Here is a 111677-nt window from a genome sequence, read left to right as displayed (position 1 = left end):
CGTCGGCGAACCACGCCGGCGGGCGGGAGGAACCATGGCGGCCGGACGGGACACGGGGGACGTCGACGAGGTCGAGATCGAGGCCGGGCTCCGCTCGGACACGGCCCGGGCGATCGGCTTCAGCGACGCGGTCTTCGCCATCGTCATCACCCTGCTGGTGCTCGACCTGCGTGTGCCCGAGTCGGCGCCGGGCGGGATGCTGCACGCGCTGCTCGACCAGTGGCCGGTCTACCTCGCCTACGTCACGTCCTACCTGTACGTGGCGGTGAACTGGCTGAACCACAAGGGGACGTTCCACCGGGTCCGCTGCGCCGACCGGGGCCTGCACTGGGCCAACCTCGGGGTGCTGTTCAGCGTGGCGCTGCTGCCCTTCGTCACCGCGCTCGTCTCCCGCGCGGTGGAGAAGGGTGACACCTTCGACGAGCGGGTCGCGGTCGCCGCGTACGCGGTCGTCGGCGTCGTCCTCTCGGCGGCCTGGCTCTGGCTCTACCACTACCTGAGCCGGCACCGGGAGCTGTTGCAGGCGGGCGTGACCGCCCGGTTCTTCGCGGCCGAACGGATCCGGGCGGCGCTCGGCGTCGCCGCGTACGCGATCGCCGGCGGGGTGGGGTGGTGGGTGAGCGTGCCGGTGGCGCTGGTGGTGCTCCTGCTGCTGCCGCTCTTCTACGGGCTGTCCAGCAACGGCTCCTACGACCTGCTCCGGCGACTGCGGCACCGGCGGTGAGGCGGCCCGCGTTACCCCGCCTCGGGCGGCGGGTAGACGGCGGTGCCGACACCGAGAGGGGAGCACCATGACAACGGTCGGAGAGTTCATGACGACCCGGTTGGTGACGATGGACGGCAACGACACGCTCACCGCCGCGGCGCAGGAGATGCGCGACAGCGCCATCGGCGACGTGGTGGTGACCGACGGCGACAACGTGATCGGCATCGTCACGGACCGGGACATCACGGTCCGGGGCGTCGCCGAGGACATGAACCCCAGCTCCACCACGCTCAACCAGATCACCAGCAAGGACGTGGTGACGGTGAGCCAGTACGACGACGCGGTGGCCGCCGCCGACCTGATGCGCACCTACGCGGTCCGGCGGCTCCCGGTGATCGACGACGGGCGGCTGGTCGGCCTGATCTCGATGGGTGACCTGGCGGTGGAGCGGGAACCCCAGTCGGTGCTCGCGGACATCAGCGCCGACGACCCCAACAACTGACCGACGCACGCGGTGAACGCCGGCTCCCGGTTCGGGGGCCGGCGTCTCGCGTACGCCAACCGTCGCCTCACCCGGAACGGGCGAGGTTGACCCGCCACCCGGCGGGGACCCGTGCTCCGACGGAGGAGGCCGGAAGCGCGGGAGGAGTCGGCCGGATGGTGGACGCGACGACGAGATTCTTCGAGGACCTGGACCGGCGGGGGTTCGAACCCCTGCTGGTCAAGACGTCCGGGACGCTCCGGTTCGACCTGCACGAGGGTGCGCAGACCACGCACTGGCTGCTGGAGATCGACCGGGGCAACCTGCGCGTGCGGCAGGAGGACGGCGAGGCGGACACCGTGGTCGGCACCGAGCCCCGGCTCTTCGCCGACCTGGTCGGCGGCGAGGAGAACGCCGTCGCCGCGCTGCTGCGGGGCGACATGACCGTCGTCGGTGACCTGCGGCTGGTGCTCCAGGTCGAGCGGGTCTTCCCCGGTCCGCCGAACTCCCGGGGACCGCACCACACGTTCCAGAGGAGGGCCGCCTGATGCCCGGGACCAACACCGTCCGGATCCTGGACGGCAACACCTTCGTGGTCTCCGAGGACACCGGTGACATCGAGGCCACGCCGAGCGAGCCGACCGGCCTCTTCTCCCTCGACACCCGCTACCTCTCCAAGTGGGTGCTGACGGTCAACGGCGAGCGGCTCAACGCGCTGTCCTACGACGACCTGCAGTACTACGAGGCCCGCTTCTTCCTGGTCCCGGGCGTGGCCACGCACTACGTCGACGCGAAGCTGTCGATCATCCGGGAACGGGCGGTGGGCGGCAGCTTCCGGGAGACGCTGACCATCCTCAACCACGACGAGAAGCCGGTCGACCTGGAGATCCGGATGGACGCCGGGTCCGACTTCGCCGACCTGTTCCAGGTCAAGGACGAGATCCTGAACAAGAAGGGCGAGCTGTACTCCGAGGCGGAGTCCGATCGGCTGCGCCTGGGCTACCGGCGCGGCAACTTCAAGCGGGAGACGGTGGTCTCGGCGAACCAGCCGGCCCGCTACGACCGCAAGGGCTTCGCCTGGAGCATCCACCTGGAGCCGAACGAGCAGTGGGACGTGCTCATCGACGTGCAGACGTTCGCCATCGGTCCGGGCGGTCGGGACCTGCGGATGGGGCTGCGCGCGCACGGCACCGAGCGGCTCGCGCTCCAGCACGACCTGGAGGAGTGGATCGACCGGGCGCCGAAGGTGAACAGCGAGCACGGACGTGTCGCGGCCACCTACCGGCGGAGCCTGGTCGACCTCGCCGCGCTGCGCTTCTCGCCGCTGTCGCTCGGCGGGCAGACGCTGCCCGCCGCCGGCCTGCCCTGGTTCATGACCATGTTCGGCCGGGACAGCATCCTCACCTGCCTCCAGGTGCTGCCGTTCGCACCGGAGATGTCGAAGACCACGCTGCGGATCCTCGCCGCGTTGCAGGGCACCCGGTTCGACGACTTCCGGGACGAGGACCCGGGCCGGATCCTGCACGAGATGCGGTACGGCGAGACCGCCGCGTTCGAGGAGCAGCCGCACTCGCCCTACTACGGCTCGGTCGACGCCACCCCGCTGTTCGTGGTGCTGCTCGACGAGTACGAGAAGTGGAGCGGCGACGTCGCGCTGGTCCGGGAGCTGGAACGGGAGTGCCGCGCCGCGCTGAAGTGGATCGACGACTACGCCGACCTGGTCGGCAACGGCTACATCTGGTACGAGCGGCGCAACACCGACACCGGCCTGGAGAACCAGTGCTGGAAGGACTCCTGGGACTCCATCTCGTACGCCGACGGCACGTTGCCGCCGTTCCCGCGTGCCTCCTGCGAGGTGCAGGGCTACGCGTACGACGCGAAGATGCGCGCCGCCCGGATGGCCCGGGAGTTCTGGGGCGACCCCGCGTACGCCGACCAGTTGGAGCGGGAGGCGGCGGAGCTGAAGGCGCGGTTCAACCGCGACTGGTGGGTGGAGGACGGCGGCTTCTACGCGCTCGCCCTGGACCCGGAGGGGCGCCAGTGCGACGTGCTCAGCTCCAACATCGGCCACCTGCTGTGGAGCGGGATCGTCGACGACGAACGGGCGCCGATGCTCGCCGAGCACCTGGTGGGGCCCCGGCTCTGGTCGGGTTGGGGCGTGCGGACGCTGGCCGAGGGCGAGGTCCGCTACAACCCGATCGGTTACCACAACGGCACGATCTGGCCGTTCGACAACTCGTTCGTGGCGTGGGGCCTGCGCCGGTACGGCTTCGCCGAGGAGGCGGCCACGGTCGCCAACGGCATCCTGGACGCGGCCACCTACTTCGACGGCCGGTTGCCGGAGGCGTTCGGCGGCTACCAGCGGGACCTGACCAAGTTCCCGGTGGAGTATCCGACCGCGTGCAGCCCGCAGGCCTGGTCGACCGGGGCGCCGCTGCTGCTGATCCGGACGATGCTCGGGCTGGAGCCGCACGAGGGGCACCTGGCGGTGGACCCGCGGCTGCCGGTGGGCATGGGTCGGATCGAGGTGCTGGACATCCCGGGCCGGTGGGGTCGGGTGGACGCGTTCGCCCGCGGCCGGCTGGACCTGCACAAGCTGGACGACTGAGCCGGCCGGTCAGTGCCCGGTGTGTGCCTCGTTCGGGGGCAGCAGGCAGAACTCGTTGCCCTCCGGGTCGGCCAGCACGGTCCAGCGGGACAGCTCGCGGACCACTGTCGCGCCGGCCTCCAGCACGGCGGCCCGCTCCTCCGCGTCGCCGACCAGGTCCAGGTGGATCCGGCCGGGCGCGGGCAGCTCGGCGGCGGGACTGATCCACAGGTCGGGCCGCCGCCCGTGCGGGTCACGCAACAGCACGGCCTCGCTCGGGGCGAGCGTACGGTCGGCGAGCTTCGCCCGGTCCGCCTCGACCACGGGCAGCCCGCTGACCGCGCTCCAGAACGGGGCGAGCAGGTAGGGGTCCCGGCAGTGGATGACGATCGCGGCGAGGTCGGGCATGCCTGTAGAACCTAGTCGGCCGGTGCCTCCGGCAGGACGCTGTCCAGGAACGCGGCGGCGACGGCGCGCAGGTCGGGCCGGGCCAGGTCGAGCGCGTGGCCGCCGTGGGTGAGCCAGAGGTGCGTCGGGTGGCCGGCGGCGAGCAGCCGGGCGGCCAGCCCGACCGCCTGGGCGGCCGGCACCGGCACGTCGTCGCGCCCATGCACCAGCAGCACCGGCACGCCCGAGCCGAGGTGGGTGGCGACGGTCGCGTCCGTGGTGGCCGGATCGCCGGCGGCCGGCGGGTGGCCCAGCAGGTCGGTCCACGGGTCGTCGCCGGGGGGACGGTGGCGCCGCTGCTCCGGGTCGAGCGGGTCCACCGGAGCCCAGTACGCCAGCGCGCCCGCCACGTCGCCCGGCCGGTCCACCCCGCGCAACGCGACCTGGAGGGCGAGCATCCCACCGGCCGAGTCGCCGCCGACCAGCAGCGGCAGGTCGCCCGCCCGGGCCGCCCGCGCGGCGGCACGGACGTCGTCGAGCTGCGCCGGCCAGCGGGCCTGGTGCGAGAAGCGGTAGCCCGCCGGCACCACCCGCAGCCCGAGCGACGCGAGCGCCGCGCCGTCCTCGTGGGCCCGGGCCCGCCAGCCCCCGCCGTGGATCCAGAGCAGCACGCCGCGTTCGGTCATCCCGCCATCGTGACGGTGGCCGGGCCGGGGGACCACCCCGGTCTGCGCAGGGCAGAGCGGCCCTACGGTCGCGTAACCTACCCGGGGTAAAGTTACCGGATGCCGGAGCTCGTGTACCCGCCCGTGATCACCGCCGCCAAGACGATGTTCCGCGCCCTCGACCTGCGCCTGGACGTGCAGGGCAGCGACCATGTGCCGCGCACCGGTGGCGCCGTGTTGGCGTCCAACCACGTGAGCTACCTCGACTTCATCTTCTGCGGCTACGGCGCGCACGAGTCCCGCCGGCTGGTCCGGTTCATGGCCAAGGACAGCGTCTTCCGGCACCGGATCTCCGGGCCGCTGATGCGCGGCATGAAGCACATCCCGGTCAACCGCGCCGCCGGCGCCGGGTCCTACGCCGCCGCGGTCGGCGCGTTGCGCCGGGGCGAGGTGGTCGGCGTCTTCCCGGAGGCGACGATCAGCCGCTCCCTCACCGTGAAGGACCTGAAGAACGGCGCCGCCCGGATGGCGCAGGAGGCCGGTGTGCCGCTGCTGCCGGTCGCGCTCTGGGGCACCCAGCGGCTGTGGACCAAGGGCCGCCCGCGCACGCTGACCCGCCGGCACACCCCGATCACCATCCTGGTGGGGGAGCCGATGGACCCGGCCGCCTACCCGGACGGCACCGCCATGACGGCCGACCTGCGCACCCGCCTGTCGGCGCTGGTCGACCGCGCCCAGCGGGAATACCCGGACCAGCCGGCCGGCCCGGACGACGCGTGGTGGCAGCCGGCGCACCTGGGCGGCAGCGCGCCCACCCCGGAGCAGGCCGCCGAGCTGGACCGGTCGGACCGCCGCTCCCGCAGCACCTCCTGATCCTCCGCGCCCCCGCCGCCCAGCCCCGGCGGGCGGGGACGGCGGTCGGCGGAACGGCGGCCGGGGAGAGGCGTCAGCAGGCGGAGCCGGGCTGGTCGCGGACCGGGAAGTCGGTCACCGGCCAGGCGGGCGTGTCCACCGCCAGCGGGCGGTAGTAGTCGTCCCGGGACAGGAACTCCACCGGCAGCGAGCCCGGCAACGTCACCGCGCCGAGCGTCGGACCGGGGGACGCGGCCACCCGGGTGGCGAGGGCGTCGCGTTCCGGCGGGGACAGGTCCACCAGGTCCGGGTGGGCCAGCCGGAACCCGGCCACCGACCGGCGTACCTGCCGGGCCAGCGCGGTGACCAGGTCGACCGGGCCGATGAGCGCGAGCGCCGGCTGCCGGATGGTCCGCAGCGCGTCGCAGACCACGCGCAGCTCCGCGGTGTCGTCGCCGACCTCGGCCAGCTCCAGTCGGGACGGCCACTGCCAGCGGATCTGACCGCTGACCAGACGGGACAGCCGGACGGTACGCCGGTGCCGGGCGTCCGTGCGGCTGTCCCGCCCGGGGACCAGGGACAGTTCGGAGCCGGTGCAGACGTACGCCAGCCGCCGGTCGGTCACCGTGACGGACGCCGGGGCGGGCAACGCCCAGCAGCGCACGTCCTCGGTCGGGCCGAGCAGGTGACCGGCGACCGGCAGCCGGTGCTGGCCGAGCAGCCGCTCGCCCGGCTCGGGCACCAGCGCGTAGCGCCGGTCGAGCACGGGACGGGTGGGGTCGTCGTCGGCGTCGAACCGGTGCGGCCCGATGAAGAAGGGTGCGGCGTCCTCCGGCACGGTACGACCTCCCGGTGACGGTTGGCGATACTGACGAGCCTCGCGGATTCCTGGGGTGATTGTCATGACAGCCGTTAGGGGGTCGGCCGGTCGGCCGACGCCTGCGACCGGTAGATGCCGATATCTTCCGGTCGGACGAGGCCGTCCTCGATCGCCCGGGCGAGGAGCGCCGCCTTGGTGGCGGCCGGACGCCCCGCCCGGGTGTACTTGATGCGCGCCCGGTCGACGTACTGCTTCACGGTGTGCTCGCTGATCTGCATCCGCCGGGCCACCGACGCCTTCGACATCGACTGGAACCACAGCAGCAGCGCCTCACGTTCCTTGTCCGACAGGGACGGACGGTCCGGCCGCGCGTCGCCGACCATCGCCCCGGCCAGCGCCGGCGGCACGTACGGGCGGTCGCTCGCCGCGGCGAGCACGGTGGCCACGCAGTGCTCGCGTCCCTCGTGCTTGGCCAGGAACGCGATCGCCCCCGCGTCCAGCGCGGCCAGCATGGTCTGCGGGTCGGTGTGCTCGGAGTAGACCACCACCCGCCGCCCGGCCGCGCTCAACTCGGCCAGCTTGTCGAGCACCATCCGCCCGTGCAGGCGCAGGTCGAGCAGCACCACCTCGGCGTCCGGCGCCGCCCGCAGCACCGCGTCCGGGTCGTCCCCGGTGGCCAGCACCCGCAACCGTGGCTCCGTGGCCAACCAGGCGCGCACCCCGTCGATGACGACGGGATGGTCGTCCACGATCGCCACCCCGACCGCCCGTCCCGCGTTCACATCCGCCGCCAGCGGGTCTGCGTCCATCTGATCTCCCCGTCCCGCTCGTGCAGATGCTCCACCGACCCGTCCCCGCCCGGTGGGGCGACGCCGTCGTCCGGGCCGTCGTGGTCCGGTGTCACCAGGCTGACCACCACCTCGTCCGGGCCGGCGACCACGGTCAGCCGGGCCCACCCTCGGGCGCCGGCGAGCGCCGCCGTCAGCGGGTCGGCCAGGCCCCGGCGCACCTCGACCGGCAGCGTCGGCGGGGTGCCGACCGCGACCAGCTCGATCGGCAGGCCGTTCCGCTCGGCCAGGTCGGCGGCGGCGCGCAACTCGTGCAGCAGCGGGTCGGGCACGTCGTCCGACTCGGCGATCAACCGGCGCAGCCGGGCCGCGGCCAGCACCGCGCGGCGGCGTACCGCCGGGTCGGCCGGATCGGCGTCCCCGGCGGCCAGCGCGGCCAGCACCTCCTCGGCCGTGCCGCTGACCAGCGCGAGCCGTTCCTGCCGTTCGCTGCGGGCCCGCTCGGCGGCCTCGCGCTCCGCGGCCACGGCCAGCACCGCCGCGGCGGTGCCGGCCCGGTCCCGGACCAGGGCGGTCAGCGCCGCCGCGCCGGCGAAGACCGCCACCGGCAGGGTGGAGGTGCCGTAGACGTACATCGCGTAGCGGCTCAGGTCGGCCGGCGCGGTCGCGCCGTGGAGCACGACGGCGGCCAGCGCGATCGTCGCGTGCGCGGCGAGCAGCGCGAGCAGCCAGCGCACCGGCCGCCGCCAGAGCACCAGCAGGAAGAACCAGGCCAGGCCGCCCCACACCCAGTTGGCGGAGGTGAACAGGAACCGCCCGCCGGCAGCCGCGAACACCGCCGCGTCGACCACCAGCAGCACCGCGGCCAGTGGCCCGGCCGGGGGCAGGCCGCCACGCAGCAGGCGTACGCCGGTCGCGACGCCGACCAACGCGGTCACCAGCCAGCCGGCGGCCACCACCGCCGGGGCGGCCATCCCGGGACCGGCCGCCAGCACCGCCGGCAGCCCGATCGCCAGGTGCCAGGCGAGCGCGATGACGACCGCGACGACCCGGGCGCCCCGGTCCGACGCGTCCGCCACCGCGTGCGCCTCCGGCGGGGCGGAGGCGGTCCCGGAGCGCGCCGCCGGCCGGGGCCGGGGCAGGGCACGCGGCGCGGCGCCGGTGGTCACCGCCGTACCCGCCTCAGTCGTCATTCGACCACTCCAACCGGATTCCGGTGCCGGCGCCAGGGGCGGAGGTCACCACCGCCCGGCCGTCCACGGTGGCCATCCGACCGTGGATCGACTCGCGCAGCCCGTACCGGTGGGCCGGGACCGTGGTCGGATCGAAGCCGGGACCGTCGTCGACCACCTCGACCACGACGGCGCGCCCCTCGCGGGCCAGGCGCAGCGTGGTGGTCGCGCCGGGCGCGTGCCGGGCGACGTTGGCCAGCGCGGCGGCGGCGCTGTCCGCGAGCGCCGCGGCGACCTCGGCCGGCACCCGGCACGGCGCCAGCGTCGCGGCCACGGTCAGCTCGGGCATCCCGGCCAGGACCGCGCGGAGCCGCTCGTCCAGGTCCACGTCGCCGGTCGCGGTCCGCGCGCCGGCCAGCGCGGTGAGGGTACGCAGGTCCGCCGCGCACCGTTCGCGCAACGCCGCCGAGCTGCCCGGAACCGCGCCGAGCCCGACCATGGTGAGCGTCCCCAGCACGGTGTCGTGCAGGTCCCGGTGGTGCCGCCGTTCGGCCTCGCGCGCGCTACGGGCCACCACCGCCTCGTGGGAGAGGCGCTGGTAGTCCGCGAACGCCGCGTCGGCCCGTCCGATCCGCCGGCGCATCACCGCCGTCATCACCGCCGTGCAGCCGGTCTGCACCAGCAGCGTGCCGGTGTGCGCCCGAGCCTCGACCGGGTTCCCGGCCATCGTGGCCCCGGTGGCGTAGGCGGCGGTCACCAGCAGGCCGGCCGGCACCGACCAGCGGGCCGGGGCGGTCGCCTGCGCGTTGATGACCGTGGTGCTGGCGAGCACCGCGACCCAGCTCGCCTCGCCCGGGAGCACCTCCGGGGCGACCAGCCAGGGCAGGGCGAGGACGGCGGCGGTGGTCAGCGCCACGTCACCGGCGACCAGCGCGCCGCCGATGCCGTGTCGCAGCGCGCGCAAGGCGTACCAGCCGGACCAGGCGGTGAGCAGCGCGACGGCGGGCAGCAGCAGCGCCACCCGCACCGGCGGTGTTCGCACGGACAGCGCGACGACCGCGCCGACCAGGCCGCAGGTGAGTCGCAGCAACGCGGGCAGCGTGGTGAAGACCAGGGTGAACGCGCCGCCCGCCGGACGGTCCAGGGGCGACCGGGACAGGGGCGTGGCGGCAGCGACCGGCATCGGGGAGGTGTCCTTCCGGCAGCGACCCGGCCGGGTCCGCACGGCATAGATTGACGCCGGAGAATAACATACCTTTTCGGAATTGGTCACCCTCGGTACGCGGCGCGTCGCTGCCGTCCCCCCGGGGTCAGGCGCGTGCGACCGCGAGCAGGTGCGCGCTGGCCCCGAGCACCGACCAGTCCCGTTCGAACGTCTCGGCGCAGGCCACCGCGTCCTCGAACAACCGCTCGGACGGGGCGGTGTCGAGCGCGTTCAGCAGCGGCCAGAGCGGACCCTCCACCCCGTACACGGTCGGGTCGGGCAACCCGGCCGCGGTGAACTCGCCGACCAGTTCGTCCGGCCGATGGAAGTACGCGGTGGTGAAGCCCGTGCGCGGGTCGTTCACCCCGGTCGCGTACTCCTCCCGCAGCAGCGAGCGGGTCTCCTCGTCCACCAGGCCCCGCGCGGTCAGGTCGATCAGGGCCGCGTTGCGGCTGATCACGGCCGCCACCACCGGCCCACCCGGCCGGGTCAGCCGGGCCGCCTCCCGCAGCGCCGCCACCCGGTCCGCCCGGTCGGGCAGGTGGTAGAGCGGGCCCAGCAGCAGCGTCGCGTCGGCCACCGCGTCCGGCAGCGGCACCGCCCGGGCGTCCCCGACCGTGGCCATGACCAGCGGAAACGCGGCCCGCACGGCGGCCACGTGCGCGGGCACCAGGTCGACCAGGTGCACCCGGTGACCGGCGGCGGCGAGCGGGCCCGCGTAGGCTCCCGGCCCGCCGCCGATGTCCAGCACGTCGGCGGGCGGGGCGGGCAGCAGCCGGGCCAGCAGGTCACGGGTGCGCCGGCCCTCCAGCCGCCCCTGCGGCGACCGGTCGAGCCGGTCCGCCTCGACGAAGACGTCGGTGTAGTAGGTGCGGATGTCCGGCTCGGGTGGACGGTGTGCGGGCATCCGTCGATGGTCGCCGAGAAGCGGACGACCGGCATCCGGTTTACGGGTTGACCGGGCTCCCTACCCTGCCGGCATGGCGTACGAGCCGGCCATGGTGCCACCGAAGAAGTCCAGGCGGACGCTGTTCATCGTGCTGGGTGTGGTGCTCGCCCTCTGCTGCTCGGGCGGCGTCGTGGGTGGCTTCGTCCTCTACCGGGTGGCGCAGGACGCCACCGGTCCGGCCCGCGCCACCGTGGACACCTTCGCCGGCGCGATCGTCGCCCGCGACTATCCGGCCGCCTACCGGCTGTTCTGCGCCGACGTGCGCGACCGGCTCGGCGAGGCGGACTTCGCCCGGCAGCAGTCCGCCCAGCCGGAGCTGACCGGCTACGAGATCGTCGGGTTGAACGTCACGAACAACAACGGCCGGGTACGCGGCTCGGCGAACGTCCGCTTCACCCCGCGCGACGGCGTCGCCGTCAACCAGGTCCTCCCGCTGGTCAAGGAAGACGGGGACTGGCGGATCTGCGACTGAGCCACGCCAGCGCCGGCTCGGCGTGCCGCAGCACGGAGACGTGCCCGTCCTCGGGGAAGGTGCGCAGCTCGGCGGCGGGGCAGCGGTCGGCCAGCCACCGCGCGTGCGCCACCGGCGCGATGCCGTCGCGCTCGCCGTGCACCAGCAGCACCGGCGCGGTGACGGCGGCCGGGTCGAAGCCCCACGGCCGCACATATGCCAGGTCGTCGGCGATCGACCCGTCGGGGCCGGCCGCCACCGCCGGGCCGACCACACTGTCGAACCAGGACCACTCGGCGTGCAGCGCGGCCAGGTCGGCCTCGGTGAACTCCGGGTCGTACTCGACGTCGGACGCCTCGTGCGCCTCCTTGGCCGCCCGCCCGGCAGCGGCGGCGCGCAGTGCCGCCACCCCGGACGGCACCATGCCGGCGAACCAGTCCAGCCCGGCCGCGCCGTAGGGCGCGAGCCCGGCGCCGACCACCACCGCGACCACCCGGTCGGCCAGCAACGCGCCGCAGGCCAGGGCGTGCGGGCCACCGCCGGAGTGGCCCATCGTCGCGAACCGGTCGAGACCCAGCGCGTCGGCCACCGCGGCCACGTCGCCCGCCACCGAGGCGACGTCGCGGTCGGGCAGCGGGGTCGACCCGCCGTAGCCCGGGCGGTCGTGCGACACCCAGCGCAGGCCGAGCCGGTCGGCGGCGGCGAACAGCGGCGCGGGCGGGGCGCCGACGTTCGGCGTGCCGTGGTGCCAGAACACCGGCAGCCGGTCCGCCCCACCCGTGTCGTAGACGTGCAGGGTGCGGCCGTCGGGCAGGCGGAGATCGGTCTCGGTCACCATGCGGGGAGCCTACGGGCGGCGGGCGACACTTCCGGCCGCTATGGTCGGCGCGTGACCGGGGCGGGCAGGGCCGACGGCGTACCGGCGGTGCGGCTGCGGCCGGTCGCCGGGGAGGATCTGGCGATGTTCCGCCGGTTCGCCACCGAACCCGGCCTGATCGGCCTGGACTGGACCGGCTTCACCGACCCGCAGGCCCCGGCCCGGCGCTTCGCCCTCGACGGCTGGCTGGGCCCGGAGAACAGCCGGCTGATGGTCGAGGTGACCGACGAGCGGACGGCGGCCGGCTTCGTCGGCTGGGGCCGGCGCGACTTCGGCGGCCCCAGCTGGTGCTGGGAGGTCGGCATCGCGTTGCTGCCCGAGTGGCGGGGCCGGGGGATCGGCGCGCGGGCGCAGGCGATGCTCTGCGACTACCTGTTCACGCACACGCCGGTGCAGCGGATCCAGGCCGGCACCCACCCGGAGAACACGGCCGAGCAGCGGGCGCTGGTGCGGGCCGGCTTCCGGTTGGAGGGCGTGGTGCGGGCGTGCGAGTTCCGGGACGGCCGCTGGTGCGACGGCCTGCTCTACAGCCGACTCCGCACCGACCCACCCCCATCCTGACGTTTGCCGCCCCCGGTGGTTGTGCCGTGGGAGCCGCTACCGTGACCGGCATGGGGGACGACGCGCGGCCGGTCGAGGTGGTGCGCTACGACCCGAGCTGGCCGGCGCGCTTCGAGGCCGAGCGACTGCTGCTGTCGGACGCGCTGCCCACCACGCTCGGGATCGAGCACATCGGGTCCACCAGCGTCCCGGGGCTGATGGCGAAGCCGATCATCGACATCCAGGCGGTGGTGCCCGAGGTCGACGACGTGCTCGCCGACCTCGCACCGCTTCGACGTCTCGGCTACGTCCATCGACCGCTGGCCTTCCCGGCGGACGGTGACCACCTCTTCCTCGTGAAGGACACGGCCGGTCGGCGGAGCCAGCACCTGCACGTCTTCCGCGTGACGTCCGGGGCGCCGGAGGAGAACCGGCTCTTCCGCGCCTACCTGACGACCCACCCGGGCGCGGCCCGACGCTACGAGGCCGCCAAGCTGCGCGCGGCCGAGCGGCACCCCGACAGCCGGGCCCGGTACGCCCTCGCGAAGGAAGAGGAATTCCTGCGGCTGCTGACCGAGGCCCGGCTGTGGGGCCGGTCCGGTGACGACTGAGCCGACCGCCGGTCCGCGGGTTGCACCCCTGGTTGCTCGGGTCAGTCCGGCGGTGGGGCGAAGGGACGGCGCCGAGGCTGCCGCAGCTCCCACTCGGCCGGGCACAGGTGGGCCCAGGCCCCCGACGTCACCGATCCCATCTCGGGCAGCGCGGAGCCCCACCGTGGCGAGCGACCCGCGAGGTGCTGCTCGTAGCGCTGGTAGACCGCGTGGAAGTGGTACCGCGCATCCGTCCGCCCACAGGGCGTACGGCTGGTCGCGCATCCAGTCGCACGCCGCCTCGCCCTCGGCGACCAGATCGGCGGCGGGCGGCAGCACCGGTACGGGGTCGTCGCTCCCCGGATCGCCGTACCGCTTGAGGTAGGCGAGGTAACCGTCCTCGTCCCTGGGGTGGGCGAGGTGGACGCCGAGGACGGTGGCCGGCGCCACCAGCGCGCCGGCCAGCGCGACACCGAGCGCGATCCGTAGGCGCTTCCGCATACCGCAGAGGCTAGGCCCACGACGCCCGATCCTGATCGGACGAACGGCGGTGGCGTCGTCGACACGAGCCGCCTACCGTTGACGAGGCGCGACTTCGTCCGGACGGGGAGGACCGATGCCGCCGTACGAGGGACAGCGACCGTTCGTCGCGTTCGGCGACCGGCCCATGACGGTCATGCGGCAGGCCTACGCGGTGGCGGTGCGCAACGGTTCGAGCAGCGTCGGCACCCTCGACCTGCTGTGCCGCGTGGCCCCGTACCAGAGGTCGGTCCCGCCGTGGCTGTTCGCGGGCGCCAACGGCGCGAACCTCATGCGGATCGTCGCCGACCCGCGCCGCCTTCCGGCCGGGCGGTCCGTCGGCGAGCTGGTGACGCAGCCCGTCGGCGAGTTCGACGCCGAGGTCCGGGCCGCGCTGCGTGAGGTCGAGTGGAGCGTCCACCGCCGGCCGGACAGGCGCGGCAGGGCCGACCCGCCGGCTCCGCAGGACCTTCCGACATGGACGAACGGCGCCCGGGTCGCGTTGACCGGCGCCCTGCGGGCGGCGCGCGACGGCCGGACACCGTTCGCCAACCTGTCCCACCTCGTGCTCGGCATCCTGGAACTGCCCACCTGCGACGGAACCCGCTACGTCTTCCCGTACGAACACGCCCGCACCGAGGCCGTCGACCGGTTGCGTACCGACCCGGCCATGCGCCGGGCCGACGACCCCCATCCGGACCTCGACGTGGAGAGGCTCGCGGTGTCGCCGGGTGCCGGGTCGCTGGGCGCCCGACTCGCGGGAAGGTTGTTCGCCCGCATGTCCCGACTGAGCCGCGTCGGACCCGTCCTGGCCGGAGTCGAGGTCGAGGCGAGGCGACAGGCGGTCCGGCTGGGCCACGGCGTGATCGGGCCGCCGCACATGCTGCTCGCCCTTCTCACCCACGACGACACGCTCGCCGCGGCCCGGATCCCGCTGACCGCCGAACACGCCAGCCGTAACCGGGGCGCGGCCGTCCTCCGTGCCCACGGCGTCGACGCCGACCGTGTGCGCGACCTGGCCTCGCGACGTGGCGCTCCCGAGGAGCCGCCCGCCGAGGCGCTCACCGGGCAACTGGGCAGCCTGCGCCCGGGCGACCCGTTCACGGGCACGGACGTCACGGCCGCGATGGCACGGGCGATGGAGATGTCGCTCGCCCGCCGCCACCCCGACACCGGCACCAGTCATCTTCTGCTGGCGTTGGTCGAGGACGACGCCGGCGAGGCCGCCGCGATCCTGCGCGAACTCGGCGTCGACCCGGAGTCGGTGCGCGCGCGGGTCGAGCAGGACCTCCGCGCCGCGCCGACCGCCTGGGCGTGACCGGGGCCGTCGGGCGTGGCTCAGAGGCAGATCCAGCAGTAGATGCTGTCCCCGCTCGCGCGCGCTCGCCGGGCCAGCCCGACGAACTCCCGCAGACGCGACAGCATGACCTCCGGCTGCGTGTCGCTGTAGTACGACAGCTCCTCGATCTGCGACCATCGCTCGGCCAGGTCCGGCAAGCGGTCGTCGGGGATCCCGGCGAGAGCGTCCCGGGCGCGTTCGCCCAGCACGACGACCCAGGGTCCCTCGTACTCGCGGTCCTGCGCGACGCCGTCCGGCCAGACGAGTCGATCCCCGACCAGGTCGGTGGACCACGGCACGTCGAGGGCGAACGCGACGACCTTGCCGAGGACGACGGCTGGATCGATCGCCGCGCCGTCCACGGCATCCGCGACGGGGGAGTCTCCCGCCCGCACCACGGGTCCGCCGTCGATGGCGGCCATCAGCTTCGCGACGGCCTCGTCGTCGGGAGCGCGGAAGTAGTCGTACAGAACACCCACAGGAGCCTCCGGTCGGACGTCGTGCCGCCGCCGGCGGGCGACCGGGAGAACATATCCGAACGGCTGTACGGGGGCCGTCGCCCGCGCAGGGTGTCTGCCGGTGCCCGGGAGTCTCGGCCCCAGCGCCGTCGGCTTTCGCGCGGTACGCCCCGGCGTCCGTCGCCGCGCCTCAGCGGCACAGATCGCCGGGGTAGGCGTCCAGCTGGCCGGTCTTCCGCCTCACCACGAGGTGATACTGCGGCGTGCGGTGCTCAGGTGGTCCGAAGTCCTCGACCCAGATCGTCTCTCCGGCCTGGACCACGACCGGGCGCTCGGGCACGAAGTTGCGCCACTCGGTGAGCAGCGTCAAGCGGTCCGCCTGCTCGGGCCCTGTCCGGTAGGGCCTGTTCACGCGGGGCCCCGGGTATCGGTTCTTCTTGCCCATGTCTCACCGCCGTCGCTCGCACGCCTGGTCGGCCGCCGTGTCGGGCACGCCAACGCCTCGCAGTACCTCGACAGCGGCCACCACGTCCGTGACGGTGCGGTCGGGCGGAGCGAGTTCCGCCGGCCAGTCCTTGCCTCGGCTGACCCAGATGGTGGCAAGCCCTGCCGCGCGGCCACCCTCGACATCAAGTACAGGGCTGTCACCGATCGCCCAGCCCCCGCCCCGCAGATCGAGGCCGCACCCACGGGCCGCCGCCTCGAAGATCTCGCGTGCTGGCTTCCGGATGCCCAACTCTCCGGAAACTGCCCAGGCATCGACGCATCGGTCCAGCCCGGTACGCCTGATCTTCCCCAGCTGATTGTCGGCCTGACCGTTGGTCACGATCGCGACCGCCCAGCGCCGGAATGCCTCCGAACGGTCCACGAGCGTGTTGTCGAGATCGAAGAGCGCCAACCGCTGCATGGTCAACAACCGTACCGAGCGGTTGAGGCGGATCTCCTCGTCGGCCCGTCCAGCCTGTCCCGAACGGTGGCAAGGTGGAGCCCACCTGCTCGCGGCCGCGTGTGCCGTACACGGCCTTCAGCTCGTCAGTCGGCGGCCACCTCCACAACTTCCTCCCCCTCGCCGAACGGCGGCTCGAAGCTCTGGAGGTAGCGGTCCAGCAGGTCGTCGGTGATCGGAAAAGCGGCGTTGGCGTCGAAGCGCTCAGCTCGCGCGTGGAGACGCTGTCGCAGCAGCGCCGGGTCGGTCTTCAGGTAGACGAGGCGCCAACGGGCCCCGGCCTGCTCGACCAGCTCCTTGTATGCCTGCCGACGTGACCGTTGCCAGAAGCTGGAGTCGATGACGACGTTGCGGCGCTGTGCGATGAGTGAGAGCAACCGCTCCCGCACAGCCTGCCTCGCGACTTCGGTGTGCATCTCGTACTGGTCGGGCTCGTAGTCGATGCCGTAGCGACCGAAGCGACGCCAGATCTCCTCATCGACGGACAGGCGGACGTAACCCATGGCCTCGAGGCCGTTGGCGAATGTCGTCTTTCCCGCGCCAGCCACCCCGCACATCAGGACCACCTCAGGTTGTTCAGGAAGCCCTGCTTCGTCCGCTCTCATGGTCGCCAGGGTGGCGGACAGGACCGGCGCTGTCGCCTGGAATTCGGCTACGAAGCCGCGAAGCACGCCTTCGGCTGACTCGGCCGCACGAATGGCGGTACGGAGGCCGTGGAGATCTTCCCGACCCGGATCGGGAAGCCGCTGACCTGTGGTGGGGAGGGTGCGCCCGGCAGGATTCGAACCTGCGGCCTTGGGATTAGAAGTGGCCTCTATGGGTGCGACTGAGGTATCTACAGAGCGCTTTAGCTGCATCTGATGCGGCTTTGGTCGACTGAATCAACTCTGGTTGCCTGCATTTCGCACCACGCGCAGCCCCACGCTCAGCGCCACTAAGTTGCGTCAGGCGACCTCCAGAGGGCTACCCGCTGTAGCGTCGAGCGCCCGACCTCGGGAGCTGGTACCGGTAGCGCGTTGGCTTCAAGGAGGCCTCGGCGGGCGTCCACGACTCCCACACCCGCACGCGGCCACCGGATGTCTCGACAGTGCCGTCCGGCAACCGTCGCCAGTCGATGAGGTCTACGACGACGAGATGGGTATCGGCCGCTGCGGCATGCTCAACTTCGTTGAATGTGAGCTCTACGGCGTCAGCATCGCCGGACGATCCCTTGACCTCGACGTGAAGCTCGCGCTGCCCAGCAGTGGCGTGCACGTCGTAGGACTTGGTGCCACCAACGTCCTTCACGTCGTAGCCCTGGGTGATGTAGTGCCTCAGCACCCAGTCGACGGCGTGGCGCTCGATGGCCAAACGAACCACCTCGTCACGCAGGTACCCGGCACCCCGTCGCTCCCGGGCTGCGACGGCGAGCTCGGATGGCGCCGGCCGCTGCCTCGGAACTTGACGGCGCTCTGCCCGAGGTATCTGCCTAAGGTCCGGGACCGCCGCAACCACGGCGGCCGGCAGCTTCACCAAGTAGCCCTGTGCTGCTCGCACCGGACGCTTGTCGGAGAAGGCGAAAGGGAAGTAGAGGCTTCCCCGGTGGTGTGCCTCTAGCTTCTCCTTGATCCTTCGGAGCTTGCCCTCCACGCTTCGGAAGGCATCTTGAGTGACCGGGCGCGCCAGCGTGGTGTAGCCGGTCAGGGCGTACCGCCACGAGGGCTCGGGGCCTGCAAGTGGGCGGCCTCTGCCGTAGCTGCCTTGAGATGCCCAGACGATCTCGTCTTCCTCCGGCCCTTCGGCTGCCGTCGAGTACCCGACGATGCCGGGGGCCCCGAGGAGCGACTTGTGCCAGTGAAGGATCAGGTCTCCCGGTTGGACAGCGGTGACCAGAGCGTAGGACCAGTACTCGCGTCCGGCGTCGTCAACCTGCGGGGCATGAAGGTCGGCGCCCAGGTCCCTGCGGTCAGTGATTTCCATCCAGAAGCACTCGGCGGGATCTTCACGCCACCACTCATTGATCCCCACATGATGTGTCTACCCGATCAGCCATCTAGATGTGACCCCGACACGACTCGCTGATGCTCAACCGGAGTGGCGGTGCGGATGTACTAAAGCCACCGTCTACTCTGGTCGGCGGTGTCCGCACCGCTCTCGGTCGATGCGTCGATGGTCTTTCGCCAACCTGGCGACAGGCCATCGCCTATCGAATGAGGGGAGGTGATGTGACATGCAGGATGAGAAGTCAGTCGAGCGCACTTGCTCGGCCGCCACCCGGCCCGCCACCGGCTGCCACCGGCGACGGGCGTTTCGGGTAGCCTTCTCGATCCTTCGAGGGTTAGCTCTGGCGGCGACGATCGCGAAGTCCGCGATCGACATCTTCAGCAAGCCCACCTGACGGATCAAGCCCTGCCACACGCTGCCCCCGGTCCCGGGTCCTCACTCGGACGGGGGCAGTCGTGTATTCGGATCAGGTCTCGTCGACCTCATCCAGTTTTTCATCGACGAGGTTACACCGACCCCCGGAAATACTCCGTCTCTAGGTTGTGCATTTTCCGGCGAGTCGGTCAACCGGCGGGTGCCCCTGTTGCCCGGAGGCGATCAACCATGTGCGGGGGTGGAGCGACATCCTTCAGAGCCTGGCGTGTCGGTAGTGGCTTGGGCTCTTAGCTGGCTTGGTCTACGCGGGTCGGTGGCGGTGGTCGTCGGTCGTTGTGGGAGGGGCTGAACCATCTCCGCATCTCCGCATCTCCGCAAACATGGCTGTGAGCTGGGCGAATGCTTGCGGAGATGCGGAGTGCCGTTGACCGGTCATCTCCGCAGTCGGGGTTCATCTCCGCACCAAGGTTGCGGAGATGCGGAGATCGATGGTCCTTGAGGGTCTGATCTCCGCAGGGTGTTTCCCTGGTGGTGGGGGGTGGTGCGGCGTTGCGGAGATGCGGAGATGGTTCAGCGGGTTTTTAGCCCTGGTGGCGTTCGACCCAGAACACGGCCCGGTCGCCGCGTTCGTTGCGGCCTGCTCGGATGACGTGATCGCCGCGCCAGCGTCCGGCCTGTCCGGTGAGCAGCCGGCCGAGTTGCAGCGGGTTGGGCAGTCGTCCGGCGGCGGTGGTGATGAACTGGCCGTCCCACGGGTCGTGGGCGTCGCTGCCGAGGTGTAGGGGTTCGGCGTCGCGGCGGAGGTCGGCGGCGGTCACGGGCTGACCGGCGTGGCGCTCGTGCCAGGTGGTGAGGAACGCGCGCCAGCGCGTTTCGTCTTCATCGATCTCCCGTACCTCGGCGGCGTTGGTGAGGAACCCGTCGATCCCGTGGTGGGCCAGGAATCCCCCGAGGGCTTGCGCCCACGGGGTGAACTGCCGCATCGACAGCCCGGTGACCTTCGGCGCTCCCTGCCGCGTCCAGTCGAGCACCAGCACCAGCAGGTGCCACAGCACGGTGAGCTGATTGGCCGGGACGGTGATCCACTGGTCGAGGTGGGGGATGCCGAATCCGGTTTGGTCGCGCAGTTCGGGGCGGGGCATGTCCGGGTCGAGGTGGACGCGGACGGTGCGGGAGGCCATGTCGCCGCCGACTTGCAGGTTGTTGCCGGTGGCCATCCACAGTCGGTCGTTGACGGTGGCGATGTTCCGCGAGGCGCCGAGCTGCCGGTCGGACCACACGCCGTTGGTGACGAGTTGGGCGAGCACGGCGGAGTCGATGACGGTGCCCTCGGCGAGGTTGTCCCAGATGACCACGCCGACCTGCTCGGCGAACACCGCCGTGATGGACTTGCGCAGTTCCTCATCGGCGTAGGCCCAGTTCATGACCCGCTGCCCGTAGAGCATCCCCGGCCCGGCGGTGAGGATCGTCTTGCCGGATGACGGCATGGTCGCGTCGATCAGCGCGAACGGGGTCAAGCTGCGGGTGAAGTGCCGCAGGATCGGCGTGGCCAACAGCGCCACGTAGTTGGCCCGGTCCGCCGCGCTGGCCCACGGGAAATCGCGCAGGAACCGGCCGAGCAGGAACGTCCGCGCCTCGGCCACCTGCTCCGGGGTGGGTGCGTCGGGCACGGTGGGTAGGGCGACCTTTGAGGCGAGGTAGAGGCCGGTGGTGCGGTCGTAGCCGGGAGTCTGCAACAGGGTGCCGTCGCGGCGCAGCACGGGAGCGCCGATGATCCCGCGCAGCGGTGCCACACCCGGCCACGTCTTCCCGGCCAGCACGGAGGACAGGACTTCCCGAGACGGGGTGGTCTCTTCTTCGTAGGGTTCCGGGTCGCCGCCGTCGCCTTTGCGGGTGCGCATCCGGTAGACGTAGGCGTGTTCGGCGAGCAGCCCGGCCAGGCCGGCGGGGTTGATGACGCTGGCCGACACCGGCAGCGGCGAATCCTCATCAGCGGCCGGGGCGAGATCCCCGGACACGGCTTCCATGTGCACCAACCGACCGGCGGACACGTACGTGTCCGGAAGCAGCCCGTCGACCAGCGCGGCCTTGAGCGCGCGGATGCTCTCCGGGCCGGTGCCGACCTTCAACCGGGTGGCTTCGGTAGTCATCGGGTCACCTGCCTTCGTGGTGGTCGAGGACGATGCGGCCGATGTGTTCGGCGACGGCGGGGACGACGGCGTTGCCGAGGGCGGTAAGGCGGTCCACCCGGTCGGGAAGCCCATAAGCCACTCGATCCACTCCGGGTTCGGCCGCCCACCGACCAGATCGGGAAGGTTCACACCGCTCTTGGTCCGTTCGCGGCGTCGGGCCAGTCCAGCCGGGCTGAGCCCACCTCGGCGTGCGTCGGCTGCTTTGGGCGTGGGCCAGGACGAACAGGCGGGCGCGTGGGTGTGGGGCGCCCATCTCGCAAGCTCTGACAACGCCGGCGCGGGCGGTGTAGCCGAGGTCAGCCAGGTCGGCCAGGACTCGCGAGAGTCCTCGGGTGCGGTGGCCCAGGACGTTCTCCCCGATGACGTAGCGGGGTCGCAGGGCATAAACGACGTCGGCCATCGCGGGCCACAGCCAACGGGGGTCGGCATCCCCGAGCCGTTTCCCGGCGGTCGACTCGCCCTGGCATGGGTAGCCGCCGGCGACGACATCGACGCGGGGACGGGGCCGGGAGCGCCACCAGGCGGCGGCAGTGCGTACGTCGTCATGTGAGGGCACCTCCGGCCAGTGCTTGCGTAGGACGGCTCGGCAGAACGGGTTGATCTCGACGTGCCCGACGATCCGCATCCCCGCCCGCTGCAACCCCAGCGACATCCCACCGATACCGGCGAACAGCTCCAACACGTTCAAGCGGCTGCCGTTCATGCCGCCTCCCTGATGTCGTTGAGCCGGCGGGGCTGGCGGGCGCCGACGCGCAGCCCGGACGCGATCGTGCGGGCGATCTCGGCGTGCCGCAGGCCGATGGACAGGGCGACCGGTTCCAGGACGGCGGTCACGTCGTCGTCGGTGAGCGCGCCCCCGGCGGCGAGCTGCCCGAGCGCGACGGCTGAGGTGAACAGGGCGTGGTTGCGTTGGCCGTCCGGGGCGGCGGCCAGGTGGGCGACCTGGCGGCGGATCGCGGCGGCCAGGTAACGGCTGTGCCGGTCGGCCGGCAGGCTCACCGCGGCTGCCTGCCGTGCCGGTCGCGGTGCGGGGGTGAGCAGCCCGGCCAGCCACGTCGGTAGCGGCGCGGGGTCGACGTCGAGGGCGACGGTATAGGGGCGGCCGGCGACGGTGCAGCCGGCGGCGACGACGTAGCCGCCGTGGGCGCGGGTGTCGACCTTCCAGCCGAGGCCGCCCCGGTCGCCGGTGGTGTTGCGCAGCGCCGGGCCGGTGGCCGGGTGACGGTAGTAGAGGTGGGTGCCGCCGCTGCCGGTGCTCACGGTGTAGGTGGCGTCGATACCGGTGCGGGGTCCGGCGTCCGGGCCGAAGCCGTCGAACGGGTCGATCGGGGTGCCGTGCCGGTCGGCGAGGGTGGCGAACACCGCCCACCCGTCGCACGCTCCCGCCCAGTCGGGCGGTGGGGTGTCGTCGGGGTGCTTGGGCACGTCGAGATCGACCACGACCAGGCCGGACGGCCCGCACGCGATGCCGATGCCGTAGGGGCGGGTCGACCACGCGCGGTGTATGCGGTCCGGGTCGCAGGTGGCGCGCTGCTCCCACCCGGTGTGCCCGGCACGGCAGCGCGGGTCGCGGCCGGTGCAGTCGTTGGCGGTGTGGTCGGGGAACGCGGGTCGCTTGTCGTCGGGGCGTAGCGGGAAGACGTGCCAGCCGCGTGCCGCGTGGGCGAGCGCGGCGGCGAGCAGGTCAGGCATGGGGATCTCCTAGGCGGGTCGGCGGTGGGCGCGGGCGGCGTCGAGGTCGATCAGCGCGCCCGTCGCGCTGTCCGGGGTGCGGGTGGGCCGGCGTAGGGCGGCGGCGATGCTCAGGCGCAGGTAGAGCCGGTGGCGGCCGGCGTCGGCACCGGTCAGCGGCCACCGGGCGCCGCGCTGGGCGAGGTGTCCGGCGGCGGTCAGGGCGGCGGTGGCGGCGTCCAGCTCGGCCGGCGTGCCGGTCAACCAGACTTCGAGGCCGCCGGTCAGGTGCGGGTCGCGGGGAGATGCGCCGTCGCGGCGGGGCCGGGGCGTCACGCGGCCCGCCCCGGTCGCGGCCGGGCAGCGATGGCGGCGCGGGTGACGGCCTGGCGCAGGTCGCCGAGCAGACCCACCAACTGACGGCGGGCGGCCACCTCGCCCGGGGCGAGGGCCACGCGGAGGCGCACCTCGGCGTGTTCGCGTCCGGCGGTGGTCCGCACGCGGATGAGGACGGCGCGGGCGTGGCCGGGGATGTCGACGACGATTTCGGGTGAGCGGTGCTCGCCGAGGCCGCAGCGGTGGTTTCGTCCACACCAGTCGGTGTGACCGGCGGGGCGGCTCATCGGTGCGCCTCGGCGCGCAGCCGGCGGAAGACGTTGAACACGCGGCGCCCGGTGCGCAGCCGCAGTCCCCGGTCGCAGCGGCGGCAGGCACGCGGCCGGCGCAGGACGCGGGTGGTGGTGTGGCCGGTACCGGCGCACAGCTGGCAGCGCTTGAACGGGCTGACCCAGCACAGCAGGGCGTAACCGAGCGTGACCAGCAGGGTGGAAGCGGCGAGGATGCTAGCGAGGGTGAGCAGGGGGTCCACAAGTGCCTCCCGGGCCGGTTTTTGGGTGCGCGGGGCCGTGAGCTGCTATCTGCTAGGCGGCAGCTCATGATTCGTGCGAGGTGCTAGCGGGGGTGCTAGCGCTAGCAGGTCGGGCCGCTAGCGCTAGCACCCTCCGACCGGGTTAGCCAGCGGACCGCTTGCGGTCACGCTCCGCAATCGCGGCGAGCAGGTCGGTGTGCTTGATGCCGCGCCGGGTGACGGGCTTGCCGTCGATGCGGCGCCCCACGTCGCCGACCTTGATCAGGGGGTGGGGCTTGAGAACGGTGGTGAGCTGCGCGGCCTCCCACCCGCCGTACACGTCGGGTCGCAGCTCGGCGAGCAGGCCGCACAGCGTCTCGTTCCACGCGGCCTTGTCGTCGCCCGGCCACACCCGCGCCAGGTCGCCGAGCACGTCCGCCACCGGGGCAACCTCGCGGGTCTGCTCGTTCGGCGTGGGCAGCGTGCCGGCCGTGGTCCGCAGGGCGACGGCGCGGGTGACGATGCGGGCGGCGGCGGTGGTGTCGACGTAGAACGACCGCACGGCCGACGCCTTCGGCCCGAAGCCGCGCAGGATGCCCCACCCCGCCTCGATCACCGGCTGAAACACCGTCGCCCGGTAGCCGTTCTTGTAGGCCGACGTCCCGAGGATCATGTCGTTCGCGGTCTGGTCGGCGACCGACAGGCAGAAGCGGGAGTTGACGTTGCGGGTGATGCCGGTCGGCAGGCTGTCCTTGTCGGGGATCTGCGTCCCGATCATGATGATCACGCCCAGCGCCCGGCCCAGCTTGATGACCTTCTCCAGCAGTTCTCCGGCGTCCTTGCCGTACTTGCTGGTCATCAGCTCTTGCAGCTCATCGAACCACGCCACCAGCGGATGCAGCCCGGACCCTTTCAGGCTGGCCAGTTCGGGGGTGACTTTGTTCTCCGGGGCCTTGCCCAACCGGGCGTAGTGCTCGATGCGCTTGGAGCGGCGGCGGCACTCCTCGTAGAGCCACTCGATGAACCCGAAGCAGCGAGCGAGGGTGTCGTCGTCGAAGCCGTTGCCGTACTCGGCCATCACCGGCTCCAAGACGGCGAAGTCCCCCACGCCCTTCAACTCGTAGCCTCGGATCTCGGCGCGCGGGTCGAGGGCGGCGGCCAGGATCAGATCCCGCAACGCGAACGTCTTCCCCGATCCGGGCTGGCCACCGAACAGGAAGTTGCGGAACATCAGGTCCACCGCCACCGTGTCGAGACGCGGGGTGGTGGCGAACGGGAACGCCTTGAACACGTCCACCTTCGCCGAGGCCGACAGCAGCGGCCACAGCGGCTGCTTCATCTGCGACGCCGGCTCATACCCGACCCACAGCGCCAACCGGCCCGTGTGCCCGGCGGCCGGCTCGGGCCACACCTGGTCGAGCGGGAGGCGCATGGCCGAGGCGAGCCGGCCGCGCCGGGCGACCACCTCGGCGGCCTCCACCCCGTACGGGAGGTCGACCACGGCGAGGTGGCCGGGGCCGTCGCGGTGGATGTCCACCGGGAACGAGATGGCCTTCGGGTCCTTCGCCACCGCCGAGTTGATGCCGGGCATTTGCAGCGACGTGAGCGCCCGTCGCACCAGGTCGGCGGTCAGCTTGCGGTAGCGGTTGCCCTCGCTCACCCGGTCGGTGAGCGGCTTGTCAGCCGGGCGGCCGAGCGTGGCCAGCAGCGGCACCACAGCCAGCAGCGCGGCGTAGCGCCACCACGCGGGGCCGAGCGCCAGCACCACCGCGCCGACGACGGTGGCGGCGGCCGAGGCGGCGAGGACCCACCACCGCCACACCGTCTGGCGCTGCCGGCGGGCGTCGAGCTTCATCCACGTGTCCGCATCACCCCGGGACGCGGCGGCCTGCCGCAGGTGCCAGTTGCCCTCCTCGGCGCTGGCCCAGCGCAGCGCCCGACCGAAGCCGCGGAACAGTCCGACCGGCGCCCACACCGCCGTCTTCGCCGCGTACTTCGGCAGCCGAACCCCGTGGTAGGCGGTCATGTAGCCGGCGTCCTTGAGCATGTGGCGCAACGCGGCCAACAGGGCACGCCAGGAACGCGCCCAGTCGGCCAGGATCGGCCGGCGGTCCCGCTGCCGGGCCAACACCTCCCGGGGGATGTCCTCGGCCGTGTCGACCGGCCCGCCGTCGCGGCCGGGGCCGTCGTCGACGCTCTCGGCGTCGCCGCCCTGCTCGGCGTCGTCGTCGTTGTCGGCCGGCGGGCGCGGCCGGGGGGTGCGGCGAGCGCGGGCGTCGTCCAGGTCGACCACCTCGGCATCCGGGCCGGCGGTGCTCGGGTCAGTCAGGTCCGCTTCGGCGGCCTGCCAGTCGAAGCGGTCGTCATCTCGGGGGGACGTCATGATGGGGGTTCCTCCAACGGTCGACAGATCGGTAGGGGGCCGGCGGCACGGCATCGGTTTCCTAGGCCTGGGGCCGTGCCGCCGGGCGGGGCTAGTCGTGCGTGCGGACCAGGTGCGCGAGTGCGGCGCCCATGCCGAGCACCGCGACCGGCAGGCAGGCCACGGCGGTGGTGATCCACCACGGGGCCGAGGTGACCCCGGCGGCTTCCAGCAGGTGGTAGGCGACCTGGCCGAGCGCACCGACGACCAGGGAGCCGAGGGCGGACCACTTCGCGAACCGCAGCGCCGGGGCCGGGACTCGGCCGGACAGCCACACGTAGAGCGCGTACGCGCCGTACGTCTCGACCCCGATCGGGAGGGTGATCGCGGAGTTGATGGAGAAGCTGTCCCAGATGCCGGGGAGCGGGTGCACGACGCCGAACCCGGTGAGTCCGCCGAGGCCGACCCACCCGGACCAGATCGCGACGAATGCCGGCAGTGCCAGCAACACCACCGGCCACGCCACCGCCCGGCGTACCGGGGCGGTCGCGGTCGGCGTGTCCGGGCGACTGACCGCGGTGGCCTCGGCCGGCGGCTCGGCCGGCGTGATCTCCGGGGCGGGCGTCGGGTCCGCCTCGACCGGCGACGCGGGCTCGGGTACGGCTGGCGGGTCGGCCGGGTCCGTGGCGTCCGGCTCGGCGGTGTCGGCCGGCGGCGTGGCGGGCTCGGCCTTGAGCAGCGTGAGCAGTTCACCGGCCTTGGGTGCGCCGATGCGGAACTCGCGCATCAGCCGGTTACGGGACGGGAACGCCTCGCCCTCGGGCAGGTTCAGCGCGCGGGCGGCGGGCAACAGGTCTTCGATGGGCTGCGGGTAGCGCGTGCCGTTAATGGTCGGGGCAGTCATGGCAGGTGGCCTCCGGTCAGGCGAGTAGGGCGGCAGGTCGGAACAGGTGGCCTTCGTTGGCGCCGGTCGGCTAGGCGGCCCGGTCGGTTCGGTTGCCGTCGAGCAGGGCGCGGGCCTCACGCAGGACGCGGCGCTGCGCTCGGCGGATGCGCTGCCAGTCCAGGTCGCTCGGGTGACCGTCGCTGGTCACGATGGCGATCTGCGCGTCGAGCAGCAGGACTTCCGCCTCGATCAAGGGCATCTCGCCCTCGATCGCGGCCAAGTCGTCGGCGGTCGGTCCGGGTGTCGGGAAGGGCTTGAAGCTGGTCACCTCGTGTCCTTTCGCGTGCCTCGCACCCCTTGCGAAGCGCATGTCTGTTGCGCAACAACGTAGCGATACGCGGGTCTGTTGCGCAAGTAGGTAGCGGTATGTTGGTGCGATGAGTGACGCCCGAGATGTGCTCTCAGCAGCGACGAAGCGATACCAACGGACCGAGGCGGCTCACGAGGCCGCCCGCGATGCCGTAGTGGCGGCTGTCCTCGCTGCCCTCCGCGAGGGCGTCGGCCCTTCCGAGGTTGAGAGGTTGTCGCCGTTCAGCGGGGCGTACATCCGGAAGTTGGCTCGGGAGAACGACATTCCGCCGGCGCCGCCAGGGCCGAAGCGTGCGGGCTAGCTGGCGGGCCTCAACGCGTAGTTGCCGGCGTCGACCAGGCCGTGAGCCAGGGCTGAAGCCTCCATGTCGTCGATGGCGCGGGCGGGGATCACGAACCGTCCTCGGACCTTGATGGCCGGGAACTGCCCGGCGTGGATGGCTCGGTAGAGAGTCACCTCCGACATGCCGAGAAGCGCAGCAGTGTCCGCGACGGACCGGAAGCGGGGGTGCTCCTCAACACGGGCGAGGGGTTCAGCCACGGGAGTCTCCTCAGTAGTCTGATGTGGCGAATGGCTTTCTGATATCCAGTGAAGTCGAAGTCGGACGGCGCGCCCATGCAAGGCAGGTGCAACCGTGCGGCAAGCCGATGCAACGAGCGCGGGGACCACGATGGCGGCGGTGGATCAGTGGACGGGGCGTCTCGCCTGCGCGCTGCAAGCCGCTGCCGGCATGACGAACGAGGGATTTGCCGGGTGGCTGGGCATCGCGGTCAGGACGGTCGCGTACTGGCACAGCCGGCCGGAAACCGTGCCCGGAAACGCGAATCAGGAGGTGCTGAACGCTGCCTTCGATCGACTCTCGGACGCAGTGAGATCACGTTTCCTCCACCACCTGAACAGCGGGGCTGGCAAGGAAGGAAGCCTCAGCGGTGGCCATGCTGTTGGTGATGTCGTGAGTGACGCTGCCGACGCAATCGTCAACGACTCGCTTCTGGCCAGTATCGGGGTACCGCACGAGTCGATCGAGGCATTGCAGCAGGACCTGGCGCTGCTGGCCAGGTCTGGTGGGATGGCTGCCTTCGACACGTTCTCAAGCGCACGCCGGCTGCGTGACGAAGCGCGAGCGCTCGCTGAGCGGACGCGTCGGCCGGGGGAGTTGGCCGACCTGTTCGTGGTCATCGGTCAGGGTGCCTCACTCATGGCCTCTACCGCCTTCGACCTCGGGCACTGGCACGAGTCGGCGGCGTTGGCCAGGGCGGCGACCCAGTACGCGGATCTCGCCGGCCACGCGTCGTTGAAGGCGTGGACGTACGGCCTGCAAATGACGCTGGCGAACTGGCGCAGTGAGCCGGATGCCGCCCTGAGCTACTTCGAGCGAGCGATGCGCGCGGCGCCTGACGGCGAGCCGAAGCTGAGGCTGCGCTACATCGCCGCTCGCTCCCACGCCCTGCTTGACGACTCAGAGTCGGTGGCGGCGGTGCTGGACGCTGCCCAGCGGGACCGGGAGGCGGCAGAGGGTCACCCCGACGGACTGGCTACCTCGACCGGCGGGGAGTTCGCATTCGGAGACGCGCGCGCCGCGGCTTGCGCCGCCGCCGCATGGCTCGACCTCCGTAACGGTGACCAGGCCGCAAGGTACGCCCGTGAGGCGCTGAGCGTCTACGAAGCGCTGCCGGCGGCGAGGCGGCCGTACTCGCAGATCAATGGGACGAACATCGACGTAGCCGCAGCGCACCTCCACATGCGGGACAAGGACGGCGCTGCGGAAGCGCTGCGTACCGTTCTCGAACTGCCTCCCCACAAGCGCAACGTCTCGCTGACTGGCCGGCTGGCCCGGATCGAGCGTCTGCTGAACGAAGCGCCGTGGAGCGGCGACGCCGAGGCGCGGCAGCTCGGCGAGCGCATCGCAGCGTGGCTGTCGGAGACTTCAGCTCGACCGCTCACCTGACCGGTGCCAGGCGGCTAACACCTGAGCTTCCTTCTCCCGACTGATGCCGATTTCGGCGGCCCGATCGTGGTTGCTGGCCTCGCCGCTCTCCACCATCCAGCGCCAGGTGTCGCGGACGGTCAGGGAGAGCGGCCGGCAGCGCAGGCCGGCTGTCTGCGCCTTGGCCGTGTCGACGCGCCAGACGCCGTCGAACGTGCGCCAAAGGGGTAGCTCGGACCACTGCCGCACGCCTTGGCTGAGCAACACCTCGTCGGGCACCCAGTCGAAGGAGGCGTCAGCGCGGGTCGCATGGGCGCAGTCCGCCAGCAGTCCGCCGAAGGTGGCGCCACCCATCGGGGCGCAGGCGTTGAACGCGCCGGAGGATCCTTCGGTGATTTTGTGAAGTGCGAAGGCAGCCAAGTCGCGCACATCGACTGGCTGGATGGTGCGGTCGGGGGAGCCGGGGGCCAGGACGTCGCCACCAGCAGCCACCCGGCGCAGCCACCACGGCAGGCGGCCGACGTACTCACGCGGGCCGAGCACGACGCCGGGGCGCAGGAGCGTTGTCCGTTCAGCTCCGAAGGCGGCGACGGCTGCCGCCTCGCAGCCGGCTTTTTGGTATCCGTACTGGGTTGGTCCGTCCTCAGTGTCGGTGCCGTAGTCGGGTCCGGCGTCAGCCGGGCAGTAGAGCACCTCGGACCGCTCGCTAAGGGGCTTCAGTGGCCAGTCTCGGTAGACGCTGACCGTGGACATGAAGACGTAGCTCCCGGCGACGGAAGCGAGTGCGCGAGCCACGTCGAGAACGTTCCTAGGCACGTAGCCTGAGGTGTCGACCACGGCATCCCAAGGGCCAGCGGCGGCGAGGGCGGCGACGTCCTCAGGACGGGTCCGGTCGCCCCGGATGGGCCGTACAGCCTCTAGCCAGGGGTCGGAGGTGCCGCGGTTGAACGTGGTGACAGTCCAGCCTGCGTTAAGGGCGGCAGTTACAACGGCATGACCGACGAACCATGTTCCTCCGAGCACAAGCAGACGCATCAGCCCATCATGCCCCTTGGTCGCGTCGGGCTGCACGATGGGCTGGCTAATCGCAAGACATTGGCGGGAAAGAGACAGCTGCGTGAACGCTGGCCATCTCTCTGCTACCTTCTTGCGACTATTGGTAGCGGTCGAATGTGGGGTGGATTGAGTGGTAGATGCAAGAAGCTATAAATCTGGTGACCTTGTTGGCTTGATTGCACTAAGCGGCTCCCTCTGCTATTTTCCCGGCTGCTCACAAAGAATCGTATGCATCGTGAACGGCGATCCGATTATTCAAGCTGACATTGCTCATATTAGGGCTGCAAAGGTGAACGGCCCGAGGTATTTCAAGGATATGTCTGACGATGAGCGGCGTTCATTCTCGAATCTCATTTGGCTCTGCAAGGCGCATCATAAAGTTGTAGATAGGAGTGGGGGATCGGATTACTCGATCGAAGTCTTGGAGCGTTGGAAGTCCGAACGCGAGTCCCCTGCAATGGTTGCGCTCAAGGGTCTCGGGCAGCTTGACGAAGAGCGTTTGCAAGAGATGATTGGGGAGGCGTTAGAGTCTGCGCACGACAAGCTCAGTGACGCTTTGGCGCGATTCGAGCAGGTGGATTCCGAGGCGGCCAACTTGCTTGCTAATCTCATCGATGAGATTAGCAGCACTGGGCGGCTCGGAGTGGTGCCTGATCCTGACGTTAGTGCCATGCTGGCGGGGGCGGCCGAAAGACTCATTCTTCTCCCGGACTATGCACCCATGCTTGATAGCGCGGGTCAACGCCTGTCCTTTCTTCCGGACACCGCATCTCAGCTGACCAATGCGGCAGAGAGTCTGGCCCACCTGGCAGACGTTGCCAACCAGCTCAGCAGCGCGTCGACGGCGCTGGCCGGGATGGAAGGGATCATCAGCCAGTTGGATGATGCTGCCGCCGCTGTTGCTGACACGTCGGTGCTCGTCGACCAAATTAAATCGGCGGCTAGCTCACTGACGACTGCGGCCAACGCAATGATCGATGCCAAGAACATGTATCGCTAGTGCGGGGGCCAGGAGTCGTTATCGGATCAAGCCCGCTGCGGGACGCGGCGGCTTCGCCCCGCAGGGAGCTATCGCTAAGGCCTCGCTTACTAGCGATCGTGAGAGTTTTGACGGAACGTCAGCCTCTGGCCCGCCTGGGCGGGCCGTCGGTCGACGCGCCATGCGAACCGGAGCGCTCGCTATCGTTCGTTAGCGACCTCGAAGATTGTTCGGTGGATTAACTCGGGAAGCACATAAATCGACTCCCGGAGCATATGTTCAATTGCTGCTGCGGCGGGACTTAAATTAACGGAGATCGTGTTGGCCCACATGCTTGGCTCGTATCGAGCCAGCTTGGATAGTGCGAATAGGATAGCCCACCAAAGCAAGAATGGGTGGGGCGGTCTCTCGTCGGTCCCAATTGACGGAAAAGTCAGATGGGCGCTGCGGTATCCCACGCAATGCCGCAATAGCTCGTCCTGGTCCGAGCGCCCGGTTGGCTTTTCCCACTGAATCACGATCTCGGTAGTGGTGGCGCTGTGACCGCGTAGTTCGATGCGCTGCCCTTCCGGTGTTGTAAAGTCGAACCCTTTAAGTGACGGGAACTGGGCGAGGTGTTCCTTTACGGCTGCTCGCGGCTGCTCGAAACCAAAAATCGCATCTAAGGGATCAGGGCTCCCGGGGCGTTCAAGCATCTCAGTTGGAACGTGGATGGAGGCAAGCAGCTTGCGCTCGTCCCGGACCCCGTACGACTGGTGCTGCAAGTGTCGCGGGCGTGCGCTCCCCATCCCCGGCAGCGGGAAATGCCCGCTCTCTGGCAGGAGGCACCAGATGTCTCCGAGGGCTACGGGAGTTGGCAGCGATGCAGCGCCCAAGATATCGGCTAGTTGAGTAAATGATCCGCTTCCTTGGTTCTGAACCGTCAGTGTTGCCAGGTTAGACGGCTGTATCCCGGCAGCGTTCGAATTGGTGATCCCATGCCCGCTAAGTTGCCAGCGATCGGCATTCTCTCTTCCCGCTGCGGCTGCTGCGACGGCGCGTCCTGCCTGGGATAGACCGTAGAAGAGAAGGAGAGGGCTTGCGGCTGGGGTAACCGATCTGGCGGCAGAGAAAAGTTGCTCCGACTGCTCAAGAGCAGCGCCAAACATCACTTTCCGAGCCCCCCTCCTTGCCCAACCCGGCGGCTCGTGACGAAGGCTTCTGAGCATCTGCCATGCACGCGCAGGCGGCGTAGTTCCTAGCTCGTCCCAGGTCTGACCGTACATACGCATCCTCTCGATGCCGTCCTCTTTGGCAGAGCTACCAGCCTGCCCGTGGCTTACGTTGCAATCAAGGATGTAGGCGGCATCGCTACCTATGAGGCGCGGGGAGCTTTCTGTCAGGCGTACCTAGCCTGTCGAACCATCCCCGGCGTCTACAACGGTCGTGCGACTGGGCGTTCGTCACCCTGCCTCTGGCATCCGACCAGCACGCCGGTCACCACTGGCTGCTGATCCGCCGCAACCGCACCACCGGTGAACTGGCGTTCTACCGCTGCTGGTCGCCCGAACCGATTCCGCTGCGCCACCTGGTGGCCGGCGCCGGCCACCGCTGGAGCATCGAGGAATCGTTCCAGGCCACCAAGACCGGCGTCGGCCTGGACCAACACCAACACCGCCGCCGCAGCGGCCAGCACCATCAGCCCGAACGGCCTGAACCGATCACCGTCAACGAACTCCGACGGCTGTTCCACGCCCTGATCATCGAACCCACCCGACGCGACAGCGACGTCATCGCCTGGCCCATCTTCCGACGGGCGCCACCAAGCCGAAGCCAAGACCAGCCACTACGCCCGGCGAGCCCCTCACAGGACCCTGAAACGGATCTCCTGCTGGAGTACTAATCGAGTACGACTACTCTGGGGGAGTTTGTTCGCCAGTCGATATTGTGAAGCTTTGCGTACATCAGTGAATTGAATGTCGCAACAACGATGTTCATGGGAACCGGCAAGCCTGAAAGGGCTTCGGTCTCCCGCTCAACGATTCTCACTACAGACGATAGGCGCCGCTTGTTTTGATCTTCGTTCACCTCGGCATTCAAGTCGTCGACGATGAGGAAGATGGTAGGCGTGAAAACTTCTCTCAGTTCATCTGGTGCTGCCTGGCTGATTTTTAGGGCTCCAACTATTGAATCATGTAGGCGATTTCTGGTATTGCCCACATGGCCAACTACCTTTACGTCCAAGGCTAAATTGGGAAGGCTGTTCATTTCCGATATGATGACGGCATCCCAGATCGTCCCGCCTAGTGAAACTTCTGGCACGATGTCGATTCCGGGGCCGTAGGATCTCGTGAATGCCTTCATGGCCGCCCGTACAACTTCCTTGCCAAACTCCTTCAAACCTTCGGACCTGGTAAGTGGCGTCTTCCGTGGCTTCGGCATCGGCTGCCGCTGCTCGGTTCCTGCTCGATCTTCGCGAGTTTCTGGCGGATTCACTCGGGCGGAAGGTGTTGCTGTTTCGTCCGTCCGAGAGATTTGGCCTTCAAGCTGATCGCTTGCGGTCGGAGGCGTCGGGTCATGCGCTTCTGAGTCTCTCCCAGACGGCTCCAGTGCTTCTGCCATCTTGTCCTCGCGGGCCTGCTCCGCTTCTTCAGGAGAGGCTTGGTGCGCGCGGGCTAGTGTAAGCACCTCGTGATATGTTTTCTCATTTTCAATCTGCAGTTTCTCGATCTCGGCTACTTCTCGGTCGTTGGCGCGGTCCTGTTGTCGCTTCCAAGAAATTGCGCCCCATAGCACGAATCCAAGGCCGAGGATCAGCATGGAGGTGGTGAAGTAAGGCCAAAAATTCAGCAGAAAAGAAATTTGTTGTTGTTGGACTTGAACCGCATCGCGCGCCTCTGGGGTCAGTCTTACCAATTCTGCATCCGATGTCTTGAAGACCGATTGGCTTCGAAGTAGGAGAACTGGGAGGCCAATAGCGACTCCGCAAACAGCTCCACCTATGCTGACCAAGAACTTGTGAAAGTCTGTGTACTGGAGGCTCGGGAGCACATTGCCTAGCCTATGCGACCGGCTCGCTGGGCGCGAGGAGCGGCTTGCTCTTGAGTACGCGAGCGATGGCATCAGTGGTGCTGAACATCGAGTGCAGCGCTGTGCGGCTAGAGCCTATGCGCGCAGGTTCACAGGTTGGGTGTTGGGTATCGCGTGCTGCCTAGCCCGCTAGTCGGCAACTCATCCGCCGGCCACTATCGCTCGCCGACCTCGGACGACGCCTACCAGGCCCTCTGCCGTCAGTAGGGCGACAGCCCGGTGAGCCGTACCAACCGAGACGCAGTGTGTTGTCGCCAGCTCGGCAACGGTTGGAAACTGGTCGCCGGGCCGGAGCCGACCGGTGTTGATCTGGTGGCGTAGCGCGGCGGCTATCTCTTCGTACGGGCTGCCAGGCGTCTTTCGTAGCGTTTGTGTGAGCGGGCGCGGCGGCATCCGGGCGGCCAGTGTGCCAGCTGCCCTCTGGTCAGACTCCGAAAGCCAAGCGGCGTACACCCTGAGCGTCGTCGTGCCGCCGCCGCCGTGACCGAGTCGTCCAGCAACCGTCCGCACGTCGACACCCGCGTTGATCAGCTCAGTTGCCGAGTAGTGGCGTAGGGCGTGGATGTGACTGTCGATGCCGAGCCGGCTGGCGAGCCGGCCGTACCGCTGGGTGATGGTGTCGGGCCGGTAGCCACGGCTGTTGTCCGGCTCGGGGGAGAAGACGTAGTCGGCAGGATCGGCGTCCGCGTCGAGCTGCGCCAGGCGGTCGACGTACCGGCCGTGCAGCTCGCGCAGCACTTCAATCGTCTCCGGGTCGAGCGCCACCCGCCGCTGCTGGTGCGTCTTGGTGTCCTTCTCCTGTAGCTGGCCATGCTCATCCAAGTAGGCGCTGCGTCGCAGCGTCAGCACACCGGCGTCCAGGTCGAGATGGTGCCAGCGCAGCGCGGCCAGCTCGCCGCGGCGGGCGCCGGTCGTCATGGCGAGCCAGACCAGCGCGCCCCAATCCGGATCGCGCCACGCCTCGCTGATGATGCGGGCTGCGTCGGCCGGACTCGGCGGCTGCGGGTCGGGGTGCGGCGGTGCGGGTGGCTCGGCCTGGCTGGCAGGGTTGACGGCAATCCAGCGCCACCGGACCGCCCGGCTGAGCGCACCACTGAGGATCCAGTGAACTTGCCGCACCGATGAAGCGCTGAGCGGCTTGCAGACGTGCGGCCGGCACTTCGCGGTGCAGGCGTGCTCGCCCTCCACACGGTGCTTCACGAACGGCTTGCCGCCGCACCAGTCCCGGCAGCGGCGCAGGCTCGCGTAGAACGACTCCAGCGTCTCGGCGTCGAGCCGGCCAACCGGCAGCTTGCCGAGCACCGGCCGTACGTGCTTGTTGAGCTTGTTGACGTAGCCCATGCGGGTGGTGGCTTCGATGTCGGCCACCTCAAGCCACCGGTCTAGGAGCTGGTCGAGCGTGGCGCGGGTGCGCGGGTTGCGTCGCTCATCGACCTGCGCCAGCAGCCGCGTACGCGCCTTCTCGGCTTCCTTGGGGGCGGTGCGGCCGGCGGGGATGACCTCGGTCAGGTAGTGCCGCTTCCCGCTGATCGGGTCGACGCCGGCATAGACCTTCACGCGCAGTGACCCGCTGGGGAGAGTTTCGATCTCGCCGCGCTGGCGCTTGGTGCGTCCGTTCGAGGCTGCCACGAGGCCACCGTAGCGCGCTCGCACCACGAATAGCCCCACGCGAGCCGGTCCTATCGGAGAAGTGCCTGTGCGCCCGGCAGGATTCGAACCTGCGGCCTTGGGATTAGAAGTCCCCTGCTCTATCCGCTGAGCTACGGGCGCGCGCCGACGATCGTCGCGCCAAGAGGGTACCGCCGGCTCCGGCCCGCCCGGGGGTACGGGTCGGCGCGTCCACGTCGTCGCCCAGCGTCCCATGCCGGGGCCCCGCCCGGCATCCCGGTTCCGGCGGGTCCCGGGCCGGCGGCCACGGCGCGGTCCGTACCCTCGGCGGATGCTGCTCGACCAGGAAACCGAGAACGAGATCGTCTTCGAGCTGTGCCAGCTGCTCGGGCGGGCCATCCTGCCCGTCACCGGGTCGGCGGGACCCGGCGCGGCGGCCGGCACGGTCGGCACCGCCTTCTTCTACAGCGAGCTGGTCGGCGCGACCGACGACGGGGAGGTCGCGCACGAGTGGCTGCTCACCGCGGACCCGGTCACCGCTTCCGCGTACGGGGAGATCGGACTGCGGCCGAGCGTCACCGACCCGGCGGAGGGGGCGGAGGAGCCGATCGAGCTGCCCGGCTTCGCCGACCACTGGCTGCACCTGCCGGATCTGGGGCTGGCCGCGATGCCCACCGGCGGGCTGCACGGCTACGCCGACGACCGGGGCTGGCGCTGGCGTACCCAGCAGGTGACCGAGGCGGTGGCCGCGCCGGCCGACGCGGTCGCCCGGATCGGCGCGGCGCCCGCCTCGGCGTTCGTGCTGGCCCTGGGCGTGGGGGAGGACGGGTCGCGGCCCCTGGAGGCGGTGGTCGAGCGGGTCGCGCGGGACGGCGACGAGGTGCGGGTCACCCGCGAGCTGCCCGCCGGGTACGTGGGCGCGCCGGTGTTCGCGGTCGAGGCCGGGCCGGACGGCGGGCCGGCGCTGCGCTGCCTGGGCGTGCTGCTGCCACCCCGCGGGGGCGGGCACCCGGTCGCGACGTTCGACCGGATCCGGGCGGCGCTCGCCGAGGTGGTCGACGGCTGACCGGGTCAGCCGTCGGCGGTCGCCCCGGCTGGCTCGTCGGCCGGCCGGCGCGGGGCCGGCGGCGTGGACTCCGGCTCGGTCGGGCCGGCCCGGAGGAAACCCTCCGCCCAGCGCCCGACCTCCGCGAAGACCTTCTCGCGTACGAGGGGACTGGACAGCGTGAGGTCGTGCAGCCCGCCGTCGAAGCGGGCCAGGGTGACGTGCCGCCCGAGGCGGGGCGCCCAGCGCACCATGTGCTCGACGTCGAGCACCGCGTCGGCGAGCGTGGCGTTGTCGTGCCACTTCGCGCCCCGGAAACTGCGGGTGGAGCAGGCCAGCAGCACCGGCACCGGGATGTCGAGACCGGCCCGCAGCCGGCGCTGGCCGGCCCGGATCGCGTTGATCCAGCCGGCCCGGACCGGGAATCCGGCGAGCGGCTTCCAGGCCAGGTCGTAGCGCCACTCGCCCCGGTGGTCGGCGTGCAGGCTCTCGCCGTACACCGTGCCCAGCCCGAACGGCAGGATGCGCTGCGGCGCCCGACGGCCCAGGCGGGAGACGGCGGCCGCGAGGGGTCGGCGGACCACCCAGGGGGCGTTGATGTCGAAGAAGGGGCTGTTGAGCACGATGCCGTCGACCAGGCCGGCGTCGCGTCGGGCGTCCGCCCACAGCGAGATGATCAGGCCGCCGGTGGAGTGGCCCATGGCGAGCAGGGTGTCGTGCCCCTCCTCGGCCCGGATGATCTCGGCCGCGGCGTCCAGCTCGGGGAAGTAGTCGGCCAGGTCGCGGCAGAAGTTCGGGGTCTGGTGCGGCAGCAGGCTGCGGCCGTACTTGCGCAGGTCGAGGGCGTAGAAGTCCCACCCGCGCTCGGCGAAGAAGTCGGCCACGTGGGTCTGGAAGAAGTAGTCGACGAAGCCGTGCACGTAGAGCACGGCGCGGCCGGTCGGGCGGTCGGCCCGCCGGCGGACCAGGGTGGCGACCACCGGTCCCTCGTCGTCGGTGCCCAGGTCGATCGTCCGCCGCTCGTAGGGCGCTCCCAGCACGTCCGGTTCCACGACCGCGACGGTACGCCGCCTCGCTACCCGGCGGTAGCCCCCGCCCGCCGGCACCGTGCGGGCGGGGGCGTACGGGGCTCAGGCGGTCTCGGCGTCCTCGCGCGCGGCGGCCTGCAGCGGGACGTCCTCGGGCTGGTCGACCGCGCGCAGGTGCTTGTTGCTGCGCGGCTCCTGCCGGGTCTTCGCGTCGTTGAGCTTGCGGCGCAGGTCGTCCCGGACGTCGTTGAGCGCGGCGTGCAGGTCCTCCTCCGTCGAGGTGGTGACGATCTTCTGCCGGCCGGCGACCCAGCACTCCAGGGTCACCTTCTGACCCCGGGCCTCGCGGTCCTTGACCGACACCTCCAGCTCGGTCGCGTCGGCGTGGAAGCCGGCGAGCCGGGCGTCAAGCGTCGCGAACTGCTCGGCGATCCAGTTGCGGTCGCCCTGGGAGAACCCGGCACCGACCCGCAGGCACTCGGCCACGGTCGCGGGGTTCGCCACGGCGCTCATCGCCCTGCCTCGCGGACGTCTCGGAGAAGCATCGGCGCTCCCTTTCTCTCGGTTGATCAAGTACTTACCCAGCCGGCGTGATTCCGGAACGCCCTCCGCCGGTCACATTCCGATCATGTGTCGCCGCAGGTCGGCGTCGTAGGGTCCGTGGTCCTAGCAGATCGGGACCTTGATCAGGGGGTTGTCCACAAGGCGGTCCGTCGTCCACAGGCGGGGTGCCGGCGGTCGCACCGACCGGGCGAAGCGGCCACGCTCTGCCGGACAAGCCGATCCCTGGAGGGGCGATGTTCGATACGTACGTCACGATCGTCGGCAACGTGCTGACCGCGCCGGAATGGCGCCGGACCACCCAGAGCGGGACACTGGTGGCCAACTTCAAGGTGGCCTCGACCGCCCGCCGGCTCGACCGCGACAGTGGCCGCTGGGTGGACGGCAACAGCCTGCGCGTGCGGGTCAACTGCTGGCGCCGGCTGGCCGAGGGGGTGGCCGCGTCGGTGGCGGTCGGCGACCCGGTGGTCGTCGCCGGCCGTCTCTACACCCGCGACTGGACCGACGAGGCCGGCACCCACCGCACGCTCTACGAGCTGGAGGCGGTCGCGGTCGGGCACGACCTGTCCCGGGGGCGGGCCCGCTTCCTGCGCAACCAGCCCCGCGCCGCCACCAGCTCGGTCGAGGACGCGGAGGCGGAGCAGCGGGTGCACGGCGAGGCGACCGAGCCGGTGCCCGACGCGCAGGCCCCGGCCACGTTCGACCACCGGCCGTTCGACGACGACTTCCCGCCGCCGGAGTTCGGGGCGGCGCGGGTCGGTCTCACCGGCAGGATCGAGCGGGCCGGCGAGTCCGACCCGTTCGACGCCCGCCCCGACGTGGCCGGCGGGCTCGACGGCGCGGGCGGCGCCCACGGCGGGCTCGGCCGCACCGAGAGCCGGCCGGGCGGTGGGGACGGTCGGTTCGACGGCGTGCTCCCCGACCGGGACGCCTGGCCCACCGGCCCGGACGCGGGCGAGCACGACGAGTTGGCGGCCGACGACGGCGACGAGCCGGTCGAGGTCGGGGACGACGAGTTGGCCGAGGTCGACCCGCCGGAGACCGACCGCGCGGGCGGCCACGAGCCGGGCGACCCCGGGCCGGGTGACGGGAGCGCGGGTGGCGCGGGCACGGGCGGCGTCGGGCCCGCCCCGGGTCGTCGCGGACGGCGACGGACCCCGGTGCCCGCCTGAGCGTCCGGGCCGTGCGAACGGGGGCGCGGGGTGGCGACGACGACGTGGCCACCCCGCGGTACGGCTAGGCTGGCCGGCCGGAGGTGGTGACGGGTGCGGCAGGCGACCGCCATGGCGAACGCGACCGGGCTGGTGGCGGGCTACGCGCTCGACGCGCTGCTCGGCGACCCGCGCCGGTGGCATCCGGTGGCCGGCTTCGGCCGGTCTGCGGGCGCGCTGGAGCGCCGGCTCTACCGCCCCGACCGGTCGGCCGGCGCCGCGTTCACCGCGCTCGCGGTCGGCGCGCCGGTGCTGCTCGGCGCCGCCGCCACGCTGGCCACCCGCCGGCATCCGGCCGCCCAGGCCGCGCTGGTCGCCGCCGGCACCTGGACGGTGCTGGGCGGGCGCACGCTGCGGCACGAGTCCCGGGTGATGGCACGGGCGCTGCGTCGGGCCGACCTGCCCGCCGCGCGGGCCCGCCTCGGTCACCTCTGCGGCCGCGACCCGTCCGCCCTCGACGAGCCCGAGCTGGCCCGGGCCACCGTCGAGTCGGTCGCCGAGAACACCTCCGACGCGGTGGTCGCTCCCCTGGTGTGGGGTGCGGTCGCCGGGCTGCCCGGCCTGCTCGGCTACCGGGCGGCGAACACGCTCGACGCCATGGTCGGCCACCGCTCGCCCCGCTACGCGCGCTTCGGCACCCCGGCCGCCCGCCTGGACGACCTGCTCAACCTCGTGCCGTCCCGCCTGACCGGGCTGCTCACGGTGGCCGTTGCCCCGGTGGCGCACGGCGACCGCGCGGCCGCCTGGCACGTCTGGCGGCGGGACCGGGCCGACCACCCCAGCCCGAACGCGGGCCAGTGCGAGGCGGCCATGGCGGGCGCGCTCGGCGTCCGGCTCGGCGGGCGCAACGTCTACTTCGGTCGCTCCGAGACGCGGCCGTTCCTCGGCGACGGCCCCCGCCCGGAGGCGCGGCACCTGAAGCGGGCCGCCCGCATCTCCGGCGCGGTCGGGGTGGCCGCGCTCGGCCTGGCCGCGCTCTACCCGGTGACCGTCGGCCGGCTGGCCGGCGCCACCGGCCGCGCCGCGGCGCGCGGGCTCCTGCGCGCCGCCGGCGGCCGGTCCACCGCCGGCCGCGTCCTCGCCGGCTCGGCCCCGGTGGGCGGCGGGCGGCGGGGGAGCGGGCGGTGAGCGGCGGGCTGCTGGTCGCCGGCACCACCTCGGACGCCGGCAAGAGCGTGGTCACCGCCGGCATCTGCCGCTGGCTGCGCCGCCGGGGCGTCCGGGTGGCCCCGTTCAAGGCGCAGAACATGTCCAACAACTCGGCGGTGGTGGTCGGCCCGGACGGCCGGGGCGGCGAGCTGGGCCGGGCCCAGGCGATGCAGGCCGCCGCCTGCGGGCTGACGCCCGACCTGCGTTTCAACCCGGTGCTGCTCAAGCCCGGCAGCGACCACGCCAGCCAGGTGGTGCTGCTCGGCGAGGCGGTCGACACGGTCACCGCCGGCAACTTCCACACGCTGCGGCCCCGGCTCGCCGACACGGCGTACGCGGCGCTGGCCGAACTGCGGTCCGAGTACGACGTGGTGATCTGCGAGGGCGCCGGCAGCCCGGCCGAGATCAACCTGCGCGCGGGCGACTACGTCAACCTGGGCCTGGCCCGGCAGGCCGGCCTGCCCACGGTCGTGGTCGGCGACATCGACCGGGGCGGGGTCTTCGCGTCGATGTTCGGCACGGTCGCGCTGCTCGACGCCGCCGACCAGGCGCTGGTCGCCGGCTTCGTGATCAACAAGTTCCGGGGCGACCTCGGGCTGCTCCGACCCGGGCTCGACATGCTGCGCCAGGTCACCGGCCGTCCGACGTACGGGGTGCTGCCCTGGGCGCTCGACCTGTGGCTGGACGCGGAGGACTCGCTGGCCTACGGGCGGGTGCTCGGCCGTCCGGCGGCGCCGCGGGGCACCGACTGGCTCGACGTGGCGGTGGTCCGGCTGCCCCGGATCAGCAACGCCACCGACGTCGAGGCGCTCGCCACCGAGCCGGGCGTGCGGGTCCGACTGACCGTGGAGCCGGCCGAGCTGGCCGCCGCCGACCTGGTGGTGCTCCCGGGCTCCAAGTCCACCGTCGCCGACCTGGCCTGGCTGCGCGAGACCGGCCTGGCCGACGCCGTCCGGGCGCACGCCGCCGCCAACCGGCCGCTGCTCGGCATCTGCGGCGGCTTCCAGATGCTGGCCCGGGCCGTCCACGACCCGGTGGAGAGCCGCCGGGGCACCGTCCCCGGCCTCGGGCTGCTCCCCATCGAGATCACCTTCGACGAGCGCAAGACGGTGCGCCGCGCGGTGGGCACCGCCGCCGGGGACGTGCCGGTGCACGGCTACGAGATCCACCACGGGCGGGTCTCGGCCGCCGACCCGGGTCTGCCGCCGCTGCTGCGCCACGCCGACGGCACCGGCGAGGGCGCCCGGCTCGGCGCGGTGTACGGCACCCACTGGCACGGCACTTTCGAGTCGGACGTGTTCCGCCGCCGCTTCCTCACCGAGGTGGCCGAGGCGGCCGGGCGGACCGGCTTCAAGGTCGCGCCGGACACCTCGTTCGCCGCCGCCCGGGAGCGGATGCTGGACCTGCTCGGCGACCTGGTCGAGGAGCACCTCGACACGGACGCGCTCTGGCGGCTGATCGAGTCCGGCCCCCCGCCGGGCCTGCCGTTCGTGCCACCCGGTGCGCCGGAGACACCGTGACCGCGAGGTTCGGGCGGGGACCGGTCGGCGTGACTCAGTGGCGCACGTCGGCCGGCCGGTCGGACATCGGCAGCCCGGCCTCCCGCCAGCCCTGCACCCCGCCGATCATGTCGGTCGCCTGCCGCAGGCCCAGCGTCTGCAGGCTGGCGGCGGCCAGGCTGGAGCTGTAGCCCTCCCGGCAGACCACCACGATCTCGCGGTCGTACCCGGTCGCCTCCGGGATGCGCCAGGCGCTGGCCGGGTCGAGCCGCCACTCCAGCACGGTGCGGTCGATGACGATCGCGCCGGGCAGCTCACCCTCCTCGCGGCGCTGCGCCTCGGTACGCGTGTCGATGAGCAGCGCGCCGCCGCGGACCGCCTCGACGGTCTCGTGCGGAGTGAGCCGGCGGAGACCGGCGCGGGCCTGTTCCAGGAGGGCGTCGACGCCCGGACACATCACGTCATGGAGCACCCCCCGATCATGCCCAGGGTGCCGCCACGCCGCCCGGTGAACGGGTCCGCCCGGGTCGCAGGATCCAGCGGACGGGGGAACGTTAGCGTCGGTCGGGTGAACGTGGCGGTGGTCGAGGCGTACGCCGGTCTGGCCGGGCGGGTGCTGGCCGGGCCGGCGCGGTTGGGGCGTACCCGCCTGGTGGCGGTCGACGGGCCGAGCGGCGCGGGCAAGAGCGTGTTCGCGACGCGCCTCGCGGACGCCCTCGCGGCGCGGGCCGGCGGGGACCGGCCGCCGCTGGTGCGCACCGACGACCTGCTCGACGGCTGGGACGACCAGCTCACCTTCTGGACCCGGCTGGAGGAGTGGGTGCTCGGGCCGGTGCGGGCCGGGCGGCCGGGCGGCTACCGGCGCTACAGCTGGGTCCGCCGCCGCTTCCTGGACCGGGTGACGGCGGTGCCGGCCGGGGCGGTGCTGATCGTGGAGGGGGTGAGCGCCGCCCGCGCCCTGGTGCGCCCCGAGCTGACCCTGTCGGTGCTGGTCACCGCGCCGGCCGAGCTGCGGCTGTCCCGCGCGCTGGCCCGCGACGGCGCGCAGGTCCTGCCGGAGCTGCGGCGGTGGCACGCGGGGGAGCGGGCGCACTTCGCCGCCGACGGCACGGTGGCGGCGGTGGACCTGGTCGTCGACGGCGCGCCGGCGGTGCCGCACGACCCGGACCGCTACTACGTGCGGTTCGGCCGGCGACCGGGCTCGGGTAAGGCCGGCATACGATTCCGGTCATGACCTCACCGATCATCTCCGAGTCCGAGGTGCGGGCCGCCGTCGAGCGCGAACTGCCCGGCGTCCGTGCCGACCTCGAACGCCTCGTCCGCATCCCGGGCATCGCCTTCGAGGGCTTCGACCACTCGCACGTGGAGCGCTCCGCCGAGGCGGTGGCCGAGCTGCTGCGCGGCTGCGGTCTCGACACCCGGATCGTCCGGTCGGGCGGCCAGCCGGCGGTGATCGGGACGAGGGCGGCCCCGCCCGGCGCGCCCACCGTGCTGCTCTACGCGCACCACGACGTGCAACCGGTCGGTGACCTGTCGCTGTGGGAGTCCGACCCGTTCGAGCCGGTGGAGCGCGACGGCCGCCTCTACGGCCGGGGCGCCGCCGACGACAAGGCGGGCATCATGGCGCACGTCGCCGCGCTGCGCGCGTTCGGCGACCGGCTCCCGGTCGGCGTGGTGCTCTTCATCGAGGGCGAGGAGGAGTACGGCTCGGACTCGCTGGAGCGGCTGCTCGCCGAGCACCGCGACGAGCTGGCCTCGGACGTCATCGTGATCGCCGACTCCGCCAACTGGGACGTCGGGGTGCCGGCGCTGACCACCTCGCTGCGCGGCATCGTGAACTGCTTCGTGGAGGTGCGCACGCTGGAGCACGCGGTGCACAGCGGCATGTTCGGCGGGGCCGTTCCGGACGCGCTCACCGCGCTGGTGAGGCTGCTCGGCACGCTGCACGACGACGCCGGTGACGTGGCGGTGGAGGGCCTGGCCGCCCGCGAGGGCGCCAGCGTCGACTACCCGGAGGACCGGTTCCGCGCGGAGGCCGGCCTGGTCGACGGCGCGAAGCTGTTCGGCACCGGGCGGATCACCGACCGGCTCTGGACCAAGCCGGCGCTGGCGATCCTGGGCGTCGACGCGCCGTCCACCGGCGAGGCCCCGAACGCGCTGGTGCCGTCCGCCAGGGCCAAGCTGAGCGTACGGCTGGCGCCCGGCGACGACCCGAAGAAGGCGTACGCGGCGCTGACCGCCCACCTGGAGCGGCACGCGCCGTGGGGCGCGCGGGTGACGGTGACGTTCGAGCACGACGGTTCGCCGTGCGTCATCGACGCGACCGGCCCGATGTTCGACGCGGCGCGGGCGGCGTTCCGGGGGGCCTGGGACGGCACCGACCCGGTGGACATCGGGGTGGGCGGCTCGATCCCGTTCATCGCCACGTTCCAGGAGATGTTCCCGCGGGCGGCGATCCTGGTGACCGGCGTGGAGGACCCGCACGCCCGGGCGCACGGGCCGAACGAGAGCCTGCACCTGGGCGAGTTCGCCCGGGTCTGCCTGGCCGAGGCGTTGCTGCTGGCCAAGGTGGCCGAGGCGGGCCGCGCCTGACGAGCGCGCGCTCGGTGTCGAAACCGTAACTTCGGGATGGATGTCGGAGTTTGCGGTGTGTCGGCCGGCGGGGTGTTATAGTCTTTCGAACATGCGTACGAACGACGAGATGGCGCGGCTCCAGGCCGCCGTCCGTGCTCTGGGGGACGTCGACGTCTCCGCGTGGCCCGAGGCCACGCTCAAGGAACAGCTCGGTGAGCTCTCCGCCACGCTGGTCACCCTCGACGCGTTGCTGACCCGGGTCGCCGACGGCGTGCGCGGGCGCGGCCTGCGCGTCGAGGAGCCGGTCTCGGCCTGACCTCCGTCCCGGTCCCGGAGCGATCCGGGCCCGTCCCCGGGCGCGCGGCCCGGCGACCGGCACGCCCGGGTCGTCGCGTCCGAGCTTCCGGCGGTCCCGGCGACACCCGTGCGGTGCGCCGGGCCGCCGGAAGCGCCTCGCCGGCACAGGTGACTGGCAGGATGTGCACGTGCGTTTCGCGGAGCTGGCGGCCACCTCGGCCGCGGTCGGCGCCACCGGCGGCCGTCGGGCCAAGGTGGAGCTGCTGGCCGCCGCGTTGCGCGCGCTCGATCCGGGCGAGATTCCGGCCGGCGCCGGCTACCTCGCCGGCGAGCTGCGCCAGCGCCAGACCGGCGTCGGCTGGGCGGGTCTGCGTGACCTGCCCCCGCCGGCGACCGAGCCCACCCTGACCGTGGCCGGGGTCGACGCGGCGATCGAGGAGATCTCCCGGGTCGGCGGCGCCGGCTCCCAGGCGCGGCGGCGTGAGCTGGTCGGCAGGCTCTTCGCCGCGGCGACCGCCGACGAGCAACGCCTGCTGGTCGGCCTGTTCCGGGGTGAGCTGCGTCAGGGCGCCCAGGCCGGCCTGCTCACCGAGGCGGTGGCCCGGGCCGCCGACGTGCCGGTCACCGCCGTGCGGCGCGCGCTGCTGCTCGCCGGCGACCTGCGGGCGGTGGCGGTCGCGGCGCTCACCGGCGGCGCCGCCGCGCTGGCCGGGTTCGGGCTCCAGGTGGGCCGGCCGCTCGCGCCGATGCTGGCGCAGAGCGCGCCCTCGGTCGACGAGGCCCTCACCGCCACCGGCCTCCCCGCCGTGGTCGACGTCAAGCTCGACGGCATCCGCATCCAGGTGCACCGCTCCGGGCAGGACATCGCGGTGTTCACCCGCAGTCTCGACGAGATCACCGGCCGGCTGCCCGAGGTGGTGGCCGCCGTCCGCGCGCTGCCCGCCCGCGAGCTGGTACTCGACGGCGAGGCGATCGGGCTGGACGCCACCGGCCGTCCACTGCCGTTCCAGGAGACGTCCAGCCGCGCGGCCCGGCGCACCACGCCCAGCACCACCGGCCGCACCCCGGTCGCGCCCGCCGTGCTGGCCGCCGCCGAGCGCACCGGCGAGCCGGTGCTGACGCCGTACTTCTTCGACCTGCTGCACCTCGACGGCGCCGACCTGATCGACGCGCCGGGCCGCGAGCGCTGGGCGGCGCTGGCCGGGGCGGTCGACCCGTCGCTGCTGGTCGGCCGGGTCGAGGTGGACGACGTGGCGCAGGCCGGCGCGGCGTTCGCGGCGGCGGTCGACGCCGGTCAGGAAGGGGTCGTGGTCAAGGATCCCGCCGCGCCCTACGACGCGGGCCGGCGCGGCTCGGCCTGGGTCAAGGTCAAGCCCCGGCACACGCTCGACCTGGTGGTGCTCGCGGTCGAGTGGGGCAGCGGCCGGCGTCAGGGCTGGCTGTCCAACCTGCACCTCGGCGCCCGCGACCCGGGCACCGGCGAGTTCGTCATGCTCGGCAAGACGTTCAAGGGGCTCACCGACGAGCTGCTGCGCTGGCAGACCGAGCGCTTCCTGTCGTTGGCCGTGGAGAAGGGCGACTGGGTGGTGCGGGTCCGGCCGGAGCAGGTGGTCGAGATCGCCTTCGACGGGGTGCAGACCAGCAGCCGCTACCCGGGCGGGATGGCGCTGCGTTTCGCCCGCGTGGTGCGCTACCGGGACGACAAGACCGCCGCCGAGGCGGACACGATCGACGCGGTGCGGGCGATCCACGCCGGTCGGGTCACCGGCTGACGGATCAGGTGGCGGCGGGCTCGGCGGCCCGGTCCACCGGCTCGCGCGGGCCGTCCAGGCCGGCCCGTCGACGCGCCTCCCGGCGGGCCACCCAGCCGTAGCCGACCAGGCTCATCACCGCGAAGATCCACCACTGCCAGACGTAGCCGAAGTTCTGCCAGTTGTTGGTGTGCCCGATCGGCACCGCCTGGAACGCCGGGTCGGCGGCCGGGGTCTGCCCGTCGAGCAGCACGTAACCGCCGGTCACCGGGTAGGGCAGCTGCTTCGCCAGGCGGGGGATGACGATCCGCCGGGCCTCCAGCTTGCCGTCGCGCCGGTCCACCCCGCCGCCACCGCTCTCGCTGCCGACCACCCGGCCGGTGACGGTGACCTCGCCGGTCGGCGCGGCCGGCACGGACGGCTGGGCGGTGGCGCCGGCGCCCGGCGCGGGCGGGACCCACCCGCGGTCGACCAGCACCGCGCTGCCGTCGGCCAGCACCAGCGGCGTGAGCACCTCGAAGCCGACCTTGTTGTCCACGGTCCGGCCCCGGATCAGCACGACGTTCGCGGTGTCGTAGCGGCCGGTGGCGGTGACCCGGCTCCAGGTGAGCCGCTCGGCCGGGGCGGGACCGACGCTGCCCGGGCCACCGGTCGGTGCGGGCAGCGCGTCGCGCAGCGGCGCGGGGGTCATCGTGGCGCCGGCGTCGATCCGGTCGTTGATCGCCGACCGGCCCCGGTAGCGGTCCAGCTGCCAGTTGCCCAGGAACACCATCACCGTGGCGGCCACCAGCGTCAGCGCGAGGTAGCCGAGCCAGCGCGGGGTCAGCAGGAACCGGTACACGTTGGCCAAGGCTACCCGTATGAGCGGGGCCACTCGCGGCTGCCGGGCGGAACGGGACGCTCCGCGGCCGACGGGCGCCGGGGCGGACGGGTATGGTCACGCGGGCGGAAATCACCCCGGACCCAGGAGTCGATGATGACCGACGTGCCGCGCGTCGTGCTGAGCGCGCCCTCCTCCGGGCACGGCACCGGTGCCCTCTCCCTCGGCCTGCTCGCCGCCCTCGCCGAGCGCGGCGTGCCGGTGGCCGGCTTCAAGGTCGGGCCGGACCAGGTGGACGCGGCGTACCTGGGGCTGGCCGCCGGTCGCCCCGGCCGCACGCTGGACCCCCGGCTGGTCGGCCCGGAGCGGGTCGCGCCGCTCTTCGCGCACGGCGCGGCCGGCGCCGGGTTCGCGCTGGTCCAGGGCACCATGGGGCTCTACGACTCGGTCGCCGGTCGGCCGGAGAGCGAGTCCACCGCCGCCGTGGCCACCGCGCTGCGCAGCCCGGTGGTGCTGGTCGTGGACGTCGCCGCGATGGGGCAGTCGGTGGCCGCGCTGGTGCACGGCTTCCGCTCCTACGACGAGCAGCTCTGGCTGGGTGGCGTGATCCTCAACCGGGTGGCCTCGCCCCGGCACGAGACGCTGCTGCGCGAGGCGCTCGACGACGTGGGGGTGCCGGTCTACGGCGCGCTGCGTCGCCACGAGCTGCCCCCGGTGCTGCCCGCCCGCCGGCACGGCGCCGCGCCCGTGGTGCGCGGTGACGCCGAGGCCGAGCGCGGCGTGCGCCGGCTCGGTGAGGCGGTCGCCGCCACCGTCGACCTGGACCGGCTGCTGGCGCTGGCCCGGTCCGCTCCCGCCCTGACCGTGGAGCCCTGGTCGCCGGAGCCGGCGGACGGTCCGTCCGCCCCGGCGGAGCGGCCGGTGGTGGCGCTGGCCGGCGGCCCGGCCGGCAGCTACAGCCATCCGGAGGTCGCCGAGCTGCTGCGGGCCGCCGGCGCCGAGGTGGTCACGCTCGACCCGCTGCGCGACGAGGCGCTGCCCGCCGGGGCCCGCGCGCTGGTCGTCGGCGGCGGGCTCCCCGAGACGTACGCGGAGCAGCTCTCCGCCAACCGCCGGCTGTGCATCGCGGTGGCCGAGCTGGCCCGGTCGGGCCGTCCGGTGGTCGCCGAGGGGGCGGGCCTGCTCTGGCTGGCGCGCGAGCTGGACGGCCTGCCGATGTGCGGCGTGCTCGACGCGGTCGGCACGGTCCGCGACGGCCTGGTGGTCGGCTACCGGGACGCCACGGCGGTCACCGGCAGCGTGGTGGCGCCGGCCGGCGCGACCGTGACCGGGCACAAGCAGCACGCCGCCGTGCTCACCCCGCGCGCCGGTGACCAACCGGCCTGGCGCTGGGACGGCGGCACGCCGGAGGGCTTCGTCCGCCACGGCGTGCACGCCTCGCAGCTGGTGCCGCACTGGGCCGCGCTTCCGGGCGTCGCGTCCCGCCTGGTGGCCGCCGCGTTGGCGCCCTCGGCGGCCCTGGCGTGATCGGTCAGGTGGCGGTACGCCGGTTCCCGGCGCTGACCGTCTCCACCCCGCGGACCGAGGTGCGCCGGCTGGTCGCGACGGACGCAGCGGCGGTCGACGAGGTGTTCGGCGACCGGCAGACCCAGCGGTGGCTGCCGCTGGCCGAGGCGGCCGGGCAGATCGACGGGCGGGCGTGGTGCACGGAGCTGGCCCGGCAGCGGCGGGACAGCGGCGACGGCGACCACTGGGCGGTGGTCCGTCGGGAGGACCAGCGCGTGGTGGGGTGCCTGTGGACCCGCCGCACCGACTGGGGCGCCCGGCTCACCGAGGTGTCGTACGCGATCGCGCCGCACGCCCGCGGCTACGGCCTGGCCGCCGAGGCGGTGGACGCGGTGGCCATCGCGCTGATCCTGGAGCACGGTTTCCACCGGGTGGAGCTGCGGGTGGCGCCCGGCAACGTCGCGTCCCGGCGGGTGGCCGAGAAGGCCGGTTTCAGCTACAGGGCCTGTTGCGCAACGCCGGTTTCGTCCGCGCGCCCGGGTGGACCTGGAGTTGTGGTCCTTCGTCGCCGCCGACCTCCGCTGAGCCCCTCCCACGTCCGATCAAGGAGTTCGCGTCGGGGACCACGCGATCCGGACGCAACTCCTTGATCAACTGACCCGGGCGCACCCCCGGGCGGAACGTGGGGCTCAGCCGACGATCTGGTCGGAGGGCGGGGTGAACTGGCGGGACGGCTGGCCCTTGAGGGCGTCGCGCAGCGTCTGCGCACCGCGTTCACCGGGATCTGCGACTGCCCGTCGCCCACCGCGTTGAACGGATTGTCCGGGTCGGCGATGAAGCTCGCCGCCGCCAGCTCCGGCGTGTAGCCGACGAACCACGCCGACCGGGTGCTGTCGGTCGTACCCGTCTTGCCGGCGACCGGGCGCCGACCGTGCCCCGCACGCTGTCGGCCGTCGACCAGCCCCACAGCTCCCTTGGCCGGGTGTCCCCGGTCGGGCAGCGCGCCGCGTCGGTGGCGGCCCGGGCCGCGTCCGCGTTCACCACCTGCCGGCACCGGGGCTTGGCGATCTCCCGTTGACCCCGCCGGCGGTGGAGTAGGTGGCCGGCGTTGCCGTCCCGGTTCATGATCGCGTTGACCGGGATCGCCTCGCAGTAGCGCCCGTCGGCGGCGATCGCCGCGTACGCGTTCGCCATCTCCAGCGGGGTGGCGTCGGAGACGCCCAGCGTGAACGCGCCCCACTTCTTCGCCTTGGCCGGCGACGCCTGTCCTTGTCCACGTCGGTCCGCCAGCGCAGGCCCAGCTGCTCGGCCAGCCGCAACCCCGGCGTCCGCGCCGATCTTCTCCTCCAGCTGGATGAAGTAGGTGTTCACCGACTTGCCGAAGCCGGACCACATGGTCTGCCGGCCGGTCATCGCGCCACTGGCGTTGGACGGCGCCCAGCCGTCGTAGACCGCCGACTTGTACGTGTACGGCGAGTCGTAGGCGGTGGACAGCGGCATCCCGGCGTTGAGCGCGGCGAGCATCGGGAACATCTTGAACGTCGAGCCGGCCTGGTAGCCGGGGAGCGACCCGCCGCCCAGCAGCGGCGCCACCGTGTTCGGGTAGTTCGCCTTGACCTTCGGGCCGGCCTCGGGGTTCGAGCTGTTCGGGTTCTCCGCCAGGTCCAGCGAGTAGTTCCGGTTGACCGCCATCGCCTTGATCCGGCCGGTGCCGGGTTCGGCGACCACGATGCCGTTGGCGAACGGGCTGCCGGTGTTGTCCTTGGCGCCCACGTTCTTCTCCGCCGCCGCCTGGGTCTTCGGGTCGAGGGCGAGCACGATCCGGTAGCCGCCGCGCCGCAGCTTGTCCATCCGTTCCAGGCGGTTCTCGCCGAACGCGGGCTGCGCGCTCCACCAGTTCTTCAGGTAGTCGCAGTAGAAGCCCCAGCTGCGGTGCCCGCCGTCGATCGCGGCGCAGTCGTTCGGCGGGGTGGTCAGCTTCAGCTTGATCGGCTGGCCCTTGGCCGCCGCGGCGGCGTCCGGCGACAGGTAGCCGAGGCGGGCCATGTTGTCGAGCACGTAGTTGCGCCGGCCGGTGGCGTCCTTCTGGTCGGAGGTGATCGGGTCGTACTCCGAGGGGGACTTCACCAGGCCGGCCAGCGTGGCCGCCTCGACCGGGGTGAGGGTGGCCGGCGTCTTGGAGAAGAAGATCTGCGCGGCGGCGTAGATCCCGTAGGCGCGGTGGCCGAAGTAGGCCGAGTTGAGATAGCGCTCCAGGATCTGGTCCTTGCTCAGGTGCTTCTCGATGTCCAGCGCCATGCGCATCTCCTTGACCTTGCGCAGGCTGGTCTGCTGGGTGGCCTCCTGGACCTCCCGCGGTGTGGTCGCGCTGTCCCGCAGGGCCATCCGGACGTACTGCATGGTCAGCGTCGAGGCGCCCTGGGAGACGCCGCCGGAGCGGGCGTTGGACACGAACGCCCGGGCCACGCCCTTCGGGTCGACGCCGTGGTGCTGGTAGAAGCGGTTGTCCTCGGCGGCGACGATCGCCTGCTGGATGTTCGGCGACATGTTCTCGATCTTGGTGTACTGCCGGTACTCCTCGTAGAACATGGTCAGCACGGTCTTGCCGTCGGGCGCGTAGACGTACGACGTCTCGGCCGGCAGCGCGGTCTTGAGGATGTTCGTCTTCTGTTCCACGGCGTGCGCGGTGGCCTTGGCGCCGATGCCGGTGACGGCGACGAGCGGGTACAACGCGGCGGCGACGACGATGCCGGCGATCAGCCCGGCGCGGAGAAGGGGCACGGCACGACCAGCGGAAGCAAGGGGTCGGTTGCTCACGGGGTCAAGCTATGACATTTCCGATTCGGAAATGAGAAGAACTCATAAACCGGCGGGTCGTGACGCGACCCACGCCGCGATGCGCTGTCCCGGGCGGCGGCTTCCCGGCAGGATCGCGGACATGCCCGCACCACCGACCGGGAGCGCCGCCGCGCTCGACGAGCCCGACCTGGGCCACCACGGGGACTCCGAGGCCACGCCCGGCCTGGTCGACCTGGCCGTCAACGTGCGCCGCGCGCCGATGCCCGAGTGGCTGGCCGACCCGCTGACCGCCGCCCTGGGCGAGCTGGCCGCGTACCCGGACCCGACGCCCGCCCGCGCCGCCGTCGCTCGCCGGCACGGGCGACCCCCGGACGAGGTACTCCTCACCGCCGGCGCCGCCGAGGGTTTCGTGCTGATCGCCCGCGCGCTGCGCGACGCCCGCCACCCGGTGGTGGTGCACCCGCAGTTCACCGAACCGGAGGCCGCCCTGCGCGCCGCCGGCCACCAGGTGGACCGGGTCCTGCTCGACCCGGCCGACGACTTCCGGCTCGACCCGGCCCGGATACCCGCCGACGCCGACCTGGTCATGGTCGGCAACCCCACCAACCCGACCTCGGTGCTGCACCCGGCGGACACGGTCGCCGCGCTGGCCCGCCCCGGCCGGGTGCTGGTGGTCGACGAGGCGTTCGCCGACACCACCGCCGCCCCCGGCGTCGACGGCGAACCCGAGTCCCTGGCCGCCCGGCGCGACCTGCCCGGCCTGGTGGTGGTGCGCAGCCTGACCAAGACCTGGGGGCTGGCCGGGCTGCGGATCGGCTACCTGCTCGGCGACGCCGCGCTGCTGGCCCGGTTCGCCGCCGCCCAGCCGCTCTGGGCGGTCTCCACCCCGGCGCTCGCCGCCGCCACCGCCTGCGCCGCCCCGGTCGCCGTCGCGGCCGGACGCGCGATCGCCGCCGGGCTCGCCGCCGACCGCGACCACCTGGTGACCCGCCTGTCCGGCCTGCCCGGGGTACGCGTGGCGGGCCGCCCGGCCAGCGCCTTCGTGCTGATCCACCGCGCCGGCGCCGCCGACGTGCGGGAGCGGCTGCGGGAGCAGGGCTGGGCGGTCCGCCGGGGTGACACGTTCCCCGGGCTCGGCCCGGACTGGCTCCGGATCGCGGTACGCGACCGGGCCACCACCGACGCGTTCATCGAGACGCTGGCACGGATCCTGGAGGCATGATGCTGGAGTCCACCGTCGCGGCGATCCGGCCGCTCGACGAGGCGGCCATGGCGGCCGCGCGTGAGTTGCAGGGCCGGCTGACCAAGCCCGCCGGCTCGCTCGGCGCCCTGGAGCCGCTCTCGGTACGCCTCGCCGGGCTGGCCGGCGCCTGCCCGCCGCCGCTGCCCGACCAGGCCGCGGTGGCGATCTTCGCCGGGGACCACGGCGTGCACGCCCAGGGCGTGACCCCGTGGCCGCAGGAGGTCACCGCCCAGATGATCGGCAACTTCCTGGCCGGCGGCGCGGTGGTCAACGCGTTCGCCCGGCAGGCCGGCGCCTCGGTCACCGTGGTCGACGTCGGCGTGGCCACCCCGCTGTCGGTCACCCCGCCCGACCCGGCGGCGCGCGCCGCCGACCCGGCCGGCCCGTCCGCGCTCACCGTCGACGTCGTCGCGACGCCGGCCGACCCGGACGGGCCGCGCCTGGTGGCCGCGAACGTGCGCGCCGGCACCCGCGACATGACCGTCACCGCCGCGCTCACCCGGGACGAGGCCCGGGCGGCGGTGGAGACCGGCATCCGGGTCGCCGACGAGCTGGTCGACGGCGGCGCGGGCATCCTGCTCACCGGCGACATGGGCATCGGCAACACCACCCCGGCCGCCGCGCTGGTCGCCGTGTTCGCCGGGGTGGACGCGGCGTCGGCGACGGGCCGGGGCACCGGCGTGGACGACGAGACGTACGCGCGCAAGGTCGCCGTGGTCCGGGCCGCGCTGGCCCGGCACACGCCCGACCCGGCCGACCCGCTGGGCGTGCTCGCCTCGGTCGGCGGGCTGGAGCACGCCGCGCTGGCCGGCCTGATCCTCGGCGCCGCCGCGCGTCGGGTGCCGGTGCTGCTCGACGGCGTGATCGCGGTCAGCGCCGCGCTGGCCGCCGCCGCGTTCGCGCCGGACGCGGTCGGCGCCATGGTCGCCGGGCACCGCAGCGCCGAGCCGGGCGCCACGGCGGCGCTGCGGCACCTCGGGCTCGATCCGCTGATCGACCTGGGGCTGCGTCTCGGCGAGGGCACCGGGGCCCTGCTCGCCCTGCCGGTCGTCACCGGCGCCGTCCGGGTGCTGCACGAGGTGGCCACGTTCGACGCGGCCGGGGTGGCCGAGAAGTGAGCGAGCCGGCCCCGGAGGCGTCGCCCAGCCCGTACCCCCTGGGGTTGCGGCTGGCCGGCCGGCGCGTGGTCGTGGTGGGCGGGGGAGCGGTCGCCACCCGGCGGGTGCCCGCGCTGCTCGACGCGGGCGCGGACGTCCTGCTGGTGTCGCCCGAGCTGACCCCGGCGCTGCGCGCGCACGCCGACGCCGGCCGGCTGCGCTGGGAGCCGCGCCGGTTCGCCCCCGGCGACCTGGACGGCGCCTGGCTGGTCCAGGTGGCGGTGGACGACCGGGTGGCCGCCGCGGCGGTCAGCGCGGCCGCGGCCGAACGGCGGATCTTCTGCGTCCGGGCCGACGACCGGGCCGCCGCCAGCGCCTGGACGCCCGCCGTGACCCGGCACGGCCCGGTGACCGTGGCCGTCCTCGGCGGCGGCGACCCGCGCCGGGCGATGACCGTCCGCAACGCCGTCCGCGACCTCCTGGGCGCAAGGAAGGGCCCCTTGTTAACGCCTCCGGTAGAGGAAGGGGCCCCTTCTAACACCACGGGCGGTCGGGTAGCGCTGGTGGGCGCCGGGCCGGGCGATCCGGAGCTGATCACCGTGAAGGGCTGGCGGCTGCTCACCGAGGCCGAGGTGGTGGTCGCCGACCGGCTCGTCCCGGGGCTGCTCCTGGACGAGTTGCGGCCGGACGTCGAACTGGTCGACGCCTCGAAGATCCCGTACGGGCCGTCGCGCACCCAGGAGGAGATCAACCGCATCCTGGTGGACCGGGCCCGGGCCGGCAAGGTGGTGGTCCGGCTCAAGGGCGGCGACCCGTACGTCTTCGGGCGCGGCGGCGAGGAGTTGCTGGCCTGCGCCGAGGCCGGTGTGCCGGTGACCGTGGTCCCGGGGGTCACCAGCGCGGTCGCGGTGCCCGGGGTGGCCGGCGTGCCGGTGACCCACCGGGGCGTGGCGCACGAGTTCACCGTGGTCTCCGGACACGTCGCACCGGATTCGCCGGCGTCGCTCGTGCGCTGGGAGGCCCTGGCCGGGCTGCGCGGCACGCTGGTGGTCCTGATGGGCCTGAAGAACCTGGCCGCGATCGCCGCCACCCTGATCGCGCACGGCAAGCCGGCCGACACCCCGGCCGCGGTGATCCAGGAGGGCACCACCGCCGCCCAGCGGACGCTGCGCTCAACCCTCGCCACGGTCGCCGCCGACGTCGAGGCCGCCGCGCTGCGCCCGCCCGCGATCGTGGTGATCGGCGACGTGGTCCACGCCCTGACCCCCTGACGCCCGCCAACCTCGCCGATCTTGCACTTGGCGCCCGAGAGATGCCCGTTGTGCCCCCTTTGCTGGGGCAGCAAGTGCAAGATCGCCGAGGACGGGGCGGCGGGGGAGCGGGTCCCCCGCCGCCGTCAGGTCACTGCTTGAGCATGTTGTCCAGCAGCAGGGCGCAGCGGATCAGGCCCAGGTGGCTGTAGGCCTGGGGGTGGTTGCCCAGGCCCCGCTCGGCGAGCGGGTCGTACTGCTCGGGGAGCAGGCCCGTGGGGCCGGCCGTGTCGACCATCTGGGTGAACAGCTCCTCGGCGTCGGTGCGGCGGCCGGTGCGCAGGTACGCCTCGATCAGCCACGCCGTGCAGATGTGGAAGCCGCCCTCCCGGCCGGGCAGGCCGTCGTCCCAGTGGTAGCGGTAGACGACCGGGCCGCTGCGCAGGTCCGCCTCGATCTTCAGCACCGTGGAGAGGAAGCGCGGATCGTCGCCGGCGAGCAGGCCGGAGATGCCGATCCAGAGCGACGAGGCGTCCATCTCCTCGTACCCGTACGCGACGCTGTACGCCTCGGCCTCCGGGTGCCAGCCGTGCTCCAACACGTTGGCGGCGATCCGGTCGCGCAGCTCGACCCACTCCGGCCGGTCCTCGCCGCCGTGCTGACGCACCACGTGCAGCGCTCGGTCGACGGTCATCCAGAGCATGACCTTGGAGAAGACGTGGTGCCGGGGTGGGAGGCGGGCCTCCCAGATGCCGTGGTCGGGCTCGTGCCAGCGGCGGCGTACCGCCTCGACCATGTTCTCCAGCACCCGCCACTCGTCGTCGCGGACCGAGCCCCGGGCGTCGGCCACCGCGGCGATCAGGTCGGCGACCGGGCCGAAGACGTCGAGCTGGAGCTGGTGGTTCGCCAGGTTGCCGACCCGGACCGGCCGGGAGCCGGCGTAGCCGGGCAGCGTGTCGATGACCGCCTCGGCGCCCAGCTCGTAGCCGTCGACGGTGTAGAGCGGGTGCAACCGCTCCGGATGGCCGCCGGTGCGGTCGACCACGCCGTCGATCCAGCGCAGCAGCCCCTCGGCCTCCTCGGTGGAGCCGAGGTCGACCAGCGCGCGGGCGGTCATCGCCGCGTCCCGCAGCCAGCAGTAGCGGTAGTCCCAGTTGCGGACCCCGCCCAGTTCCTCGGGGAGCGACGTGGTCGCCGCGGCGAGGATCGAGCCGGTCGGCTCGTGGCAGAGCCCGCGCAGCGTCAGCGCGCTGCGGGCGACCAGGTCCCGGGCGGTGGCGGGCAGCCGCAGCGAGGCCACCCAGTCCTTCCAGGGCTGCTCGGCGGCGGTCTGCCGCTCGTGCACCGGCAGCCGGTGCGGCTCCAGGCTCTGCGTGCCGAAGCGCAGCTCCAGCACCACCTGACCGCCGGCGGCGGAGAGGTCCACCACCGCCTTCGCGGTCTCGTAGCCGGCGTCGTTGGTGACCTCCCACTCGACGCCGGGGGAGTGCAACGCGACCGGCTCGTTGGAGCCGAGCACCAGCAGACCGTCGTCGAGCGGCTGGAGCTGGACCGCCACCTGACCGAACTCGGGGCGCGGGGCGAACTCGACCCGGGCCCGCCCGGTGCCGCTGAGCACGCGGACCAGGGTCGAGTCGCCGCTGACCACGACCGGGTCGTCCGGGGTCGTCTCCCGGACGGGCAGGTCCAGCCAGTCGGTGACGGTCAGGCCGGACCAGCGGGTCTCCACGGTCATGGTGTTGCTGCGGTAACGCTGGCCCAGTGGGATGCCGCCGCGCTCCGGGCCGACGGTGAAGTGCCCGGCCGGGCTGCCGCCGACCAGGTCGGCGAAGATCGCCGCCGAGTCCGGCTTCGGGTGACACAGCCAGGTGATCTTGGCTTCGGGCGTGACCAGCGCGACGGTACGGCCGTTGGCCAGCATCGAGTGCCGCTCGATCGGCACCGCCCGCTCGCCGAAGAGCCAGTGCCGCCGGGTCTCCAGCAGCAGGCCGAGCGCCCGGGCCGCCTCGATCGGCTCGGCCACCCGGTAGTCCGCCTGGGTCTCCCCGGGGCCGATCTTGATGCCGACGTCCGGCCCGTGCAGGTTGCCGAAGGCGTTCTCGTCGGTGACGTCGTCGCCGATGAAGAGCACCGCGCTGGCCGCGAGCTGGGTCCGGAGCTGGTCGACGGCGGTGCCCTTGTGGGTGGCGACCACCGACAGCTCGATGACCTCCTTGCCCTGGGTGACGGTGACGTCCTCCCAGGTCGCGGGCCCGCTGCGGACCGCCTCGACGGCGGCGGCGGCGATCTGCGGGTCGACCCCACGGGTGTGCACGGCCACGCTCGCCGGCTTGCGCTCCAGGCGGACCCCCGGATGCGCGGCGGCGATGTCCCGCAGCACCTCGCGGAGCCGGTGCCGGACCGCGATCAGCTCCGGGGTGAGCCGCTCGACGAAGCCGATGTCGAACTCCGAGCCGTGGCTGCCGACGAGGTGCACCTCGCTGGGCAGCCGGGAGAGCGTGGCCAGGTCACGCAGCGCGCGACCGGAGACCACCGCGACGCTGGTCTGCGGCAACGAGGCCAGCGCGCGCACCGCGGCGACCGACTCGGGCAGCGGCACGGCCTTGCTCGGGTCCTCGACGATCGGGGCGAGCGTGCCGTCGTAGTCGCAGGCGACGAGGAGCTGGGGCATCCGGGCGATGCGGCCGATGGCGGCACGCAGTTCCGGGTCCAGCGCGCCACCGTGGGCGGTGGCGGTTGCGGGCGAGGTCACGCCACCTCCGTATCGGGGACGCCGAGCTCGCTGAGGAACGACTTGGCCCAGTGGCCCACGTCGTGGCTGCGCAGATGGCGCTGCATGACGCGCATCCGGCGGCGGGCCTCGGGTTTCTCGACGTGCACGGCCCGGAGCAACGCGTCCTTGACCGCGTCCGGGTCGTGCGGGTTACACAGGAACGCCTGGCGCAGCTCGGTGGCGGCGCCGGCGAACTCACTGAGCACGAGCGCGCCGCCCTGGTCGGCGCGCGATGCGACGTACTCCTTGGCCACCAGATTCATTCCGTCTCGCAGCGGGGTCACCATCATCACGTCGGCCGCGACGTACATCGCGGCCAGTTCGGAGCGACTGTACGACTGATGCAGATAATGCACCGCCGGCACGCCGACCCGGCCGAATTCACCATTGATCCGGCCAACCTCGCGTTCCACCTTCACCCGAAGTGCCTGGTAGTGCTCCACGCGCTCGCGGCTGGGCGTGGCGACCTGCACCATAACCGCGTCGGGAACTGTCAACTTTCCGTCAGCAAGGAGTTCCCGGAAGGCCTTGAGGCGGAGTTCGATGCCCTTGGTGTAGTCGAGCCGGTCGACGCCCAGGATGATGGTCTTCGGGTTGCCCAGCTCCTCGCGGATCTGCTTGGCCCGGGCCTGGATCGCGGGGTCCTCGGCCAGCCGCTCCATCTCCCTGGTGTCGATCGAGATGGGGAACGCGCCCGCCTTCACCTGCCGGCCGTCGACCTGGATCATCTGCCCCTCGTAGCGCAGACCGAGCAGGTGCCGGGCCAGCCGGACGAAGTTCTGCGCCGCCAGCCGCTGCTGGAAGCCGACCAGGTCCGCGCCGAGCAGGCCGCGCAGGATCTCGGTGCGGAACGGCATCTGCATGAACAGCTCGATCGGCGGGAACGGAATGTGCAGGAAGAACCCGATCCGCAGGTCCGGACGCAGCTCGCGGAGCATCGCCGGCACCAGCTGGAGCTGGTAGTCCTGCACCCAGACCGTGGCCCCCTCGGCCGCCACGTCGGCAGCGGCCTCCGCGAACCGGGCGTTGACCAACCGGTACGCCTCGCGCCAGCGCCGCTTGTAGGCCGGCGTCTCCACCGCGTCGTGGTAGAGCGGCCAGATGGTCGCGTTCGACTGGCCCTCGTAGTAACGCTCCAGCTCCTCGGCGCTCAACGGCACCGGGTGCAGCCGGATCCCCTCCAGGTCGAACGGCTCGGGCGCGGCGCCGGTGCCGCCGGCCCACCCGACCCACGTGCCCTGGTGCTCGGCGAGCACCGGGTGCAGTGCGGTCACCAGGCCGCCCGGGCTGCGCCGCCACTGCCGCCCCTCGGGTGTGCTCACCTCGTCGACCGGCAGGCGGTTGGCCACTACGACAAAGGAGCTACGGACGGTCACGATCGGCCACCTCCGGGTATGACGGGTCCACCGCGATGAGCGTACTGAGCGTAGCTGCGGCGTCTGATCCCCCGTGCCGGAGTTCCCTACCCGTCCCAGAACCGCCGAACCCTCCGCGTGATCTTGTCGACACCCCGGCCTCGTACGCCGCTGGGGTGGGGTGATGTGGGCGGGGCCGCCCGTACCTGTCAGGATTGACGACGGCGTGCGCGCGGCCGGCCCCCGGCCGGCGGCGGCGGGCGGAGATCGACGCCCGCGCCTCGCGCCCCGCAAGCCCGCGATCGCAACCGACGGAGGTAGCCCGCACCGTGGCCCAGTTCATCTACGTCCTGGACAAGGCGCGCAAGGCGCACGGCGACAAGGTCGTGCTCGACAACGTGACGCTGAACTTCCTGCCGGGTGTCAAGATCGGTGTGGTCGGTCCGAACGGCGCCGGCAAGTCCAGCCTCCTCAAGATCATGGCAGGGCTCGACCGGCCGAGCAACGGCGAGGCCCGGCTGATGCCCGGCTACTCCGTCGGGATGCTGGCGCAGGAGCCGCCGCTGAACGACGCCAAGACGGTCCTCGGCAACGTCGAGGAGGCGGTCGCCGAGACCAAGGCCAAGCTGGAGCGGTTCAACAAGATCGCCGAGCAGATGGCGACCGACTACTCCGACGAGCTGATGGAGGAGATGGGCAAGCTCCAGGAGGAGCTGGACACCGCCGACGCGTGGGACATCGACTCCAAGCTCGAACTGGCCATGGACGCGCTGCGCTGCCCGCCGCCGGACGCCGACGTCACCACGCTGTCCGGTGGCGAGCGTCGCCGGGTGGCGCTGTGCAAGCTGCTGCTGGAGGCGCCCGACCTGCTGCTGCTCGACGAGCCCACCAACCACCTGGACGCGGAGAGCGTGCAGTGGCTGGAGCAGCACCTGGCCAAGTACGCCGGCACCGTCCTGGCCATCACCCACGACCGGTACTTCCTGGACAACGTGGCCAACTGGATCCTGGAGCTGGACCGCGGCCGGGCCTACCCCTACGAGGGCAACTACTCCACCTACCTGGAGAAGAAGGCCGCCCGGCTCTCCGTCGAGGGCCGCCGCGACGCCAAGATGAAGAAGCGCCTCTCCGAGGAGCTGGAGTGGGTCCGCTCGAACGCCAAGGCGCGGCAGACCAAGTCCAAGGCCCGTCTCGACCGCTACGACGAGATGGCCGCCGAGGCGGAGAAGACCCGGAAGCTGGACTTCGAGGAGATCCAGATCCCGCCGGGCCCGCGTCTGGGCAACACGGTCATCGAGGCCAACAACCTGACCAAGGCGTTCGGCGAGCGGGTCCTGATCGACAACCTGTCGTTCTCGCTGCCGCGCAACGGCATCGTCGGCATCATCGGCCCGAACGGCGTCGGCAAGACCACGCTGTTCAAGACCATCGTCGGGCTGGAGGAGCCGACCGGCGGTTCGGTCCGGGTCGGCGAGACGGTCTCGCTGTCGTACGTCGACCAGAACCGGCAGGGCCTGGCCGGTGACAAGAGCGTGTGGGAGGTCGTCTCCGACGGGCTGGACCACCTCATGGTGGGCAAGGTCGAGATGCCCTCCCGGGCGTACATCGCCGCGTTCGGCTTCAAGGGGCCGGACCAGCAGAAGCCGACCAAGGTGCTCTCCGGCGGCGAGCGGAACCGGCTCAACCTGGCGCTGACGCTCAAGATCGGCGGCAACGTCATCCTGCTCGACGAGCCGACCAACGACCTGGACGTGGAGACGCTCTCCAGCCTGGAGAACGCGCTGCTGGAGTTCCCCGGCTGCGCCGTGGTGATCTCCCACGACCGGATGTTCCTGGACCGGGTCGCCACGCACATCCTGGCCTGGGAGGGCGACGACCAGAACCCGGCCAAGTGGTTCTGGTTCGAGGGCAACTTCGAGGCGTACGAGAAGAACAAGATCGACCGGCTCGGCGCCGAGGCCGCCCGGCCGCACCGGGTGACCTACCGCAAGCTCACCCGTGACTGACCGGTTCGTCTACCACTGCGCGCTGCGCTGGTCCGACCTGGACGCGTACGGCCACGTCAACAACGCCCGCTTCCTCACGCTCTACGAGGAGGCCCGGGTGGCGATGATGTTCGCCGGCGGCCGGGCGTGGGGGGTGGGCTCGTTCGCCGACGGTGTGGTCATCCGCCGGCACGAGGTCGACTACCTGCGCCCGGTCGACTACGCGCTCGGCCGGGCCACCGCGGAGGCGGCGCCCACCGTGCGGATCGAACTCTGGGTCGACGAGATCCGCGCCGCGTCCTTCTCGGTCGCCTACGAGCTCTACGACGGCGACGCGCTGGCCGGCACCGCCCGGTCGGTGCTGGTGCCGTTCGACCTGTCCGCGCAGCGGCCGCGCCGGATCGCGCCCGAGGAGCGGGCGTTCCTGCTCCGCTACGCCCCCGGGCTGACCGGATGACCGGGCCGGCGGCCGGGCACGGGCTGACCGGGGTGGCCGACGCCGGCGCGTTCCTGGCCCGGCTGGTCCGGCTCGACCCGGCCTCCCCGGTCCGGCTCCGGCCGGTGCCCGGCGTCGGCCGTACGGCGCTCTGGGCCCACCTGCCCTGGGACGTGCTCGTGGTGCGCAGCGTGCCCGGCACGGCGTCCGGCGACGTCACGGTCGCCGCCGGGGAGCTCCTGGCCGAACTCTCGTCCGGCGGGGACGGGCTGCCGCGGCGGCGGGACGACGCCTGGCGCTGGCCGTTGCCGCCGCCGGCCAGCCGGCCGGTGGAGGTGCTGCCCGGCGGGGAGGTGCGCCGGATCGCCGAGGCGGCGGCCGGGACGCTGCGCGAGGCGGCGGCGCACGGGGTGGCCGGGCGGGCGGTCGGCCAGCGCGTGCTGCGCGACGCGCTGCTGGACCACGTCGCGGTGGTGGTGACCCCGGACGAGGCGCCGCAGGCGCCGGTGGAGGTGTCCCAGCGGTTGGTGCAGGGCGTGGTCCGGATGGGCTTCGTCGGAGCGGGCGACGTTCAGGTGCGGGTGGCCGGCCGTTGGGTCGGACTCGTCGGTCCGTACGGGGCGGCGTGGTCGCGGACCGTTGCGGATCTTGCACTGACGCCTACCCGGGCTCATCCGAACGGCTGACCCCGCATCGTTCTTCCGGGCTGGGGCGGTCGTTGGGGGGATGCCTCCTGCCGGCTGTCCGGGTACCGTCCATCCTCGGATCCAACGCACCGTAGGCGGCTGGATCCGCTGGGGAGTGAGGTGCGCGAGCGATGCCGTGGTGGTCATGGCGCCCCGGTCCCGCCGGTGGCGGCGATCCGGAGACTCGAAGCGGGACCACAGTGGACGACACCGTCCGGGTCGGGCCACCGGCCCCGCGCCAGCCGGGAGACGACACGGCGGCGCCCGAGCGGCCGGTCATCGCCGACATGCCGGCCACGGTCGCCCCGGTCACCCTCCGCCGGGTCTGCGACGCGCTCGACCTGCTCGACGTGCGCTACCTGGCCGACGGCGACGGCAACCTGCTCGCCATGTGGGAGCGGCACGCCGTGCTGGTCGCGCTGGAGGGCCCGGAGGACGAGATCCTGGTGATGCGGGCCCGTCCTCACGCGACGGTGCCGCCGGACTGGGCCGACCGGGCCTACCGGGTGGTCAACGAGTGGAACCACACCCGACGGTTCTGCAAGGCCTACATCGGCGACCCGACCGAGCGGGGGCAGCTCCCGATCTACGCCGAGCTGCAGGTGCCGCTTGGCGCCGGCACCCACGACGCGCTGCTGGTCGAGATGCTCGACTGCGGCGCCGCGGTGGCCACCACGTTCGTCGACTGGCTGCACGACGAGGGCGCCCTGCTCTGACTCCCCACCGGGCCGTCGGTCAGCCGGCGGCCGGGTCCTCCATCACGTTCACCATGAAATAGGCGGCCCGCTCCAGGTAGTCCCAGAGCGCGGCGGCGAGCTGCGGCGGCAGGTCCAGCTCGTCCACCGCCCGGCGCATGTGACGCAGCCAGGCGTCCCGCTCGGCCGCGCCGATGCGGAACGGGGCGTGCCGCATCCGCAGTCGCGGGTGGCCGCGCTGCTCGGAGTAGGTGTGCGGGCCGCCCCAGTACTGGACCAGGAAGAGGGTCAGCCGGTCCGCCGCCGGGCCCAGGTCCTCCTCCGGATACATCGGCCGCAGCAGCGGGTCGTCGGCGACGCCGGCGTAGAACACGTCCACCAGCTTGCGGAAGGCCGGTTCACCGCCGATCGCCTCGAAGAGCGTCATCGACTCGCCTGGGGAAGTCACGCTTCCATCCTGCCAGGTGCGCCCCGGCCACCGCCCCCGCCCGCCGGGCGGCGCCGGTCACGTCACCGCGTGCCGGCGTCGGCCGTGCTCCCGCCCCCGGTCGCCCCCTCCCGGCCCCCGGGCCGGGGTGTGCGCCCGCGCGGCGCTGGACTCGGCCTGGGCGGTCTCGACGGCCGCCTGGATCGTCGCCGGGCGGGGCCAGGTGGCCGCCGCCACGAGCATCAGGAGCACCCCCGCCGCACTCCAGACCCCGACGACCGCCGGGATGGAGAAGCGCTCGGCCAGCGCGCCGGTGGCCAGCACCGCGCCTCCCTGGATGACCTGCGTGCCGCTGGCCATCACCCCGAACGCCCGCGCCCGGTAGCCGTCCGGGAGGGCCTGCACGAAGAGGCTGTTGGCGACCGGGACGATCCCGGCGACCGCGAAGCCGCACGCGGCGGCGAGCAGGGCCACCACGGCCGGCGGCGGGTCGAGCAGCGCGGGCACGAGCGCGGCCGGCGCGAGCACCGCCAGTGGCGGCAGCAGGGTCAACCGGCGGGTCGGACCGACCAGCCGCGCGATGAGGATCCCGCCGATGACGTAGCCGACCGGGTTGGCCGCCATGATCAGCGCCTGCGCGGTGCCGGCGTCCATGCCGCCGCCGGTGCGCTCGGCGGCCCAGCCGGCGGCGAGGCCCTCGGGGACGATCGAGAAGACCATCGCGCTGAACACCAGCACCGCGATGGCGCGCAGCACCGGTCGCTCGAAGACGATCCGGAAGCCCTCGGCGGTCTCCCGCAGCAGGTGGCTGCGGGGCCCCGCGGCCAGCGCCGGCGCCCGGTCCCGCAGGCCGAACCGGACCAGGAGGGCCGACAGGGCGAACGTGCCGGCGTTGATCAGCAGCGCGGTGCTCGGGTTGAGCGCCGCGATGGTCGCGCCGGCGAGGTAGCCGACGACCTGGGCGGTCTGGACGGCGCTGGTGGAGGCGGTGAGGCCCACCACCAGCCGGTCGCCTTCGAGGATGTGCGGCAACAACGCCGAACGCGCGGCCTGGCTCGGCGGGTTGGCCAGCGTCGCCACGAAGATCAGGACGAGGATCGCCCAGGCCGGCATGAACGGCATCGCGACCAGCACCATCAGCGCCATCCGGATGAGGTCGCAGAGGACCATCACGCGGCGGTAGCGGTGCCGCTCGGCCAGCGCCGACAGCAGCGGGCCGCCGATCAGCCAGGGCAGGTAGCTGGCCGCGAAGGCGGCGGCGGAGAGGGCGACCGAGCGGGTCTCCTGGAGGACCAGCACCGTGAGCGCGGCCTTGGCGAGGTAGTCACCGATCCAGGAGAGGACGTTGGCGGCGAAGAGCGCGCGGAACTCGGACTGACCGAACACGTCGCGGAAGGTGGCCGGACCCTCCTGGTCGGGTCGCTCGTCGGACACCGTCGCCTCCATCGTTCCTGGTCGACCACTTGTGATGGCCCGGCCGGGAACCGTCGTCAGATCAACCGATCAGCGAGGACAGGAGCACACTCCCCGGTGGAGTGCGTTCACCGGATTCTGCCCGATCGTCTGACAACTGGCTAGGGCGAACGGATTGATCGTCGCATCTCCGACTGAACGAACGGACGATACCCGAGGGGCCGCGCGACGCGCGACCCCCGGAAATCGTCCGTCCGGTACGGGTACGTCAGGTGGCGCCGCCGGTGCCCGTCCCCTCCGGCCGCGGCGGCGGCGAGGGCTGCGGCGGCAGGCCGGGGAAGAGCCGGGCCGCCGCGATGCGGGCCGTGATCCCCGAGTTCTCCAGCGCCTCCGCGAGGCGCCGGCGCAGCTCGCGACCGACCGCGAACTGCCCCTCGGCGGTGGTCTTGACCACGGTACGGATCACCGCTCCGTCGACCGTCATCTGCTCCACACCGAGTACCTCCGGCTGCTCCACGATCTCCGGTGCCAGCTCCGGGTCCAGCGCCACCGACGCCGCCGCGGTCCGCAGCACCGCGGTGGCCTCCTCGGTGCCGGCGAAGCCGATCGGCAGGTCCACCACGACCAGCGCCCAGCCCTGGCTCTTGTTGCCGACCCGGACGATCTCGCCGTTGCGGATGTACCAGAGCACGCCCCGGCCGTCCCGGACCGTGGTCACCCGCAGGCCCACCGCCTCCACCACGCCGGTCGCCTCGCCGAGGTCGACTGTGTCGCCCACGCCGTACTGGTCCTCGATCAGCATGAACAGGCCGGCGATCAGGTCCTTGACCAGGCTCTGCGCGCCGAAGCCGAGGGCCACGCCGGCGATGCCCGCGCTCGCCAGCAGCGGGGCCAGGTCGAAGCTGAACTCCTTGAGCACCATCAGCAGCGCGATGCCGAAGACGAACGCGGTGACCATGCTGCGCAGCACCGACCCGATCGCCTCGGCGCGCTGCCGGCGCCGCTCCGGCACGAACTGCTCCGGGTCGAGGGTGGCGCTGGGGATCCGCTCCCGCAGCGGGCGGAGCATGGTCGGCACCGCGCCGTGGGTGGTGGTGCGCACCAGCCGGTTGATGGTGCGGTGCAACGCCCAGCGCGCGGCCACCGCGAGCAGCAGGATCAGCGCGATCCGCAGCGGTTTCAGCAGGATCCAGTAGCTGCCCTCGGCGAACCAGCTCGACCCGGTCAGGTCGTAGATGTTGCGGCACAGGGGGTCGGTCCGGCAGTCGATCGACGGGGACGGGCTGGAGCTGGGACTCGGGCTGGGCTCGGACGCGGCGGCCAGCGCGCGCAGCGTCAGATCGGCGGCACTCACCCTGCTTTCGTACCGCACGGGCGGCGCGCGCCCACCGCGGACCCACCCCGGACGGCGTCGGCGGGTCGACGATCATCCCGGGCGGAACCGGTCATCGTGGCACGGCGGGGTCAGGCTTGCCGGGGGTACCCCGGATTAGTGCGTGCAATCCGGGGCGCGATCAGGGACTATTGGCGCAACGGACGTCGGTGGTCCCGGCCGGCGCTCGGGGCCGTCGCGCGCTGTCGCGGGCGGTCCCGGCGTGCAGGCGGCGGGAGCGGCTGGACCGGGAGGGTGAGCGCGATGCCTGACATACGACCCACGGCGGGCTCCGGTGCACTCGTTCTCAACGCCACCTACGAGCCCCTGTGCGTCGTGTCGGTGCGTCGTGCCGCGATCCTCGTGCTCTCCGCCAAGGCCGTCTGCGTGGCCGACGGCGAGGGCATCCTGCACAGCGCCCGCAACGCCCTCCCGGTGCCCTCGGTGGTGCGGTTGACCCGCTACGTCCGGGTGCCCTACCGCACCCACGTGGGGCTGTCCCGCCGGGCGATCTTCGCCCGCGACGGGTGGCGGTGCGCCTACTGTCGCGGGCCGGCGGAGACCATCGACCACGTCTTCCCGCGCAGCCGGGGCGGCCGCCACGCGTGGGAGAACGTGGTCGCCGCCTGCGCCCGGTGCAACCACACCAAGGGCGACAAGACCCCGGCCGAGCTGGGCTGGCGGCTGCACCACCTGCCGGCGGCGCCGAAGGGCAACGCCTGGCGGGTGCTGGGCCACCGCGCGCCCGACCCCCGCTGGGCGGACTGGCTCGACCTGCGTGAGCCCGAGGTCGAAGCGGCCTGACGGCGCTCAGCGGGCCTGGACCAGCGACGCGTAGACCACCAGGTTGTCGGCGTACCCGGTCTCGCCGCCCACCCAGCGCCCGCCGCAGGTGATCAACCGCAGGTTGGGGCGGCTGAAGTCGCCGTAGACGTCCTCCACCGGCAGCTTCTCCTTGCCGTACCGCTCGATCGAGGTCACCTCGAAGACCGCCACCGACCGGTCCTGCCGGGTCACCTCGATCCGGTCGCCGTCGTCGAGTTCCTTCAGCCCGTGGAAGACGGCCGGTCCGGTGGTGGTGTCGACGTGCCCGACCAGCACCGCCGGCCCGTACTGGCCGGGGGTGGGGCCCTGGTCGTACCAGCCGACCTCGCCGGCGCGGCTCACGTCCGGCACCGCGATGCTGCCGTCGGGCGCGATGCCGACCCGGTGCACCGGCGCGCGCAGGTCGAGCTTGCCGATTCGGAGGTCGGTCGGCGGGCTGGCGGGCAGCACCGGGAACTTCTTCGGCGGCGGTCGCAGCCCGGCCACGATCCGGTCCGGCAGCACGCTGACCCCGGTCACCCGTTCCACCCCGAGCATGGCCACGATCAGCGCCATCAGGCTCGCCACCACCAGCACCGGGGCGCCGGGGCCGCGCCCCGGGGCGTACCGGCGGGTGGTGGTCCGGCCGGGGCGGGCGGTGACCGGCCGGCCCTGTGGGTCGGCGGTGGCGACGCTGGCCGAGAAGGCGTGCCCGGCGGCGTGGGCGAACCGGCGGGCGGCGCGGGACGTCAGTCGCAGCGCGGCCCGGAGCCGCCGCCGGGCCCGGTCCCGGTCGCACCCGCGCCCCGCCTCGACGGCGACGGGCGGGTGCGCGATGCCGCGCCGTCCGGTGCCGCCGGGGCGGCGTCGGGGCGGCTGCGGTCCGGTGCGGGTGTGGCGTCGCGGTGAGCGGGCCATGGCCGCACCCCGGTCAGACGCGGCTACCGGACTTGCGGCGGGCGCCCACGCCGGCCACCACGGCCACCGCCACCAGGCCGCCGACCAGCAGCAGCGAGCCGGCGCCCCGGCCGCCGCCGGCGGTGCCCCCGCCGCCGGTCGCCGGGCCCTTGCTCGGCTGGCTCATGTTCAGCACGGTGAGCATGGTGGAAGCGGTGTTGCCGTTGGAGCAGTCGAGGTTCACCGGGTAGTCGCCGGGCGCCTTGTTGCCGGGCACCGTGGTCGAGCCGGTCAGGAAGCCGTTGTCCGGCCGCAGCATCACCCGGCCGCCGAAGGCGTCCGAGGTGACCTGGGCCTGGCGGTTGTTGCTGTTGTCGCAGCCGGCCCGGATGGTCACCCGGGAGCCGGCCTGGACGCTGTTCGGCGTCACCTCGATGAACACGCTCTCCCCGGCCCGGGCCGGTACGGCGGTGGTCAGGACGAACGCCGCGACCAGGCCGACCAGGCCCAGGACGGACGACAACACGCGGTGTGACAGGAGCCCTCGCATGGTTCCCCCCTCCCGGTGCGTCGGTGCACCGGAATCCTGCTGACGGGCAGCGAGGGCTGCGTTCCCGGACGGCGGGGGTGTTAACAGGGGGCCCCGCCCATACCGGAAGCGTTAAGCGGGGGCCCCGCCTTTCACGACCGGGTGCCAGGCCAGCGGGGTGGAGAGCACCATCGTGCTGGACGGCTGGCCGTACGGGGCGAGCCGGTCGATGACCTCCTCGAACTCGCCCATCGACCCGGCCGCGACCTTGAGGAAGCTGCACGCGTCACCGGTGATCCGGTGGATCTCCATGATCTCCGGCCACTGCGCCACCCGGGGGTCGTTGAGGATGCAGCGCGAGCCGTAACAGGACATTCGGATCAGCGCCAGCACGGTCCGCCCGGCCTGGGTGAGGTCCACGTGGGCGTGGTAACCGGTGATCACCCCGGACTCCTCCAGCCGCCGGACCCGCTCCGCGACCGCCGGCGGGGACAGGTGCACCCGGCGGGACAACTCGCTGTAGGAGAGCCGGGCGTCGGCCTGGAGCTCGCGCAGCAGCGCCCAGTCCATGTCGTCCACGCGGCGACCTTCCTTACGTTAAGTCGGCGACCCGAGATGCTTTCAGGTCGTGAGGTCAGACCACCTTACCGCCGTTGAACAGGCATTCCATCCGCGCCCGGACCGGCGAGATCATGGCGTCTACCCCGCGTACGGACGGAGAAGACGGTGGAACAGACGACGGCGGTGCGCCCGGCCACCTCGCAGCAGCGGGCGGCCCGAGCGGCACGCAACGGTGGCGAGCCGACGCTGGAGTTCGCCGACCGCGTGCCCTACGACGCGTACGTGCACGCGAGCACGCTGCACCGGCTCCAGCAGCCGCTCAGCGACGATCCGGGCGAGATGTCCTTCCTGATGGTCAGCCAGATCATGGAGCTGTACTTCAAGCTGACCTGCCACGAGCTGCGGCACGCCCAGCGCGAGGTGCGGGCCAACCGGATCTGGGAGGCGCTGCCCCCGCTGCGCCGGGCCGCGCTGCACCTGGAGGGGCTGAACGCGGCCTGGCAGGGGCTGCGCTGGATGACGCCGGCCGACTTCAACCGGTTCCGCGACCGGCTCGGTGAGGGTTCCGGCTTCCAGTCCGCGATGTACCGCCAGCTGGAGTTCCTGCTCGGCCTGCGGGACCCGGCGCTGATCCGTCCGTTCCGCCGGCAGACCGACGTGCACGCCGAGCTGACCGCCGCGCTGGCCACGCCGAGCCTCTGGGACGACGTGGTGGCGCTGCTCGCCCGCCGCGGCTTCGACCTGCCGGACGAGCTGCTGGACCGGGACGTCGCGGCCGAGCACGAGCCGCACCCGGGCGTCGAGGCGGCCTGGGTGCGCGTCTACGCCGACAGCGGCCCGGACAACCACCTGCGCCTGCTCGGCGACGCGCTGACCGAGGTGGCCGAGCAGTTCGGCGACTGGCGCTGGAACCACGTCAAGGCGGTGCAGCGGACCATGGGCGCCAAGGTCGGCAGCGGCGGTTCGGCCGGCCTGGCATGGTTGCAGCGCAGCATGGCCCGGGTCGTCTTCCCGGAGCTGTGGTCGGCCCGTACCGCTATGTGACCGGAGAGAACAGCATGCACACCCCCGAGAGCGAAGCCCACCGGCGGGACGCCGCCGATCCCGGCCACCGCCACCTGTTCCACGTGCCGCCGGCCGAGGGCGGGCGCCATCCCGACGTGGCGTACCTGGCCGGCAACTCGCTGGGCCTGCAACCCCGGGCCACCCGGGACGAACTCGTCGCCGACCTGGACGCCTGGCGCCGACTCGGCGTGGAGGGGCACCTGGAGGCGGAGCGGGCCTGGCTGCCGTACCACGAGCTGTTGACCGCACCGGCCGCGCGCCTGGTCGGCGCGCTGCCCACCGAGACCGTGGTGATGAACTCCCTCACGGTCAACCTGCACCTGCTGATGGTCAGCTTCTACCGCCCGGCGGGGGAGCGCACGACGATCGTCATCGAGGACAGCGCGTTCCCGTCGGACAGCTACGCGGTGCGCAGCCAGGCCCGCTTCCACGGCCTCGACCCGGACGCCACGGTGGTGCGGCTCAAGCCCCGCCCCGGCAGCGACACGCTGGGCACGCAGGACGTCCTGGACTACCTGGCCCGCGAGGGGCACACGGTCGCGCTGCTGCTGCTCGGCGGCGTCAACTACCTGACCGGCGAGCTGATGGACATTCCGGCGATCACCGCCGCCGGCCGGGCCGCCGGGGCGGTCGTCGGCTGGGACCTGGCGCACGCAGCCGGCAACGTGCCGCTGGCGCTGCACGACTGGGACGTCGACTTCGCCGCCTGGTGCTCGTACAAATACCTGAACTCCGGCCCGGGTGCCCTGGGCGGCGTCTTCGTCCACGAGCGACACCACGGCGACCCCTCGCTGCCGAGGTTCGAGGGCTGGTGGAGCACCGAGGCGGCCACCCGGTTCGAGATGACACCGGTGTCCCGGCCGCCGGCCACCGTCGAGGCGTGGCAGATCTCCAACCCGCCGATCTTCGCGATGGGCCCGGTGCGCACCTCGCTGGAGCTGTTCGACTCCGTCGGCATGCCCGCGCTGCGCGAGCGCAGCCTGCGGCTGACCGGCTGGCTGGAGGAACTGCTCGACGAGGTGACCCCGGGTCGGCCGCTGACCGTGGTCACCCCCCGCGACCCGGCCCGCCGCGGGTGCCAGCTCTCCGTCCGCATCGGTACGGGCAGCGCGAACGAGCTGACCAAGCGGCTGCGACACGAGCACGGCGTGATCGCCGACGCCCGGGAGCCGGACATCGTCCGGTTCGCCCCGGTGCCCCTCTACTCGACGTACCACGACTGCTGGCGCGTCGCCGACGCGCTCGCCGCGACCGTGCCGGTGAGCGCGAGGAGTGAGCCGGGTTTGCGAGCCCCGCAGTCGCGAACGGAAGGCGGGCATTCCCGATGAGCACGGAGCGCGACGAGATCGCGGTGGTCGGCGCCGGGTTGGCCGGCTGCCTGCTGGCCTGCTTCCTGGCCCGGCGCGGCTACCCGGTGGCCCTCTACGAGCGGCGGCCGGACCCGCGGACCGGCACCGTCGAGCGGGGCCGCTCGATCAACCTGGCGCTCTCCGAGCGCGGGCTGGACGCGCTGCGCCGCATCGGCCTGGACGAGCAGGTGATGGCGGACGCCCTGCCGATGCGCGGCCGGATGATCCACCCGGTCGAGGGCGAGTCGCAGTTCCAGTCGTACAGCGTCTCCGGGGACCGGGCGATCAACTCGATCAGCCGGGGCGCGCTGAACAACGCGCTGCTCGACGCCGCGACCGCGCTGCCGGGCGTGCGGGTCGCGTTCGACCACCGGCTGGTCGGCCTCGACCCGGTCGGCGGCGAGATGACGTTCGAGACCCCGCAGGGCAAGGTCACCGCCACCGCGTCGGTCGTCCTCGGCGCCGACGGCGCCGGCTCCGCGGTGCGCGGGCAGCTGCTCGCGTACGGGGGCCTGACCGAGAGCCTGGACTTCCTCGACTACGGCTACAAGGAGCTGACCATCCCGCCGATCGGCGGGGAGTTCGCGCTCGACCCGGGCGCGCTGCACATCTGGCCGCGCGGCACCTCCATGATGATCGCGCTGCCGAACCCGGACCGCTCCTTCACCTGCACGCTGTTCTGGCCCACCCACGGCACCCGCAGCTTCGCGTCGCTGAGCAGCCCCGCCGCGATCGAGCGGTTCTTCGCCGACCACTACCCGGACCTGGTCCCGCTCGCCCCGAACCTGGTCGACGACTACCAGCACAACCCGGTCGGGGTCCTCGGCACAGTGCGCTGCACGCCGTGGCAGGTGGCCGGCCGGGTCGGCCTGCTCGGCGACGCGGCGCACGCCATCGTGCCGTTCTACGGCCAGGGCGCGAACTGCGCCTTCGAGGACGTGGTCGAGCTGGACCGCTGCCTCGACGAGTGCGACGACGAGTGGGCCGCCGCGCTGCCGCTGTTCCAGCACCGCCGGCAGGACGACGCGGAGGCGATCGCCCGGATGGCGCTGGCCAACTTCGTGGAGATGCGGGACAAGGTCGCCTCGCCGGTGTTCCGGACCCGCAAGAAGGTCGAGCACGCGCTGGAACGCGCGCTGCCCGGCCGCTACGTCTCCCAGTACGAGCTGGTCTCCTTCTCCACCACCCCGTACGCGCAGGTGCGCCGCCGGGTGCGCCGGCAGTACGCGGTCGTCGGCGCGGTCGCGGCCGGCGCGGCGGCGCTGCTGGCCGCCGGGGTCGGCGCGGCGCTGGGGCGGCGGCGATGACGCTCTGGGACCCCCGGCTGATGGCCGGGCACGCGCCGGACGGCCCCGGCCTGCTGCGCAACTTCGTCGGCGGCGCGTTCGTCGACGCCGGGACCCGGTTCACCAAGCGCAGCCCGGTCACCGGCGAGCCGGTGTTCGAGGTCGTCGAGGCATCCTCGTCGGTGGTCGACGACGCGGTGGCCGCCGGCCGGGCGGCGCTGCGCGGCCCGTGGGGCCGGATGGGGGAGCGGGAACGCGCCGAGGTGCTGCGCCGGGTCGCCGACGAGCTGGAACGGCGCTTCGACGACCTGGTCGCGGCCGAGGTGGCGGACACCGGCAAGTCCATCTCGCAGGCCCGCACGCTGGACATCCCACGCGGCGCGGCCAACTTCCGGGCGTTCGCCGAGATCGTGGCGACCGCGCCGACCGAGTCGTTCACCACCGTCACCCCGACCGGCGGCCGGGCGCTCAACTACGCGGTCCGCAAGCCGGTCGGCGTGGTCGCGGTGATCGTGCCGTGGAACCTGCCGCTGCTGCTGCTCACCTGGAAGGTCGCCCCGGCGCTCGCCTGCGGCAACGCCGTGGTGGTCAAGCCCAGCGAGGAGACCCCGGCCTCGGCCACGCTGCTCGCCGAGGTGATGGCCGCGGCCGGCGTGCCCGACGGCGTGTTCAACCTGGTGCACGGCTTCGGGCCCGGCTCGGCCGGCGAGCACCTGACCCGGCACCCCGGCGTCGACGCGATCACGTTCACCGGCGAGTCGGCCACCGGCAGCGCGATCATGCGGGCCGCGGCCGACGGGGTGAAGGCGGTCAGCTTCGAGCTGGGCGGCAAGAACGCCGGCCTGGTCTTCGCCGACGCCGACCTGGACGCGGCGGTCGCCGGCTCGGTCCGCTCCAGCTTCACCAACGGCGGCCAGGTGTGCCTCTGCACCGAACGGATCTACGTGCAGCGGCCGGTGTTCGAGGAGTTCATCGCGCGGCTGGCCAAGCGCGCCGACGAGTTGGCGTACGGCTGGCCGGCCGACGAGGCGACGGTGAACATGCCGCTGATCTCGCACGGCCACCGGGACAAGGTGCTCGGCCACTACGCGCTGGCCCGCACCGAGGGCGCCGAGGTCCGCGCCGGCGGTGGCACGCCGCGCTTCGGCGACGCCCGCGACGGCGGGGCGTACGTGCAGCCGACGGTGCTCACCGGCCTCGGGCCGGACGCCCGGACCAACCAGGAGGAGGTCTTCGGTCCGCTGGTGCACGTCGCGCCGTTCGACGACGAGGACGAGGCCTACGCGCTGGCCAACGGCACCGAGTACGGCCTGGCGGCGACCGTCTGGACCCGGGACGTGGGCCGGGCGCACCGGGCCGGGTCCCGGCTGGACGCCGGCATCGTCTGGGTCAACACCTGGTTCCTGCGCGACCTGCGCACCCCGTTCGGCGGGGTGAAGGCGTCCGGCGTGGGCCGGGAGGGCGGCGTGCACTCGCTCGACTTCTACTCCGAGCTGACCAACGTCTGCGTGGACCTTTCATGAGTGAGAATGGCCGGCGTCCCGAGGACAGTGAGCGAGGAGCCGACATGACAGTGGACATCGAGGCCGCCAACCGGGAACTCGCGGTGGCCCGGCAGGAGGGGAAACCCTGCCCGCCGCTGCGCGGCCGGCTGCTGCCCGAGGGCGACGTCGAGGCCGCGTACCAGGTGCAGCAGGTCTACACCCGGCAGCGTCTGGGCAAGGGGCACCGCCGGGTCGGCGCGAAGATCGGCCTGACGTCGCGGACCGTGCAGGAGAGCTTCGGCGTCTTCCAGCCCGACTTCGGGGTGCTCTTCGACGACATGGCCGTCGGCGACGGCGTCGAGGTGCCGATCGGCCGGCTGCTCCAGCCCCGGGTGGAGGCGGAGATCGCCTTCGTGCTCGGCGCCGACCTTCCGGACGAGCGGGTCACCACAGTCGACCTGATCCGGGCCCTGGACCACGTGCTGCCGGCCATCGAGATCGTCGACTCGCGCATCGCCGACTGGGACATCTCCATCGTGGACACGGTGGCGGACAACGCCTCCAGCGGGCTGTTCGTGCTCGGCACCGCGCCCCGCCGGCTCGCCGACGTGGACCTGCGGCTGTGCGGCATGGTGCTGGAGCACGCCGGGGAGCCGGTCTCGGTCGGCGCCGGCGCGGCCTGCCTCGGCAACCCGCTGCACGCGCTGCAGTGGCTGGCCGGCACCATGGCCCGCGCCGGTGACCCGCTGAAGGCCGGGGACGTGGTGCTCTCCGGCGCGCTCGGCCCGATGGTGCCGGTCACCCCCGGCGCCGCGTACGAGGCGCGCATCTCCGGGCTCGGCTCGGTGCGTACCTGCTTCTCCCGGGAGGTTTCGTGACCACGACAGGTGTGGCGGTGCTGGGGTCGGGCAACATCGGCACCGACCTGATGATCAAGGTGCTGCGGCTCAGTGAGAGCCTGCGGATGGTGGCGATGGCCGGCATCGACCCGGCCTCCGACGGCCTGGCCCGGGCCCGCCGGCTCGGCGTGACCACCACCGCCGAGGGCGTCGACGGCCTCGTCGCGCTGCCCGAGTTCGCCGACGTCCAGCTCGTCTTCGACGCCACCTCGGCCGGCGCGCACAAGCGTCACGACGAGGTGCTGCGCGCACACGGCCGGACGGTCGTCGACCTGACGCCGGCGGCGATCGGCCCGTACGTGGTGCCGCCGGTGAACCTCGACGAGCACCTGCGCGAGCCGAACGTCAACATGGTCACCTGCGGCGGCCAGGCCACCGTGCCGATCGTGCACGCGGTCGGCCGGGTCACCCCGGTCGCGTACGGGGAGATCGTCGCCTCGATCGCCTCGAAGTCCGCCGGGCCGGGTACCCGGGCCAACATCGACGAGTTCACCGAGACCACCGCCCGGGCCATCGAGGTGGTCGGCGGCGCCGAGCGCGGCAAGGCCATCATCGTGCTGAACCCGGCCGACCCGCCGCTGCTCATGCGCGACACGGTCTACTGCCTCTGCCCGGACGCCGACGCCGACCGGGCGGCGATCGCCGCCTCGGTGGCCGACATGGTGAAGACCGTGCAGGAGTACGTGCCCGGCTACCGGCTCAAGCAGGACGTGCAGTTCGACGCCGTGGACACGTACGCGCCGGTGCTCGGCCGGCACGTCACCGGCCTCCAGGTGTCGGTGTTCCTGGAGGTTTCCGGCGCCGGGCACTACCTGCCCGCGTACGCCGGCAACCTGGACATCATGACGTCGGCCGCGCTGCGGACCGCCGAGCGGCTGGTGGCGCTGCGCGCGACGGAGGTGAGCGCCCGATGACCGACCTCTACATCCAGGACGTGACGCTGCGCGACGGCATGCACGCCATCGGGCACCGCTACACCGTCGACCAGGTGCGGACCGTCGCCGCGGCGCTCGACGCCGCCGGGGTCGCCGCCATCGAGGTGGCGCACGGCGACGGCCTGGCCGGATCCAGCGTCAACTACGGGCACGGTGCCGCCGCCGACGCGGACTGGATCGCCGCCGCCGCGGAGGTGCTGACGAACGCGCGGCTCACCACGCTGCTGCTGCCCGGCATCGGCACCATCGCCGACCTGAAGGCGGCCAAGGCGCTCGGCGTGACCAGCGTGCGGATCGCCACCCACTGCACCGAGGCGGACATCTCCGCCCAGCACATCGCCTGGGCCCGGGAGAACGACATGGACGTCTCCGGGTTCCTCATGATGTCGCACCTCAACGACCCGGCCGGGCTGGCCGCGCAGGCCAGGCTGATGGAGTCGTACGGGGCGCACTGCGTCTACGTCACCGACTCCGGCGGGCGACTGCTGATGTCCGACGTGGCGCAGCGGGTGGACGCGTACCGGCAGGTGCTGGAACCGGAGACGGAGATCGGCATCCACGCGCACCACAACCTGTCGCTGGGCGTGGCGAACAGCGTGCTGGCGGTCGAGCACGGCCGGATCCTCGGCGACGGCCCGCTCGGGTCCCCGGCCGGGCGGACCGTCCGGGTGGACGCGTCGCTGGCCGGCATGGGCGCCGGCGCGGGCAACGCCCCGCTGGAGGTCTTCGTGGCGGTCGCCGAGCTGCACGGCTGGAAGCACGGCTGCGACGTGTTCGCGCTGATGGACGCCGCCGACGACCTGGTCCGCCCGTTGCAGGACCGGCCGGTCCAGGTCGACCGGGAGACGCTCTCCCTCGGGTACGCGGGCGTCTACTCCAGCTTCCTGCGCCACGCCGAACGGGCGTCGGCCAAGTACGGGGTGGACGTGCGCTCGATCCTGGTCGAGCTGGGCCGCCGCCGGATGGTCGGCGGCCAGGAGGACATGATCGTGGACGTGGCACTCGACCTGGCCGGTAAGGAGACCCGGTGAGCGCGAGGAGTGAGCCGGGTTTGCGAGCCCCGCAGTCGCGAACGAAAGGTGGCGCAGCATGATCGGGCCGGACATCGCCGGCATCGCGGAGAAGCTGGGTGCGGCGGCCGACGACGCCACCGCGATCCCGCAGCTCGCCGCCGAGACCGGCCTCGACGTCGACGCCGCGTACGCGGTGCAGACCGCGCTGGTGCAGCGCCGCCTGGACCGGGGTGAGCGGCTGGTCGGCCTCAAGATGGGGCTCACCAGCAAGGCCAAGATGACCCAGGTCGGTGTGGACGAGGTGATCTGGGGCCGGCTGACCGACGTGATGCGGGTGCCCGACGGCGGCGGCGTCGACGTGAGCGCGTTCATCCACCCCCGGGTCGAGCCGGAGGTGGCGTTCCTGCTGGACCGGCTGCCCGACCCGGGCGAGCCGGTCGGCTCGTTCACCCGGGCGGTGCGCGCGGTCGCCCCGGCGATCGAACTGATCGACTCCCGGTACGCGAACTTCACCTTCTCCCTGCCGGACGTGGTCGCCGACAACACCTCGGCCGCCGCGTTCGTGGTCGGTCCCTGGTCGCCGGTGCCGGACGGGCTGGACAACCTCGGCGTGCTGCTGGAGATCGACGGGCGGGTGGCGGAGGTCGGGTCGACCGCCGCCATCCTCGGTGACCCGCGCCGCGCGCTCGACGAGGGCCTCCGGCTGGCCGGCCGGCACGGCGTCCGGCTGCGCAAGGGCTGGGTGTTCCTGGCCGGCGCGGCCACCGCCGCGGTGCCGCTACGCCCCGGGGCGCACGTCCGCGCCACTGTGGAGAAGCTGGGTTCCGCCTCCCTGAAGGCGCTCTCGTGAGCGCGAGGAGTGAGCCGGGTTTGCGAGCCCCGCAGTCGCGAACGGAAAGCGGCCCGGCGACCGCCCGCGTGGTGGCCGGGAAGGCCGTGCCGCGGGGCGCGTTCCCGCACGTCAAGGTGGCCGGCGGGTTCGTCTTCGTCTCCGGCACGTCATCCCGCCGCCCGGACAACACGTTCGCCGGGGTATCGGTGGACGAGTTCGGCACCACCGACCTGGACATCCGGGAGCAGACCCGGGCCGTGGTCGGGAACATCCGGGACCTGCTCCGCTCGGTCGGCGCCGACCTGGCCGACCTGGTGCAGGTCACCAGCTACCTGGTCAACATGAACGACTTCGGTGGCTACAACGAGGTGTGGGCGGAGTTCTTCGACGCCACCGGGCCGACCCGGACCACGGTGGCCGTGCACCAGCTTCCGCACCCGCACCTGCTGATCGAGATGCAGGCCGTCGCCCTACTTCCGTCGGGAGGTCCCCATGAGTGAGATCGCCGAGCCGTTCAGCTTCTCCGGCTGGATCGGGGAGAACCAGCACCTGCTCAAGCCGCCGGTGGGCAACAAGGAGATGCTGCCCGGCAGCGACGACTTCATCGTCATGGTGGTGGGCGGCCCGAACCAGCGCACCGACTTCCACGTCGACCCGTACGAGGAGTTCTTCTATCAGGTCAAGGGCAACATGCACATCAACCTGATGACCCCCGAGGGTCCGCGTACGGTGCACGTGCGCGAGGGTCAGATGTGGATGCTCCCGCGTAACACCCCGCACTCGCCGCAGCGCCCCGAGGCCGGTTCGATCGGCATGGTGATCGAGCGGGTCCGGGAGGAGGGCACGCTGGAGAAGTTCCAGTGGTACTGCGCCGAGTGCCACCACAAGGTGCACGAGGTGGAGTTGCAGGTGCGCGACATCGCCGCCGACCTGCCCCCGGTCTTCGCCGCGTTCTACGCCGACGAGAAGGCCCGCACCTGCGACAACTGCGGCGCGCTGCACCCGGGCAAGGGCTGATGCCGGTGCCGGTGGTGGACGTGCACACGCACGTCGTACCGAAGGGTTGGCCGGACCTCGCCGCGGCGTGCGGCGGGTCCGGCTGGCCCTGGCTACGGGTGGACTCCGAGCGCGCCGCCATGATCATGGTGGGGGAGACGGAGTTCCGGCCGGTCGGCGCGCCGTGCTGGGACGCGCCCACCCGCCTGGCCGACATGACCGCCGACGGTGTCGACGTGCAGGTCGTCTCGCCCACCCCGGTCTTCTTCAGCTACGACCGCCCGGCCGACCAGGCGGTCAAGGTGGCCCGGATCTTCAACGACCTCACCCTGGAGATCACCGCCGCCGGCGGCGACCGGCTGGTGCCGTTCTGCCAGGTGCCGTTGCAGGACCCGGACGCCGCCTGCGCCGAGCTGGACCGCTGCCTGGCGGCCGGGCACGCCGGCGTGGAGATCGGCAACCACGTCGGCGACCGCGACCTCGACGACGCGGGCATCGTGGCGTTCCTGACCCACTGCGCCGAGGTCGGGGCGCCGGTCTTCGTGCACCCGTGGGACATGCCCGGCGGGCCCCGGCTGGACCGGTGGATGGCCCGCTGGCTGACCGGGATGCCGGCGGAGACGCACCTGTCGGTGCTGGCGCTGATCCTCGGCGGCGTGTTCGACCGGGTGCCGGAGACGTTGCGGATCTGCTTCGCGCACGGCGGCGGCAGCTTCCCGTTCTGGCTGGGGCGCGCCGACAACGCCTGGCACCGCCGTGGCGACCTGGTACGTGGGGCGTCCTCCGCGCCGCCCAGCTCCTACGTCGACCGGTTCAGCGTCGACTCGGTGGTGTTCGACCCGGCCGCGCTGCGGCTGCTGGTGGACACCATGGGCGCCGACCGGGTGCTGCTCGGCAGCGACTACCCGTACCCGCTGGGGGAGCGGCCGGTCGGGCAGGTGGTGCACCGCTCCGACTTCCTCACCGACGCGCAGCGGGCCGCGCTGCTCGGCGGCAACGCCCTGCGCTTCCTCGGCCGAACCGATATATAAATAGCTTAGAAGAGTATATAGTCGCTCCGTGAAGACTGTCATCGACCTTGACGACGAACTGCTCGAACGCGCCCGGCGTGAACTCGGCACAAAGAGCAAGAAGGACACGATCCACGCGGCGTTGCGGCTGGTCGCCGAGCGCAGCGAGCGGATGGAGGCGATCCGGGAACTCCTGTCGGTCGATCGCGACTGGACCGGCATCGTCGGCGACGACAAGGTGCCCGCCAGCGAGAAGGACGCGGCGTGAGCGTCGCGGGCGGGCTCTATCTCATCGACACCTCGGCGTGGGCTCGACTCCGACTGCCCGTCGTGGCCAAGCGGGTGAGCGCCATCCTGGAGGAGGGCTTGGCCGCGACATGTCTGCCACTCGATCTCGAGGACGGTCGCAGCGCGCGGGACTTCCGGGACGCGATGACCATCCGCGCCCGTCGCGCTCAGGTCATGGTCGACCTGCCGGTGACCGAGGCCGTCTCCACCCGTGCCCGGGACCTGCAACTCGCGCTCACCGCGCGGGGCCATCACCGGGCGGCGAGCCCGGTTGACCTCACGGTGGCGGCGGTCGCGGCGGAATACTCCGCGACCGTCCTCCACTATGACCGGGACTTCGACCTGCTGGCGGACGTCGGTGGCCCCCGATCGGAGTGGGTGGCCCCGCCCGGGACCCTGTCCTGACCGCGCTCGGCCGCTGACCCGGCGGCCTCGGGGCGTCTGTCAGGACGGGTCGGTGCGAAGGCGCAGGGTGCGCGGCTCGGTCGGGGTCACCTCGGTCGTGTCGTCCGACCGTCCGACCGCGCACCGGGCAGGATGGCGGAATGGCCGAGCCGCACGACCTGACCGCGCTGGAGCAGGCCGCCGCGATCCGGCGGGGTGAGCTGTCCAGCCTGGAGCTGGTCGACCACCACCTGCGCCGGGTCGACGCGCTCGCCGACACCGTCGGCGCGTTCGTCACGGTCACCGCCGAGCGGGCCCGCGCGGCGGCCCGGGCCGCCGACGCCGCCCCCGCCGACGCGCGCGGGCCGCTGCACGGGGTGCCGACCGCGATCAAGGACCTCACGTTGACCGCCGGGGTGCGGACCACCTTCGGCTCCGCCGCCTTCGCCGAGTTCGTCCCGCCGGTCGACGCCGACGTGGTCCGCTTCCTGACCGCCGCCGGGCTGGTCAGCCTCGGCAAGACCACCACCTCCGAGCTGGGCTGCTCGCTCTACTCCGAGGGGCGGGTGGCGCCGCCGGCCCGCAACCCGTGGGACCTGGCGTACACGGCGGGCGGGTCCAGCGGCGGCGCGGCCGCCGCGGTCGCCGCCGGGCTGGCGCCGGTGGCGCAGGGCTCCGACGGCGGCGGCTCGTTGCGCATCCCGGCCGCGCTCTGCGGCCTGGTCGGCTACAAGCCGAGCCGCGGCCTGGTCTCCGGCGGCCCGCTCGGCTTCGGCGCGTTCGGGCTGCCCACCAACGGCCCGCTCGGGCGCACCGTCACCGACGTGGCGGCGCTGCTCGACGTGCTGGCGCAACCGGTGCCCGGGGAGCCCTACCTCCCACCGGCCGCCCCGGCGGGCGGCTACCTCGGCGTCGCCCGCGCCGTCCCCGGCCGGCTGCGGATCGGCCGCTTCACCACCCCGATGCTCGCCGACGAGCCGGTCCACCCCGACTGCGTCGCCGCCGTCGACCGGGCCGCCGCGCTGCTCGCCGACGCCGGCCACGAGGTGGTCGAGGTCCCCGCGCCGCTCGGCCCGGAGGCCTGGCCGATGTTCGAAACCGTCTGGTACGCGCTGGCGCTCGCCCCGGTGCCCGCCGACCGCGAGGGCGACCTGCTGCCGCTGACCCGGTTCCTGCGCGAACGGGGCGAGGCGCTCGGCGCCGCCCGGCTGATGGCCGCGCTCGGCGAACTCCAGGCCCAGGTGCGCCGCGGGGTGCGCCGCACCGCCGGCTGCGACCTGCTGCTCTGCCCCACGCTGGCGGCCCCGCAGGCGCCGGTCGGGGCGTTCGCCGCGCTCGACCCGGCCGAGGATTTCGACCGGCAGCGACGCTTCTCGCCGTACTGCGCCGTCTTCAACGTCACCGGCGACCCGTCCGTTTCGCTGCCGGTCGGCCGGACCGCCGAGGGCCTGCCGGTCGGGGTGCTGCTCACCGGCCGGTACGGCGACGACGCGACATTGATCGCCACTGCCGCGCAACTGGAGCACTGCTGTGGCGGATGGGATCAGCACCCCGCAATCTGGCGGGCCGCCGACTCCGCTAACGTGAACATCACAAGCGAGGTCGGGCGCGGCCCGTCGTGACCGTCCACCCGACCCGGAACATTCCTGGTCTCTCTTTCCGCCTGGGGGCGTTGGGATTGTCTGTTACCGAGACGTTGGTGGTCTTCGTCGGCATCCCGCTCGCCGCGGTGCTGGTGATCGCCGGGCTGGCGGCCGTCGGCAACCGTGGCAGCGGTGGCGGCGCCAAGCGCTACCGGCCGGGCCGGCCCTTCGACTTCACTCCGGTCTGGTTCCTGGGCCGTCCGGAGCAGCTGGCCGACTCGGCCGGCACGGCGCTGACCGCCGGGGCGCAGGCCCCGGCGCTGACCAGCCGCAAGCAGGAGCAGGCCGGCCGGGAGGCGCCGGCCGGTGGAACCGGAGGCGCAAGTGACCGTTGGTGAAGCGCGGCCCACGACCGGGACGGGCACCCCGCCCGACGTGCTGGACGGGCCGTTCTCGACCCGGCAGCTGCTCCGCATCGACGAGGCGCTCCGCCTGGCCGACCAGGGCACCGGCCTGGTCTTCTCGGTCTACGTGGGCGGCCTCGACGAGCCGATCCGGGAGCACGCCGAGCGGCTGCACCGGCAGCTCGCCGAGCCGGACAAGTCGGTGCTGATCGCCGTGTCGCCCAACCAGCGGCAGCTGGAGATCGTCACCGGCAAGTACGCGCGCAAGCGCATCCCGGACACGTACGCCAAGCTGGCCGCGCTCTCCATGGTGGCCGCCTTCGGCGGCGGCGACCTGGCCGGCGGGGTCATCCAGGGCCTCGACCAGCTCGCCAGCCACGCCGGCAAGGGCTGAGCACCCGCCCGCAGACACGACGAAGCCCGGCCCGCGTACGCGTGGGCCGGGCTTTCTCGTGGTCTCAGCGCGGCCAGGCGGAAGGGTCGAGCCGCATCGGCCACGGCTCGTCGATCCGCACCGGATGGTCCGGGCCACTCGTGAGTCGGCTGTCGCCCTCACGTCCCTACACGAGAAACGGCCGGGGCCGGCGCGGGCTCCCGCCCACGCCGGCCCCGGCCGTCGTGCTCCCCGCTCAGGCGCTGCGGGCGTCCCGCTCCCGGGCCTTCAGCGCGCGGACCACGCCGTCGCGCCCCTCGGCCACCAGGCGGCGCAGCGACGCCGGCTGGCCGTCCCGGGCCAGCCAGGCGTCGGTCGCCGCGACCGTGTCCTCGTCGACCAGGTAGGCCGGGTAGGCGAGCTGCACGAACTCCTGCGCCGGTTCGCTGTCCCGCTGCGCCCACACCTGGTCGACGGTGGCGAAGTAGCGCTCCCGGTAGGGCGCGGTCAGTTCGACCTGCGCCGGGTGGGTGAGGCCCTGCAGCAGCGCCCGGTTGCGCCAGTTGGGCAGCGCGTCCGGGCCGGTGAGCTGCGCCCAGACCGCGGCCTTGTTCGCCTCGGTCGGCACCAGCGCGTACGCGTAGGCGGCCTCCCGCTCGCCGCTGGCCGTGCGGTCGCCCGCCAGTTCGGCGTCCACCTCGGCCGTGCCCGCCGCGCCGTTGGCGACGAGCGCCTGCAGCACGGCCCAGCGCAGCTCGGTGTCGACGGTCAGCCCGTCCGGCACCCCGTTGCCGTCCAGCCAGCCGCGCAGCGTCGCCAGGTCCTCGCTGGAGCGGGCCGCGGAGGCGTACGCCCGGGCCCAGGCGAGCTGGAAGCCGCTGCCCGGCTCGGCCGCGGCGAGCGCGGTCCGCGCGGTGCGGGCCAGGTCCGCCCAGCCGGTCGGCGCCCACGCCGGGTCGGCGTAGAAGGTGAGCGCGGTGGTGGCCTGCCGCAGCGTGGCGGTCACCAGGTTGATGTCGGTCTCGGCGGTCAGTCCGGCCAGCACCAGCGCCACGTAGTCGCGGGCGGACAGCTCGGCGTCGCGGGTCATGTCCCAGGCGGCCGTCCAGCACAGCGCCCGGGCCAGCGACGAGTCGAAGCCGGAGATGTGCTGCACCACCGTCGACATGGACCGTTCGTCCAGGCGCAGCTTGGTGTAGGTGAGGTCCTCGTCGTTGAGCAGCAGCACGTCCGCGGCGGGCTTGCCGTGCAGTGCGGACAGCTCGGTCACCTCACCGGTCACGTCCGTCTCGACCAGCTCGCGGCGGACCAGGCGGCCGTCGGTCAGGTCGTAGAGACCCACTCCGATCCGGTGGGTACGCAGCGTCGGGTACCCGGCCGGCGCCTCCTGCCGGACCAGCACCCGCTCGTACGCGCCGTCGGCGCCGATCGTCACCTCCGGGCGCAGCGTGTTGACCTGCGCCGTCTCCAGCCACTGGGCGGCGAACTTGCGCAGCTCCCGGCCGGAGGCCGCCTCCAGCTCGGAGAGCAGGTCGTCGAAGGTGGCGTTGCCCCAGGCGTGCTTGCCGAAGTAGGCGCGCAGGCCGGCCAGGAACGGCTCCTCACCCACGTACGCGACGAGCTGCTTGAGCACGCTGGCGCCCTTGGCGTACGTGATGCCGTCGAAGTTGACCTCGACGGCCTCCAGGTCCGGCATCTCGCAGTAGACCGGGTGGGTGGAGGAGAGCTGGTCCTGCCGGTAGCCCCAGTTCTTGCGGATGGACAGGAACGTCGTCCAGGCGTCGGTGAATCGGGTGGCGTGGGTGTTGCACCAGTGGCTGGCCCACTCGGCGAACGACTCGTTCAGCCACAGGTCGTTCCACCAGCGCATAGTGACCAGGTCGCCGAACCACATGTGCGCCAGCTCGTGCAGGACCGTGTTGGCGCGCTGCTCGTACTCGAAGTCGGTGACCTGGGAGCGGAAGATGTAGTGCGACTCGGCGTGCGTGACGCAGCCGAAGTTCTCCATCGCGCCGGCGTTGAAGTCGGGCACCCAGAGCTGGTCGTACTTGGGCAGCGGGTAGCGGACGCCGAACTTCTCCTGGAAGAAGTCGAAACCCTGCGTGGTGATCAGGTGCAGGTCGTCGGCGTCCAGGTGCGGCGCCATGCTGGCCCGGCAGAAGTAACCCATGTCGATGCCGTCGTGGGTGTGGCGCACCTCGTGGTACGGCCCGGCGCACAGCGCGGTGATGTAGGTGCTCATCCGCTCCGAGACGGTGAAGTGCACCGTCTTCAGGCCCTCACCGGCGGCCTCCTCGCGCTCCACCGGCATGTTCGACACGACCCGCCAGTGGTCCGGGACGGTGGCGTGCCAGGTGTAGACGCTCTTCAGGTCGGGCTGGTCGAAGCAGGCGTAGACCTTCTGCGCGTCGGCGGTCTCGAACTGGCTGTAGAGGTAGGTCTCGCCGTCCACCGGGTCGACCGTGCGGTGCAGACCCTGCCCGCTGTTCGAGTAGCCGAAGTCGGCGTCCACCACGAGCACGTTCTCGGCGGCCAGGCCGGTCAGCGTGAGGCCCTTCTCGGCGGACCAGTCGGACAGGTCGACCGGATCGCCGTTCAGCGTGGCCGAGCGCACCGACTCGGCGGCCGTCTCGATGAAGGTGGTCGCTCCCGGCTCGGTGCAGCGGAACCGGACCTCGGTCACCGAGCGGAACGTGCGGCCGGTGGGCTGCACGGCGGTCGACAGGTCAAGGCTGATGTCGTACCCGGTCACCTCGAGCAGGCGGGCCCGCTCGGTCGCCTCGACCTGGGTCAGGTTGCGCACTCCCGGCACTGTTCGTCTCCATCCCACTCGTCTCGCCGCGCCCCGCGGCACCGGCCTCGCCCCGGTCCGCTCGTGGCGGCCGGCCGAAACCGAGTCTTCCATGCACACACCGCTTTCGGTGGCCGAGGTCACGCTCTCATTCCGGTACCGGTCGATGCGGCGCGGGGTGAGGATCGTAGGCGAAGGCGCCGGGCTCCCGGCGCGGGGAAAGTCGTGAAGGGATGACACCGTGACCGAACGTGTCACCGCGGACATGTGGTTCGACCCGCTGTGCCCGTGGGCGTGGATCACCTCCCGCTGGCTGCTGGAGGTCGAGCAGGTCCGGGACGTGGACATCCGGTTCCACGTGATGAGCCTGGCCGTGCTCAACGAGGGCCGGGACCTGCCCGAGGAGTACCAGGACCTGATGCGCAAGGGCTGGGGTCCGGTGCGGGTGTGCATCGCCGTCGAGCAGGCCCACGGGGCCGAGGCGCTGGCGAAGCTCTACACCGCCATGGGCACCCGGATCCACCTCGGCAAGGAGGAGCTGGGTCGGGACATGCTGGTCGGCGCGCTCACCGATGTCGGCCTGGACCCGGCGCTCGCCGACGCGGCCGAGTCGACGCAGTACGACGACGCGCTGCGGGCCAGCCACGAGGCGGGCATGCGGCCGGTCGGCACCGAGGTGGGCACCCCGGTGGTCCACGCCCCGGGGCCGGACGGCCGGCAGGTGGCGTTCTTCGGTCCGGTGATCACGCCGGCGCCGAAGGGGGAGGCGGCCGGCCGCCTCTGGGACGGCGTGCTGCTGGTCTCCGCGACGCCGGGCTTCTACGAGCTCAAGCGCACCCGCACCCAGGGCCCCATCTTCGACTGAGGGGTAAGGAAGGGCCCCCTCTTAACGCCTCCGGTAGAGGCGGGGCCCCTTCTTAACAACCCGCGCCGCAGCGCGCCGAGCCCCGCGCCGCCCGTCACCGGGTCGGCGCGGGGCTCGTTTCACCGGGTGTCCCAGCCGACGGCCCGAACGAGGCCGCACCACGGCAGCTCCTGGAGGCATTCCCATGGCTAAGCACCGCCGCATGTCCGACGACGCGCCGCAGCCGGCGACCGAGGACTCCGGTGCGACGTACTGGTCCGTGGCCGAGGGCGACTGGCCGGCCGGCCCGGCCGACCTGGCCGACCTGCTGGCCCCGCCGATCGTGGTCGGCGTGGCCCGGGTGGTGGCCACCTCGCGGATGACCCCGCCCGAGACCGACCGGCCCGGCCGCGCCCCGGCCCGCTCCGGCGCCGCCGGCCTCCCGGCCACCGCGGGGGCGACGACGGTACGCCTCAACGCCGGCTCCCGTCCGGCTGCGTCGACCCGCCGTCCCGCGACGCCCGGCCGGCACCGCAACCCCACCGCCTGAACCCGGACCGCTGTTAACAAGGGGCCCTTCCTCTACCGCAGGCGTTAATAAGGGGCCCTTCCTTTCACCTGGTGGAAGGGAGCGAGTCCGGCGGCGGCGGCGGAGCGGGCCCGGGTAGCGTCAGCGGGCATGACGGTCGTGCATCCGATCGCCCGGGCCTGGATCACCACTGGCGGCACCGGCGCGCAGAACTACGACGAGTTCGCCGACGACGCGGAGATCACCGCCATCGTCGAGGCGAACCCGCACAGTGCCCTGGGCATCGAGATGCCCCACCGGGCGCCGGGCAGCCTGGGGAAGTCCTTCCTCGACGCGCTGCCGGACGCGGTGTCCCGCCTCGGCGAGGCCAAGGCGGACGGCAGCTACACCCCGGCCGAGCAGGTCGTGGTGCTCTACCGGATCAGCGCGCCCGGCGAGGAGAGCGCGTACGGGCTGTGGGCGATGGTCGACACCGACCAGATCTCCACCCGAGCCGACGAGCCGGGTCTGGTGATCCGCAACGAGGACGTGTTCATCGCCAAGGTGCGCGAGCGCGTCGCGCTGGCCGAGGCGCTCGGTCACCTGCTCTCACCCGTACTCCTGCTCCAGACCGGGCGGGGCGACGAGCTGCACGCCGCGCTCGCGGCGGCGACCGAGACGGCCGGCGCGCCCGCCGCGACCGACGTCGACCAGTCCGGCCGCACCCACGCCATCTGGCTGGTCGGCCCCGGCCGGACGCAGGACGAGCTGACCGCCCTGGCCGGCGGCGGCGAGCTGGTGGTGGCGGACGGCAACCACCGCAGCCTGGCCGCGCAGACCGGCGGTTTCCCGCGCTTCCTGGCGGTGGTCACCACGCCCGCGTCGGTCGCCATCCAGCCCTACAACCGGCTGGTCAGCGAGCTGACCACCACCCCGGACGAGCTGCTCGACCGGCTCCGCGCCGCCGGCGCGGAGGTCACCCCGGCGGAGGGCCCCCTCGGCGTCCCGGCCACCGGCGGCGCCGTGCACCTGCACCTCGCCGGCCGGGGGTACGCGGTGACGCTGCCGCACGTCGGCACCGGCCGGTTGGAGAACCTCGACCACGCGCTGGTCGAGCGGCTGCTGCTGCGCGACGCGCTCGGTCTCGACCCGGGCGACAAGCGGATCACGTACGTGGGCGGCGACTACCCGGCGAGCTGGCTGACCGGCGAGGTCGACGCCGGCCGTGCCGAGCTGGCCGTGCTGGTGGCGCCGGTGACCGTGGACGACTTCGTCGCGGTGAACCTGGCCCGGGAGAAGATGCCGCGCAAGAGCACCTGGTTCACCCCGAAGGCGCGGGCCGGCCTGGTGGTGGCCGAGCTGCCCCGCTGACCGGCGTGTGACGAATCCGCCTCCGGGTCGCCGCCCGCGCGCCGACGGAGGGGCGGGCCTGTCAGACTGCGCGGTATGCGCGTCTACCTGGGATCCGACCACGCCGGCTTCGAGTTGAAGGTGCACCTGGCCAACCACCTGGCCAAGCAGGGCTACGAGGTGGTGGACGTCGGTCCGCACGCCTTCGACCCGGACGACGACTACCCGGCGTTCTGCCTGCACACCGGTGACCGGGTGGTCGGCGACCCGGGCAGCCTGGGCGTGGTGATCGGGGGCTCGGGCAACGGTGAGCAGATCGCCGCGAACAAGGTGGCCGGCGTCCGGGCGGCGCTCGCCTGGAACGTGGACACCGCCCAGCTGTCGCGGGAGCACAACGACGCCAACATCGTCGCGATCGGCGCCCGGCAGCACACGCTGGACGAGGCCACCGCCCTGGTCGAGGCGTTCCTGACCACGCCGTTCTCCGGCAACCCCCGGCACAGCCGGCGGATCGCCCAGGTGGCCGACTACGAGCAGAGCCGCCGGCTGCCCGAGCTGCCCGCCTGATCCGCGTCCGGCCGCACCCGCCCGGGTGCGGCCGTCAGCGTCCGCCGCGCGGCAGCTCCTCGCGGGGCACCCAGTTGCGGCGGACCAGCACCATCCGTTCCTCGGCCTCGGCGAGGTCGTCGTCGGTGGGCCGGGCGGCGTCCCGGGCCCGCATCGCCGCGGTCACGCTCACCTGCGACGACCCCGAACCGACCAGACCGCGCAGCCCGCGCTCGCCCTCGTCGGCGGCGGGGCCGGCGCGCCGGCCCCGTGGTTCCGACTCCGGCTCAGCACGTCGGATGCCGCGCGGCGACCGCGAGCCGCCGTCGGAGGGCCCGTGCTCGGCCCGCCGGGGGCCGTGCGGTGGGCGGGGCGCGACGTCGTCGTGCACCCCCGACGTGCTCGCGCTCGTCTCCACGGCCGCGCTCGCGGCCCCGGACGGGTCGGTGCCCGCCTCGCGGGTCGGGTGCGCGCCCGCCGCGCCGGTGTCGACCGCCTCGGCCTGATGCCGCAGTCGCCGTCGCCGTCGCTCCGCCTCACCCATTCCCCGACCGTACCGCCCCGGGACCCGTCAGAAGTTCTCCATCGGGGTCGGGGCGCGGTGCCAGGTGAAGGCCGGCGAGACGGTACGGAGGGTGTGCGGGACCAGTTCGCGGACGCGGCCGGTGCCGGCCAGCGCGGCCGGGGTGGTGCCGCCCAGGTACAGCTCGCCGAGCGCGCGCACGTCGCAGGCCAGCCCCGCCGGTGCGGTGGTGGCGGCGCACTCCGCCCCGCCCGGCCCGCCGACGAGCCGCCACCGGCCGGTGTTCTCCGGCAGCAGCTCGTCGGTGACCTCGATCACCACGTCGATGTCGGTGGCGTAGCGGCGGGCGGCGAGCGCGGCCGGCACGTCCACCACCCGCACCCAGAGCCCGTCGACGAGTTGCGGGGCGAGCTGACGCGGCTCGTCGACCAGGCGCAGCAGCGGCTCGTCGACGGCCGCGATCGGGAACGACAACCGACGGGTCAGGTCGACCGAGAGGAGCAGCCGCCACAGCGCCAGGTACGCCTCCGGGGTGACCGCGACCACCTCGTCGACCCGTACCTCGCCGCGGGGGACCTCGCCGACCCACTCCTCCTTCGTCCGGTAGAGCGCGTACCCGTCGATCCCCTCCGGCCCGTCGTGCCGCAGCACCCGCCGCTCGGTCGCGCCCTGCCGCCGGCTCGTCACGTCCGCCAGCACGTACGCCCACCAGCGCTCGTCGCGCCGGGACCAGCCGGGGCGGTCGGCGCGCGCCCGCTCGTACAGTCGGGCCAGCTCGTCGCGGTGCGCGGCCGGGCGGTCCAGGCGCAGCGTGCCCTCGGCGGCCGTCGGGGCGGGCAGTCGCAGCCCCGTGGTGTCGGCGCTCAGGATCAGCCGTTGCGCGGCCGAGCCGTAGCCGAACCGGGGGTAGATCCGTCCCTCGCTGGCCCAGAGCACCGCGACCGGCTCGTGCCGGGCGTCGCGGACCTCTCGCAGCTGTCGGCGCATGAGCCCGCTGAGCAGACCGCGCCGGCGGTGCGTGGGGGCGACCGCGACCATGGTCACGTGTGCCGCCGGCACGGTCGCGCCCGGTACGGTCAGGTCGCGGCTGAACGCGGCGGCGTGCGCCACCGCCGTGCCGGCGTCGCGGACCAGGAGCGAGCGTTCCGGCTCGAAGATCGGGCGCTCGACCGTCTGGAGCTCGGGGTTGAGGTCGCTGTGGAAGGCCAGCGCGAGCAGCGCGGCGATCTCGTCGAAGTCGTCGGCCCGGGGCACCACCGCGTCGGTCATCGCCCGTGTGTACCCCATCACCGTGGGGGTCGGCACCCTATTTGCCGGGTGGCTACCCTCGGAACCGTGGCCGACGTCGGTCGAGGGGGAGGACGGAAGATGGCGGACCAGACACAGCCGTGGGCGGAGCGCACCGTGGAGGTGCCGCCCCAGTCGGTGCCCGAGCAGCGGGACGCGTTCCGGCGCGGGGTGGCGGCGGTCGGCCGACCGCGTACGCCCCGCACCGAGCAGTTCCCCACCGTCGAGCACGCCGACTGGTCCGGCGAGCCGGCGCCGCGCCGGTCGATGAGCTGGCACCTCACTCAGGCCCGCCGGGGCGGTGAGTGGAGCGCCGCCGGCGCCCTGTTCGCGTTCGTCTGCTGGGGCATCTGGGCGATCTCCGGTCGGGGCAACCTGATCGCCCCGCTGCTCACGTTCGTCCTCAGCCTGCTCACCGCGGTCGGCCTGTTCGCGCTGGCCCGGCTGATCGGCCGGTTGATCCTGGAGCGGCAGCTCGGCCGGGTACGCCGCAGCGCCCGCGGCGCCCACCTGATCACCGCGCTGTTCCTGGTGGGCGTCGGGGTGGCCTACCTCCAGCAGACCGAGTGGGTGGTCTCCGCCTGGAACTGGGTCACCGGCAACTGATCACCGCAGGACGCGCGGGCGGGCTGCCGCCCGCACGTCCCCGGCGCCGCTCAGAAGACGGTGGTGACGCCGACCGCCTTGCAGGCGGCGTTGAAGTCCTCGCCGGCCTTGGCCATGGTCGGGTTGTCGGCGGCGGTGACCGGGTCGGGGGCCGCCGCGGCCTTGGTGACCTCCACGCTGAACTGCCGCAGGGCGGTGGCCGCCGGGCCGTCGCCGGCGGTCGCGACCAGTGCGCTGACCTTTCCGCCCAGCTCCTTGAGGATCTTCGCGAGCTCGGCGTTCGTGTCGCCGCTGGACTGCATGACCGCGACGAGCTTCGCCTTCATCTCGTCGTTGATCTTCTTGGCGGAGGTGCAGAGGTCCTTCTCGCCGACGGTGGCCGCCGCGGCCGCCGAGGTCGGGGCGGCGGAGGGGGTCGACGAGGCGGGCGTCGGCGCGGCGGAGGTGGCGGCGGAGTCGGCCCGGGTGGAGCTGTCCTCGCCGCCGCAGGCGCTCAGCGCCGTGACCGCGACACAGGCCAGCACGACAGGGAAAATGCGCATCGATTTCACGTGGGCGCACGCTAGTCGACGGAACCCTCTTGATCAAAAAGAATCCGGCGGCACGCGGGCGGACGGTGTGTCACCGTCCGCCCGCGGGGTCGCGGTACGCCGCGACGCCGGTCGTCACTCCACCAGGACGGCGTTGGCATTACCCGGCGTCGCCCGGTTCATCCGTCGCCCGTCGGGATGAGCCAGGCGTGCCGACGCCGACCGCCCGTCGGCGGCTCGGGGCCGCTCACCGAGCCGGGACGTGCTTCCGGCGCACCGGCCCCGGTCGGACGTCGTGCCCCGGCCCGACCCGGGTCAGCATGGCGGCATGGGCGCGTATCGATCAGCGTACGAGCGGAGCATCGCCGACCCGACCGGCTTCTGGCGGGACGCGGCCGGGGACATCGACTGGTTCACGCCCCCGGAGCGGATCCTCGACGACTCGGCCGCGCCGCTGTACCGGTGGTTCCCGGACGGGCGGCTCAACACCTGCCACAACGCGCTCGACCGGCACGTCGCCGCCGGGCGGGGCGACCAGCCGGCGCTGATCCACGACAGCCCGGTCACCGGCACGGTCCGCACCCTCACGTACGCCGAGCTGCTCGCCGAGACCGCCCGGTTCGCCGGGGCGCTGCGCCGGCTCGGCGTCCGGCCCGGTGACCGGGTGCTGCTCTACCTGGCCATGGTGCCGGAGGCGGTGATCGCCATGCTGGCCTGCGCCCGGATCGGCGCGGTGCACTCGGTGGTCTTCGGCGGCTTCGCCGCGCACGAGCTGGCCGTGCGGATCGACGACGCCCGGCCGACGGTGGTGGTGGCCACCTCGTGCGGCATCGAGGTCGACCGGGTGGTGCCGTACCACCCGATCCTCGCCGCCGCGCTCGACGAGGCCGACCACGCGCCACGACACTGCGTGGTGGTGCAGCGCCCGCAGGAGCCGGCGCCGCTGGTCGCCGGCCGCGACCTCACCTGGGACGAGGCGATGGCGGACGCCGAGCCGGCGGAGTGCGTGCCGGTCGCCGCCACCGACCCGCTCTACATCCTCTACACCTCCGGCACCACCGGCCGCCCGAAGGGCGTCGTGCGGGACAACGGCGGGCACGCGGTGGCGCTGCGCTGGTCGATGCGCAACGTCTACGGGATCGAGCCGGGCGACGTGTTCTGGGCCGCCTCCGACGTGGGCTGGGTGGTCGGCCACTCCTACATCGTCTACGCGCCGCTGCTCACCGGCGCGACCACCGTGCTCTACGAGGGCAAGCCGGTCGGCACCCCGGACGCCGGGGCGTTCTGGCGGGTCGCCGCCGAGCACCGGGTGGCCGCGCTGTTCACCGCGCCCACCGCGATCCGGGCGATCCGCCGGCAGGACCCGGACGGCGCGCACCTCTCCCGGTACGACCTGGGCGCGCTGCGCACCCTCTTCCTGGCCGGTGAACGCCTGGACCCGGACACCTGGGCCTGGGCGGGCGAGCGGCTGGGCGTACCGGTGGTGGACAACTGGTGGCAGACGGAGACCGGCTGGCCGGTGGCGGCCAACCCGCGCGGCCTGGAGCCGCTGCCGATCAAGGCCGGCTCACCGTCCGTGCCGGTCCCCGGCTACGACGTGCGGGTGGTCGACGGCGCGGGCCGGGAGGTGCCGGCCGGCGTGGACGGCTCGATCGTGATCCGGCTGCCCCTGCCGCCCGGCTGCCTGCCCACGCTGTGGGGCGACGACGAGCGGTTCGTCCGCTCCTACCTCGCCGCCTTCCCCGGTCACTACCTGACCGGAGACGGCGGCCGGTTCGACGACGACGGCTACCTCTACGTGATGGGCCGCACCGACGACGTGATCAACGTGGCCGGGCACCGGCTCTCCACCGGGGCGATGGAGGAGGTGCTGGCGGCCCACCCGGCGGTGGCCGAGTGCGCGGTGATCGGGGTGGCCGACGCGCTCAAGGGCCAGGTGCCCAGCGGGTACGTGGTGCTCAAGGCCGGCGCCGAGGTGGACCCGGAGGCGCTCGCCGGTGAGCTGGTCGCCCTGGTCCGGCAGCGGATCGGCCCGGTGGCGGCGTTCCGCCGGGTGGCCGTGGTGCCGGCCCTGCCGAAGACCCGGTCCGGCAAGATCCTCCGTCGCACCATGCGTGGCCTGGTCGAGGGGCGGGACGAGCCGGTGCCCCCGACCATCGACGACCCGGGCGCGCTGGCCGTCTTCCGGGACCTCGGGGCCACGGACTGACGCCGGGGTCCCCGGCCGGACGCACCGGCCGGGGACCGTCGGATCAGCGCCGGACCGGGTTGCGGGCCGCGTAGTCGCGGGCCACCCGGACCAGCTCCACCAGGCCGCCGGCATACTCCTGCGACTCGCCGTGCGCCTCGTCGAAGGGCGGCTGGAAGCCGACGCCCTCCCACTGCCCGGTGGCCTCGTTCCAGCGGTCGTTGCCCACCTCGAAGTCCCAGGCGAAGATGCCCAGCTCGTAGTAGAGCTGGTCGGCCGAGTTGCCGGCCGCCGAGTAGAGCACGTCGGCGACCGGGCCGGTCTGCGACGGCCAGGTGACCGTGCCCCGCTCGGCCGCGATGGCCCCGACGATCCGCCGGGCGCTGGCCAGGAACAGGGTCGACTCGTCGATCGACGGGCGCGGCAGCGTGACCCGCCCGTCCGCCTTGTACGCCCCGGGCGGCCACATGAAGTAGCCGCCGTAGGAGTGCACGTTCATCGCGAACCTGATGTTCGGGTGGGCCTTGGCCAGGTCGATCACGTTGCGGCTCTCCGCCTCGGACAGCTCGGCGGTGCCCGCGTAGTTCCCGGACAGGCAGTTGGCGCTCGCGCCCACGTACCCGTCGAACAGGGACCCGACGGTGTAGTTGCGGTTGACGTCCACGCCCCAGCTGGTGCGGTACTTCGGGTCCCGTGCCGTGCCGGCGCAGTGGTTGACCAGGTTCTTGCGCTGGAAGTTGTAGTCGTGGAACGAGTAGTTCGCGCCGTCCGGGTTGACGGTCGGGATCACGAACACGTCCACCTGCTCCAGCAGCTGCCGGGTCGCCGCGTCGGTGCGGGCGTTGGCCAGCAGCCGCTCGGCGAACTCCAGCGTGACCAGCGGCGTCGCCCACTCCCGGGCGTGTTCCTGCGAGTAGGCGAGCACCCCGACCCGGGAGCCGTCCCGGTGCCTGCCGATGCGCAGCGCCTGCACGGTCCACGGACGGGCCGGCACCTCGGTGCCCTGCAATCCGTCGTCGAGGCGTACCGGCCCGGCCACCGGCATCGGCAGTCCGGCGGAGCCGTCCTCCACGGTGGCCCGGAACCGCGCCCCCTGCCGGGCGTTGATCGCGGCCGCGACGTCGTCGGTGCTGCTGGTCACCTTGCCGGCGACGTCGGTGGCCAGGGAGACCGTGAGCACCCGGTCGCGGTACCGGACGGTCAGCGGCCGGTTCGCCCGACCCGGGTCGACGGTGCGCACCTGGACACCGTTCATGCCCTGGTCGCCGAAGCGGACCGACTCCACCACCACCGCGGCGGCGGCCGGATCACCCAGGTAGGCGGCGGCGGTGCGCCGGTAGCCCTGGGTGCGGTTCGGCAGGTCGATCACGTCGACCAGGTCGCGGTACTGGCGACCCAGCCGGGCGATCCGCGCCTTGATGTCGACGGGCGTGAGGTAGGCGTCGATGAAGTCCTTCTGGTAGCCGGCCGGCTGCGGTGGGGGTGCGGCGTTCGGCCAGAGCGCGGGCGTGACCGGCCGGCTCGTCCCGCCCAGGCTGGAGGTGGCGGTGAGCTGCACCGGCCGGGCGGGCACCGGCTGGGGGAGCGCGTAGTGGTACTGGTACTCGCCCGAGTCCTCGAACCGGTAGAGCGGGAAGGAGCCGGCGGCGCCGTCGGCCGTCCGCCAGTTCACCGTGATCTCCACGTCCGGGTCGTCGGTGGCCGTGGTGGCCACCTGGGCCTGGAGGAAGGTCCTCCCTCCGGTGGTCCACCAGTAGGCCTGGAGGAACTGCAGGGTGTCCACCCCGTCGGCGGCGCGCAGGCCGCCACGGGTGCGGGCCTCGGCGGCCCGGACGCTCTCGGCGAGTCGCCGGGCGCCGTCGTCGGCGCGTTGCACGACCTGCACCGCGCTCGCGCCCTGCCGGGTGAGGTCGGCGAGCTGCCGGCCGCTGAGGACGAGGTCGGCGACCGGCCGGCCGTCCCGCGAGCGCGGCCGGTTGGCCAGGTCGGCGCCGCCGGCCACCAGGCGGTCGAGCTGCCCCTGGTCGGCCAGGCGCACCCGGACCAGCGCGGTCTCGGTGGGGGCGAGGGTGATCGTGGGTGCGGCCGGCGCGGCCACGCCGGGATCCGGATGGGACAGGGCGGCGGTGATCAGGATGCTGGTGGCGGCGAGCGCGGTCCACCGTCGTCGGACGAACACGGGGCCTCCTGACGGACGTCGATGTCACTGCCGTCCACACCAGCCGAGGCATCGACCGCTGTCAAGCTCACTTTCGGTCCGCCGTCCGGACGCCCTCACCCGGCGAACCGGTACAGCCGGAACTCCTTGTCCGCGCCGCACACGAGCGTGTCGGTGTTCCACGAGCAGGACTCGCTGCGGACCTGCTTGACCAGCCCCATCTCGAACGGCTTCCCGGCCACCGCCAGCCCGGCGAGGCTGCGGTCGTCCTCGTAGCCGCTCGGCGCCTCGCTGAACAGCAGCAGGTTGCCGGCGTCCAGCCGGACCGCCACGCCGTCGCGGTCGCGCAGGACCGGAGCGGCGCCGTCCGGCCCGAACAGGGTCACCGCGTCGCGCGGCGTGCCCCGCTCGGCCAGCAGGTGCTCGCCGAGCGGGACCAGCCGTTCCGCCTGGGGGGCGGGCCACTGCCGGCTGTCCTCGCCCTCGGTCACCGCGACCACCCGGGTGCCGTCCGCGCCGGCCTCCGGCACCTCCAGCAGGCAGGCGCGGTGTTCCCCGCAGGTGACCAGGTCCTTCGCCCGGCTGCCCGGCTCCGAGGCGTACAGCACGTCGGGCACGCCCAGGCTGCCCAGGTCGTAGGAGACCAGGCGCAGGCCCCGGTCGGTCTCCGCCACGTACAGCCGGTCGTCGCGGGCGGTCACCGGGTCGTCGAGGTCGGCCACGTTGCCCCGGCTCTTCAGGATCTCGCCGCTGCCCATGGCGAGCACCCGCACCGACCGGTCGGCGCCGACCTGCACCAGCCGGTCGGCCTTCCCCGCCCACGGCGCGCGCGGCGAGCCGTCCGGATATCCGGCCCCGTCGAGCGCCTCGGCGGTCCCGACCGGGACCACCACGGTCCGGGCGTCGCCGTACTCGCTGCGCGGGTTGTCCTGCACCCAGCGCTGCCGGCCGTCGTCCAGCCGCAGCCCGACCAGCCGGTTGCCGGTCCGGTCCAGCCACACCACCCGGTCGGCGCCGAGGAAGATCTCGTCGTCGCCCCGGATGTCGATCTTCCACCGCTGGTCGCCGTTCCCGCCGTCGAGCACCAGCAGCGGGCGGGGCGTGGCGGAACCGGACGCCTCGGCGAGGACGGCGACGCCGTCGGGCAGCGCGCGGATCCCGGCCCACCGGTCCGCGCCCACCCCGGTCTGCTGCTCCCAGATCTTCTTCCCGGTGGCGGTGTCGACCGCCCGCACGGTGAGGCGGTCGTCCGGCCGCGACCAGGCCAGGTAGGCGCGGTCGGCCACTGTCGCGGTGAACATCTCACCCGGCCGTTCGTCGCCGACGGCCGCCGTCCCGACCAGCACCGGCGCCTGGAAGTCCAGCGCCGGGTGCCGGTCCCGGAACACCCAGAGCAGCGTCGCGGCCGCCAGGCCGACCACCACCACACCGGCGCCCAGCGCGATCCACCGGCCCCGCCGGCCGCGTCCCCGACCCCCGCCGCCCGGCGGTGCGGCGTCCGGGGTCGGCGGGAGGGGCGATCCGGGTACGCCGGCAACCGGCGCCGCGCTCGGCCAGCCGCCATCGGCCGGCCGCGCCTGTTCGGGTGTCGCAGGGGCGGCGTACGCCGACGCGTACCCCGGCACGAACGCGCCGGCGTGCGACGGCGCGCTGCCCGGCGGGGGCGCCGGACGGGCCGTGGCGGCGTACCCCACCGGGTTCTGCTCGGATGCGTCGGCGACCAGCGTGCCGTGCGGGCCGGCGGGCGCCGGGGCCGTCGCCTCGGGGACGGTGCCGTGCGGTCCGCGCACCGACGCGGGGCCCTCCCCGGCGCGGGCCGCGGGGACGGTGGTCGCCTCGTGCCCGCCCGGCGCCGGCGCTCCGGGCTGCGGTGGCGCCACCGGCGCCCCGGGACGCCGGGCCGCGCGGGGCAGCGGCAGGTCGGTCAGCGCGCCCTCGGCGACCGGCAGTTCCGGCTGCTCCAGCACGGTCGGCGCGATCCCCAGCTCGGCGTGCAGCAGCCGGGCCACCAGCGGCACCCGGGTCGAGCCGCCGACCAGGAAGAGACCGGAGAGCTGGTCCGGGCGCAGGCCGGCGACGGCGGTCACGTGCCGGGTCTCGGCGACCGCGCGGGCGAGCAGCGGCGCGGCGAGCCGCTCGAAGTCCTCCCGGGTCAGCGGAACGGCCTCCTCCACCCCCGGTACGGCGACCGGCGCGACCACGGCCCGGGAGAGCATCTCCTTGGCGCCGCGCACGTTGTCCCAGAGCTGCTGGCGGTCCCGTCGCTCGGCGGTCGTCGTCGGGTCGGTCAACCGGGCCCACCGCTCGGGATGGGCCGGCCGAACCAGCTCACCGAGCCGGCCCAGCAGGGCCGCGTCGAGGTCCAGCCCGCCCAGGTCGGCGATCCCGCCGGTGGCGACGAGCACGAAGCCGGAGTCACCCCACGGGTCGGCGCCCTCGTTGCGCAGCACGGCGACGTCGAGCGTGCCCCCGCCGAAGTCGAAGACCGCCACCACGCCGCCCACCGGCACCGGCCGGCGCAGCACCTGGGTGTAGTAGCGGGCCGCGGCCACCGGCTCGCGCAGCAGGCGGGTGCCGGGCGCGATCGGCCCGGCGAGGGTGTGCTCGGCCGCCGCCGGCCACCCGGCCAGCTCCAGCGCGTCGTGCAGCACCTGTCGCCGGGGCGCCGCCCAGGCCGCCGGATGGGTCACCACCGCCGGGGGCAACAGGCCGACCGCGGCCACCGCCGCGTCCGCGACCGCCCGCAGCGTCGCGGCCAGCAGCTCCGCCGGCCGGTACGCGCGCCCACGCAGCTCGACCGTCTCCTCGTCGACCCGCCGCTTCGGGTTCGGCTCGTAGCCGGCCGGGTCGGCCTGGGCCAGGCGCTGCGCGTCCCGGCCGACGTGCAGGTGACCGTCGGCGTCGGCGTACACACCGGACGGCAGGATCGGGTGGCCGTCCACCAGCAACGGCCGGGTACGCCCGTCGGGCCGGCGCAGCACCGCCACGGTGTTCGAGGTGCCGAGGTCCACGGCGAGCGCGAAACCGTCCTGCTGGCCTGACATCCGTCGCTACCTCCACCCGACGAGCCGATGTCCGGCCCCGCATCGTACGCAGCCCGCGCCGCCGCGCTTCCCGCCCCGGTGCGGGAATGGGGTGGCCGGGTCGGCCCCCAGCGCCTACCGTCGCCGCCATGAAGGTGCTCTCGGTCAACGTCGGCCGGCCGCGACCCAACCCGTGGAAGGGAATCGGGGCCACCGGCATCGACAAGCGGCCCGTCGACGGTCCCGTCCCGGTCACCGCGCCCGGCCCCAAGGGCACCGGCCAGGTCGGGCTGGCGGGCGACCGGGTCTACGACGTGGCCCACCACGGTGGCCCCGACCAGGCGGTCTACGCGTACGCCCGGGAGGCCCTGGACCGCTGGGAGGCCGAGCTGGGCCGGGCGCTGCCGAACGGGGCCTTCGGAGAGAACCTGACCACCTCCGGCGTCGACGTCGACGGCGCGCTGATCGGGGAACGGTGGCGGGTCGGCGCGGACCTGGTGCTGGAGGTCTCCTGCCCGCGCATCCCGTGCGGCACGTTCCAGGGGTGGCTGGGCGAGCGCGGGTGGATCAGGCGGTTCACCGAGGCGGCGCGGCCGGGGGCGTACCTGCGGGTGGTCACTCCGGGCAGCGTGCGGGCCGGCGACCGGGTCGAGGTCGTGCACCGCCCCGACCACGACGTGACCGCGGCCGTCGTGTTCCGGGCGACGACGCTGGAGCCGGAGTTGCTGCCCCGGCTGCTGGTCGCCGACGCGCTGCCCGGGGAGGACAGGGAACGGATCCGCCGCCGACTGGAGGCGTCCGCCGCCGTGGCGACGCACGACGGCCCCGAGGAGGCCCGATGACACCGGACGACGAAGCGTTCCTGCGCCACGCCGTGGCCCTCGCCGACCGGGCCGGGGCGTCCGGGGAACGGCCGTTCGCCTCGTTGCTGGTCGGTCCGGACGGCAGCGTCCTGATCGAGGACCACAACACCGTGGTCTCCGACTCGGACGTCACCGCCCATCCGGAACTCAAGCTGGCCCGCTGGGCCGCCCGGGAACTGGCCCCCGACGTGGCCGCCGGCACCACCATGTACACCAGTTGCCAGCCCTGCCCGATGTGCGCGACCGCGATCGGCGTGTCCGGCCTCGGCCGGGTGGTGTACGCGTTGTCCAGCGAGCAGTTCGCCGCGGTGAAGCCGGCCACTCCGGCGCCGCCCCCGGTGCGCTACGAGGGGCCGGCGCTGTTCGACGAGGCGCGCCGGCCGATCGAGGACCACTACTAGGTCCGTCCGCGCTCGTCACGAGGCAAGCCTCCGTGGCGGTGGTCCCGTTCACCAGTGCGGAATCCCGTTCGCCCTGGGCCGGCACACCGGGCAGGATGCCGGCATGGCCGGCCAGGAACTGCCGCTTGCCGACGCGCTGGCGCTCGGCGAGCTGGCCTACCTTCGCCGGCGCTCGCTGCGCAACCCGCGCTACCGGGACGCCGCCTACGTGCGGCTCTACGTCACACCCCGCTACCTGCGCTGGAGCCGGTCCTCGGCCCTCGACGCGCACCTGGAGCAGGTCCGGCACCACCTGGCAGCCGTGGAGCGGCTGACCCGACGCCAGGACCCGGGCGCCGACGCCGCCTGGCAGGCCGCGCTCGCCGCGGTGGACGCGCTGCTGGCCGAGGGCGGGCGCCTGGCCGGCCACCGGATCCGCCCCCGGCGCATCTGATCCGCTCGCGTCGGTCGGCCGGACCGGCGTGCCCGCCGTCCGGGCGGGTGGGTGCCGACGTCCCTCGCCTCCCGCCCATCGACGGTAGTATCCCTCTGTTTTGTGTCGTCACGGGGAGGACAAGTCCATATGCGATGGAAGTTGTCGGTCGGCGTCGTCATGGCGCTGGCCTTTCTGATTCCGGCGTCACCGGCGACGGCGCGAGCCGCGACGCCGGGGCTGGACGCGGCCTGCCAGACGGTGGAGCGCAAGGTGTTCAAGGACCTGCGCGAGTTCGTCACCATCGACCTGGACACCGCCACCAACACCCAGGTACGCCTGTTGGCGAACCAGCTCCTGGCCGAAGCGAACGCGGAGTCGCTGCCCGTGCTGCCGCGCGCCATCCAGCAGCGACTGGACGGCACCGCGGAGGACCTGCGCGCCTTCCTCAAGACGGACATGCAGAAGGCGTGGGCGACCGATCTGCGGATCTCGGTGGCCCGGACGTTGGTGGACGCCGGCGCCAACGTGAAGGCGGCCGCCCAGAAGGTGCTCGACGCCCCCGGCATCGACGTCTACCTGGCCTACCTGAACGAGGGCGTGTACGAGGCGCGGGCGCTCGACTGCGCGTCCCAGCCCACCGCGACGCCGACCGCCACGTCGACGCCGACCGCCACGCCCACGTCGACGCCGAGCGCCACGTCGACCGTCGCGCCGACGGCGGTTCCCTCCGACAGCCCCGCCGCTCCCGGCGGCGAGGGCGGTGGGCTGCCGGTGACCGGTGTGAACACCGCGGCCGTGGCCGGGGTCGGCGGTGCGCTCCTGCTCCTCGGGGCCGTCGGCTACCTGATCGGGCGTCGGCGCCGCTCCCGCTTCGTCGCCTAGCTCGTGCGGCGCGCCCGGCCCGACGCTCCCGTCGGGCCGGGCGCGCGGCTACTCGACCCACCACCGGCCGTCGCCGAGACGCGGCACCGGATGACCGGGATCACCGGGCGCGGTGGCGATCGGCGTGTCGGGTCCAAGCGGCTACTGTGAGCACAGTGGACGGCCAGTTCGTTACGGCGATCATCTCGCTCAGCGGGGTCGTGCTCGGCGGCGGCTTCTCCTGGCTCGTGCAGTCCAGCACGCAACGCATGAGCGCGCGCACCGAGCAGCGCAGGCAGGACGTCGCCCGGGCCGACGCCCGACGGGCCGAACGGCTCACCTGTCTGGAACGGTTCGTCGCCGTGGCTGCCGATGCGGAGCGCCTCGCCTTCGAACGCCCCGCCGACTGGGCTCCCGGTGATTCCTGGCCCCGTGCCGCCCAGGAGGCGATGAAACAGCTCTGGGTCGCCGGCAGCATGCTCCAGGTGCTCTTCCCGCCCGACGTGCACAGCTCCGCGCGCGTCTACTTCCAGCGGATCAATCGGGCGGTCTGGGACGGCGTGCCCGATCTGGAGGCCCTCTACCCCGCGCTCGACGACCTGCGCGATGCGTTCCTCGCCGCAGCCCGCTCGGCCCTCGACTGACGGTCTCGCTCCCCGGGCACCTGATCTCCCGGCGCGTCGGTCCGCAGCTCGGGCACCTCGCCCTGGCTGCGACCGAGCCGGAACCCTTCCGGGCAGGGCCGCCGTCGGCGGTGAGCGGCACGCACGATCGGCCAGCCGATTGACGGGCAGGTCGCGGCACGACTGGAGCGTGGGACTAGCCAGAGCTTCGAGGTATCGCCGGGACGACACGTGGTGCGGCTGCACTTGAACTGGCAGTCCAGCTCGCCCGTCGAGCTAGACCTGGACGGCGCCGAAACGATCGCCTTGGAGGCAGCCGTCTACGAACGATCGTGGAGGCTCACGGAGACTTTCCTGCGGTCCGGAAGCGCCCTCGACTTGCGGGTGCGGTGACCTTCGCATTACGAGATCAAGTTGCCCACCGCGGTCTACCTGCCCCAACCCCGCCTGGCCTGCAGAAACCCCTTCCGGCATCTCTCAGTGTCCTTGGCCGGGGCTCGACCTCTTGAGGACTGGATGAGGACTGAGAGGGACCACGCTTACGGCCATCTGGTGCCCCGACGACCTTCGATAGCCTGCGCACATGGGCAAGTACGCGTCCGTACGCTATGGGTGGAGTTGCAGCACGAGCAGCGGGCCGCCGCAGAAGAAGTCATCCAACGAGACAGACACGACCTCTACTCGGGCGGGTGGGCCTTCCCGACAAAGCCCTTCAACTGGTCGCTGTACCTCTTCTATGGCGGGGACCTGCGAGAGTACGAACTGCCCTGGCTGCGCTCGCAGATCGACCAACTCGCCGCGCTGCCCCCCGATGAGGATGGCGACCGGCCCACGGGCCTATTCGTCGTGACGGGCGAGGAGGGTGGGGCTGAGACGTGGCAGATCTCCGACGGCACCCTCGCCGTCTACCCGGCACCCGAGTACGCATGGCTCACGGAGTGAAGCCAAGCGTCAGCCTGGGAATTGTCGATCTCCGGCAGGCCACCGGCTCGGCGGCCTGGTCTCGGCAGTCTCTCGTGGCCTCGGCTGGCCCTGTTGTCCTCGCCCAATGGCACGCTAATGGCACGCCGAGTCCTGCCCGTCGCGTTGTCAGTCCCCTACGAACGCGATCGAGGCATCCGTCATCGTGGCGCACACCTCAGCCAAGATCCGCAGCCTCTCCAGGCCACGGCGCTCCGGCTCCTGCCGCGCGGAGGGCAACAGCCTCTCAATCTCGGAGAGAAGCTGCGGCATGTCGAACGGCATGAACTGCACGTCGCCGTAGGGATCGACACGACTAAGCAAGGGGAAGCTGGACTCTTCCCTCCCTAGCACCCGGTCGAAGTCGCCTGCCGCGTCAAACGTCCCGCCAGCGGGGTCGGGCAGCCCGATCAGCTGCCTCCCCGCCTGCCATAGAGATGCCTGGACGCCCATGTGCTGATGATCCATGGTGCATCGCCGGCTAGGCATCGCACCTGCAGGTTGGAAGAGCGCGATCAACCGGCCGTGATGCCCGAAACGCCTGCGGCCGGCGGCAGAGCCGGAAGCCACTCGTGACCGCTGATGACCGCTGCGCGCCACGGTTACTGGGCCGTGGATGGCCCAGGCCGGGCCGGACGCCCGCAATTGGTCTCGGTCTGTAACGGGGCATCGCTGTAAGTTCTGCTCTGGCAAGGTGGCCCAGATGACCGCCCAGACTCACTGGCAGGCGTGGCATGAACCCTACGCCGATGAGGGTTCCCCCCTGTCGCGTCGACTGCGGCTGGTGCAGCAGCACATCGCCTCGTGGCTCGATCAGCGCTCCGACGAGCGGCTGACCGTGGTGAGCGCGTGCGCAGGGCAGGGCCACGACCTGATCGGTGTCCTCGCCTCAAGGCCTGATGCTCAACGGGTACACGGGACCCTGCTTGAGTACGACGCGGGCAACGTGGCCGCCGCTCAAGCCGCCGCCGATCAGGCCCGGCTCTCGAACCTCGTTATCAAGCAGGCAGACGCGGGCCAGCTCTCTTCGTACGTCGGTGCGGTACCGGCCGACCTGGTGCTCATGGTCGGGGTCTTCGGCAACATCTCGGACGCCGACGTGAAGCGAACGATCGCCGCCCTGCCCCGGTTGTGCGCAGAGGGCGCCAGCGTGATCTGGACCAGGGCGCGACGGGCACCGGATCTGACGCCAGCCGTACGTGGGTGGCTCCGGGACGCCGGCTACGTGGAGGAGGCATTCCACGCTCCGGACGACGTGCGGTTCTCGGTCGGCGTCCACCGGTTCGAAGGCGCGCCCCAGCCTCTGGACGCCGCAGGAACGGTCTTCACGTTCCTGCACTGATGGTGATGCGGTAGCCCTTGTGGTGCCCGACGAGGTGATCCGCCCCGGCCGATGCCTCCAGAGGCGGGGGAGATCCCGCCCCGCGTACCCGCCAGCTCTACGAATACCTGTTCGCCCTTCACCTCGGCCCGCACCTCGGGCACCTCGCCCTCGCCGCGATCAAGCCGGCGGCCATAGCCGCATCGGCGGGGAGGGCCGACGCCGCCGGTGAATGGCACGCGGATTGGCACGCAAGATCAAAGCATGGGGGAGAAGCGAAAGGCCCAGGTGCCGCGATCATGCGGTCTACCTGGGCCTTCGTGGGTGGAGCGGGCGACGGGAATCGAACCCGCGTAGTCAGTTTGGAAGACTGAAGCTCTACCATTGAGCTACGCCCGCGTGCACCCCACAGCGGCGGGGCGCGCCCGACAGCCTACCGAATCCCCGATCCGGACGCGCGGCGGTATACCGCGTCGTCGTCGACCTCCATGATCGACGCCACCTCGGCGAGGTGGCGGGGTTCGGGGCAGGACGATCCCGCCACCTCGGTGAGGTGGCGGGGCACGGCCACCGGCCGGCAGGCCCCGCCGGGCGACGCGGCGCGCCCCGGTCACCCGCTCGGGGGCCCGGACGGCATACACTCTTCGTCGCCACGGGGTGTGGCGCAGCTTGGTAGCGCACTCGCTTTGGGAGCGAGGGGCCGTGGGTTCAAATCCCGCCACCCCGACTGTCGTACGCGACCGGATCGTCCCGGGAACCGCCGGTTTTACCGCGCGGCACCCGGGCGCTGCCCGTGCCGCAGCCCGGCTCGCCTACACTCGATGCGCGCAATCACGCCCCAGACTCAACACCCAGATCCGTCAAGGAGTACGCCTGTGAAGAGCACCGTCGAGACTCTGAGCCCGACGCGCGTGCGGCTCGCCATCGAGGTGCCGTTCGTCGAGCTCGAGCCGAGCCTCAAGAAGGCGTACCGGGAGATCGGCCAGCAGGTCCAGGTTCCCGGCTTCCGCCGGGGCAAGGTTCCCAGCGCGGTGATCGACCAGCGGGTGGGCCGGGGGACCGTCCTCAACGAGGCGATCCAGGAGGCCATCCCGCAGAACATCCTCGCCGCGGTCCGCGAGCACGACCTCAAGACGCTCGGCCGCCCCGAGGTGGACATCACCGAGTTCAACGACGGTGACTCGCTCAACTTCACCGCCGAGGTCGACGTCCGTCCGGAGATCACGCTGCCGGACCCGGCCACCATCGAGGTGACCGTCGACGAGATCGAGATCGCCGACAGCGAGATCGACGACCAGGTCAACAGCCTGCGCGAGCGCTTCGCCACGCTGAAGACCGTCGAGCGGGCCGCCCAGGAGGGCGACTTCGTGCAGATCGACCTGAACGCCACGGTCGACGGCGAGGAGGTGCCGGGCGGCTCGGCGAGCAACATCTCGCACGAGGTGGGCAGCAAGCAGCTGCTGCCGGGTCTGGACGAGGCGCTGGTCGGTCTGGCCGCCGGCGAGAGCACCACCTTCACCACCCAGCTCGTCGGCGGCGACTACGCCGGCCGCGACGCCGACGTGGCGGTGACCGTCCGCACGGTGAAGGAGAAGGAGCTCCCCGAGCTCGACGACGACTTCGCGCAGATGGCCAGCGAGTTCGACACCATCGAGGAGCTGCGCGGCGACCTGCGGGAGCGGGTCACCCGGGGCAAGCAGGTCGAGCAGATCTACGCCGCCCGCGACAAGGCCCTCGAGCAGATGGTCGCCGCCGCCGAGGTGCCGGCGCCGGAGGGGGTCGTCAAGGAGGAGGTCGAGAGCCGCAAGGCCGCGATGGTCGACCAGCTCGAGCGCATCGGCGCCTCCCTGGAGGAATACCTCGCCGCCGAGGAGAAGACCGAGGAGCAGATCGACGCCGAGCTGACCGAGGCGGCGACCGACGGCGTCAAGATCCAGCTCCTGCTGGACACCCTGGCCGACGCCGAGGACGTGCAGGTCTCCGACGACGAGTTCGGGCACGAGATCGTGCACCGCGCCCAGCGTGCCGGCATGGCTCCCCAGCAGTACTACGACCAGCTGGTCCGCTCCGGCGCCGCCGCGGCCGTCTTCGGTGACGTCCGCCGGGGCAAGGCGCTCGCCGCGGTGATGGAGAAGATCACGATCAAGGACGCGGCGGGCAACGAGGTCTCCCTCGACGCGCTGCGGGCCCAGAACGAGGCCGAGCACGACCACCAGCACTGATCGTCAGGGCGTCGGCCGTCGTCCCGCGCTGCGCGCCGGGCGGCGGCCGAAACCCTTTCCGGGGTACGCCGACCGGGTGACTGCGCTGAGAGCGAACAGTGCCCCGACCGGGAGTACGCCTCCCGGCAGAGCGGTTAGTGTCGGGTAGGACGGTACGGAGAGCGAAGGGCTGCCATGACCGACATGCACATCCCCAAGAAGTCGCTCCGGGCGATCGAGGCCCGCGGTGGCGACTCCATTGGCAACCTCGACGACTCGGTCTACAACCGGTTGCTCAAGGAACGGATCATCTTCCTGGGCAGCGAGGTGAACGACCAGGTGGCCAACCGCATCTGCGCGCAGCTGCTGCTGCTCGCGGCGGAGGACCCGGACCGCGACATCTTCCTCTGGATCAACTCGCCGGGTGGCTCGGTCTACTCCGGCATGGCGATCTACGACACGATGCAGTACATCGACAACGACGTGTCGACGGTGGCCATGGGCATGGCGGCCTCGATGGGCCAGCTCCTGCTCTGCGCGGGCACCAAGGGCAAGCGCTACGCCCTGCCGCACGCGCGGATCATGATGCACCAGCCCTCCGGCGGCCTCGGCGGCACCGCGTCGGACATCGCGATCCAGGCCGAGCAGATGCTCTACACCAAGCGGATGTTCCAGGAGCGGGTCGCGCACCACACCGGCCAGTCCCAGGAGCAGATCGAGGCCGACTCGGACCGCGACCGTTGGTTCACCGCCCAGGAGGCCATGGACTACGGCTTCATCGACAAGGTGATCATCGGAGCCGCCCAGGTTCCGGATGGCGCCGGGACCCTGAGCTGAGCGAGGAGCTGACGATGACCGACCTGAGCCTGCCGCCCCAGTTCGCGGCCGTGCACAACCGCTACGTGCTGCCGTCGTTCGTCGAGCGCACGTCGTACGGGATGAAGGAGTCCAACCCGTACAACAAGCTCTTCGAGGACCGGATCATCTTCCTCGGCGTCCAGGTGGACGACGCGTCGGCCAACGACGTGATGGCCCAGCTGCTGACGCTGGAGGGCACCGACCCGGACCGCGACATCATCATGTACATCAACTCGCCCGGCGGTTCCTTCACCGCCATGACGGCGATCTACGACACCATGCAGTACGTCCGCCCCGACATCCAGACCGTCTGCCTCGGGCAGGCGGCCAGCGCGGCGGCGGTGCTGCTCTCCGCGGGCACCCCGGGCAAGCGGATGGCGCTGCCCAACTCCCGGATCATCATCCACCAGCCGGCCACCGAGGGCGGCTACGGCCAGGGCTCGGACATCGAGATCCAGGCGCGGGAGATCCTGCGGATGCGGACGCAGCTGGAGGACATGCTGTCCCGGCACTGCAACCGCCCGATCGAGCAGGTTCGCAAGGACATCGACCGTGACAAGATCATGACGGCCGAGGAGTCCAAGGAGTACGGGCTGGTCGACACCATCCTGACCAGCCGCAAGAAGGGCCTGCTGGCGTCCCACGCCGCGGGCTGAGCGACGCGGGGTCGGAGGTCGGCCGGGGCATCGTTCCCGGCCGACCTCTGACACACCCGTTTTGGGGGTCGGAGAAAACCCGGCCACCGGGTAACGTCGGGTCTGTACCGCTCCGCGGGTCGGATCGGGTGGAGCCGACAGCATGGTGGAACGACAGGACGGACGAGCGCCCCGGGCGCTCGCAGGTCAGGGCCGGCGCTCCGGCCGATGAGTGCAGGGAGAACGTAGGTGGCACGGATCGGTGACGGCGGCGACCTACTGAAGTGCTCCTTCTGTGGCAAGTCGCAGAAGCAGGTCAAGAAACTCATCGCGGGCCCCGGCGTCTACATCTGCGACGAGTGCATCGATCTCTGTAACGAGATCATCGAGGAGGAGCTGGCCGAGTCCGGCGAGGTGAAGTGGGAAGAGCTTCCCAAGCCGATGGAGATCTGCCAGTTCCTCGACAACTACGTCGTCGGCCAGGAGCAGGCCAAGAAGGCGCTCGCCGTCGCGGTCTACAACCACTACAAGCGGATCCAGGCGGAGGCCGCCGGCGCGCCCGGCTCGGGCAGCGACGGCGTCGAACTCGCCAAGTCCAACATCATGCTGCTCGGTCCGACCGGCTGCGGTAAGACCCACCTGGCGCAGACGCTGGCCCGGATGCTCAACGTCCCGTTCGCGATCGCCGACGCCACCGCCCTCACCGAGGCGGGCTACGTCGGCGAGGACGTGGAGAACATCCTCCTCAAGCTGATCCAGGCCGCCGACTACGACATCAAGCGCGCCGAGACCGGCATCATCTACATCGACGAGGTCGACAAGATCGCCCGCAAGTCGGAGAACCCGTCGATCACGCGCGACGTCTCCGGCGAGGGCGTGCAGCAGGCGCTGCTCAAGATGCTGGAGGGCACGGTCGCCAACGTGCCGCCGCAGGGCGGCCGGAAGCACCCGCACCAGGAGTTCATCCAGATCGACACCACGAACGTGCTGTTCATCTGCGGCGGCGCGTTCGCCGGCCTCGACCAGATCATCGAGGCCCGCACCGGCTCCGGCGGCACCGGCTTCGGCGCCCGACTCCGGTCGGTGTCGGAGCGGTCCACCGACGACATCTTCAGCCAGGTCATGCCGGAAGACATGTTGAAGTTCGGGCTGATCCCCGAGTTCATCGGCCGGCTCCCGGTGATCACCAACGTACGCAGCCTCGACCGGGGCGCCCTGGTGAAGATCCTCACCGAGCCGCGCAATGCGCTGGTCCGGCAATATCAGCGCCTGTTCGAGCTGGACGGCGTCGAGCTGGAGTTCGAGCAGCCGGCGTTGGAGGCCATCGCCGACCAGGCCATGCTCCGCGGCACCGGCGCCCGTGGCCTGCGGGCCATCATGGAAGAGGTGCTCCTCTCCGTGATGTACGAGGTGCCGAGCAACCCCGACGCCGCCCGGGTGCTGATCACCCGCGAGGTCGTCCTGGAGAACGTCAACCCGACCATCGTGCCCCGCGAGTTCACCGGCCGGCGCCGGCGGGACCGCGAGGAGAAGTCGGCCTGAGCCGTCGTCGCGACCGCGCCCGGGTCAGCTCGGGCGCGGTCCGCGTGACCGGGTCCGCCGGTCCCACTCGCCCGACGGGGTGACCACCACCATCACGAGGCGTACCGGCTCGTCGCCGACCACCCGGTAGCCGTGGTCCCGGTCGGCGTGGAACTCCACCGTCTGGCCGGCGCGCACCTCGTGGTCGACGCCGTCGACGGTGACCGTGACGGCGCCGTCCAGCACGTACAGCACCTCGCGGGTGCCGTGCGCGTGGTCGGCGGAACGCAACTCCTCACCCGGCCGCATCCGCCAGTCCCAGAGTTCGACCAAATCGGGTTCGCCGAGGCCGCTGAGCAGTCGCGCGGTGCCGCCGTGCGCGCCGCGCCACAGCACCGGCGCCTCGTCCGCCGTGGTGACCCGTACCGCCTTCTCCTCCGCCGGCTCCAGCAACCGGGCGATGTTGACGCCGAACGCGTCGGCGACCCGGCAGAGGGTGCCGATGCTCGGGTTGGTCCGGGCGCCCTCGATCTGCACGAGCATGCCCTTGCTGACGCCGGACCGGCCGGCAAGCTCGTCGAAGGACCAGCCCCGGGCGGCCCGCAGTTCGCGTACCTGCCGGGCGACCGCGGAGGTCACCGCGCCCACGCGTCCGCCGGTATCGGTCATCACACTGTCCTTCGCGGTCAATATTATGGTACGACTGTCGGGTGCTTCCCATTGTGCTCGCCGCGGTGTCCGCGATCGCGTTCGGCACGGCCGACTTCTCCGGGGGCAAGGCGTCCCGGCACGCCCACCCGATCGCCGTGACCGTCGTCTCGCAGCTGCTCAGCCTGCCGCTGCTGCTCGTCCTCGTGCTCGTCGTGCCCGGCACGCCGGCGCCGCTCGACCTGGCCTGGGGCCTGCTCGCCGGGGTGGCCGGCGCCGCCGGCGTCATGCTGCTCTACCGCGCGTTGGCCACCGGCGTCATGGCGGTCGTGGCACCGGTCACCGCGATCACCGCCGCGGTCGTGCCGATCGTCGCCGGCCTGTTCCTGGCCCACTCCCCGGGCACCCTGGCGCTGGGCGGCGCCGGGCTCGCCGTGGTGGCCATCGCGCTCGTCAGCCTGGGGGAGCGGGGTGACGCCGGCCGCCTCTCCGGCCGGGTGATCGGCACCGCGCTCGCCGCCGGTCTGCTCTTCGGCATCTTCTTCGCCCTCCTCGGCCAGGCCGACGAGAGCGCCGGCATGTGGCCGGTGCTGGCGGTACGCGTCAGCTCGATCGCCTTCGGCCTCGCGCTCGTCGCCCGCACCGGAGCCAGCCTGCGACTCGGCCGACGGGTGCTCGGCTGGACGGCCGCCGCCG

110 protein-coding genes, 3 tRNA genes and 2 pseudogenes (1 of these 115 cut by a window edge) are annotated in these 111677 nt (G+C 72.7%); 66 read left to right on the top strand and 49 right to left on the bottom strand.

The features are described from left to right. The first annotated feature begins 34 nt into the window (after window positions 1–34). The 4 genes from COO58_RS22315 (at window position 35) to COO58_RS22300 (ending at window position 3795) form a co-directional block, all read left to right on the top strand. Complete coding sequence (locus tag COO58_RS22315) at window positions 35–724, top strand: TMEM175 family protein (RefSeq protein ID WP_091571554.1); 690 nt, start codon at window positions 35–37, stop codon at window positions 722–724. Between the two features lie 67 nt (window positions 725–791). Then, window positions 792–1208: a CBS domain-containing protein gene (locus tag COO58_RS22310; protein WP_091571557.1), complete on the top strand. Its 417-nt coding sequence runs from the start codon at window positions 792–794 to the stop codon at window positions 1206–1208. Between the two features lie 155 nt (window positions 1209–1363). Continuing rightward, window positions 1364–1735, top strand: a complete 372-nt coding sequence (locus tag COO58_RS22305) for an SCP2 sterol-binding domain-containing protein (protein ID WP_091571560.1) — start codon at window positions 1364–1366, stop codon at window positions 1733–1735. Beyond that, window positions 1735–3795 carry a glycogen debranching N-terminal domain-containing protein gene (locus tag COO58_RS22300; protein ID WP_091571563.1) on the top strand — a complete coding sequence of 687 codons (2061 nt, stop codon included), beginning with the start codon at window positions 1735–1737 and terminating at the stop codon, window positions 3793–3795. The genes COO58_RS22305 and COO58_RS22300 overlap by 1 nt, the downstream gene beginning before the upstream one ends. A 9-nt stretch (window positions 3796–3804) precedes the next feature. On the opposite strand, the gene COO58_RS22295 is transcribed toward COO58_RS22300, so the two are convergent. Both COO58_RS22295 and COO58_RS22290 read right to left on the bottom strand, forming a co-directional pair. Then, window positions 3805–4182 (bottom strand): VOC family protein, encoded by a 378-nt coding sequence (locus COO58_RS22295; protein WP_098747067.1) that lies wholly within the window; start codon window positions 4180–4182, stop codon window positions 3805–3807. An 11-nt stretch (window positions 4183–4193) separates the two neighbouring features. Continuing rightward, window positions 4194–4847, bottom strand: a complete 654-nt coding sequence (locus COO58_RS22290; protein WP_098747065.1) for an alpha/beta hydrolase — start codon at window positions 4845–4847, stop codon at window positions 4194–4196. Between the two features lie 99 nt (window positions 4848–4946). Between COO58_RS22290 and COO58_RS22285 the strand changes: the two genes are divergently transcribed. Continuing rightward, window positions 4947–5699: a 1-acyl-sn-glycerol-3-phosphate acyltransferase gene (locus tag COO58_RS22285; protein ID WP_091571575.1), complete on the top strand. Its 753-nt coding sequence runs from the start codon at window positions 4947–4949 to the stop codon at window positions 5697–5699. Window positions 5700–5772: 73 nt separating this feature from the next. Here the strand turns inward: COO58_RS22285 and COO58_RS22280 are convergent, their stop codons facing one another. From COO58_RS22280 to COO58_RS22260, 5 genes are all read right to left on the bottom strand, one after another. Further along, entirely contained in the window at window positions 5773–6516 is a 744-nt protein-coding gene (locus COO58_RS22280) for a hypothetical protein (RefSeq protein ID WP_091571579.1), read from the bottom strand. A 74-nt stretch (window positions 6517–6590) separates the two neighbouring features. Continuing rightward, window positions 6591–7307, bottom strand: a complete 717-nt coding sequence (locus COO58_RS22275) for a response regulator transcription factor (protein ID WP_098747063.1) — start codon at window positions 7305–7307, stop codon at window positions 6591–6593. Next, window positions 7277–8479: a hypothetical protein gene (locus COO58_RS22270; RefSeq protein WP_098747061.1), complete on the bottom strand. Its 1203-nt coding sequence runs from the start codon at window positions 8477–8479 to the stop codon at window positions 7277–7279. Before COO58_RS22270 ends, COO58_RS22275 begins: the two co-directional genes overlap by 31 nt. Next, on the bottom strand, window positions 8469–9641 hold the full coding sequence (locus COO58_RS22265) for a sensor histidine kinase (RefSeq protein ID WP_091571589.1): 1173 nt from the start codon (window positions 9639–9641) through the stop codon (window positions 8469–8471). Before COO58_RS22265 ends, COO58_RS22270 begins: the two co-directional genes overlap by 11 nt. 127 nt (window positions 9642–9768) lie before the next feature. Further along, complete coding sequence (locus COO58_RS22260; protein WP_098747059.1) at window positions 9769–10569, bottom strand: class I SAM-dependent methyltransferase; 801 nt, start codon at window positions 10567–10569, stop codon at window positions 9769–9771. 73 nt (window positions 10570–10642) lie between these two features. On the opposite strand from COO58_RS22260, the gene COO58_RS22255 reads away from it, so the two are divergent. After that, window positions 10643–11083 (top strand): hypothetical protein, encoded by a 441-nt coding sequence (locus COO58_RS22255; RefSeq protein WP_091571595.1) that lies wholly within the window; start codon window positions 10643–10645, stop codon window positions 11081–11083. Here COO58_RS22255 and COO58_RS22250 read toward each other — a convergent pair. Then, entirely contained in the window at window positions 11049–11900 is an 852-nt protein-coding gene (locus COO58_RS22250) for an alpha/beta fold hydrolase (protein WP_091571599.1), read from the bottom strand. The two genes, COO58_RS22255 and COO58_RS22250, sit on opposite strands and share 35 nt — an antisense overlap. Before the next feature lie 51 nt (window positions 11901–11951). Here COO58_RS22250 and COO58_RS22245 point away from each other — a divergent pair, with 51 nt between their 5' ends. The 3 genes from COO58_RS22245 to COO58_RS22235 all read left to right on the top strand — a co-directional run bounded on the left by COO58_RS22245 (window position 11952) and on the right by COO58_RS22235 (window position 14906). Next, the gene (locus tag COO58_RS22245; RefSeq protein WP_245666151.1) at window positions 11952–12500 is read left to right on the top strand and encodes a GNAT family N-acetyltransferase; all 549 of its coding nucleotides are present in this window, start codon (window positions 11952–11954) and stop codon (window positions 12498–12500) included. 50 nt (window positions 12501–12550) lie between these two features. After that, window positions 12551–13090 (top strand): GrpB family protein, encoded by a 540-nt coding sequence (locus COO58_RS22240; RefSeq protein ID WP_091571602.1) that lies wholly within the window; start codon window positions 12551–12553, stop codon window positions 13088–13090. A 595-nt stretch (window positions 13091–13685) separates the two neighbouring features. Beyond that, the gene (locus COO58_RS22235; RefSeq protein WP_091571610.1) at window positions 13686–14906 is read left to right on the top strand and encodes a Clp protease N-terminal domain-containing protein; all 1221 of its coding nucleotides are present in this window, start codon (window positions 13686–13688) and stop codon (window positions 14904–14906) included. Window positions 14907–14926: 20 nt separating this feature from the next. Here the strand turns inward: COO58_RS22235 and COO58_RS22230 are convergent, their stop codons facing one another. From COO58_RS22230 to COO58_RS22210, 5 genes are all read right to left on the bottom strand, one after another. Next, window positions 14927–15406: a hypothetical protein gene (locus tag COO58_RS22230; protein WP_091571614.1), complete on the bottom strand. Its 480-nt coding sequence runs from the start codon at window positions 15404–15406 to the stop codon at window positions 14927–14929. A 169-nt stretch (window positions 15407–15575) separates the two neighbouring features. Then, entirely contained in the window at window positions 15576–15830 is a 255-nt protein-coding gene (locus tag COO58_RS22225) for a hypothetical protein (RefSeq protein WP_176558937.1), read from the bottom strand. Between the two features lie 3 nt (window positions 15831–15833). Then, on the bottom strand, window positions 15834–16292 hold the full coding sequence (locus tag COO58_RS22220; RefSeq protein ID WP_091571622.1) for an HAD family hydrolase: 459 nt from the start codon (window positions 16290–16292) through the stop codon (window positions 15834–15836). A 125-nt stretch (window positions 16293–16417) separates the two neighbouring features. Continuing rightward, a complete protein-coding gene (locus COO58_RS22215; protein ID WP_098747376.1) occupies window positions 16418–16936 on the bottom strand; it encodes an ATP-binding protein in 519 nt (172 codons plus the stop codon). A gap of 358 nt (window positions 16937–17294) precedes the next feature. Next, entirely contained in the window at window positions 17295–18338 is a 1044-nt protein-coding gene (locus tag COO58_RS22210; protein ID WP_098747056.1) for a protein NO VEIN domain-containing protein, read from the bottom strand. A gap of 202 nt (window positions 18339–18540) precedes the next feature. On the opposite strand from COO58_RS22210, the gene COO58_RS30345 reads away from it, so the two are divergent. After that, window positions 18541–18708 (top strand): hypothetical protein, encoded by a 168-nt coding sequence (locus tag COO58_RS30345; protein WP_176558936.1) that lies wholly within the window; start codon window positions 18541–18543, stop codon window positions 18706–18708. A gap of 562 nt (window positions 18709–19270) precedes the next feature. On the opposite strand, the gene COO58_RS22205 is transcribed toward COO58_RS30345, so the two are convergent. From COO58_RS22205 to COO58_RS22160, 10 genes are all read right to left on the bottom strand, one after another. Further along, on the bottom strand, window positions 19271–20839 hold the full coding sequence (locus tag COO58_RS22205) for a hypothetical protein (protein ID WP_098747054.1): 1569 nt from the start codon (window positions 20837–20839) through the stop codon (window positions 19271–19273). A gap of 4 nt (window positions 20840–20843) precedes the next feature. Continuing rightward, on the bottom strand, window positions 20844–21584 hold the full coding sequence (locus COO58_RS22200; RefSeq protein WP_098747052.1) for a DNA cytosine methyltransferase: 741 nt from the start codon (window positions 21582–21584) through the stop codon (window positions 20844–20846). After that, entirely contained in the window at window positions 21581–22573 is a 993-nt protein-coding gene (locus COO58_RS22195; RefSeq protein WP_098747050.1) for a bifunctional DNA primase/polymerase, read from the bottom strand. Before COO58_RS22195 ends, COO58_RS22200 begins: the two co-directional genes overlap by 4 nt. A 9-nt stretch (window positions 22574–22582) precedes the next feature. Next, window positions 22583–22888 (bottom strand): hypothetical protein, encoded by a 306-nt coding sequence (locus COO58_RS22190; protein WP_255292748.1) that lies wholly within the window; start codon window positions 22886–22888, stop codon window positions 22583–22585. Continuing rightward, window positions 22885–23175: a hypothetical protein gene (locus tag COO58_RS22185; RefSeq protein ID WP_098747048.1), complete on the bottom strand. Its 291-nt coding sequence runs from the start codon at window positions 23173–23175 to the stop codon at window positions 22885–22887. Before COO58_RS22185 ends, COO58_RS22190 begins: the two co-directional genes overlap by 4 nt. Further along, complete coding sequence (locus COO58_RS22180) at window positions 23172–23420, bottom strand: hypothetical protein (RefSeq protein ID WP_098747046.1); 249 nt, start codon at window positions 23418–23420, stop codon at window positions 23172–23174. The genes COO58_RS22185 and COO58_RS22180 overlap by 4 nt, the downstream gene beginning before the upstream one ends. 142 nt (window positions 23421–23562) lie before the next feature. Beyond that, entirely contained in the window at window positions 23563–25782 is a 2220-nt protein-coding gene (locus COO58_RS22175; protein WP_098747044.1) for a cell division protein FtsK, read from the bottom strand. 91 nt (window positions 25783–25873) lie between these two features. Beyond that, a complete protein-coding gene (locus tag COO58_RS22170; protein ID WP_098747043.1) occupies window positions 25874–26665 on the bottom strand; it encodes an ABC transporter permease in 792 nt (263 codons plus the stop codon). A 70-nt stretch (window positions 26666–26735) separates the two neighbouring features. Continuing rightward, a complete protein-coding gene (locus tag COO58_RS22165; RefSeq protein WP_098747041.1) occupies window positions 26736–26975 on the bottom strand; it encodes a DUF6284 family protein in 240 nt (79 codons plus the stop codon). A gap of 339 nt (window positions 26976–27314) precedes the next feature. Continuing rightward, complete coding sequence (locus COO58_RS22160; RefSeq protein ID WP_098747039.1) at window positions 27315–27557, bottom strand: helix-turn-helix domain-containing protein; 243 nt, start codon at window positions 27555–27557, stop codon at window positions 27315–27317. Between the two features lie 139 nt (window positions 27558–27696). On the opposite strand from COO58_RS22160, the gene COO58_RS22155 reads away from it, so the two are divergent. After that, window positions 27697–28965, top strand: coding sequence for a hypothetical protein (locus tag COO58_RS22155; RefSeq protein WP_255292747.1), 1269 nt, complete (start codon window positions 27697–27699; stop codon window positions 28963–28965). On the opposite strand, the gene COO58_RS22150 is transcribed toward COO58_RS22155, so the two are convergent. Beyond that, window positions 28945–29979, bottom strand: coding sequence for an NAD-dependent epimerase/dehydratase family protein (locus COO58_RS22150; protein ID WP_098747037.1), 1035 nt, complete (start codon window positions 29977–29979; stop codon window positions 28945–28947). The two genes, COO58_RS22155 and COO58_RS22150, sit on opposite strands and share 21 nt — an antisense overlap. 256 nt (window positions 29980–30235) lie before the next feature. On the opposite strand from COO58_RS22150, the gene COO58_RS22145 reads away from it, so the two are divergent. Together COO58_RS22145 and COO58_RS31265 are read left to right on the top strand one after the other, a co-directional pair. Next, window positions 30236–31000, top strand: a complete 765-nt coding sequence (locus COO58_RS22145; protein ID WP_141561941.1) for a hypothetical protein — start codon at window positions 30236–30238, stop codon at window positions 30998–31000. Between the two features lie 1399 nt (window positions 31001–32399). Continuing rightward, window positions 32400–32934 (top strand): annotated as a pseudogene (locus COO58_RS31265) (hypothetical protein); the annotation flags it as partial. On the opposite strand, the gene COO58_RS29985 reads toward COO58_RS31265, so the two are convergent. The 3 genes from COO58_RS29985 to COO58_RS22125 all read right to left on the bottom strand — a co-directional run bounded on the left by COO58_RS29985 (window position 32858) and on the right by COO58_RS22125 (window position 35818). Further along, complete coding sequence (locus COO58_RS29985) at window positions 32858–33874, bottom strand: hypothetical protein (RefSeq protein WP_141561940.1); 1017 nt, start codon at window positions 33872–33874, stop codon at window positions 32858–32860. The pseudogene COO58_RS31265 and the gene COO58_RS29985 sit on opposite strands and share 77 nt — an antisense overlap. 315 nt (window positions 33875–34189) lie before the next feature. Further along, window positions 34190–35677, bottom strand: a complete 1488-nt coding sequence (locus COO58_RS22130) for a tyrosine-type recombinase/integrase (RefSeq protein WP_255292746.1) — start codon at window positions 35675–35677, stop codon at window positions 34190–34192. Between the two features lie 68 nt (window positions 35678–35745). After that, window positions 35746–35818: transfer RNA gene (locus COO58_RS22125), tRNA-Arg, on the bottom strand. A gap of 169 nt (window positions 35819–35987) precedes the next feature. On the opposite strand from COO58_RS22125, the gene COO58_RS22120 reads away from it, so the two are divergent. Then, entirely contained in the window at window positions 35988–36722 is a 735-nt protein-coding gene (locus COO58_RS22120; RefSeq protein ID WP_098747030.1) for a hypothetical protein, read from the top strand. Between the two features lie 5 nt (window positions 36723–36727). Here COO58_RS22120 and COO58_RS22115 read toward each other — a convergent pair whose 3' ends face one another. Together COO58_RS22115 and COO58_RS22110 are read right to left on the bottom strand one after the other, a co-directional pair. Continuing rightward, window positions 36728–37753: an alpha/beta hydrolase gene (locus COO58_RS22115; protein WP_176558933.1), complete on the bottom strand. Its 1026-nt coding sequence runs from the start codon at window positions 37751–37753 to the stop codon at window positions 36728–36730. A gap of 78 nt (window positions 37754–37831) precedes the next feature. Next, window positions 37832–38242 (bottom strand): HPF/RaiA family ribosome-associated protein, encoded by a 411-nt coding sequence (locus tag COO58_RS22110; RefSeq protein ID WP_091571628.1) that lies wholly within the window; start codon window positions 38240–38242, stop codon window positions 37832–37834. Between the two features lie 284 nt (window positions 38243–38526). On the opposite strand from COO58_RS22110, the gene ssb reads away from it, so the two are divergent. The 3 genes from ssb to COO58_RS22095 all read left to right on the top strand — a co-directional run bounded on the left by ssb (window position 38527) and on the right by COO58_RS22095 (window position 42170). After that, a complete protein-coding gene (gene ssb, locus COO58_RS22105; RefSeq protein WP_098747028.1) occupies window positions 38527–39462 on the top strand; it encodes a single-stranded DNA-binding protein in 936 nt (311 codons plus the stop codon). A gap of 93 nt (window positions 39463–39555) precedes the next feature. Further along, the gene (locus COO58_RS22100; RefSeq protein WP_369700211.1) at window positions 39556–40629 is read left to right on the top strand and encodes a cobalamin biosynthesis protein; all 1074 of its coding nucleotides are present in this window, start codon (window positions 39556–39558) and stop codon (window positions 40627–40629) included. Further along, complete coding sequence (locus COO58_RS22095; protein ID WP_098747026.1) at window positions 40626–42170, top strand: cobyric acid synthase; 1545 nt, start codon at window positions 40626–40628, stop codon at window positions 42168–42170. The genes COO58_RS22100 and COO58_RS22095 overlap by 4 nt, the downstream gene beginning before the upstream one ends. Before the next feature lie 34 nt (window positions 42171–42204). On the opposite strand, the gene COO58_RS22090 is transcribed toward COO58_RS22095, so the two are convergent. Then, window positions 42205–42606, bottom strand: coding sequence for a rhodanese-like domain-containing protein (locus tag COO58_RS22090; RefSeq protein WP_091571639.1), 402 nt, complete (start codon window positions 42604–42606; stop codon window positions 42205–42207). Window positions 42607–42717: 111 nt separating this feature from the next. Between COO58_RS22090 and COO58_RS22085 the strand changes: the two are divergent. The 4 genes and pseudogenes from COO58_RS22085 to COO58_RS22070 form a co-directional block, all read left to right on the top strand. Next, window positions 42718–43405: pseudogene (locus COO58_RS22085) on the top strand (uridine kinase); the annotation flags it as partial. Continuing rightward, window positions 43380–44741 carry a dipeptidase gene (locus COO58_RS22080; RefSeq protein ID WP_098747024.1) on the top strand — a complete coding sequence of 454 codons (1362 nt, stop codon included), beginning with the start codon at window positions 43380–43382 and terminating at the stop codon, window positions 44739–44741. The pseudogene COO58_RS22085 and the gene COO58_RS22080, both read left to right, overlap by 26 nt. A gap of 91 nt (window positions 44742–44832) precedes the next feature. Continuing rightward, entirely contained in the window at window positions 44833–45039 is a 207-nt protein-coding gene (locus COO58_RS22075; protein ID WP_091571646.1) for a hypothetical protein, read from the top strand. Between the two features lie 169 nt (window positions 45040–45208). Next, entirely contained in the window at window positions 45209–46792 is a 1584-nt protein-coding gene (locus COO58_RS22070) for an ATP-dependent DNA ligase (protein WP_091571649.1), read from the top strand. A gap of 4 nt (window positions 46793–46796) precedes the next feature. On the opposite strand, the gene COO58_RS22065 is transcribed toward COO58_RS22070, so the two are convergent. Next, window positions 46797–47612, bottom strand: a complete 816-nt coding sequence (locus COO58_RS22065; RefSeq protein ID WP_091571652.1) for an SURF1 family protein — start codon at window positions 47610–47612, stop codon at window positions 46797–46799. A 135-nt stretch (window positions 47613–47747) separates the two neighbouring features. On the opposite strand from COO58_RS22065, the gene COO58_RS22060 reads away from it, so the two are divergent. After that, a complete protein-coding gene (locus tag COO58_RS22060; protein ID WP_098747367.1) occupies window positions 47748–49118 on the top strand; it encodes a cobyrinate a,c-diamide synthase in 1371 nt (456 codons plus the stop codon). Next, complete coding sequence (locus tag COO58_RS22055; protein ID WP_255292745.1) at window positions 49115–49747, top strand: GNAT family N-acetyltransferase; 633 nt, start codon at window positions 49115–49117, stop codon at window positions 49745–49747. The genes COO58_RS22060 and COO58_RS22055 overlap by 4 nt, the downstream gene beginning before the upstream one ends. A gap of 124 nt (window positions 49748–49871) precedes the next feature. Here the strand turns inward: COO58_RS22055 and COO58_RS22050 are convergent, their stop codons facing one another. Further along, window positions 49872–51878, bottom strand: coding sequence for a transglycosylase domain-containing protein (locus COO58_RS22050; protein WP_304363131.1), 2007 nt, complete (start codon window positions 51876–51878; stop codon window positions 49872–49874). Between the two features lie 157 nt (window positions 51879–52035). Between COO58_RS22050 and cobC the strand changes: the two genes are divergently transcribed. From cobC to cobA, 3 genes are read left to right on the top strand one after another with little or no spacing between them, the layout of a single operon-like run. Further along, a complete protein-coding gene (gene cobC, locus COO58_RS22045) occupies window positions 52036–53118 on the top strand; it encodes an Rv2231c family pyridoxal phosphate-dependent protein CobC (protein WP_098747022.1) in 1083 nt (360 codons plus the stop codon). Continuing rightward, window positions 53118–54257 carry a nicotinate-nucleotide--dimethylbenzimidazole phosphoribosyltransferase gene (gene cobT / locus COO58_RS22040; protein WP_098747365.1) on the top strand — a complete coding sequence of 380 codons (1140 nt, stop codon included), beginning with the start codon at window positions 53118–53120 and terminating at the stop codon, window positions 54255–54257. The genes cobC and cobT overlap by 1 nt, the downstream gene beginning before the upstream one ends. Continuing rightward, complete coding sequence (cobA, locus tag COO58_RS22035; RefSeq protein WP_098747020.1) at window positions 54254–55507, top strand: uroporphyrinogen-III C-methyltransferase; 1254 nt, start codon at window positions 54254–54256, stop codon at window positions 55505–55507. Before cobT ends, cobA begins: the two co-directional genes overlap by 4 nt. A gap of 130 nt (window positions 55508–55637) precedes the next feature. Here the strand turns inward: cobA and otsB are convergent, their stop codons facing one another. Then, window positions 55638–58157, bottom strand: a complete 2520-nt coding sequence (gene otsB / locus COO58_RS22030; protein ID WP_245666561.1) for a trehalose-phosphatase — start codon at window positions 58155–58157, stop codon at window positions 55638–55640. Between the two features lie 77 nt (window positions 58158–58234). Continuing rightward, on the bottom strand, window positions 58235–59635 hold the full coding sequence (locus COO58_RS22025) for a trehalose-6-phosphate synthase (protein ID WP_091571680.1): 1401 nt from the start codon (window positions 59633–59635) through the stop codon (window positions 58235–58237). A gap of 308 nt (window positions 59636–59943) precedes the next feature. Between COO58_RS22025 and ettA the strand changes: the two genes are divergently transcribed. The 4 genes from ettA (at window position 59944) to COO58_RS22005 (ending at window position 63437) form a co-directional block, all read left to right on the top strand. Further along, window positions 59944–61620 carry an energy-dependent translational throttle protein EttA gene (ettA, locus tag COO58_RS22020; protein ID WP_091571685.1) on the top strand — a complete coding sequence of 559 codons (1677 nt, stop codon included), beginning with the start codon at window positions 59944–59946 and terminating at the stop codon, window positions 61618–61620. Next, the gene (locus COO58_RS22015; protein WP_098747018.1) at window positions 61613–62056 is read left to right on the top strand and encodes a thioesterase family protein; all 444 of its coding nucleotides are present in this window, start codon (window positions 61613–61615) and stop codon (window positions 62054–62056) included. Before ettA ends, COO58_RS22015 begins: the two co-directional genes overlap by 8 nt. Beyond that, complete coding sequence (locus tag COO58_RS22010) at window positions 62053–62721, top strand: hypothetical protein (RefSeq protein ID WP_091571693.1); 669 nt, start codon at window positions 62053–62055, stop codon at window positions 62719–62721. The genes COO58_RS22015 and COO58_RS22010 overlap by 4 nt, the downstream gene beginning before the upstream one ends. Window positions 62722–62852: 131 nt before the next feature. Beyond that, complete coding sequence (locus COO58_RS22005; RefSeq protein ID WP_091571696.1) at window positions 62853–63437, top strand: YbjN domain-containing protein; 585 nt, start codon at window positions 62853–62855, stop codon at window positions 63435–63437. Window positions 63438–63456: 19 nt separating this feature from the next. Here the strand turns inward: COO58_RS22005 and COO58_RS22000 are convergent, their stop codons facing one another. The 3 genes from COO58_RS22000 to COO58_RS21990 form a co-directional block, all read right to left on the bottom strand. Then, window positions 63457–63843, bottom strand: coding sequence for a globin (locus COO58_RS22000; protein WP_091571699.1), 387 nt, complete (start codon window positions 63841–63843; stop codon window positions 63457–63459). 78 nt (window positions 63844–63921) lie between these two features. Then, window positions 63922–65289, bottom strand: a complete 1368-nt coding sequence (locus COO58_RS21995; protein WP_176558931.1) for an MFS transporter — start codon at window positions 65287–65289, stop codon at window positions 63922–63924. 235 nt (window positions 65290–65524) lie between these two features. Continuing rightward, window positions 65525–66526 (bottom strand): mechanosensitive ion channel family protein, encoded by a 1002-nt coding sequence (locus COO58_RS21990; RefSeq protein ID WP_245666563.1) that lies wholly within the window; start codon window positions 66524–66526, stop codon window positions 65525–65527. Window positions 66527–66892: 366 nt separating this feature from the next. Between COO58_RS21990 and COO58_RS21985 the strand changes: the two genes are divergently transcribed. Next, window positions 66893–67432: an HNH endonuclease gene (locus COO58_RS21985; protein ID WP_091571705.1), complete on the top strand. Its 540-nt coding sequence runs from the start codon at window positions 66893–66895 to the stop codon at window positions 67430–67432. A gap of 6 nt (window positions 67433–67438) precedes the next feature. Here the strand turns inward: COO58_RS21985 and COO58_RS21980 are convergent, their stop codons facing one another. From COO58_RS21980 to COO58_RS21970, 3 genes are all read right to left on the bottom strand, one after another. Continuing rightward, entirely contained in the window at window positions 67439–68350 is a 912-nt protein-coding gene (locus tag COO58_RS21980) for a class F sortase (RefSeq protein WP_091571708.1), read from the bottom strand. Between the two features lie 13 nt (window positions 68351–68363). After that, the gene (locus tag COO58_RS21975) at window positions 68364–68879 is read right to left on the bottom strand and encodes a hypothetical protein (protein ID WP_091571712.1); all 516 of its coding nucleotides are present in this window, start codon (window positions 68877–68879) and stop codon (window positions 68364–68366) included. Window positions 68880–68990: 111 nt separating this feature from the next. Next, window positions 68991–69437: an Lrp/AsnC family transcriptional regulator gene (locus COO58_RS21970; RefSeq protein WP_098747016.1), complete on the bottom strand. Its 447-nt coding sequence runs from the start codon at window positions 69435–69437 to the stop codon at window positions 68991–68993. Window positions 69438–69584: 147 nt separating this feature from the next. On the opposite strand from COO58_RS21970, the gene COO58_RS21965 reads away from it, so the two are divergent. The 16 genes from COO58_RS21965 to COO58_RS21890 all read left to right on the top strand — a co-directional run bounded on the left by COO58_RS21965 (window position 69585) and on the right by COO58_RS21890 (window position 83341). Next, window positions 69585–70463 (top strand): tryptophan 2,3-dioxygenase, encoded by an 879-nt coding sequence (locus tag COO58_RS21965; RefSeq protein ID WP_091571719.1) that lies wholly within the window; start codon window positions 69585–69587, stop codon window positions 70461–70463. Between the two features lie 14 nt (window positions 70464–70477). Beyond that, window positions 70478–71812 carry a kynureninase gene (gene kynU, locus COO58_RS21960; RefSeq protein ID WP_098747014.1) on the top strand — a complete coding sequence of 445 codons (1335 nt, stop codon included), beginning with the start codon at window positions 70478–70480 and terminating at the stop codon, window positions 71810–71812. Continuing rightward, window positions 71809–73140 (top strand): NAD(P)/FAD-dependent oxidoreductase, encoded by a 1332-nt coding sequence (locus tag COO58_RS21955; RefSeq protein WP_098747012.1) that lies wholly within the window; start codon window positions 71809–71811, stop codon window positions 73138–73140. The genes kynU and COO58_RS21955 overlap by 4 nt, the downstream gene beginning before the upstream one ends. Before the next feature lie 20 nt (window positions 73141–73160). Beyond that, window positions 73161–74642 (top strand): 2-hydroxymuconic semialdehyde dehydrogenase, encoded by a 1482-nt coding sequence (locus COO58_RS21950; protein WP_098747364.1) that lies wholly within the window; start codon window positions 73161–73163, stop codon window positions 74640–74642. Between the two features lie 44 nt (window positions 74643–74686). Beyond that, window positions 74687–75481 (top strand): 2-keto-4-pentenoate hydratase, encoded by a 795-nt coding sequence (locus COO58_RS21945; protein WP_098747010.1) that lies wholly within the window; start codon window positions 74687–74689, stop codon window positions 75479–75481. Further along, window positions 75478–76416, top strand: coding sequence for an acetaldehyde dehydrogenase (acetylating) (locus COO58_RS21940; protein WP_098747008.1), 939 nt, complete (start codon window positions 75478–75480; stop codon window positions 76414–76416). Before COO58_RS21945 ends, COO58_RS21940 begins: the two co-directional genes overlap by 4 nt. After that, a complete protein-coding gene (gene dmpG, locus COO58_RS21935; RefSeq protein WP_098747007.1) occupies window positions 76413–77468 on the top strand; it encodes a 4-hydroxy-2-oxovalerate aldolase in 1056 nt (351 codons plus the stop codon). The genes COO58_RS21940 and dmpG overlap by 4 nt, the downstream gene beginning before the upstream one ends. Window positions 77469–77526: 58 nt before the next feature. Further along, window positions 77527–78300 (top strand): 2-keto-4-pentenoate hydratase, encoded by a 774-nt coding sequence (locus COO58_RS21930; RefSeq protein WP_098747005.1) that lies wholly within the window; start codon window positions 77527–77529, stop codon window positions 78298–78300. A gap of 20 nt (window positions 78301–78320) precedes the next feature. Further along, window positions 78321–78782: a RidA family protein gene (locus COO58_RS21925; protein ID WP_091571741.1), complete on the top strand. Its 462-nt coding sequence runs from the start codon at window positions 78321–78323 to the stop codon at window positions 78780–78782. Then, entirely contained in the window at window positions 78775–79299 is a 525-nt protein-coding gene (locus tag COO58_RS21920) for a 3-hydroxyanthranilate 3,4-dioxygenase (protein WP_098747003.1), read from the top strand. Before COO58_RS21925 ends, COO58_RS21920 begins: the two co-directional genes overlap by 8 nt. Then, a complete protein-coding gene (locus tag COO58_RS21915) occupies window positions 79299–80309 on the top strand; it encodes an amidohydrolase family protein (protein ID WP_091571749.1) in 1011 nt (336 codons plus the stop codon). The genes COO58_RS21920 and COO58_RS21915 overlap by 1 nt, the downstream gene beginning before the upstream one ends. 28 nt (window positions 80310–80337) lie before the next feature. Continuing rightward, on the top strand, window positions 80338–80556 hold the full coding sequence (locus COO58_RS21910) for a type II toxin-antitoxin system VapB family antitoxin (RefSeq protein ID WP_091571753.1): 219 nt from the start codon (window positions 80338–80340) through the stop codon (window positions 80554–80556). Continuing rightward, window positions 80553–80981 (top strand): PIN domain-containing protein, encoded by a 429-nt coding sequence (locus tag COO58_RS21905; RefSeq protein WP_091571758.1) that lies wholly within the window; start codon window positions 80553–80555, stop codon window positions 80979–80981. Before COO58_RS21910 ends, COO58_RS21905 begins: the two co-directional genes overlap by 4 nt. A 140-nt stretch (window positions 80982–81121) precedes the next feature. Beyond that, window positions 81122–82582, top strand: a complete 1461-nt coding sequence (locus tag COO58_RS21900; RefSeq protein ID WP_098747001.1) for an amidase — start codon at window positions 81122–81124, stop codon at window positions 82580–82582. Window positions 82583–82656: 74 nt separating this feature from the next. Further along, window positions 82657–82941: a hypothetical protein gene (locus COO58_RS21895; protein WP_091571767.1), complete on the top strand. Its 285-nt coding sequence runs from the start codon at window positions 82657–82659 to the stop codon at window positions 82939–82941. Further along, window positions 82928–83341 carry a DUF5130 family protein gene (locus tag COO58_RS21890; protein WP_091571772.1) on the top strand — a complete coding sequence of 138 codons (414 nt, stop codon included), beginning with the start codon at window positions 82928–82930 and terminating at the stop codon, window positions 83339–83341. The genes COO58_RS21895 and COO58_RS21890 overlap by 14 nt, the downstream gene beginning before the upstream one ends. A 235-nt stretch (window positions 83342–83576) precedes the next feature. Here COO58_RS21890 and pepN read toward each other — a convergent pair whose 3' ends face one another. Beyond that, window positions 83577–86123, bottom strand: a complete 2547-nt coding sequence (gene pepN / locus COO58_RS21885) for an aminopeptidase N (protein ID WP_176558930.1) — start codon at window positions 86121–86123, stop codon at window positions 83577–83579. A gap of 229 nt (window positions 86124–86352) precedes the next feature. On the opposite strand from pepN, the gene COO58_RS21880 reads away from it, so the two are divergent. The 4 genes from COO58_RS21880 to COO58_RS21865 all read left to right on the top strand — a co-directional run bounded on the left by COO58_RS21880 (window position 86353) and on the right by COO58_RS21865 (window position 89380). After that, window positions 86353–86976, top strand: a complete 624-nt coding sequence (locus tag COO58_RS21880; protein WP_091571778.1) for a disulfide bond formation protein DsbA — start codon at window positions 86353–86355, stop codon at window positions 86974–86976. A gap of 202 nt (window positions 86977–87178) precedes the next feature. Next, on the top strand, window positions 87179–87505 hold the full coding sequence (locus COO58_RS21875; protein WP_245666152.1) for a hypothetical protein: 327 nt from the start codon (window positions 87179–87181) through the stop codon (window positions 87503–87505). Between the two features lie 129 nt (window positions 87506–87634). After that, window positions 87635–88834: a DUF1015 family protein gene (locus tag COO58_RS21870; RefSeq protein WP_098746999.1), complete on the top strand. Its 1200-nt coding sequence runs from the start codon at window positions 87635–87637 to the stop codon at window positions 88832–88834. Between the two features lie 75 nt (window positions 88835–88909). Then, entirely contained in the window at window positions 88910–89380 is a 471-nt protein-coding gene (locus tag COO58_RS21865) for a ribose-5-phosphate isomerase (protein WP_091571788.1), read from the top strand. 34 nt (window positions 89381–89414) lie between these two features. Here the strand turns inward: COO58_RS21865 and COO58_RS21860 are convergent, their stop codons facing one another. Together COO58_RS21860 and COO58_RS21855 are read right to left on the bottom strand one after the other, a co-directional pair. Further along, a complete protein-coding gene (locus COO58_RS21860) occupies window positions 89415–89903 on the bottom strand; it encodes a hypothetical protein (protein WP_098746997.1) in 489 nt (162 codons plus the stop codon). Window positions 89904–89930: 27 nt separating this feature from the next. Continuing rightward, entirely contained in the window at window positions 89931–91151 is a 1221-nt protein-coding gene (locus tag COO58_RS21855; RefSeq protein WP_176558929.1) for a GNAT family N-acetyltransferase, read from the bottom strand. Between the two features lie 99 nt (window positions 91152–91250). Between COO58_RS21855 and COO58_RS21850 the strand changes: the two genes are divergently transcribed. After that, a complete protein-coding gene (locus COO58_RS21850; RefSeq protein WP_098746993.1) occupies window positions 91251–91775 on the top strand; it encodes a hypothetical protein in 525 nt (174 codons plus the stop codon). A gap of 50 nt (window positions 91776–91825) precedes the next feature. Here the strand turns inward: COO58_RS21850 and COO58_RS30335 are convergent, their stop codons facing one another. Next, on the bottom strand, window positions 91826–92317 hold the full coding sequence (locus COO58_RS30335; protein ID WP_176558928.1) for a hypothetical protein: 492 nt from the start codon (window positions 92315–92317) through the stop codon (window positions 91826–91828). A gap of 316 nt (window positions 92318–92633) precedes the next feature. Between COO58_RS30335 and COO58_RS21840 the strand changes: the two genes are divergently transcribed. Then, entirely contained in the window at window positions 92634–94514 is a 1881-nt protein-coding gene (locus COO58_RS21840) for a propionyl-CoA synthetase (RefSeq protein ID WP_098746991.1), read from the top strand. Between the two features lie 43 nt (window positions 94515–94557). Here COO58_RS21840 and COO58_RS21835 read toward each other — a convergent pair whose 3' ends face one another. Both COO58_RS21835 and COO58_RS21830 read right to left on the bottom strand, forming a co-directional pair. Further along, on the bottom strand, window positions 94558–96672 hold the full coding sequence (locus COO58_RS21835) for a M14 family zinc carboxypeptidase (protein ID WP_098746989.1): 2115 nt from the start codon (window positions 96670–96672) through the stop codon (window positions 94558–94560). A gap of 95 nt (window positions 96673–96767) precedes the next feature. After that, the gene (locus tag COO58_RS21830; protein WP_098746987.1) at window positions 96768–99695 is read right to left on the bottom strand and encodes an Hsp70 family protein; all 2928 of its coding nucleotides are present in this window, start codon (window positions 99693–99695) and stop codon (window positions 96768–96770) included. Between the two features lie 128 nt (window positions 99696–99823). Here COO58_RS21830 and COO58_RS21825 point away from each other — a divergent pair, with 128 nt between their 5' ends. From COO58_RS21825 to COO58_RS21800, 6 genes are all read left to right on the top strand, one after another. Next, window positions 99824–100516, top strand: a complete 693-nt coding sequence (locus COO58_RS21825; protein ID WP_091571816.1) for an MOSC domain-containing protein — start codon at window positions 99824–99826, stop codon at window positions 100514–100516. After that, window positions 100513–100938 carry a nucleoside deaminase gene (locus COO58_RS21820; RefSeq protein ID WP_091571819.1) on the top strand — a complete coding sequence of 142 codons (426 nt, stop codon included), beginning with the start codon at window positions 100513–100515 and terminating at the stop codon, window positions 100936–100938. Before COO58_RS21825 ends, COO58_RS21820 begins: the two co-directional genes overlap by 4 nt. Before the next feature lie 103 nt (window positions 100939–101041). After that, window positions 101042–101371 carry a hypothetical protein gene (locus tag COO58_RS21815; RefSeq protein WP_098746985.1) on the top strand — a complete coding sequence of 110 codons (330 nt, stop codon included), beginning with the start codon at window positions 101042–101044 and terminating at the stop codon, window positions 101369–101371. A 129-nt stretch (window positions 101372–101500) separates the two neighbouring features. Beyond that, window positions 101501–102235 (top strand): LPXTG cell wall anchor domain-containing protein, encoded by a 735-nt coding sequence (locus COO58_RS21810; protein WP_098746984.1) that lies wholly within the window; start codon window positions 101501–101503, stop codon window positions 102233–102235. Window positions 102236–102390: 155 nt separating this feature from the next. Beyond that, complete coding sequence (locus COO58_RS21805; RefSeq protein WP_218012411.1) at window positions 102391–102858, top strand: hypothetical protein; 468 nt, start codon at window positions 102391–102393, stop codon at window positions 102856–102858. 591 nt (window positions 102859–103449) lie between these two features. Next, the gene (locus tag COO58_RS21800) at window positions 103450–103779 is read left to right on the top strand and encodes a hypothetical protein (protein ID WP_098746980.1); all 330 of its coding nucleotides are present in this window, start codon (window positions 103450–103452) and stop codon (window positions 103777–103779) included. A gap of 147 nt (window positions 103780–103926) precedes the next feature. Here the strand turns inward: COO58_RS21800 and COO58_RS21795 are convergent, their stop codons facing one another. Beyond that, window positions 103927–104265, bottom strand: a complete 339-nt coding sequence (locus tag COO58_RS21795; RefSeq protein ID WP_091571822.1) for a hypothetical protein — start codon at window positions 104263–104265, stop codon at window positions 103927–103929. A gap of 235 nt (window positions 104266–104500) precedes the next feature. On the opposite strand from COO58_RS21795, the gene COO58_RS21790 reads away from it, so the two are divergent. Beyond that, window positions 104501–105139 (top strand): SAM-dependent methyltransferase, encoded by a 639-nt coding sequence (locus tag COO58_RS21790; protein WP_098747362.1) that lies wholly within the window; start codon window positions 104501–104503, stop codon window positions 105137–105139. A 304-nt stretch (window positions 105140–105443) separates the two neighbouring features. Here the strand turns inward: COO58_RS21790 and COO58_RS21785 are convergent. Next, window positions 105444–105517: transfer RNA gene (locus COO58_RS21785), tRNA-Gly, on the bottom strand. Window positions 105518–105771: 254 nt separating this feature from the next. Between COO58_RS21785 and COO58_RS21780 the strand changes: the two genes are divergently transcribed. From COO58_RS21780 to clpX, 5 genes are all read left to right on the top strand, one after another. Further along, window positions 105772–105845: transfer RNA gene (locus COO58_RS21780), tRNA-Pro, on the top strand. 148 nt (window positions 105846–105993) lie between these two features. Continuing rightward, window positions 105994–107340, top strand: a complete 1347-nt coding sequence (gene tig / locus COO58_RS21775; protein ID WP_157779179.1) for a trigger factor — start codon at window positions 105994–105996, stop codon at window positions 107338–107340. A 174-nt stretch (window positions 107341–107514) separates the two neighbouring features. Further along, on the top strand, window positions 107515–108156 hold the full coding sequence (locus COO58_RS21770; protein WP_091571833.1) for an ATP-dependent Clp protease proteolytic subunit: 642 nt from the start codon (window positions 107515–107517) through the stop codon (window positions 108154–108156). A gap of 14 nt (window positions 108157–108170) precedes the next feature. After that, window positions 108171–108833, top strand: coding sequence for an ATP-dependent Clp protease proteolytic subunit (locus tag COO58_RS21765; RefSeq protein WP_013288034.1), 663 nt, complete (start codon window positions 108171–108173; stop codon window positions 108831–108833). Between the two features lie 228 nt (window positions 108834–109061). Then, entirely contained in the window at window positions 109062–110354 is a 1293-nt protein-coding gene (gene clpX / locus COO58_RS21760; protein WP_089158259.1) for an ATP-dependent Clp protease ATP-binding subunit ClpX, read from the top strand. 24 nt (window positions 110355–110378) lie between these two features. On the opposite strand, the gene COO58_RS21755 is transcribed toward clpX, so the two are convergent. After that, entirely contained in the window at window positions 110379–111002 is a 624-nt protein-coding gene (locus COO58_RS21755) for a helix-turn-helix domain-containing protein (RefSeq protein ID WP_091571836.1), read from the bottom strand. Between the two features lie 41 nt (window positions 111003–111043). On the opposite strand from COO58_RS21755, the gene COO58_RS21750 reads away from it, so the two are divergent. Next, on the top strand, window positions 111044–111677 hold the 5' portion of the coding sequence (locus tag COO58_RS21750; protein ID WP_098746978.1) for an EamA family transporter. 200 nt of this gene lie beyond the right edge of the window; only the first 634 of its 834 coding nucleotides appear in the window; it begins with the start codon at window positions 111044–111046; the stop codon falls past the right edge of the window.

Source organism: Micromonospora sp. WMMA1996 (assembly GCF_002573675.1).
GTDB classification, from domain to species: Bacteria; Actinomycetota; Actinomycetes; order Mycobacteriales; family Micromonosporaceae; genus Micromonospora; species Micromonospora sediminicola.
Note: the sequence above shows the minus strand (reverse complement) of the source record. Positions and strands in the feature narration are given on the sequence as shown.

What these genes read in the sequence shown, in the direction of transcription:
- COO58_RS22315 (WP_091571554.1), top strand. Translation starts at nt 35, where the DNA reads ATGGCGGCCGGACGGGACACGGGGGACGTCGACGAGGTCGAGATCGAG.
- COO58_RS22310 (WP_091571557.1), top strand. Translation starts at nt 792, where the DNA reads ATGACAACGGTCGGAGAGTTCATGACGACCCGGTTGGTGACGATGGAC.
- COO58_RS22305 (WP_091571560.1), top strand. Translation starts at nt 1,364, where the DNA reads ATGGTGGACGCGACGACGAGATTCTTCGAGGACCTGGACCGGCGGGGG.
- COO58_RS22300 (WP_091571563.1), top strand. Translation starts at nt 1,735, where the DNA reads ATGCCCGGGACCAACACCGTCCGGATCCTGGACGGCAACACCTTCGTG.
- COO58_RS22295 (WP_098747067.1), bottom strand. Translation starts at nt 4,182, where the DNA reads ATGCCCGACCTCGCCGCGATCGTCATCCACTGCCGGGACCCCTACCTG.
- COO58_RS22290 (WP_098747065.1), bottom strand. Translation starts at nt 4,847, where the DNA reads ATGACCGAACGCGGCGTGCTGCTCTGGATCCACGGCGGGGGCTGGCGG.
- COO58_RS22285 (WP_091571575.1), top strand. Translation starts at nt 4,947, where the DNA reads ATGCCGGAGCTCGTGTACCCGCCCGTGATCACCGCCGCCAAGACGATG.
- COO58_RS22275 (WP_098747063.1), bottom strand. Translation starts at nt 7,307, where the DNA reads ATGGACGCAGACCCGCTGGCGGCGGATGTGAACGCGGGACGGGCGGTC.
- COO58_RS22270 (WP_098747061.1), bottom strand. Translation starts at nt 8,479, where the DNA reads ATGACGACTGAGGCGGGTACGGCGGTGACCACCGGCGCCGCGCCGCGT.
- COO58_RS22265 (WP_091571589.1), bottom strand. Translation starts at nt 9,641, where the DNA reads ATGCCGGTCGCTGCCGCCACGCCCCTGTCCCGGTCGCCCCTGGACCGT.
- COO58_RS22260 (WP_098747059.1), bottom strand. Translation starts at nt 10,569, where the DNA reads ATGCCCGCACACCGTCCACCCGAGCCGGACATCCGCACCTACTACACC.
- COO58_RS22255 (WP_091571595.1), top strand. Translation starts at nt 10,643, where the DNA reads ATGGCGTACGAGCCGGCCATGGTGCCACCGAAGAAGTCCAGGCGGACG.
- COO58_RS22250 (WP_091571599.1), bottom strand. Translation starts at nt 11,900, where the DNA reads ATGGTGACCGAGACCGATCTCCGCCTGCCCGACGGCCGCACCCTGCAC.
- COO58_RS22240 (WP_091571602.1), top strand. Translation starts at nt 12,551, where the DNA reads ATGGGGGACGACGCGCGGCCGGTCGAGGTGGTGCGCTACGACCCGAGC.
- COO58_RS22235 (WP_091571610.1), top strand. Translation starts at nt 13,686, where the DNA reads ATGCCGCCGTACGAGGGACAGCGACCGTTCGTCGCGTTCGGCGACCGG.
- COO58_RS22225 (WP_176558937.1), bottom strand. Translation starts at nt 15,830, where the DNA reads ATGGGCAAGAAGAACCGATACCCGGGGCCCCGCGTGAACAGGCCCTAC.
- COO58_RS22220 (WP_091571622.1), bottom strand. Translation starts at nt 16,292, where the DNA reads ATGCAGCGGTTGGCGCTCTTCGATCTCGACAACACGCTCGTGGACCGT.
- COO58_RS22215 (WP_098747376.1), bottom strand. Translation starts at nt 16,936, where the DNA reads ATGAGAGCGGACGAAGCAGGGCTTCCTGAACAACCTGAGGTGGTCCTG.
- COO58_RS30345 (WP_176558936.1), top strand. Translation starts at nt 18,541, where the DNA reads ATGCAGGATGAGAAGTCAGTCGAGCGCACTTGCTCGGCCGCCACCCGG.
- COO58_RS22205 (WP_098747054.1), bottom strand. Translation starts at nt 20,839, where the DNA reads ATGACTACCGAAGCCACCCGGTTGAAGGTCGGCACCGGCCCGGAGAGC.
- COO58_RS22200 (WP_098747052.1), bottom strand. Translation starts at nt 21,584, where the DNA reads ATGAACGGCAGCCGCTTGAACGTGTTGGAGCTGTTCGCCGGTATCGGT.
- COO58_RS22195 (WP_098747050.1), bottom strand. Translation starts at nt 22,573, where the DNA reads ATGCCTGACCTGCTCGCCGCCGCGCTCGCCCACGCGGCACGCGGCTGG.
- COO58_RS22185 (WP_098747048.1), bottom strand. Translation starts at nt 23,175, where the DNA reads ATGAGCCGCCCCGCCGGTCACACCGACTGGTGTGGACGAAACCACCGC.
- COO58_RS22175 (WP_098747044.1), bottom strand. Translation starts at nt 25,782, where the DNA reads ATGACGTCCCCCCGAGATGACGACCGCTTCGACTGGCAGGCCGCCGAA.
- COO58_RS22170 (WP_098747043.1), bottom strand. Translation starts at nt 26,665, where the DNA reads ATGACTGCCCCGACCATTAACGGCACGCGCTACCCGCAGCCCATCGAA.
- COO58_RS22150 (WP_098747037.1), bottom strand. Translation starts at nt 29,979, where the DNA reads ATGCGTCTGCTTGTGCTCGGAGGAACATGGTTCGTCGGTCATGCCGTT.
- COO58_RS22120 (WP_098747030.1), top strand. Translation starts at nt 35,988, where the DNA reads ATGCTGCTCGACCAGGAAACCGAGAACGAGATCGTCTTCGAGCTGTGC.
- COO58_RS22110 (WP_091571628.1), bottom strand. Translation starts at nt 38,242, where the DNA reads ATGAGCGCCGTGGCGAACCCCGCGACCGTGGCCGAGTGCCTGCGGGTC.
- ssb (WP_098747028.1), top strand. Translation starts at nt 38,527, where the DNA reads ATGTTCGATACGTACGTCACGATCGTCGGCAACGTGCTGACCGCGCCG.
- COO58_RS22090 (WP_091571639.1), bottom strand. Translation starts at nt 42,606, where the DNA reads ATGTGTCCGGGCGTCGACGCCCTCCTGGAACAGGCCCGCGCCGGTCTC.
- COO58_RS22080 (WP_098747024.1), top strand. Translation starts at nt 43,380, where the DNA reads ATGACCTCACCGATCATCTCCGAGTCCGAGGTGCGGGCCGCCGTCGAG.
- COO58_RS22075 (WP_091571646.1), top strand. Translation starts at nt 44,833, where the DNA reads ATGCGTACGAACGACGAGATGGCGCGGCTCCAGGCCGCCGTCCGTGCT.
- COO58_RS22060 (WP_098747367.1), top strand. Translation starts at nt 47,748, where the DNA reads ATGACCGACGTGCCGCGCGTCGTGCTGAGCGCGCCCTCCTCCGGGCAC.
- cobC (WP_098747022.1), top strand. Translation starts at nt 52,036, where the DNA reads ATGCCCGCACCACCGACCGGGAGCGCCGCCGCGCTCGACGAGCCCGAC.
- cobT (WP_098747365.1), top strand. Translation starts at nt 53,118, where the DNA reads ATGCTGGAGTCCACCGTCGCGGCGATCCGGCCGCTCGACGAGGCGGCC.
- otsB (WP_245666561.1), bottom strand. Translation starts at nt 58,157, where the DNA reads ATGCCCCAGCTCCTCGTCGCCTGCGACTACGACGGCACGCTCGCCCCG.
- COO58_RS22010 (WP_091571693.1), top strand. Translation starts at nt 62,053, where the DNA reads ATGACCGGGCCGGCGGCCGGGCACGGGCTGACCGGGGTGGCCGACGCC.
- COO58_RS22005 (WP_091571696.1), top strand. Translation starts at nt 62,853, where the DNA reads ATGCCGTGGTGGTCATGGCGCCCCGGTCCCGCCGGTGGCGGCGATCCG.
- COO58_RS22000 (WP_091571699.1), bottom strand. Translation starts at nt 63,843, where the DNA reads ATGACGCTCTTCGAGGCGATCGGCGGTGAACCGGCCTTCCGCAAGCTG.
- COO58_RS21995 (WP_176558931.1), bottom strand. Translation starts at nt 65,289, where the DNA reads ATGGAGGCGACGGTGTCCGACGAGCGACCCGACCAGGAGGGTCCGGCC.
- COO58_RS21985 (WP_091571705.1), top strand. Translation starts at nt 66,893, where the DNA reads ATGCCTGACATACGACCCACGGCGGGCTCCGGTGCACTCGTTCTCAAC.
- COO58_RS21980 (WP_091571708.1), bottom strand. Translation starts at nt 68,350, where the DNA reads ATGGCCCGCTCACCGCGACGCCACACCCGCACCGGACCGCAGCCGCCC.
- COO58_RS21975 (WP_091571712.1), bottom strand. Translation starts at nt 68,879, where the DNA reads ATGCGAGGGCTCCTGTCACACCGCGTGTTGTCGTCCGTCCTGGGCCTG.
- kynU (WP_098747014.1), top strand. Translation starts at nt 70,478, where the DNA reads ATGCACACCCCCGAGAGCGAAGCCCACCGGCGGGACGCCGCCGATCCC.
- COO58_RS21955 (WP_098747012.1), top strand. Translation starts at nt 71,809, where the DNA reads ATGAGCACGGAGCGCGACGAGATCGCGGTGGTCGGCGCCGGGTTGGCC.
- COO58_RS21950 (WP_098747364.1), top strand. Translation starts at nt 73,161, where the DNA reads ATGGCCGGGCACGCGCCGGACGGCCCCGGCCTGCTGCGCAACTTCGTC.
- COO58_RS21945 (WP_098747010.1), top strand. Translation starts at nt 74,687, where the DNA reads ATGACAGTGGACATCGAGGCCGCCAACCGGGAACTCGCGGTGGCCCGG.
- dmpG (WP_098747007.1), top strand. Translation starts at nt 76,413, where the DNA reads ATGACCGACCTCTACATCCAGGACGTGACGCTGCGCGACGGCATGCAC.
- COO58_RS21930 (WP_098747005.1), top strand. Translation starts at nt 77,527, where the DNA reads ATGATCGGGCCGGACATCGCCGGCATCGCGGAGAAGCTGGGTGCGGCG.
- COO58_RS21920 (WP_098747003.1), top strand. Translation starts at nt 78,775, where the DNA reads ATGAGTGAGATCGCCGAGCCGTTCAGCTTCTCCGGCTGGATCGGGGAG.
- COO58_RS21915 (WP_091571749.1), top strand. Translation starts at nt 79,299, where the DNA reads ATGCCGGTGCCGGTGGTGGACGTGCACACGCACGTCGTACCGAAGGGT.
- COO58_RS21900 (WP_098747001.1), top strand. Translation starts at nt 81,122, where the DNA reads ATGGCCGAGCCGCACGACCTGACCGCGCTGGAGCAGGCCGCCGCGATC.
- COO58_RS21875 (WP_245666152.1), top strand. Translation starts at nt 87,179, where the DNA reads ATGTCCGACGACGCGCCGCAGCCGGCGACCGAGGACTCCGGTGCGACG.
- COO58_RS21870 (WP_098746999.1), top strand. Translation starts at nt 87,635, where the DNA reads ATGACGGTCGTGCATCCGATCGCCCGGGCCTGGATCACCACTGGCGGC.
- COO58_RS21865 (WP_091571788.1), top strand. Translation starts at nt 88,910, where the DNA reads ATGCGCGTCTACCTGGGATCCGACCACGCCGGCTTCGAGTTGAAGGTG.
- COO58_RS21860 (WP_098746997.1), bottom strand. Translation starts at nt 89,903, where the DNA reads ATGGGTGAGGCGGAGCGACGGCGACGGCGACTGCGGCATCAGGCCGAG.
- COO58_RS21855 (WP_176558929.1), bottom strand. Translation starts at nt 91,151, where the DNA reads ATGACCGACGCGGTGGTGCCCCGGGCCGACGACTTCGACGAGATCGCC.
- COO58_RS21850 (WP_098746993.1), top strand. Translation starts at nt 91,251, where the DNA reads ATGGCGGACCAGACACAGCCGTGGGCGGAGCGCACCGTGGAGGTGCCG.
- COO58_RS30335 (WP_176558928.1), bottom strand. Translation starts at nt 92,317, where the DNA reads ATGCGCATTTTCCCTGTCGTGCTGGCCTGTGTCGCGGTCACGGCGCTG.
- COO58_RS21840 (WP_098746991.1), top strand. Translation starts at nt 92,634, where the DNA reads ATGGGCGCGTATCGATCAGCGTACGAGCGGAGCATCGCCGACCCGACC.
- COO58_RS21830 (WP_098746987.1), bottom strand. Translation starts at nt 99,695, where the DNA reads ATGTCAGGCCAGCAGGACGGTTTCGCGCTCGCCGTGGACCTCGGCACC.
- COO58_RS21825 (WP_091571816.1), top strand. Translation starts at nt 99,824, where the DNA reads ATGAAGGTGCTCTCGGTCAACGTCGGCCGGCCGCGACCCAACCCGTGG.
- COO58_RS21820 (WP_091571819.1), top strand. Translation starts at nt 100,513, where the DNA reads ATGACACCGGACGACGAAGCGTTCCTGCGCCACGCCGTGGCCCTCGCC.
- COO58_RS21815 (WP_098746985.1), top strand. Translation starts at nt 101,042, where the DNA reads ATGGCCGGCCAGGAACTGCCGCTTGCCGACGCGCTGGCGCTCGGCGAG.
- COO58_RS21810 (WP_098746984.1), top strand. Translation starts at nt 101,501, where the DNA reads ATGCGATGGAAGTTGTCGGTCGGCGTCGTCATGGCGCTGGCCTTTCTG.
- COO58_RS21795 (WP_091571822.1), bottom strand. Translation starts at nt 104,265, where the DNA reads ATGGATCATCAGCACATGGGCGTCCAGGCATCTCTATGGCAGGCGGGG.
- COO58_RS21790 (WP_098747362.1), top strand. Translation starts at nt 104,501, where the DNA reads ATGACCGCCCAGACTCACTGGCAGGCGTGGCATGAACCCTACGCCGAT.
- COO58_RS21770 (WP_091571833.1), top strand. Translation starts at nt 107,515, where the DNA reads ATGACCGACATGCACATCCCCAAGAAGTCGCTCCGGGCGATCGAGGCC.
- COO58_RS21765 (WP_013288034.1), top strand. Translation starts at nt 108,171, where the DNA reads ATGACCGACCTGAGCCTGCCGCCCCAGTTCGCGGCCGTGCACAACCGC.
- COO58_RS21755 (WP_091571836.1), bottom strand. Translation starts at nt 111,002, where the DNA reads ATGACCGATACCGGCGGACGCGTGGGCGCGGTGACCTCCGCGGTCGCC.